Below are 115343 nucleotides of genomic sequence, written 5' to 3' on the forward strand. Positions count from 1 at the left end.
AATTTGACGAAGCGGGATATACGGTTCCGCAGACTTGGGATGAAATGATGGCTCTGACGGAGCAAATCGCCAAAGACGGTGACCCGGCCTGGGCAATCGGTATCGAGAGCGGCGCGGCAACCGGCTGGGCGGCAACCGACTGGGTAGAGAACATCATGCTGCGGACTACGACGCCTGAGAATTATGACAAGTGGGTAAGCGGGGAGCTGCCGTTCACTTCGCCTGAAGTGAAGAACGCGGTGGAAGTAATGTCCAAGATCTGGCTGAACAAGGATTATGTCTACGGCGGTGCTAAATCCATTGTCACTACTGCCTTCGGTGATGCTCCGAAGCCGATGTTCGAGAACCCGCCCAAAGCCTGGTTCAACCTGATGGGGAACTTCATTACCAGCTTCTTCCCGGAAACGGCCAAGGTGGATACAGACTATGACTGGTTCTATCTCCCGCCGATTGATGAGCAGTATGGCAAGCCGGTCCTGGTGGCAGGCGATATCTACTCCATGTTCAATGACCGCCCGGAGGTACGCGCGGTAATGGAATTCTTCACTACTGGCGAATCGATCAAAAGCTGGGTGCAATCCGGCGGTGTCATTGCCCCTATGAATGATGCTTCCCTCGACTGGTACCAGTCCGAATCCGACCGCCGGATGGCGAAGCTGGTACAGGACGCCTCTACTCTGCGCTTCGATGGCTCGGACCTGATGCCGGGTAAGGTGGGTGCAGGTACCTTCTGGAAAGGCATGACTGACTATGTGAGCGGAACTGCTACGCTGGATCAGGCCCTGGAGCAGATTCAGTCAGGCTGGAAGAACTAAGGACCAGGCAAGCGCGGAATTAGACGCCAAGAGGTTGAAGGGGCGGTCTTGAACAATCAGGCCTGCCCCTCAACTGGTGTTAACGGGTGCTTATGAAGAAGGCTCTGCTCCAACAGAGCCTATAGGAGGAACCGATATGGATGCACAAATAAGGCCGGAGCCGGGTGCCGCCGGGGCGCAGGTAAAGCAGAGGATTAGCGGCAGGGCAGTGCTGCTATCGCTGGGCGTCTTGCTTGCGAATATTGTGGTCAACGGGCTGATTTTTCTGTTTTTCCGCGATTCAACGCTTCATCCACTGCTGACTGCGGTGCTCGCAGTGTTGTGGGGCGTGCTGGGCGTATATCTGATCTATTACACCTTGACCTGGGCAGTAGAGCAGTACCCGGACCATGTCCGCAGGAAGGTGCTGCCTTATGTTTTTGTCGGACCGGCTGTCCTTATTCTCGGTTGGCTGCTGATTCTGCCGGCCCTGCGGACGCTGTACTTAAGCTTCTTCAACGCGTCCTCCGAGAAGTTCGTCGGACTCAGCAATTACGCCGCGATCTTTAGCGACCGTCTGATGGGCACTGCCTTGCGCAATAACTTGCTATGGGTGTTCGTGGGCACGCTGGCCTGTGTCTGCTTCGGGCTGCTGATTGCCATTCTTGCCGACCGGAGCAGCTATGAGCGGATCGCCAAATCTATTATTTTCATGCCGATGGCTATTTCCTTTGTTGCCGCCGGGGTCATCTGGAAGTTCGTCTATTATTATCAGCCGGGCGATGAGCAAATTGGTCTATTGAATGCGATTGTCACCTATTTCGGCGGTGAACCGCAGGCCTGGACGAGTATGCTGCAGCCGTGGAACAACTTCTTCCTTATTATCATTCTGATCTGGATGCAGACGGGGTTTGCGATGGTCATTTTCTCCGCAGCCATCAAAGGAGTGCCTGAGGATATTCTGGAGGCTGCACGGGTGGATGGCGCGGGTGAGGTGAAGATCTTTTTTGGCATCATGATTCCTTACATCTCCACAACGATTCTGACGGTGACCACCACGATTATTGTCTTTACGCTGAAAATATTTGACGTTGTCATGGTGATGACAGGAGGTCAATACGATACAGAAGTTGTTGCGACGCAGTTCTACCGGCAGTTCTTCATGTACCGTAACTTCGGCTACGGCTCTACGCTGGCTATCGTGCTCCTGATCGCGGTATTGCCTGTTATTCTTATTAATCTGCGGCAGTTCCGCAAGCAGGGGGGATTCTAATGGTAGGCACCAAGAAAAAAAGGGGCAGCAAAACGGCCGTCAATCTGATTCTGGGCGTCATCTGCTTCCTCTGGATTCTGCCGACGTTCGGACTGTTCGCGTCCTCCTTCCGTCCCGCAGCGGATATTTTGCAGACGGGCTGGTGGAAGGTGTTCCCCCATCAGGAATGGAAAGCGGGCGAGACGGTGCAGCTCTCCAAGGGGGTGGATCTGCGGGAGCCCATTGAGGTGAACGGCAAGACCTACACAGATGAACAGCTCAAGGCAGGGGTGAAGGCGGATGGCAGCCGCCTGATGTGGGAGAACCGCAGGGCACGCACGGTTAATATGCAGGAGCAGGGCTGGCAGACGGTGCCTGACCTTACGCTCGACAACTACAAGAATGTGCTGTCCGGCAAGGAGTACACACTCAAGGAAGCAGACGGCAGTGAAACGGTACAGAAGGGGAGCGGATTATCGCAGGCGTTCTGGAATACACTTACAATTGCTGTTCCGGCGACCGTGATTCCGGTGCTGATCGCCTCTTTTGCCGCATATGCCTTCGCCTGGCTGCGGTTTCCGGGACGGAAAACGCTGTTCGTGATCATTATTGCGATGCTGGTCATTCCGATTCAGGTTGCACTAATTCCGGTACTCAAGGATTACACGGCGCTTGGGCTGAACGGCAGTTATCTTGGAATCTGGCTGGCACATACAGCCTTCGGGCTGCCGCTGGTCACGTATTTTATGTACAACTTCATCAGCCAGCTGCCGAAGGATCTGTTTGAATCGGCTTTTATTGACGGCGCGAGCCACTTTACGATTTTCAGCAGACTGATTCTGCCGCTGTCCGTGCCTGCGCTCGCTTCCATCGGGATCTTCCAGTTCCTCTGGGTATGGAATGATTATCTGGTGTCGCTGATCTTCATCGGGAACCAGCCGTCGGTGCAGGTCATGTCGATGAAGATCGCCGATCTGGTCGGCTCGCGCGGCAATGACTGGCATCTGTTGACCTCGGCAGCCTTTATCTCGATGCTGATGCCGCTGGCGATCTTCTTCCTGCTGCAAAAGTATTTCGTCCGGGGTCTGATGGGCGGCTCAGTCAAGGGCTAAGCCGCGGCAGGGACAAGAGAAGTCGGCAATCGGGAGGAGAATACGAAGATGAGACCGGAGACAAGTACGGAGATACGCACAGAGATGAAAATAAAGATGAAGTCCTGTGAGCATCCTCCCCCCTTATACCCTTACAGGGAGTGGAGTATTGAAGAGGAACACTACGAGGATGAATACAATCAGCGGAGCGAGAGTGTGTTCACACTCGGCAATGGCTATATTGGCATGCGCGGCAATTTCGAGGAAGGCTACTATGGCAAAACAGGTCGGTCGGTTGCCGGGAATTATCTGAACGGGTTCTTTGATTCCGAGCCGGTCGTCTATCCTGAGGGGGCCTTCGGGTACCCCTCCCGCAACCAGGCCATGCTGAATGTGAGCGATGCCCGTATCATCCGGCTTAGTATCGAAGGCCATGAATTCCGGCTGGATCAGGGGAAGCTGCACCGGTATAAGCGCCGGCTGGATATGAGGAGCGGCATGCTGCACCGGGAGCTGGAGTGGGAATCTCCCGCCGGACACCGGGTGCTGCTGGTGATCCGCCGGATGGTTGCCTTGGCGCACAAGCATCTGGCCGCTATCGACTATGCCGTGACGGCGCTGAACTTCTCCGGGACACTGAAGTTCGATTCTGCGGTGGACGGCGAGATCCGGCGGCCGGAAGCGACGGATGATCCCAGGCTGGGAGCGGGCAGCGCGGTGCCCAGCCTGCTGCTGGAGAATACCGGTTATGACGAAGCCTCCGGGGACCTGTGGATGAAGCAGCGGACCCGGCATACACGGTTCGCGCTGCTGACTGCTGTCAGCCATGCGCTGCAGGCGAAGTCCGGGCGCGAGATGAGTCACCAGCTGATCGGACAGCGCATCTCCGTCTGTTATGCCGCTGCTGTCCGCAGCGGAGAGACGGTGACGCTTACCAAATATATAACGTATCACACCTCCAGGGATTACGGGGAGGAGGAGCTGCCCGGCCGGAGTGCTGAAGCCTTGGCACTAGCCAAGGAGCTGGGCTTCGCCGGTCTGGCCGGGGAGCAGCAGACGTATCTGGACAGCTTCTGGGCACAGGCTGATGTAGAGATTAGCGGTGATCCTGCACTCCAGCAGGGCATCCGCTTCAATGCTTATCAGCTGCTGCAATCCGTGGGCCGGGACGGAGCAACGAATATCGGAGCCAAGGGCTTAACCGGTGAAGGCTATGAGGGGCATTATTTCTGGGACACGGAGATGTACATGCTGCCGTTCTTCACCTTCACACAGCCGGAGATTGCCCGTGCGCTGCTGGAATTCCGTTATGCAACGCTCGGCAAGGCCAGGGAGCGGGCAGCGGTTATGTCGCAGAAGGGGGCGTTGTACCCGTGGCGGACGATTGACGGCGAGGAGAACTCCGCCTACTTCCCCGCAGGCACTGCCCAGGCGCACATCAACGCCGACATTGCCTACGGCCTGAAGCAATATGTCCAGGCGACCGGTGATATGGATTTTCTGGTTAGCCGGGGGGCAGAGATACTGTTCGAGACCTCAAGGTTCTGGGCCGATCTGGGCCACTATAACCCCGCGCGAGGAGGGGCCTTCTGCATCGATGCAGTAACTGGGCCGGATGAATATACAGCGATTGTGAATAACAATGCTTACACCAACCTCATGGTGCAGGATCAGCTCCAGTATGCCTATGAGACAGCTCTGCTGCTTCAGCGGGATTATCCGGCGGATTACGAACGGCTGCGGCAAGAGATCGGATTAACTCCCGAAGAGGCAGAGAGCTGGAGGGATGCGGCCGCAGTGATGTTCATTCCTTTTGACGAACCGCTCGGCATTTATGCCCAGGATGACACCTTCCTGAGTAAGCAAAAATGGGATTTCGAGCATACGCCTGCGGACCGGTATCCGCTGCTGCTCCATTATCATCCGCTTGTAATCTACCGGCATCAGGTGCTGAAACAGGCCGATCTGGTCATGGCGTTGTTCCTGCTAGGGGACAAGTTCAGCCTGGCGGATAAGCTCCGCAACTATCATTATTATGAGCCACTGACGACGCATGACTCCTCGCTGTCTCCTTGTATCCACAGTATTATGTCTGCGGAGATCGGAGATCTGGCCGGGGCATACCGTTATTTCAGCCGCACAGTGCGGATGGACCTGGACGATATCAACCATAATGCCAAGGACGGGCTGCATATGGCAGCGATGGCCGGGTCCTGGATGTCGATTGTGAACGGCTTCGGCGGCATGCGGCTGGCTCAGGGGGAACTGGGTTTTGCCCCTGTCCTGCCGGAGCAGTGGGAGAGCTGCCGCTTTAAGGTTACAGTGGGTGGTAAACTGCTGGATATCTTCGTTGAACGTGAAGCGGTAGTGTATACGCTGCTGGAGGGAACAGCGCTTGAGATTAGACATAAGAAGCAGCCGCTGCGGCTGCTTCCGCAGGAGCCGGTGAGGATTTCGCTGGCGCACCGGCTGGAGGCTGTAATCTTCGATCTTGACGGTGTGATTACGGATTCCGCCGAGGCTCATTATCTGGCCTGGCAGGCCCTTGCGGATGAGCTGGGCGTACCCTTCAGCCGGGAGAAGAATGAACGGCTGAAGGGCATCAGCCGGATGGAATCGCTGGAGATCGTGCTGGAGGGCAGCGGTCTTGCGAAGCTGCCTGAAGCCGGGAAGCTCCGGCTCGCGGAGAAGAAGAACGATCATTACCGGCAGATGATCGGCCGGATCACCCCGGCGGACCTCCTGCCGGGTATCCGGGAGCTGCTCGATTCCCTACGCGAGCGGGGAATCGCTGTGGGGCTGGCCTCGGCCAGCCTGAATGCGCCGCTGATTCTGGAGCGCCTCGGCGCAGCCCGGTGGTTCCAGGCCGTTGCCGACCCGGCTGCGCTCCGGAAGGGCAAGCCCGATCCGGAGATCTTCCTGCAGGCGGCAGAGCGGTTGGGTGTTCCGCCGGGCAACTGCATCGGCGTGGAGGATGCAGCCGCAGGCGTGGCCGCGATCCGGGCGGCGGGCATGAAGGCTGTGGGCATCGGCGCGGCCGGGCAGCTTGGCGCGGCCGACCTGGTACTGCCTTCTACGGCGGAGCTCGATGCCGGGAAACTATTTAAGCTGTTCGCGCGTTAGCCGCTTGCGGTAGGCGGCATCGGGCAGCGAGATTGCTGTGCGTATAGGAAGGGAGCGGGCGCGTGGCCGGATGTATGCGGAAAACCGTATACAATGTGCTGGTGAACGCCTACCGTTAGCCAAGAGCAAGGGTGTCCGCCGCGAGGCGGAATCTGAAGGAAGCTGGAGGCAAATGCACGATCCAAGGTATACGCAAGTGATGGACCCGATCTTCGATGTGGACTTCTCAAGGCATAGGTACGGTTTTCGCCTTGGGAAGCGAGCGCATGACGCGGTCATTCGAATAGCATCTGCGAAAGGGCACTGTGAGAAATTCGACCAGTGGATTCGCCGCAGACTGCATATGTGCTTATGGAAGCAATGGAAACGGGTACGCACTCGAATCCATGAGCTTCGAGCACTCGGCGTCCCAGAATGGGCGGGTTTTGTCATGGCTAACTCCAGACGCGGAGCGTGGGAAATGTCTCGAAACACAAACAACGCCCTTCCGACTTCCTATTGGGAAGCGAAAGCGCTGAAAATTTTGCTTACTCGTTATTTAGAGCTTTGTTAATCTTTCGGAACCGCCGTTTGCGCACCCGCATGTAAGGTGGTGTGAGAGGACGGGGGCTAGGCGCCCCCTCCTACTCGATCATTGCGCTATCGTTCTCCGTGATTTTTTCTTTTCATGAGCCAAACCCAGATTGACGCTTGTCCGTTTATGCTTGCTTATTGCGTTTTTGCTGCAGACACACCGTTCAGCCAATCCGCGATATCCGAGATAACTTGATCCGAAATATTGCCGGCTATGGTGTACTCGGCGCCTGTTGATGGCTGGTCAACGGATATGAAGAAGTGATTCAGCTTCAACAGTCTCAACTGCTGCGCAAAAAATACCCTTTCTTCTAGGAAAAAGCAGAGTGCCGGAGTACTATACTTGTTCAACTATCATTCGACGTTAATTCAACTCTTTCGGAAATATTTTTACTTATTTCTTCAGGATTTTTAATGCCAATGATCAACTTTGATATTTTGAACTTACCAACTTTAAAGCTATCCAAATCGAAATGAAGAGTTTCTAGCTCATTCTCAAAAAAGTGCAGTTGAAAACCACCTTTTGATCTGAATAACCCATTTCTCTTTTCTCCTAATAAAGCACCATATAGTTTAAAAGCATTTGGTATCGGTCTGCCTGTTGTTATTCCCTTGATGGAAGAGTATGGAATTTGCAGCCCTTTATCTATTTTTAAAAAGGGTGAGTTTCCAAGGTCGATATTTACGTAGGTTTCCATTAGTTGAATTTTACGTTCCATATTTTGAATCCCCCATTCCATTTATTTTACAAATTATAATTACATATAATACCACAAAACCCTCTTTTCATAAAAAAGTCTAAGCTCTTCCCGTTAGCTTAACGCACGCCGCCAGTGCGAAGAATACCTTGACGGTAGTGACCGTCCGCTCCTTGGGGTGGGGAATATATTTGATGCTGTTAATGCACTTTTACATTCTTTGAAAACCTCGGTTAAACTAAAAGATGATACGGGTTTGTGCCAATGACACGGAGTAGACCACTAACACAATTGAGATTAAACAAGCCTCTGCAGCTATGCAGAGGCTTGTTCGGCTACACTCATATATGCAGCGATGTATGGAGTTTTGTTCGAGGCCAACTTTCGGCGATAGATGTATGCTGTACAATTAAAAACCGTAAAAAGGCAGGATTTCCAGTTAAGTGGAAGCCCCCCCTCAAGTAGTCCCCCCCTCCTCCAGCTCCACAGGCAGAATATGCGCAGCGGCCACGCTGTGGCCTTGCACCAGCTGCAGAATCAGGTCCACTGCCAGCTGGCCCATCGCTTCCATCGGCTGGCGGATGGTGGTGATCGGCGGGTCGAGCAGGCTGCGGAGCGCGATGCCGTCATAGCCGACGATCTTCACATCCTCCGGGACGCGCCGTCCTCTGGTGCGGCAGGCCTTCAGGGCGTAGGCGGCAATGATATCGCTGCCTGCAAAAATCCCGTCCACTTCAGGATGCTCCAGGAAGAGCTGCCCGAGCAGCTGCTCGTAAGCTTCGAAGTCGAAGCTGTTGTTGTCGGTATGGAGGGTGACATACTCCAGGCTGTGCTGCTTCGCGGTATCCTCGAACGCCACGCAGCGCAGATGGGATAAGATATTCAGCTTGGGATGCCCGCCGATATGGGCGAGGTGGCGGCAGCCTTTTTGGATCAGAAGAGTTGTAGCCAGCTGGCCTCCCTCATAATTATCTGAACAGACATAAGGGATATCCGGTGAGATCTGCCGGTCAAACGTCACCAGCGGCAGATTCATCTGCCGGTAGGCTTCAACCTCCAGCGTATGGCTGCCCATAATAATGCCATCTACCCGGCTTGCGCGCAGCATGTGGATGTATTCCTGTTCCTTCTGCTTGTCCTGCCACGAATTGCAGAGCAGCAGCTTATAGCCCTCCCGGTAGGCATGTTCTTCAATATGACTGGTCAATTCGCCGAAAAAAGGCAAAGATACATGCGGAATAATCAGTCCGATAATGTTGGATTTCGAGCGGCTGAGGGAGCGTGCCAACTCGTTCGGCCGGTAATTCAGCTCCTCCATCGCCTGGTGTACCTTGTGCTTCAATTCCTCGCTTAAGTAACCCCTGTTGTTCAGTACCCGGGATACGGTGGTTGCCGATACGCCAGCCTTCAGCGCAACGTCTTTGATGGTCGGCATGGCCAGGCCTCCTGTCTAAGCAGTCAACTGCAGATTCATTCTAACGTTAGCAGTCTGCTCTGTCCAATATCTACGGCTGCTGTCGCTTTTTGTTGTTTCTAAAAACACCTTTTCCCCCTATAATTGTATCAAAGCAGTCCCCGTAATGAAGCCCCATGTATACATTATCCTTCGACTTGTCAGATTCCGATTATGAGATAGATGAACGGGAGTGTGCGAATGAGTGTAGATCATATTCATCTCAGGTTTTTAAGGAGTGTACTCTTGCCTCTGATGATCTTCCTGTGTACAACAGGCCCGGCAGGAGCTGCATTCGCCGCAGCCGAGGAGCTTCCCGCCCGGAACGTGCTGGTGTTGCATTCCTATCAGAAGGGCTTCGCCTGGACCGATGACCAAAGTGCCGGCATAGAGGAACGTCTCAAAGGTACCGCTAATCCTCCCGTCATCTACACCGAATACATGGACTGGAAAAGGTACCCCACGCAGGGGAACCTCGAACATTTCTACGAAACCATCCGCTTCAAGTATCAGAACATCCATATTAAAACGATCATTACAACAGACGATGCGGCGCTGAGCTTCGCGATGAAGTACCGCCATGAGCTTCTGAACGATGCTCCGATTATTTTCAGCGGGGTCAACGAGCTGGGGGTGGACAGCATCCCGGATAAGCGCAACATGACAGGCGTTATTGAGAAAATCGATGCTTCCCCCACCATCCGTATGGCCATGGACCTTAACCCTTCGCTGAAAAAGGTGTATGTCGTCTTCGATAATTCGGAGAGCGGGCTGTCGACCGGCCGGATGGTGATGGATCAGATTAGCTCCTTGAATCCGGAGCTTGCGCTGTTCCCCATGAACCGCTTGTCCATGGAACAGATCAAAGCTACGGCATCGGCGCTGTCCCCGGACAGTATTATACTGATGACTACATATTATAGTGACTCTACCGGAAGAATTGTGGAGTTCGACAGGTTCGCAAGCGAGCTGGGCAAGAGCAGCAGTGTTCCGGTGTATCATATTTATGATTTTGGATTGAACCATGGGGCCTTCGGCGGGAGCCTGATCAGCGGCAGAATGCAGGGGCAGACGGCGGCCGATCAGGCGCTGCGTATCCTGAAGGGGGAGCGTGCCGGGGATATCCCGGTGGTGACCGACAGCAGTGTACGCAAGGTATTTGATTATAATGAGCTGCAGCGCTTCAAGATATCGCCGGAGAAGCTGCCGAAGGGCAGCGAAGTGATTAACGAGCCGTTCTCCTTCTATCAGACCTACAAGGTGCTGGTGCTAAGCATCGTGGCTGCTTTTGCGGTGCTGGTAACCTTCATTATGGTGTTGTTATTCTATGTGCAGCTGGTCAGAAGGATTAGAAGCAACCTGGAAAAAAGCAATGAACGCTTCAGCTTGGCAACCTACGGCTCGGATGCGGTAATCTGGGACGTTGATATGTCTACGATGATCTATTATTTCTCGGACAGCTGGTATGAGGTGCTCGGATATGCCCGGGATGAGCTGAATGAGAGCCGCGGCGGCTGGCGGGATATCCTCCATCCGGAGGATGCCGAGCAGGAGAATCGGCTGCGCATTCAGCATCTGGAGGGTCGTTCTTCTTACTACTACGCTGAATACCGGATGCGCAGCAAGGCGGGCGAATACAAGTGGTTTCAGGCGCGGGGCAAGGTGCTGCGTAATGCGGGCGGCGGATATATCCGGTTTGCTGGGTCGATGGTTGATGTAACGGACCGCAAGGGCTATGAGAGCAAGCTGCAGACGAGCTATCAGGAGCTGGAATCGACCTATGAGGAGCTGACTGCCCTACAGGATGAGCTGCTGGAGCAGTATAACAAGGTGGTGGAGAATCAGGCACTGCTGCAGACCAGTGAGGAGAAATACCGGCTGCTTGCTTATAATGACGTGCTTAGCGGTCTGCCGAACCGGCTGTCGTTATCCGAGGAGCTGCAGCGGTTCATTGAGGAGCATTCCGGCGGCCATGCGGCGCTGTTCTTCCTGGATATCGATAACTTCAAGTACATTAATGACTCCATGGGCCATACCTTCGGGGATGAACTGCTGGTGCAGGTCGGTGAACGGCTGCTTAGCCGCGCTGACGGGCGCAGTAAGCATTTCCGCTTCGGCGGTGATGAGTTTGTGATTCTGTTCAAGGATGTGGCTGAGGCGGGTGAGGTGATCCGTTATGCGGATTCCCTGGTACAGGGCTTCAAGGAGCCATTCCAGCTTCATGCGAGTGTGGTGCATATCTCGGCCAGTATTGGAATTGCGGAGTACCCGGAGAACGGAGGGAATGCGGAAGAGCTGCTGAAGAATGCCGACATTGCCATGTACAAGGCCAAAGAAGCGGGAAAGGGCAGCTATATGATCTACGGGCATGAGATGCAGCAGTATTTTGACGAACGGATGATTATTGAGAATCACTTGAGAAGCGCGGTATCCAATAATGAGCTGTCGCTGCATTACCAGCCGCTGGTGGATACCGGCTCTGGCGAGATCTGGGGCTTCGAGGCGCTGATCCGTTGGAACAGCCCGGTGCTCGGCTTCGTCTCCCCCTTATCCTTCATCCGGATTGCCGAGGACTGCCGCTTAATCGTTCCCATAGGTGAGTGGGTGCTGCGTGCCGCCTGCCGGTTCACCAAGGATCTGCAGAATCAGGGCTATGAGGGCTACCATATCTCGGTTAATATCTCGGTCATTCAGCTGATGCTGGAGGACTTCACGGAGATGGTGCTGAGCGTGCTGGAGGATACCGGGCTTGCGCCGGAGTATCTGGAGCTGGAGATTACGGAATCAATATTCATGGAATCCTTCGAGGCGATCAGCTCCAAGCTGGAGGCGCTCAAGGAGAGGGGCATTGGTATTGCGCTGGATGACTTCGGAACGGGCTATTCCTCACTCAGCTATCTGAAGCAGCTCCCGATTACTACCCTGAAGATCGACAAGTCCTTCATCGACAGCATTGATACCCCGAACAATATGTCGCTGGCCAGCTCCATCGTCACCATCGGCCATGATATGGGACTGAATGTTACCGCTGAAGGGGTGGAGACCCCGGAGCAGCTTGCTTTTCTGGAGCGGACCCGCTGTGACAAGATTCAGGGCTACTATATCAGCAAGCCTATTCCGGAGAAAGAGGTCGCGGGCTGGGTGGCGGGGCGGATTGCGGGTTGAGGTGAACTGGGCATGGGGAATGTATTTTATTTATCTTATGTGTGTACAAATAGTGGATATAAATTGATAATAAAGGTATAATTTATACTTAAATGTACACACTTATTTGAATGTGAGTACATTTATTGTGTGGAGGTGATAATGGTGCCTGAAGCTGGAGATATAGATTACATTCATATTAAAAAAGGATTTTCAGAGATTTTGGAGCATCTCAATATGCAACAAGAGGATTTTTTTGAATTGATTTATCGTTATCCTAATATAAAAAATCTGGATGGGCTTATAGAGGCTATCAAGTCTGCGACTGGGAGTGAGGCTGAACTCTATCCGGAGGTTATAGATCTGTTTAAAACATATAATGGGATTGCCAACGGCACCATTCTCAAAGAAAATCAGGTCAGCTACTACAAGCTTCGTAAGCTCGAAGAGAGGGGGGAGATTATCAGACTGAAACGTGGACTCTATGCGCTTAGGGATATTAATTATGTTGTAGATGAGATCGTGGAGGCTTCCCTCCTTGTGCCTAATGGTGTCCTTTGTTTGTACTCGGCTCTTGCTCATCATGAACTAACTACGTATACCTCAGGTGAATATAATTTTGCGGTATCCCGTAAGTCCAGAAAGCCTCTACTCCCGGAATATCCGCCTATCCGACTTTTCTCATACGACGATGTTTCCTTTACTATGGGCGTTGAACAGATCGATAAGGAAGGTCATATTATCAATGTATACAATCTGGAGCGGACCATTTGCGATATCGTGAAATACAGAAATAAACTGGATGCAAATGTTGTGAAAGAAAGTCTCAATAACTACTCTTCCAGTAAAAGAAAGAATTACACCCGACTGCTTAGATATGCAGATAAACTGAGGGTAAGATCAATTTTGGATAGTTATCTGGAGGTGCTGTAGATGGTTACGAATAATCTGAGACGTTTAAGCGGAGAACTGCTCTGAATGAAAGAAGACATATCTTTTTTTACGGCAGAATTCTATACAGATTAACGCAGATATGCACCAAAAGAACCAGCTAGCGCCAGTTCTTTTGGTGGAACATATAAAAGGTTGAGCCCCAGAAGAGGTTAACCTTTAGATGTGAAGAGAATTGCAAGAACCACTTCTATGATCAGCTAGACTTTGACTACTGAATATCGATATTGTCAAAAATGTTGTTATTAATTATTTCTTGTTTGATTTGTTGTTGTTTTTCATTCAGGCTTTCATTGAGGTCGGTGTTATCAATATTATATTTGCCCATCTCGGCAGCGATAATAAAGTAAAGTCCTTCTGAATTTTGTTTAAGGTAAAGTAGGTATTCGCTAGATTGTTGTAATTCCGTATACTCATCTCTTGTTATCTTGCTTTTACCTGAAAGTGTTTGAACATAACTTATGGGTTCCCCGATTTTAATTATTGAATCATTTTGCACATCACCCTTTAGAGCCTGCTTTACCAAAAAATCAGTTTTTGTATAGAAGTCCTGAATTGCTCCTGTTGGGTAATTTACACTAATGTGTTCCCGATCCTCAAAGCTTTGATCAGTGGAGCCAACTACAACTAAGTCTGCTTCATTGAAGAGTGCTTCTTCTGTTGCGTAGTCAGGATATACAGCCGCTGTGTTAATTACTGTGCTTTTGACTGAATTGTAAATGAAAAAATAATAGGCACCAGCGAATACAAATAATAAAAGTAGAATCGTTAAGAACATATGGGACGGTTTACGAATGTTTAAAGTTTTCATATACAGCCTCCCTCAGTTAATTTCCATAAAGAGATTTTAATTGATTTTTATCATAGGTTGTAGGACTGTGGGATGTTTCGGAACCAGTAAAACTACCTTTCATTAAAGAATTTTGAGCATTTGTACCTGTGGTGTGATCTAATCCTAAAGAGTGACCGATTTCGTGTGTTGTTGTATATCGAGCTTTAAAAGCAGTGGCGGCATCGTTACTAGGGACATAAACGTTATTGTGATACAAAGAATTAACAGAATAATCCCAATTTTTTTCATATCTATTAACAGGATTATTTACTGGCCATGCAACAGTATAGGAAGTATTTGAACCCATCAGTTTAGGATCACTTGTAGTCCCAACATAGAACTCATCAGTACTATATCCATCAGGTGATGAAGTTTTACCAATAGAAACTTTGGAAGTAATCCCCCCCCAATTAGAACGTGCTGTATCGTAAGCACCTGTATAACCGTATGATGCCACTGACGAGTCATACCACGCGCTAAAATTACCACCACTTTTACGTTTATATCCAAATAAATCAGCATCAGCATTTCCGATAAATATTGTGCCTGCTAGAGTTCCAATTATAGATAGGGATAAGATAGCTTTAATAGTTTTACTTTTCAATTTAAAACCTCTTTTCTGCATAATATTTGAAGTTAAACTTGGTTTAGAATAAAACAAAAAAAAGGTATATTTTATTACAAAAACAACTCCTATTCAATAAAATGAATATAATTACAAGGTAAATATTACTATAGATATATTAATAAGTAAACAATTGCATCTAAACAAAAACATATGGGGAAGTTACTAACTATGGAGGAGTAATTAAAAAGCGTTCAAGTAGTTTCCGCCTGGGCGTTTTTTGTAGAAAGGGAAGAAACAAAAGGCCCTAAAGGTTGGGCCGATGCTACACGCTAAGGCGGATTACTTGATCTAATAACTAGAGCACTAAACTGGGGTGAATCGCCCGGCTAGGCGATCAAGGTTCCTGTGCCGCACTTGTCACCCCGCACGAAGCAAGTTCAATTTTCAGCTGGCGGAATCAAGAAAGGCATGTGGGAAGCATTTATAAGAAATCTGAAATTGGAACACTCACCCACATTCCGAGATGCAATGGAATTAATACATACTTTCCTCGGTCCTATTTATCATAACGTGCTTGACGATAAAGATTTTTTTGGAGATTGGAATTATCAATTATTGAAGTGGGACAATAAATAGAATCACCCGAGCAGCACAAAGGAAACCTTCCTTCTATATAAGAGAGGTTTCCTTTGTGCTTTTTGCTCCTGCCACTACGCTATTTCAGCAGCTTCCGCGCCAGCTTGACCTTGCTGCCGTAGGGCGGGTAGACAATGCCGAGGTCAAACCGGGTGCCCCGCTTAACAATGCTTTTGTGATGGGAGAAGAGGTCGAAGCTGTATTTGCCGTGGTAGCCGCCGATCCCGGAATTCCCGACACCGCCGAACGGCAGCCGGGTACTGGCTACATGGGAGATGGTATCGTTAATGCAGCCGCCGCCGAAGGACACCTCGGTCATCACCTGCTGCTCCACCTGCTTATCGCGGGTGAACAGATAGAGAGCGAGCGGCTTCGGACGGGCGTTGATGCTCTGGATGGCTTCCTCCAGCCGGGTATACTCCATAATCGGCAGCACAGGCCCGAAGATCTCGTCCTCCATGGAAGCGTCATTCCAATCCGCCGGATAGATCAGGGACGGCTCGATATACAGCTCCTCAGGGATCACTGTCCCGCCCAAAATCAGCTTATCGCGGTCCCGTTCCAGCATCTCTCCGATCCGCCGCAGCTGGCGTTCATTCACGATCCGCCCATAGTCTGTGTTGTGCCGGATGTCGGTGCCATAGAAATCGGTGACGCAGCGCTTCATCCGCTCAATCAGCTCCGCTGCCACCTCGCTGTGGACCAGCAGATAATCAGGCGCAATACAGGTCTGCCCCACATTGATCAGCTTCCCCCAGACAATCCGTTTCGCGGCGGTCTCCAGGTCGGCGCTCCGGTCTACGATTACGGGGCTTTTGCCGCCCAGTTCAAGGGTGACGGGCACCAGGTTCTTCGCTGCCGCTTCCATGACAATTCTGCCTACAGGTACACTCCCGGTGAAAAAAATATAATCGAACGCCGCATGAATCAGCAGATTCGTCGTCTCCTTCTCGCCCTGTACCACCCGGATATAGGCGGGATCAAAGGTCTCCAGGATCATATTCTCGATAACAGCGGAGGTGGCGGGTGTACTCTCAGAGGGCTTCAGTACGGCACAGTTCCCGGCGGCGATGGCGCCGATCAGCGGTTCAATCAGCAGTTGGAACGGGTAGTTGAACGGCCCGATAATTAGCACCGTTCCGTAAGGCTCGGCTATGATTCTGCTCCGCGCCGGGAACAGGTGCAGCGGTGAGCCTACCTTCGCCGGCTTCATCCAGCGCCGCAGGTGCTTCATCATATAGCCGATGCTGTCCAGCGTGAATCCGATCTCTGTGGCATAAGCTTCGAACTCGCTTTTATGCAGATCCTGGTTCAGTGCAGCAATAATCCGGGCTTCATTGCGCGAGATAGCCTCCTTCAGCTTTCGAAGCTGCTCCAGCCGGAAGCCGGGGGTTCTCGTGACTCCGCTGGCGAAACATTGCCTGTGCTCAGTCAGCAGCTGGTCGATCTGTTGTGCAGTGGACGGTGGCATGCTTGTATCCTCCTCAGTCATTTGTGGTTCCTATAGATTGCCTGCCGAAGAAGGCAGAGTCTGGATGTAATCATGCATCCGTCTCCGGTTCAGCAGGGTGATTTCATTGCCCTTGAATTCGATCCAGCCCTGGTCGCGCAGGAATCCCAGCTCCCGCGACAAGGAGGGGCGGGCGGTGTTCATATGCTCGGCCCATTCCTTCCGGCTGAAGGGAAGCTTCAAGGTATCGGATTCCTGCTGCTCTCCCTGCTCTAGCAGGAAGTCTACGATACGGCGGCGCAACGGTCCGGCTGACAGGTTCTCGATCTTCCTGTTCACGAGTACCAGCCGCTCGGACAGATTCTCGATGAAGCGGGTGAGGATATCGGTGTCGGCCGCGAATAATCTCAGCAACTCCTGCTTGCTGATGAACATCACCTTGCAGGGGCCAGTGGCTGTGACGGTGGCGGGCACGGTGTTATTCCTGCGGAACAATACGGCTTCGCCGATGGTCTGCCCCTCCTTCAGATGCGCGATGGTCACACTGCTGCCGGTGGGGTGTGTCTTCTGTACCTCGATGCGGCCGGAGAGCAGAATCCCAAGCCGGTCCGCCGGATCACCCTCTGCCAGAATAATCGCATTCTTATGGTAGGAGCTGACAGAGTAGACCAGCGTATACAGTAACTGTTCGATCTCATCTGCGGATTTTCCGCGAAATAGCAGGCAGGCTTGCAGCGAAGCAGGCTCCGGTCTCATACTTTTCCTCCCGAAGAGTTGTGATTGGTAACATTCGTTACCGATTGATAGACGAAAGTCTACTACAATTATTGGTAACTGTAAAGGCGAGGCACAGAGCGATTCCATTAATGATAAGGAGTGATTCAGGTAATGAGCGAAATGTTTTGTTTCCAGTGTCAGGAGGCAGCTAAGGGGACCGGTTGTACGATTCAGGGGGTATGCGGCAAGACCAGTGAGGTAGCAAATCTGCAGGATCTACTGGTGTATACACTCAAGGGTATTGCCATTTTCGCGCGCAGCGGGCGTGAGCTGGGGATTACCGATCCGGTGACGGAGAAATTTATCATAGAGAGCTTGTTCGCTACGATTACCAATGCCAACTTCGTGCCGGAATACTTCACTGCGAAGATCCGGGAAGGATTGGCCCTGCGGGATCTGTGGCGCAGCAGAGTGGCTGATGCCGGAGTAATGGCCTATTTGTCGGAGCATGACGCGGCGAACTGGAATGCGGTGACGGATGAAGAGCTGATGGACAAGGCGAGAGCGGTGGGTGTGCTTGCTACGGAGCATGAGGATATCCGCTCCTTGCGCGAGCTGCTGACCTATGGTCTGAAGGGAATGGCTGCTTACATGGAGCATGCTGCGGTACTGGGCTTCTATGAAGCTGGGGCACATGCTTTTATGGAAAAAGGCTTGGCAGCTGCGCTGGATAATAATCTGGACGGCGGTGAGCTGACGGCTCTGGTGCTGGAGTGCGGCAAGTTCGGCGTGGATGTGATGGCGCTGCTTGACCGTGCCAACACCGCAGCCTACGGTAATCCGGAGATCACCAAAGTCAATATTGGAGTAGGCACGAACCCTGGTATTCTGATCAGCGGTCATGATCTCAAGGACATGGAGGCGCTGCTGAAGCAGACCGAGGGTACCGGAGTGGATGTGTATACGCATAGTGAGATGCTGCCGGCCCACTACTATCCGGCCTTTAAGAAATATAGCCACTTCGTAGGCAACTACGGCAATGCATGGTGGAAGCAGAATGAGGAGTTTGCCAGCTTCAATGGTCCGATTCTGATGACCACGAACTGCATCGTACCGCCGAAGGACAGCTACAAAGACCGGCTGTACACGACAGGCAACACCGGTTATCCGGGCATTCAACATATCGCGGCAGGCGCGGACGGAGAGAAGGATTTCTCAGCTCTGATCGAGCAGGCCAAGAGCTGCAGTGCTCCGGTAGAGATTGAGACAGGCGAGATTATCGGCGGCTTCGCCCATGCGGCTGTAATGAACGTGGCAGATCAGGTGGTTGGAGCAGTAGAGAGCGGCGCCATCAAGCAATTCTTCGTCATGGCTGGCTGCGACGGACGGATGAAGAGCCGGAATTATTACACCGACTTCGCAGCAGAGCTGCCTAGTGACACGGTGATCCTGACCGCAGGTTGTGCCAAATACAAATATAACAAGCTGGCGCTTGGCGATATCGGCGGAATTCCGCGCGTACTTGATGCCGGCCAGTGCAATGACTCCTATTCTCTTGTGGTTATAGCACTTAAGCTGAAGGAAGTCTTCGGTCTTGCGGATATTAACGATCTTCCGATCTCCTATAACATTGCCTGGTATGAGCAAAAAGCGGTGATCGTACTGCTGGCGCTGCTGCATCTGGGCGTGAAGAACATTCATCTGGGCCCTACGCTTCCGGCCTTCCTGTCGCCTAACGTAGCTAAGGTTCTGGTAGATACCTTCGGCATCGGCGGTATTACTACCGTACAGGAAGACATGGAGCGGTTCATCGCTGCGGTATAATACACATTCTTCATGAGCCAAAATACACAAAAGCGAGTCTCCGTCTACGGGAGCTCGCTTTGTGTGTTTATAGATATGAACGTCACTGTCACCGTCACCGCTTACGGCAGCCGGTAGACCGCAAACGGCTCGCCGGTACAGAAGGCGGCGCTGGCCAGGTCAAGCTGCTTAAGTATCCCCGCATCCGGCGAAGCAGAAAGACTCTGCAGATTATACTGTACCTGTTCTACTGTAGTCGCTCCGACAATCACCGTGGAGACCGCGGGCCGGTTCATTAGCCAGGACAGGGATAGAGCCGCAGGTGAGGTGCCCAGCCCCTCCGCAATCGCCTGAACCTGCTCCCCGAGCGAGATGCGCTCCGGGGTAAGGAAGCGGAGAAAGTTCGGATCGGTCTCTGCTCTGGAGCCGGCAGGGGCTTTGCTGCTGCCGGAATATTTGCCGGTAAGGATACCGCCCGCCAGAGGGAAGTATGGGATGATGCCCAGACCCTGATCCAGGCAGAGCGGAAGCAGCTCGGCTTCGGGCGTACGGTCAGCCAGCGAATAGCTGCACTGGATAGAGATGTATTTCGCCCAGTTACGGGCTTCGCTGATCCCAAGCGCCTTCATCAGCTCCCAGGCGGCATAATTGGAGGCTCCGATATACCGCACCTTGCCTGCGGAGATCAAATCATCCAGCGTGCGCAGGGTTTCCTCCAGCGGTGTGTAGGGATCGAAGGTATGGATCTGATACAGATCCACATAGTCGGTCTTCAGCCGGCGCAGGCTGCCTTCCAGCTCCTGCATCAGATGATGGCGCGAAGAGCCGCTGCCGCCGGGTCCCTCATGCTTCGGCAATCCGGCTTTGGTCGCCAGCACTGTGTTATGGCGTCTGCCTTCAAGCGCAAGGCCGATGATCCGCTCCGATTCAGAGCCGGCATAGATATTGGCGGTATCGATGAAATTAATGCCCTGATCCATAGCGGTGTGCAGAATGCGGACCGAGGTCTCCAGATCTGCCCGTTTGCCGAATGAATTGGTTCCAAGACCCAGGGCGGATACCTGCAGGCCGCTATTGCCCAGACGGTTATATCGCATGCGCTCACTTCTCCTTATCTAGTAGTAGTCTTAGCAGGAATCACGCACAAGCAGCTTGCCGCCGGACTCCAGGCGGCTGTCCTGCGACCGGGCAAGGTTAATCACCGCATGCTCCTCTTGGAGCAGCTCAATCTCCTCGCCCAGCTTAAGCAGCAGCCTGGAGAAGCGGCTTAGGACACTGTCTGTAATGTACCCGGTGTATTGTCCCGGATGGGCGAATACCTCAAGCATCTGCCGGAGCGGGTCCGTGCCGAAGCCGAACTCTCCGTTCATACGGCTTAGGGCAGCCTGGAAATCGCGGATCAGGCTGTCGAGATGGCTGTATTTATCCTCCAGCAGCAGCATAACCACCAGGCCGTAATTCACGGATTGCTGTCGGGATTCCACATTCTTGGCCAGCTGGCGCGCTGCCTCAAGCAGTCCGTCCGTCTCTGTCCGCAGCAGGCTTGCTAAGCTGTGCAAACGATGCTGCTGTACCCCGGCATATCCGGCGTACAGGCCGCTGCCGGTAACCTGGCCGCTAACATAAATGCTGCCGGTGGCTATAATTGTAGATTGGCGTATATCGCCATAGACGTACACATTCCCCAGGGCTTCGATCCTTACAGATCCATCCAGATCACCCGGTACAATGATGTCGCCTGCGAACATAACGTCACCGCCAGGGTCCATCATCTCCCTGGTCAGCAGACAGACTGGAGGGAAGTCACAGATTCGGACGCTGCTGTTTCCTCCGCAGATACGGGGTCTGCCTGTGTGCTTGGCTACGATATTACCACAGGGAAGGAGCTTGGCATGATTACCGGCAGCAAAGTAGATATCCTGCGGCGGGGGAGGGGGCAGGACCCTTCCGTCTGTGTCGAGGCCGGGAATGCCTTCTTCCGGCGGCAGTTTGCGGGCGAAGACTTCACCTGCAAAGGTAAAGGGGGCTCCCGGGAAACGGAGATACTCCATGGTATCCGCAGGCTTCTGAGCCCGGCTTCCCTGTCTATGAAGCATCCCGTTCCCCACCAGTGTATGCTCCGGCAGCTGCAATTCCAGCCGGGCTTCCTTGCCGGGCAGCGGGGCTCTTCCTTCAGCGATGCATACGGGAAGATATGTAGGGTTCTCCAGCTCCGCGTACAGGGCGGGAATATTCAGGTTGCGCAAAATAAAACGGTTGTCCAGTGAGGCGATAATCTGATCTATGGTAAGCGTGGACAGCAGCATTGCCGGGTTGGGCTGGGCACGGACGACCGCCTCGAAGGCGGCGGGGCAGTTGACCAGGTTCCAGGCGTACTTCTCTGCACGGTATAAAGTGAAATGGACCTTGAGCTTGTCAGGCGATACGGTAATTTCATACTGCGGCTTCTCGCAGATCTCCCAGGTAATATAATCTGCCTTGGTCACCTCGGTTGGCGCTGTAACGGTCTTCCAGTTGATCTTCAGGACAACAGGGTGGATCGCAGAAATGCGGGCGGGAGTGCCTCCGGGGAGCGGGGGAGTAATGAATATCTGGTTGTCCTGCACGAGGATAATTCCATTCTTATCCCCAGTTGTCCCGTCAGAAGCCCGGCCCTCCACAGAGAATGAATCCAGGAGACCTTTACGTTCGTGCATCAGGGACTCTACGAATTCATATCGGCTTGGTTCGATATCCTGCTGCGGCATGGTTGTAACCTCACTTTTTCGTATGATCAATGGCAATTCGTACAGAGAAAGAACATCATCAAGCCCGGGAGACTTCCCGTAAACAGTTGGCTTAAGTGGTCTCTATTGGCAGCCTGGCGACCGTAAACGCAGATTCCGGCGTTCTTAGGCCCATGGCTTTGCGTCCTGCCCTTTCGGGAAGTTTGCCTTTAGAAATAGATCAATGAGATACATCCTGTAGAGGCGATGAATTGTGATCGACTGTAATCGACAAAAAGAGTCATAAATAGTTCTTGTGCGGCATTAACTTCTGCAAACAAGCTTAATTCTAGTACTTAAAGAGCTATTTTTCAACTATATTATGCCTATTTATCAAAAAACTTAAAATATGCAGCTCTATTTCGACAAAAAAACTGGTTTCCCAGCGCTTACAGCTTATGGAAGTCATGAGAACTGGAAAAAGGGGGACGGTCTTCTGCGCCCGGCAGGTGGAAAAAGCAAAAAGCAGCGGAGGGGCATATGTTCACCGCAGCGAGGAGCAGGCTTTAAGTTCTAATCTTAAATGCGTCTTATATAGCAGTTGGATTTTGTCCACTTGCTGTTGGATGAATGCCGCCTATGGGAACAGCAGATGGATAAACAACACATATTTTGCCCACTTTTAACGGATTCCAGAGAATTCGGCGGATTAGATGTACTTTATCCAACTGCTTCAATTAAAGCGTATAATTCGGCTGAATCAAGTGTCATTTTTCCAACTGCTATAACTTTACGTGCTGCTACCCAAGCCACTTTACCCGCAAGCATCCTATCCCACCGAAAAGTTATGGCAACACAAAAAAAAGGACCCTCCCAAGCTTATAGCTTGTGGAAGAGTCCTTTTTGTATGAATTGGATGGCGCGTGCAGGGTGTGTCTTGACATGCTGTGGTGCGGTGGAAAGCGCGGCGTAATCGGCGCGTTCGATCTCTTCAAGAATCCGGTTCAGGTGGGAGAACACCGCACCGAGATCACGGAAGGCTGCGAGCGGGCACTGATCCTGCAGCTGCGAGAACCAGGCGAGCTGCACGTCGCGGGCTCTTCTCAGACTCTCCTGGAGTGAACGTCCGCTGCATTCGGCATCTGATAGCGTCCGTGTGCCATACAGGGCGATGCAGTCTGCCGTTGCGGTTACAACCTCCAGCATCCAATCAGCGGCGGCATAATGGGCCGGCAGCAGAGCGATTTCTTCGCTTATGGCTTTGACATAGGAGTGAACCTTGATGAGATGGGTGGTCGACTGTGTCAGCTTGCCAATGTCCTTACGGCACTGGTAATGAGACAGTGTGTAATGCATCTCCTTCTGCAGCCGGTCGCTCTTCTTCAGAAGCTCGCCGGAGCGCTCAAGAGCAGCCTTGGCTTGCGCTGCATCCCGGCCGCTTGCAGCGAATCCGGTTAAGGCATCGGATAAGGTCAGGCTGCCTTTCAGTGCCAGGTCCTTGACCTTGACGAAGCTCTTGGGCGGCACGATAATCATATTAATGATGAGGGCAATCAGCACGCCGATCAGCGTCTCGGCGACTCTCCAGACGATATATTGGTCATGATAGAAGGTGAGTGCAAGCACCGAGGTGACACCGATCTGAGAGACGGCCTGGATATTGATCCGGCAGGCTGTAGCCACCCCAATGCCAATCAGCAGCATCAGCAGAATCGACAGCGCGCCCACATCGAAGAACTTGCCTACGATCAGGCTGACGATGCCGCCAAGGACCACGCCGGTCATGCGGTAGACGCCTTTTTCAAGGGAGGCCTTGACGCTGCTCTGGGTAATCAGAATCGCCGCCAGCGGTGCGAAGTACAGGTAATGGTCCCCGTAGATAATGTGCACGGCCAGCCACGAGAGCGAAGCGGCGAGCGTAATCCGTATCATATATAAGGATAATCCGAACTTTTCAAGGCGCTCTTGTAAGCCCTCGTTCATGTTTGTCATCTTCTTTCATGTAAATAGGAAAAATTTTATGGTTTTCATCCGTTTTCATTATAGCACCTCAAAACAGGCCGGAGGCGGGCAAGATTTTACGAACTTGTTAAGTTTTTGTGCGTGATTTCACAATGTAAGCTATCGCATATATTGCAGGATTCCTTTATGCTATATATTGAAGTCTGCCAGACCAAGGCAGGAATTGTCGCTTATCCGTGCTGAGCATGCCGCTGCCGGATTGTCTCCCGCAAGAAGCGGGTAAAATAGGTTGTACTACATAAGTAAGGGAGGTTGTTAGCTATAGCTACCCCGGAAGGCACTATTATTTCTTTTGACCAGGTGATTAAGCAATACGACGACGAAGAGGCTGTACTCAAAGGCGTGAGCTTCGAAATTGAACGCGGTAAATTCTACACGCTGCTGGGCCCTTCGGGCTGCGGAAAAACGACCATTCTGCGTCTAATCGCCGGCTTCGCGGAGCCGACTGAAGGTTCGATCTATCTTAACGGCAAAAAAATCAACCACATTCCCGCCAATGAGCGGCAGGTCAATACGGTATTTCAGGACTATGCGCTGTTTCCGCATCTGAACGTATTCGAGAATGTGGCGTTTGGACTGCGCATCAAGAAGCTGAAGAAGGATGTCATTCAGCAAAAGGTGCAGGAAGCGCTGCGCTTCGTCAACCTGGTCGGCTATGATCAGCGGGCCATTAATGAAATGTCCGGCGGGCAGAGGCAGCGTGTCGCCATTGCGCGCGCCATTGTCAATGAACCGCAGGTACTGCTGCTGGACGAGCCGTTATCTGCGCTTGATCTGAAGCTGCGTACCGAGATGCAGTATATTCTGCGGGAGATGCAGCAGCGGCTGGGAATCACCTTCATCTTCGTTACCCATGACCAGGAAGAGGCGCTGGCGATGTCCGACTGGATCTTCGTCATGAACGGCGGCAAGATTGAGCAGAGCGGCACGCCTAATGATATCTACGATGAACCGATTAACCGGTTCGTGGCGGACTTCATCGGAGAGTCGAACATCGTGCCGGGTGTGATGATTGAGGACTATGTGGTGGAGTGGGGCGGCCACCGGTTCGAATGTGTCGATGCCGGTCTGAAGCCGAATGAAGCGGTGGAGGCTGTGATCCGCCCTGAGGATCTGGAGATTGTTACCCTGGAAGCGGGCAAGCTGAAGGTGCGTGTGGATTCCCAGCTGTTCCGCGGGGTTCACTACGAGATCAGCTGCTACGACGGCTCGGGCCATGAATGGCTTGTCCATTCTACCCGCAAGGCGGAGGTTGGCTCCGAGATCGGGCTGTATTTCGACCCTGAAGCGATCCATGTTATGCGTTTCGGTGAAACGGAGGAAGAGTTCGACAAGCGTCTGGAGGCTTACGCCGAGGTGGAGAGCCATGATGAGTAAGGGGAAGTCGTATTATCTCATCCCGTACTATCTGTGGATCGCACTGTTTGTCATTGCGCCGGTGCTGCTGGTGGTCTACTATTCCCTGTTCGATCTGGAGGGGAAGCTGACGCTGAATAACTACGTCAATTTCTTCACACCGGTCTATATGAGAATGATGCTGAATTCATTCTGGTACGCTTTTCTGATCACGGTGTTCTCGCTCCTGGTGGCGTATCCGGCGGCTTATCTGCTAACGCGAACGAAGCACAAGCAGCTGTGGCTGCTGCTGATTATTCTGCCGACCTGGATCAACCTGCTGCTCAAAACATACGCCTTCATCGGGATCTTCGGCACCTTCGGCCCGGTCAATAACTTCTTTGATCTGGTGGGTCTGGGCGAACAGCAGATTCTGTTCACAGGCTTCAGCTTCGTGTTTGTGTCGGTCTATATTTTCATTCCATTCATGATTCTGCCGATCTTCAGTGCTCTGGATGAGATGAATCTGTCGCTGGTGGATGCCGCGCGCGATCTGGGCGCATCGGGATGGACAACGTTCCGGCGGGTGGTTTTTCCGCTGACGATCTCGGGTGTACGCTCCGGCTGTATGGCGGTGTTCATTCCGGCGCTGTCGCTGTTCATGATTACGCGTCTGATTGCCGGGAACCGGGTGATTACGCTCGGCACCGCGATTGAGCAGCACTTCCTGGTTACACAGGACTGGGGAATGGGCTCGACCGTTGCGGTGTTCCTGATCGCGATTATGGCGCTGTTCATGATTCTGACCGGCGGCTCGCGGAAGGGGGTGCGCGGATGAAGAACAGACGCAGGGTTAAGAACAAGAACGGCATCGCCAATATCTATCTGGTGCTGGTCTTCCTGGTGCTGTACGCGCCTATCTTCTATCTGATGTACTACTCGTTCAACAGCGGCGGCACGATGCACAAGTTCGAAGGCTTCACGCTGGATTATTACCGTGAAGTGGTTGCTGATACCCGGCTGATGATTATTGTGATTAACACATTGGTCATTGCCCTCCTGTCATCGGCTATTGCGACCATAATAGCGGTGATCGGAGCGCTGGCGATTCATCATGTCCGCAGCCGCCGGGCCAAAAACACGCTGCTCTCGCTGAACAATGTGCTGATTGTCAGCCCGGATGTCATTATCGGAGCCTCCTTCCTGATCCTGTTCACGATTGTCGGGATCAAGCTGGGCTTCACCTCCGTGTTGCTCTCGCATGTGGCGTTCAGTATTCCGATTGCGGTCATTATGATCCTGCCGCATTTGCAGGAGATGAGCCCGACCTTAACGGATGCCGCCCGCGATCTGGGGGCTACGCGCCGGGATGTGCTCACGAAGGTCATTCTGCCGATCATCAAGCCGGGAATCTTCAGCGGATTCTTCATGGCCCTGACCTATTCCCTGGATGATTTCGCAGTTACCTTCTTCGTCACGGGCAATGGCTATTCCACCCTGTCGGTGGAAATCTATTCCCGGGCCCGGCAAGGGGTGTCGCTGTCGATTAACGCGCTGTCGACGCTGATTTTCCTCTTCACGATTCTGCTGGTCATCGGTTATTACTACCTGAACCAGCGTAAGAGCCGCCCGCCGGTACAGATTGCCGAGCCGGTGGCCGAAGCGGGGGTGCCTAGATGAAGCAGCTAGTCAATACGTTCCTGGCGATTCTGATCGTTGCCTTCGGACTGATGTTCCTGGCCTCCCGGCTGAACTCAGCCCAGGGCTATTCGGGCGGCAACACGTTGACCATCTATAACTGGGGCGACTATGTGGACCCCGATCTGCTGAAGCAGTTCCAGGAGGAGACCGGGATTACGGTCATCTACCAGACATTCGATTCCAATGAAGCGATGCTGACCAAGGTCGAGCAGGGCGGCACGATCTTCGATGTCGTCATCCCGTCTGACTATGCGATCGCCAAGATGCGGGAAGAGAATCTGCTGCTGCCGCTGGATCACAGCAAGCTGCCGAATCTCGCTAACATCGATTCCAAGTTCATGAATCTGTCCTTCGATCCCGGTAACAAGTATTCGGTTCCTTATTTCTGGGGGACGGTGGGGATCATCTTCAACCCCGACATGACGAAGGGGATTGATTTCAGCAGCTGGGATTCCCTGTGGGACAAGCGGCTGAAGAATAATATCTTCCTCGTGGACGGAGCCCGTGAGGTCATGGGTATGGCACTGAATAGCCTGCATTACTCTGTCAACGACACGAAGGAGGAGCATTTGCAGGAGGCGCTCGCCAAGCTGAACAAGCTGTCTCCGAATGTGAAGGCCATTGTGGGTGACGAGGTCAAAATGCTGCTCGCCAACGAAGAAGCGGCGGTCGGCATTGTCTGGTCCGGCGACGCTTCGGAGATTATGGATGATAACGACAAGCTGGACTTCGTCGTGCCGGAGGAAGGCTCGAACAAATGGTTCGACAACATGGTCATTCCGCGCACAGCAGGTAATGTCGAGGGCGCGCATAAGTTCATCAACTTCATGCTGCGGCCGGATGTGGCGGCCCAGAATACGGAATACGTCGGCTATTCCACGCCGAACGTGCCTGCGCTGAAGCTGCTGCCGGAGGACATCTCCGGCGACGAGCGCTTCTACCCGCCCGCCGAGCTCACTGACCGGCTGGAGGTCTACGACAACCTCGGTAAGCGGATGCTTGCCCACTATAATGAGCTGTTCCTGATGTTTAAGATGAATAAGAAGTAGCTGGCGGAACGCCAGAAGTGTAACGAGGCCCCCTGCATGCGCGTAATTGCGTAGGCGAGGGGCTTTTGCTTGCCAGGGGGTAAGGAAGGGGAGGTGTGGGGATGATTTGAATGAATCAGATGGAGGAATTCAAGGAGAGTGGGGGGGCGGGGAGTTGCATGGGGGATAAGGGCGGGGCTATGGCTGCTGATAGTTCAATAGAGGCTAAGAACGGGTGCTGCTGATGCTTGTGGAGTAATTAGTGTTGGTGGAGTCGGGTGATAGTGCAGCGGAAGCAAGAAATAGATGGATTTTGTCCACCTACTGATAAGAATTACGTGGTTGTGGCGGAGAGAGTTGGAAAAACAGCACCTAAGTTTCCTCAGTTCGCCTCATGGCGGCAAAACCAAGAGTAGCAGATGCTGTTTTTCCACTTGTTGTCGGGTATTGCTCAGGAATCGGGAAATTAAGATACGATTTTCCAATTATTTGCCGCAGATCAATTGAAATATTCCAGTACTCCGTGGTTCAGCTCATACCGGGCGATGCGTTCCTGCTGGTCGGTGGCAACCGGGAGAAGCCAGCCTTTGTCAGAGAGACTGCGCAACGTCCGGACGGCGGTCCTGTAATCGATGGAGAAATGCTGCTTCACATCCTGCGGACGGATGGGCCGGGCCAGATGAAGAGTTAGCCGGATTACCTCTTGCTCCAGTAGCCGTATACGTGATACCGGAGCTTCGGCAGGCTGATATTTGCCCAGGACCATCCGCAGCAACGTCATGCAGAGCTCGGGACGCTGTTCAACATCATCGTATGCGAAGGAAATCACATGATAGCCCATAGCATAGAGGAAGGTCTCCCGGTTCAGTTCGCCGCAGTATTTGTTGCGGTCCATATCGCGGACATGCGTTGCAAATCCCTTGATCTCTATCAGGAGCTTCACATATCCGGGCAGCCAAGCAAAGTCAGCGAAATAAGATCGTCCCCGCCAATCCAGCACCTCGTACTCCGAATGAAGTTCGGTAAATTGCCGCCGCAAAGGCCACCATATATTCTTCAGGAACAGCACCTCGGCATGCCGATGCCCCCTTTCCAAGCGTGCTTTTCGTTCCCCCTCAGGTCTGCTATTCAAGTGTCCGCTGATAAACTGTTCATGCGCTTCTTCAAAAGTCATGCTCCACATCCTCTCCGGAAAATAGAAAACGCCCCGGCTTCCCCACAAAGGGCAACCGGGACGTTCTTCGTCTCGCTGATTTTAAGTATAGGGAAAATGTTGGGAGAAAGCTAGAATGCTGTTGCTTTTGAATTTCGTGCTGTTCTAATTAAAAGTTTGTATTTCTCCATTTCTTCTTCTCCTGCTGTATACCTGTATTGTTCAAATAGATCCACACAAGTAATGGCTATACTCTCGTTGTTGATTTTAGCGGAGGATTCCAGGTTTCGCAGTACATTCGTAAACTTCTCATAATACTTATTGTGGAGGTAATAGGCTGCTAATTCAGCAAGAAAGCGAGTATGCTTGTCTGCCATAACTTGCTGGTTATATTCACCAAATTCAGAATTATACGTTCGGTAAGGGATGTAACTAGAGAAGCGCTCAAGAATATGGTCTACATTCCAATTATACCGATTTGCAGATTTAACAATGTTATACATTGCCGTGAATATCTCGTCTGGCTGGGTAGATATAAATTCCACATAATCATTCAATACCTCTAATTGCCCATCGAGTAAACGATACAAATAGATATTCGCTCTACCCCACTCTTTGAATTGGGCTAATATCCGCTTTGCTTCGTCATTAGTTTCTTGTATCCAACTCAGATCTGTATAGAGGCTTACACGCTCTATCGCAGACTTATAGTCTCCATACTCCATACAGACACTTGATAGAAAGAGATGGGAGCGGAGAATATATAAATACAGCGGACTTGAAGGCAATCTTTCATTGTCCGGTTTACGTTTTGACCGGAGCTGGAGATTGTAACGGAGCGTAGCCAATTGGAGCATTTTCTCAGCAAGCTCGTTCACCTTGGACCACTTCTGCAGAGAGTAGTAGACATCCAGCAGGTCTTTCAATCCGTCCAGCTGATCCGCCTCATTCAGCCGGTCGATGAAGCACTCGAACAGGATGGCTACCCGCAGATTACTGCTCTGGTCATCACCAAGACCAATCCGGAACAAGCGGTATTGACATACGGCCAGCCGTTCGGAATTCTGATATTTCTCACTGGTGCTCACATTCTCGTACAATAATGCTGCTGCGTGCCACAATCCCTGCTCGAACAGCCCTTCTGCAACCTCAAATAGCATAGGGGCATAGACCAGATTCTCCAGCAGGTTCAGAACGACCTGTTCAACACAGTCGAGACGGCCGAGTGCCGCTGAACGCATAAGAAACGGCCGCAAGCGCCGCCAGGTGGGAGCCGAATGGTGAAAGCACTCGTCCACATATAAGCTATAGAAGTAGTCCTCCTGCAGGCCCATGCCCCGGGTAATGCGTTCCAGATGATTCATGGCAATCGGCTGACGGTCTTTAATGACACGGCTGAGTGTACCGGAATTAATTCCTGAAGAGATGGCAAACTGATTAATGGACAGGCCCTGATTAGACAAATATGCGGTTACCTGATCGCGAATCGTGGTTGTGGACTTCATACGAACACCACCTGACCTAATCCCAGTAATTAGATTTTTAATTTATTGGTGTAATAATATGTGATAAAATTCCAATGGTCAATAGACCGGATTAGTAGATACAGTGAACAAATGAAAGAGCAAGCTGAGGCCATGTCCCGGGTTAAGTCTGCTGTAACGTTGAAATGCCCCGGTTCCCTTATTAGGATGACTGGGGCGTGCTTGATTCAGCTTGTACTATTAGAATGGAGCTTGGGTGCTAACGGGGATGTTACTTCACTCCGGTCCGCATACGGTAGCTAATCGGTACCTGCAAGGTCCGGCCCTGGAAGAATGCCTCTACCTCAGCCGAGAATTCGGCAATATCCTGCTCAAGTGAGGCTGGACTGAGCTTCAGGAGGGACTGAATACCACCCTGGCTGAGGGCCAGCCCGACATAGCGCTGAGCATCGCATGATTCTGTATTGTGAAAAACAATTTCGCGCGCGTACGTAAACCTTCCGCAGGCTTTGATCCGGCCCAGATGACCTTCCTTGTCCCATTTATTGGCCTGATCGGCACCAGTTTGAAGCTCCGCAAGCAGGGCGTCCGAAGCCGCGATCAGCCGGTTGTAACGGGCTTCAATAGCGGGCTGCAGTACCAAGGGCCAGTCACAGTCATAAGCTGCGAAGACTCCTCCGGGCCGCAGACAACGGGCGATCTCCTCAAGGGTGCTGTCCGGGTCCATCCAGTGGAACGACTGCGAGCAGGTGATGATGTCCACACTCTCCGTATCGAAAGGAAGCTGGTTAGAGTAGCCCTGCACAAAAGACAGGTTCTCTGCTCCTTGATCCAGGAGATGCAGCTTATCCTGAGCTTTGCTGAGCATATCCGGGTTAGGCTCCACTCCGGTTACTGCATCGGCAGCATCCTTCCACAGAAAGGTGGACAAGCCGGTACCGCAGCCAATATCTGCAACATGGGCAGGACGGCGGCCCAGATAACTGGTGAGCAGTTCAATAACCATTGGCGGGGCTTCCGGCCGGTAACGGTCGTAGTCATTCTGGTACCCTAGAAAACGGTCGATATTAGCCTTGCTGTTGCCTGAAGGAATCATGGGAATAGCCTCCTCACGGGATGGATTATCTCCTTACTTCATTAACGCAGAAGCGAAGGATCGACAGCAGGTACAAGCCCTTCGGCAACGGCCCGGGTCAATAATGCAGAGATGGCTGCGTAGCCGTCTTCGCCCAGATTCATTGTGAATTCGTTGACATAGAGATCAATATGCGACTTGGCCACTTCCGGAGATAGCTCCTGGGCATGGCTTAGCACGTATTCCTGGCAGTCGAGAGGATGGTCCCAGGCATACTGTAGTGAGCTGCGAATCCAGCCGGTAATGGCGTCATGGTCCAGATCGCGGCGGGCAATAATCGCACCTAGCGGAATGGGCAGGCCGGTCTCGCTCTCCCACCAGCTGCCGAGGTCAGTCAGCAGATTGAGATTGTAGGACGGGTAAGTGAAGCGGGCTTCGTGGATGACGAGTCCTGCATCGATCTCTCCCTTTTGCACGGCAGGCATGATCTCATCAAAAGGCATAACGATGATCTCGGCCGGACCGTCCTGTACCTGCTGCGCTACCCATAGCCGGAACAGCAGGTATGCCGTAGAGCGTTCGCTCGGTACAGCAATTCTGCGGCCGGATAGCTCGCGCGGATGCTTGATGGCGCCTGCGCCTTTGCGCGTCAGTACGAGCGGTCCGCAGCCCCGTCCCAGTGCACCACCGCAAGGGAGTAGCTTGTATTTGTCCAGCACCCAGGGGAGTGCGGCGTAGGAGATTTTGAGTACCTCAGGCCCGATGCCGTCTGCGGCAAGCCCGTTCGTAATATCGATATCGGCAAAAGTCACATCGAGCCGGGGAGCGTCAGGCACAAGTTCATGCGCCCAGGCATGAAAGACAAAGGTATCGTTCGGACAAGGGGAATAAGCAATATGAAGCTCTTGAGTCATTACAGCACCTCCCGTAAAATAGCCGCCGCCGCTGCCAGAGCGTCCAGCGCTTCATTGATCTTCCACGCGGCCCGGTCGCGCGGGCCGACCGGGTTCGAGATCGCGCGCAGCTCCAGCGCCGCGATCCCCAAAGCCTGGGCGGCCACGGCGACCCCGTGGCCTTCCATCGCCTCCGCCGCCGCCTCCGGGTGGCGCGCGGCAAGAGCCGCGGCCGTCCCGGCGGTGCCGGTCGCGGTCGATACGGTAAGCACGGTCCCCGTGCTTACCGTGAGGCCGGCCGCTGCCAGCGCGGCCGCAAGGGCCTGCACCGCAGCGCCCGGTGCAGGCACGGACACGCTGCCGAAGCCCAGCTCGGCAGCGCTGCGGAAGCCCTCCGGCGTCTCTGCGCCGAGGGCCGCGTCAAGCATCTCGCTGGCGACGACCAGCGAGCCTACGGGTGCCCGGCCCGGGAAGCCGCCGCCGATCCCGGCGCTGACGACGCAGCCGTACGAGCCGGCTGCCAGGGCGGCGGCGGTGCCCGCCGCTGCTGCCGCGGTGCCGGCGCCCGCCGCGATGACGTCGAAGCGGCGGCTGCCGTGCAGGCCGCGCAGGACCGCCTCGCGCTCAGCCGCGACTGCCGTCACGATCAGCACGCGCGGCCCGGGGGCTTCTTCCACCGCAGTAATGCGCGCGGCGGCCCCGGAATGATGATGATCCTTCGATTGCATAATCAGCCTCCTTCTATAAATATTATTTATATTCCTCAGTTCATACTCACCTTTTGAAAGTGTACGCCGTTTTGGAGGGCAGGTCAAATGAGCAAGACGGTTATGGGAAGCTAAGGATGAGGGCTGAATTTAGAGGATCGCAAGGTATCTAATTCTAATCTTAATTATCGTTTTTTCGGGAATGAGTGTTAAAATAAAGGATAAAAGGAAAAAAATATACCCGGAAGAGTCTGGGAGTCCGGCAAAATAGCCGAATGATGATGATTAGGGAAGCGATAAGGATGTGGTTAATTGGAGCATATACTTATTGTTGAGGATGAGAAAGAGATAAATAGTCTGCTTCGCCAGTTTTTGACGGAACACGGTTATTTGACTACTTCAGCTTACAATGGGTTAGAGGCTTTGCAGTTCATTCAAAGGGACTGTTATGATCTAGTCCTCCTAGACCTGATGCTGCCCTACAAGAGCGGCGATCAGTTGCTAAATGAATTGCGGGAATATTCTGCAGTTCCGGTGATCATAATCTCAGCCAAGGATACTATCCAAACCAAGATTGAGCTCCTGCGGATTGGGGCGGATGATTACATCACCAAACCTTTTGATCTGGATGAGACCCTTGCACGAATAGAAAGTAATCTAAGGCGTAATCGAATGAACCAGGATTCTGCAGGCACCAGAAGTTTAACTTATCAGGATATTCAACTCAATGAGATGAATCATATTGTAGAAGTTGCGGGTCATGAGCTTGCGCTTACGGCCAAAGAATACGGTATTCTTGAACTGCTTATGAGGCATCCAGAGAAAATATATTCTAAATCCAATTTATTTCAGAGTATCTGGAATGAAGAGTACATGAGTGAAGACAACACGCTGAATGTTCATATTAGCAATATACGCAATAAGCTGAAGGCAGTAAGTCCGGATAAACATTACATAGAAACGGTTTGGGGAATAGGCTACCGCTTGTATAAACTTGACTAGCCCCGGATCGGATAAGGGATATAGGCTCATTTTGAAGATACCGTTTGCTCATGGCGCAAGCGGCTCTTCCTGTTGTGTGCAAAGCCCCGCAGGAACATAAACTTTATGAATTCTTTAAAAGTGGCTCAGGCAGAATTAAGAATTTCTTTAAGGTTACCGCTTAATGTAGTCAGTAAGGTTATGTAATTCAGCGTAACTGTAGATGAGGAGCGTGGCAGACATGAGTGACATCATCCTTATGACCAAGAATCTCACCAAGAAATATAATCATACTTTGGCCTTGGATAATATTAATCTAACCATTGAAAGGGGAAAGATCTACGGCTTCATCGGGCAGAATGGGGCCGGAAAAACAACGTTGATCCGTCTTATTGTAGGGTTGTCCTTTCCTACGGGCGGTGAACTGCACTTGTTCGGCAAGACAGGGAAGCAAGCCTTGCAGGAACAGCGCAAAAGGATCGGCTGTATGGTTGAGACGCCTGCTTTGTATCCTAACATGACTGCTGTGCAGAACCTGGAGGTCCAGCGGCTTCAGCGGGGGATACCCGATCCGCAGGTCATTAGGGAAACGCTTGAGCTGGTGGGTCTGGGAGATCATCTTACTGGAAGGAAGGCAGTACGTAACTTTTCGCTCGGAATGCGTCAGCGGCTAGGCATTGCGATTGCTTTGCTGCATGACCCTGAGTTGCTTATTCTAGATGAACCCATTAACGGGCTAGACCCGATGGGCATCGCTGAAATGCGGATCTTGCTGAAACGCCTGAATGAGGAACGCGGGACAACGATATTGATATCCAGCCATATACTAAACGAACTGTATCAGACAGTGTCGCAGTATATCCTCATTAATAAAGGCGTTCTGATTGAGGAATTAACTCAGAGTCAGCTAAATGAGAAATGCAAACGCCACATTGCCCTTCAGACTAATCATGTAGAGAATGCCCTGCATGCTCTGGAAAGCCGGATGAATATCAAAGATTATCAGGTTATGCCTGATGGCACCATTAAGCTATATGATCACTTAGATGACATGGAGGGGATTTCGGCCACTTTAATGAAAGAAGGGGTGCTGATCACAGGAATGACAATCGCCGGGGATACGCTGGAAGGGTACTTCCTGGAGCGTATTGGAGGAGAAAAGCATGTATTGTCTAATTAAGGCGGAGCTTTATAAGCTGGTGCATGACAAGAGTTTTTTCATCCTGTCTGCCCTGTCGGTAATGCTTGGCAGCTTCCTTATGCTGGATCAGGGGCAGCTTACGGGATATGACAGTGTCTCGGCATCCTTATATAACGCACCTATATTAATGCTGCTCACTTGTGTATTCGGAGCACTCTACCTTGGCAAGGACTTCGCTGACCATACTCTGTACCACATGATTTGCGCAGGACATTCACGTAATCATGTTTTCCTTAGCAAGGCCATCCTGTTTATCGTGGGGTCCAACATCATTTTGCTATTGCAGCCCATTCTTTCTATTGCGTATAACACCGGAAGTCACGGATGGGGTGGTCATTCTTTCGGGTCTGATTCTAGCAAAGTAATTGCCTTATTCTTTACCACAGCAGTATTGAATTCAGCGATGTGCGGAATTTCGCTGCTGATGGCCTTCATCTGTAGAGACATCGGTAAAACCTTATCGATTCCAGCATTGATTTATTTTCTGAACATCTTCCTGCTTAATGGTCCGAACGCTAAGACGATTGCACACTTTATTCCATTGGGGCAGCTGAGATTATTAATTGAGGATCCTTCATCCATAGGTGCGGCGTTGCTGGTCGGAATCATTTTTTTGATGTGTTTCTGCTTGGCGGCAGTTAGAATCTTCAATCGTTCAGAATTATATTAAAGGGGAGGATGCCATGAATAATCTATTGCAAATGGAATGGTACCGCATGAAATACAACCGTTTTTTTACCGGCAGTGCACTGCTTAGTATCCTTTACGGGCTTCTTGCCAGCAAGAGCTATATTGCTGATCTGACAACACATAAAGATGCTATAGGCATATTTTATGCAATGGTTTACGATTCAACGGTCTGGCTGGTGTTATTCTCGGCAATCGTGGCTTTGCTGATGGGCCAGGACTTTTCGAACCGCACGATTCATCTGGAGGTAGTAGCGGGTCATTCGCGAGTGGCAATATTCTTCAGTAAATGTTTTATCTACTTGGCTGTATTCAACCTTTTGATGCTGCTGGGGCCGGTAGTGGGGAGCATAAGAATGTCCTTTCAATTGGGCTGGGGGAGCTCATGGAATCATGATGTTTTGTATATCCTCAGAGTAATTCTGTTGTCGGTGCTACTGAATAGTGCAGTGTTCTCAGTCTGTATCTTTCTTGCCTTTTTATTCAAGGACTCTGCCAAAACAGTATCTGTATCAATAGTTGTTCTTTTTATCAGTGCAATGATTATTGCCTATGCCGGGCCGCTTGGCTGGTATGAAGTTGTGCCGTGGCTGAGGTTCCTGCCTATGAATCAGGTCAGAGCCTCCTTAGCCTACTCGCTCTCTACGGTTCAGGTGTCTGAGATCATACTTTCAGGAGGATTATTTCTGCTGTTGTTCATCGCACTTTCATTTCAGCGGTTCAATACTTCTGAACTTAAATAAAAATGGGAAAAGAGGCGCTACAATCAATGATATATATTGCTGTTCTGCTCTCGGTAATACTTGGGGCACTTATGTTCCGCCTCTTTTCACTGAAAAGGCAAATTCGCAATATTACAAAACAGATGGTTGAACTGTCTTCGGGAACAGTTGAAAAGAAACTGAATATATCTTTTATCGATAAGGATTTGAATTCACTTACTGCGGAGATCAATAAGAATCTGACGAAGCAGCGTGAGCTCCGCATTCAGATGATACGCAGCGGCAATCACTTGAAAGAATCCGTAGCTAATATCTCCCATGATCTGCGCACACCCTTAACATCAATGATCGGCTACCTTCAGCTGCTGAGCAAAGGGGTGGTGAATCCAGAGCAACGTGAGCAAATAGGAATAGTCTTCCGCAAAGCTGCTCATCTGCAGACTTTAATCAAATTATTCTATGAACTGGCTGTGCTGGATTCTGAAGAGATTCAGCCGAAACTCAAGAATATAAATTACTCGAATCTGATTATGGATAGCGTGGTGGAGAATGCTGCTATGTTCGAGGGACGGAACCTGCATCCTGAAATTAGTCTCCCGGAGGATACTGTATTTGTCTGGGCAGATGAGGATATGCTGCGGCGTATTTTGCAGAACCTGCTGGATAACGCAGCTAAGTATGCCACTGGTGATCTCAAGATCACCCTGATGAAGGGTAGCGCAACAGAATTAATAATAACCAATAGGATCTCAAGCCCGAATGAAGTGAATCTGGAAAGACTGTTCGACCGCTTCTATACATCGGATATATCCCGAAGTGCAGGGAGCACCGGACTGGGATTGGCAATTGTCAAAATTCTGATTGATAAACTAGGCGGAACGATCAATGCTGAATTACTGGAAGATCACCTGCAGATCACAATTGTGTTGTGAAGCGCGATAAAGAAGCTCAATTTGTTTCTCCAGAAGCAAATTAGTGAGTAGAACCACTTGACAGACTGCTCCCCATAACGTATATTTATCTTAACTTAAAGATAATTAACTTAAAGACAAACACAGCCGGACAGGAGATGCAGGATATGAGCAGCAAAAACAAGACAGCAGGAACAGAAGCAGATACTACTCAGGAACAGGAGCAGGCAGCGTCGCTGAAGTTGTTCGTCGTTCTGTCGAAGGCGTATAAGAGCCTGATGGATCAGGCGGTGAAGGATATGAAGAGTCACGGGCTGGCATCGGCGGAGTTCATGGTGCTGGAGGTGCTGTATCATAGAAATCGGATTCCACTTCAGCAGATTGGTGAGAAGATTCTGGTCACCAGCGGCAGCATTACCTACAATATCGACAAGCTGGAGAAGCGGGGACTGCTGAAGCGCGTTCCTTGCGAGGATGACCGCCGGGTTACGTATGCCGAGATTACAGAGGCGGGGCGTGAGCTGTTCGACAATATTTTTCCGCAGCATATTCATTCTATTCATAACCTGATGGGCGGACTGGACAGCGAAGAGAAGGCTCAGGCGACACTGCTGCTGAAGAAGCTGGGCAAGGGCGTATAGAAGTGAGTGCGTCGCAGCCCAGCGGCGGTAAGGTTGTCTGCTTATTAGTACGCTGAACTAATGAGAGAATAATAGCTCAATAAATTTTTTTAGCCAATATCTTAATGTTAAGATAATTAAAACCAAGAGAATGGAGAGTGTTTAAAGTGGTTAGTGTAGGTTTATTGTTGATGAGATTGGTAATTGGTGTAGCGTTCATCGGGCATGGTGCACAGAAGCTGTTCGGCTGGTTCGGCGGATATGGGCCTAAGGGAACAGGCGGCTGGATGGAGTCGATTGGCATTAAGCCCGGCGTGCGTATGGCGGTGCTGGCAGGTCTGATGGAGCTGGCCGGAGGCTTGCTGTTCACTCTGGGTCTGCTGACTCCGGTGGCTGCGGTACTGATTGCGGCAACGATGCTCGGTGCTATTGTGAAGGTGCATGCTCCTAACGGATTCTGGTCCACGGCGAACGGGATTGAGTTTCCATTGACGGTACTGGTAGTCGCTGTAGGTATAGCGCTGACAGGCGCGGGTTCGATTTCGCTGGACGCAATATTCTTCAACTAAAATAAAAATAAGCGCATCATCATCATAACTATCAGGAGGGTTCACTCATGACTATGCATACTGCAGGGATTCACCATGTTACCGCTTTTGTAGGAGACGCACAGCGTAATGCTGATTTCTATGCCGGAATTCTGGGCCTGCGGCTCGTCAAAAAAACCATCAATTTCGACGCCCCCGAGGTCTACCACCTCTACTTCGGCAATGAGCAGGGTGCACCGGGTACAATCATCACCTTCTTCCCATGGGCTCATGGACGTAAAGGCAGAATCGGCGGCGGCCAGGTCGGTGTGACCACTTATGCTGTACCTGCCGGCTCTTTCGGATTCTGGGAGCAGCGGCTGGCCGCTTACCAGATCCCTGTGACTAAGGTTACCCGGATTGGGGAGTCGTATCTCTCCTTCGCGGATTATGACGGACTGCGAATTGAGCTGGTGGAGCGTGAAGAGGGTGCGCTGAGCACCTGGTCGTTCGGCGGCGTTCCGGTAGAGCATGCGGTAAAAGGCTTCGGAGGTGCTGTCCTCTACAGCACAGCCCCGGAACGCACAGCTGATACACTCTCCCGCACACTGGGGATGGAACGTATTGCTGAAGGGGACGGTTATTTCCGGTATAGAGCGACTGGAGACATCGGCAATATTATTGATCTGAAGGCCACACCGGTTCCGCAGGGCGGCGGCGGTACAGGTACGGTTCACCATATTGCGTGGCGGGCGGCAGACGACAGTGAGCAGCTGGAGTGGGGCCGCCGGGTTCAGAGTCACGGCTACCAGCCGACTCCGGTGCAGGACCGCCAGTACTTCAATGCCATCTACTTCCGGGAAGAAGGCGGAATTCTGTTCGAGATTGCAACCGATCCTCCAGGCTTCGCCCGTGATGAAGCACCTGAGGCGCTGGGGCAGAAGCTGATGCTTCCGGGGTGGTTTGAGCCGCAGCGTGCGGCAATTGAAGACAATTTAAGCCCGTTTGAAATCCGTGAACTGGAGGTGAAGCCGGTATGATTCATGTATTTGAGCAAGGTACAGACGTAACACAGCCAACGCTGGTTTTATTCCATGGTACAGGCGGCAATGAACGTGATTTGCTGCCGCTGGCCGAGCTGCTGGCACCTGGAGCATCTGTGCTCGGTATTCGCGGTAACGTGCTGGAGAATGGCATGCCCCGCTTTTTCCGGCGGCTGGCGGAGGGGATTTTCGATGAGGAGGATTTGATCTTCCGCACCCATGAGGTGAAGCAGTTCCTGGAGGAAGCGGCTGCCAAATATGGCTTCGATGCCGGTAATCTGGTCGCTGTCGGCTATTCCAACGGTGCGAACATCGCGGGCAGCCTGATCTTCCATTACGGAGCCCTCTTCCGGGCCGCAGTGCTGCTGCACCCGATGGTTCCGCTGCGCGGCCTGGCGATTCCTTCGCTGCAGGGTGTTCCGGTCTTTATCGGGGCAGGGACCAATGATCCGATTATCCGCTCCGAGGAGACCCGGGAGCTGGAAGCTCTGTTAAGCGGCGCCGGGGCAGAGGTTACCTCGCACTGGGGCAATCAGGGGCACCGCCTGAGCGCCGCCGAGGCGGAGGCAGCAAGAGATTGGCTGGCCGCTCTGAAGGGTTCAATGAATTAACAACAGCACCACCCGGAATAACCGCCTGCGGGCCTGCCGATCACATAGAGGATTGGCGGCTACGGCAGGCGGTTTTTTGTTGTTGTGGAGAGTGGGCGGGGGCAAGCGGGCACGTAGCTCAAATTCGGCACAAATTGGGGTTGTGACTGTTGCATTTCGCGCAGGATATGCGCACAGTACACTTCAACCGAGCAGCAATGTTGCACTTTTTGCAGCAATTTTCTAAATTTGTTACTGGCTATGGCACATTGTTGCATCTTTTGCAGGAATTCCGGCGCTTCGGGGCTAGTTAGGGCTGCGAATGTTGCATTTCATGCAGGATTTCCACGCAGAGGGCCTCTCATGAGCGACATTGTTGCATATTCTGCAGGATTTGCGAGCAGGTCTCCCCCATCAGACCGCTTCTATCTCCCGGCACTATTGCACTTTGATCCCTCTGCACCAGTTCCCCCTGCTCTTCCCCGCCAAACCATAAATTCATTGAACAATCCGGCGGTAATCGGGTAGTATGGAGAAATATATTAACGGGCCTGAACATAAATAGCACTGCCGTCTTACTAAAGGTTACGGGCAAGAAAGGATGTATTCTGTTTATGATGAAGCAAAACTCGGTGACAAGCCTGGCCGAAAGCGGGCCGTCCAGAAGCCAGCGGCTGCAGCTTGCCGTGATTCTGGGAGCCATCGCTACCATTGGCCCGCTGTCGATTGATATGTATCTGCCTGCGCTGCCTGCTCTTGGCCTCTATTTCGATACCAGTCCCGCCATGATACAGCTTACTCTGACCTTCTTCCTGCTGGGGCTGGCTTCGGGCCAGCTTGTAGCCGGACCGCTCAGTGATGTGCACGGGCGCCGGATTCCTCTGTTGTTCGGGATGATTATCTATGCGGTGTCTTCGCTCCTCTGCGCGTTCAGCCCGTCCATCGGACTGCTGATTGTGCTGCGCTTCATTCAAGGCCTGGCCGGATCGGTAGGGGTGGTGATCTCCCGCGCGGCGGTCCGCGATATGTACAGCGGCTCGGAATTAACCAAGTTCTTCTCGCTGCTGATGATTGTCAACGGACTGGGCCCGATTGCAGCGCCGGTCATCGGGGGACAGCTGCTGAGAGTGACGGACTGGAAGGGCGTATTTATCGTCTTGTTCGTATGCGGGCTGCTCTTCGCGGCGGTCATCCTGCTGCGGCTGCCGGAGACTCTGCCTAAGGAACGGCGTATACGCAGCGGACTGGCAGGAACCCTGCGTACCTTCCGCACTCTGCTAGGCAATGCCGGCTTCATGGGCTATGCGCTCTCCCAGGGCTTTGTTATGGCAGGCATGTTCGCGTATATCTCGGGATCATCCTTTGTGCTGCAGACGATTTACGGGGTATCCCCGCAAATGTACAGCCTGATCTTCGCCGTGAACGGCTTCGGTATTATTCTGACCGGGCAGATTGCCGGGCGGATGTCGGCCAGAGTGGGTGAGCGTAAGCTGCTGATCTGCGGCCTTCTCCTTAGTACCTCCGGCGGTGTAATGCTGCTGATTACCCTCCTCGCCGGAGGCGGGCTGCTGCCAATCCTAATCTGTCTGTTCGCTGTGGTTGCAAGTGTAGGTCTGGTGGGTACGACCAGCTTCTCGCTGGCGATGCAGGATCAGGGGGAGACAGCAGGCAGCGCCTCTGCGCTTCTGGGTCTGCTTCCCTTGCTGCTGGGGAGCTGCGCGGCTCCGCTGGTCGGACTCGGCGGCAGCGGATCGGCTCTTCCAATGGCGCTGGTCATCGCGGGAGCGGGTCTCCTGTCGGTTCTGTCCTATCTGCTGCTGTGCCGAAGAGAGGTCAAGCCGTGAGCCGCAAGGACTTTGCTACCCTGCTGCTGCTTGCTTTTGCCTGGGGGGCTTCCTTCCTGTTCATGCGGATTGCCTCGCCGGAGCTTGGTCCGGTCTTCACGACAGAGCTGCGCGTTACGATTGCCGGAGCTGCTCTGCTGCTCTATGCGCTGTTGACCCGGCGCAGGCTGGGCCTCCTGAAGCACTGGAAGTCTTTCCTGCTGCTCGGTGCGATTAATGCGGCGCTTCCGTTCACGCTGATCTGTATGGCTGAGCTGCATCTGAGCGCCTCACTGGCAGCGATTCTGAATGCTACAACCCCGATGTTCGCGGCACTGGCGGCGTGGGGCACCCGGAAGGAGAAGCCGGGGGCGGCCAAATCAGTAGGGCTGATTATAGGCCTGGTGGGTGTGGGTGTGCTGGTCGGCTGGAGCCCGCTCCCGCTGACCAGTACGGTTCTTTTATCCGTAGGTTACTCTATTGGGGCCGCGCTTTGCTATGCGTTCGGAGGATTGTACGCATCACGCGTAGGCTCCGGTCTCTCTCCGCTGGCGCTTGCTGCGGGACAACAGCTGGGCGCAAGTGTGGTGCTGCTGCCGCTGGCGGTGCTTTTTGCCCCGGATCATCTCCCTTCTTCCGCCGCTGTATATTCTGTCCTCGGCCTGTCGCTGATCTGCACCTCGGTGGCGTATCTGCTGTACTTCCGGCTGATTGCCAGTGTCGGACCGGTCAAGACCGTCAGCGTTACTTTCCTCGTACCTGTATTTGGCCTGTTGTGGGGCGTAATCTTCCTGCAGGAGCAGGTGTATGTTAACACCATCGCCGGGCTGGTCATCATCCTGCTGAGCGTTATGCTGGTGAACCGGAGGGCGCGCCAGGAGTAGAGAGCGGATATTCAGCCAACTTTCAGCGCATTTTAACGTTCATTGTAGAGAAAAGGGATATATTGAAGAGGTGAAAGGAGGGACCGCCCATGAATGTCTCATCCGTAGCCGCTTCAGCATCCGTATCTTATACCTCCTCCAGCGCCAGCGATACCGCTGCACTTGAGAAGCAGAAGGCGAAGCTGGAGGCTGAGCTTGAGAAAGTAAACGCAAGTAAGGACAACGAGCAAGCCAAAGAAACACAAACCAAGCAGCTAGAACAGCAGATCAAGCAGATCGAAGCACAAATTGCCCAGAAGTCACAGGCTGCGGGCAGCTCTGCTTCTGCCCACAGCGCTGCTGCGTCTCCGGACAAGCCTTCCGGTAACAATAATAAGCTGACAGCAGCATCCGTTCAGGCGATTGCTAACGCGACCACTGACAGTTCAGGTAGATTCGACATTATAGCCTTAACGAGAACAGTATGCCTCTGAAGAGAGCCGCCATTGCCGTGGTGACAGGCTCTCCGTTAGGGGATGACAACCCTTGGCACGATGATAAAAGCACCCGGACTAATCGCAGTCCGGGTGCTTTTAAAATATAGAATTTATATGTTGCACACGATAAATTATCCCTCTATTTCCCGCTGAAACGGTACCGTCCTTTAAAAGGACGGTACCGTTTCCACTTGTGCCAATATAGATGTATACACTTCACATTATCAGAGGAACAAATATAGCTCCAGTGCAGGGAATTATCCTCCGCCTGCCGTCTTACTCTTGTAAGCGTGTGACCATTATACGGGAGTTCTGCTGCGGATCTTGTTATAATGGGTTCGTATGAAGAGGGCTGAATATGTTCAGGTAACAAGAGCGTTCGGCAGTGAGGACAGGTGAAGTCATGCATACTGTAATCAAAAATAAATTGGAACGCTTCAAAATCGTACGGCTGCTGATATCCATTTACCGGATTAAGGCGGTGCGGGCGCTTTTTCCGCTGCTGATTATCGGGCTGGTCTATCTGGAGGGGCAGCATGAGCTGAAGCAGATTCACATGGGTAAAATCATCCGTGATCTGAAATCCGTTCCCGTGCCCTCTATTATGCAGATGCTGGGAATATCGCTGCTGTCAGTGGCAGTTATGAGTACTTATGATTACTTGATCCGGCGGCATTTCCGCCTGCAGATCGGCTGGCTGCGGACCTTCCGTTATGCCTGGATTGCCAATACGTTCAATAATATGATCGGATTCGCCGGTCTGGCTGGCGCGGGCCTTAGAACGCTGCTCTATAAGCGGAGCAGTGTGCCTGCGTCCTTGCTCGCGCCGGCCATTGTGTTCCTGTCACCGCTGATGATTACAGGGCTGTCGCTGCTCGGGTGGGGGACGATTACCGGGCTTCTGCCGGCGGACCGGTTGCTGGAGGCGCATCGCTGGCTGGGTTTTGCAGTCTGGGGGATAGCACTGTATCTGCCGTTCTTTGTACTCCTCCAGCGCTCTGCGCTCTTCGCCAAATGGGTCAACCGGGGTGAGGGGAGAACCGCCTGGCTTACTGTGGTTGCTTCTGTAGGTGCCTCCTTCCTGGAGTGGGTGTTCGCCGGGCTGACCTTCTGGTTCATTGCCGGTGAGATGCTCGGAAGCGCTCCGTTTCTCACCATCTTCAGTATCTATGTTGTGGCTGCGATAGCGGGAATTCTAAGTATGGCTCCCGGCGGCATCGGCGCGTTCGATCTGATTGCACTGCTCGGGCTTACCCAGCTTGGCATCAAGAGCGATCATGCCATGGCAGTCCTGGTCATCTACAGATTATTCTATTACATTATCCCCTGGCTGCTCGGGCTGGTGCTGGCTGCGCTGGAGTTCGGGCTGCCGGGTACGAAGGGCACTGAACGCAGCGGCGACAGAGTCGAAGCACCCCTGACGGTATGGCAAAAAATATGGGGCTGGCCCGGCCAATATACCTTCCTCAGTGATCTGGGCGTATGGGCACTCGGTAAGCTGGTCTTAGCCAGTGGCCTGCTTCTGCTGTTGTCCGCAGCTACGCCTGAGCTGCTCTACAGGCTAAAGGTGACAGAGGAGCTGCTGTCGCTGCCCGTGATGCAGATCTCGCACCATCTGTCCGTGCTAATCGGCTTTATGCTGATTCTGCTGTCGCGCGGGATCTCCCTGCGTGTCCGTAGAGCCTATGTCTGGACAAGCCTGCTGCTGCTTAGCGGGGCGGTCTTTGCATTCACGAAGGGGTTCGATTACGAGGAGGCCCTGTTCCTGCTGGTGGTGGGGATGATTCTCTGGATCTCACGAAGCCGGTTCTACCGGATCAGCGTTCCTTTTAGCGCTAAAAGCACTTTATGGTGGCTGCTCCTGACTTCGGCTGTAGCCCTTAGCTATTACGGGCTGGCGAGTTATACCCATCACGGCTTCCTGAAGCATCTTCCGCCCGGCATCCAGCCGGAATGGCTGCGGCAGCACAGTAATGTGGCCGTTACGGCGGCCGGCGGACTGATCTTCTCCTGGCTGCTGCTGACGATGCTGGTAGCCCTCAGGCCGCAGCACAAGGCAGATACGCTTCTCGCGGATAAGGATATGGCGCGGCTGGAGCGCTTCCTCTCAGAAGGCTGGGGCAATGCCTTAAGCCACATGCTGTTCCTTGGCGACAAAAGCTTCTATTGGGCCCAGGAAGGCCGGGTGCTATTCGCCTTCGCCAGAGTCCGGGACAAGCTGGTGGTGCTGGGTGACCCGCTGGGGCCGATGAATCTGCTTAACAACGGAATCAGTGAGTTCAGGCAGGCTGCCGACTTATATGGCCTATCTGTAGTCTTCTATCAGGCGACCCCGGCGCATCTTCCGCTCTATCATGAGCAGGGCTACCGGTTCTTCAAGCTGGGGGAAGAGGCGCTGGTTCCGCTTGCGGACTTCAGCATTAGCGGTTCGCGGAACGCCAGCCTGCGTAATGTGAAGGGGCGGTTCGAGCGCGAGGGCTACCGTTTCGAGATTACAGAGGCACAGCACTCGAAGGAGCTGCTGCAGGAGCTTCGCCTGTTGTCAGAGGAATGGCTGGCCGGGCGAATGGAAAAAGGCTACTCACTGGGCTGGTTCAGCGAGCCATACCTCCAGCTCGCACCGCTGGCGCTGCTGCGCGGACCAGAGGGCCATCTGCTGGCTTTTGCCTCCATGGCTCCTGGCTATGACGGGCAGAAGACGGTCTCGGTGGATCTGATGCGCCATCACAAGGATACCCCGAACGGCACTATGGACTACCTGTTCCTGTGCCTGCTGGAATGGGCGAAAGCCCGCGGATACAGAAGCTTTAACCTCGGGTCTGCCCCGCTGTCCAATGTCGGGGGCCGCTTTGGAGCGCTGCGGGAGGAGAAGCTTGCCCGGCTTGTTTTTGAACGCGGCGGCCACTGGTACGGCTTCTCCGGTCTGCGCCGGTATAAGGAGAAGTTCAACCCGGTATGGGAGCCGCGCTATCTGGCCTATCCCGCTGCTGTGACTCTCCCTCTGTTGACCCTGGATCTGGTGAGGCTGGTCTCCAGACATCCGGAGGAGGAGGAGTGAGTTGAATAGCCTGTTGGTGATTGGCGAATAAGCCTTGTAATAGACGGAAGACCGGATACGGCGACAAGGAGTTGCGGAAAATATTTGATTTTCTGCAACTTTTTATATATCCAGGCGTCATAAACAGGGATTCGAAAATCGCGTAACAGGAGGATTATTCTATGTTCAAGAAGGTATTAGTTATTTCTGCGTTGACTATGGGCCTGCTGATTTCCGCCGGTCCGGCGAATGCCGGCCCCAAAGAGCAGCCGGTTAATGAGCAGACCGATGTGGTATGGGTTAGCGGAAATGCAGTGGCACTTGTGGATCATGTGAATAATAGAGCCGATATCGTTGACTTACATACAAACACTGCGATTACGATATCTGAGGACTCCAGCCGTATCCTGGACTTACAGGTGATGAGCAGTCCCCCGAAAATTGTGCTGCTTAAACAAGGCAAGGGCACTAAAATTTCGAAATCCGTATTCTCCTCTAGTGGACGTCTCCTCAGCAAAACGGATATCCCGCTTAAAACGGCAGGGGATAAAGTGAAATGGGTAGCTCCAAGCGGTAAAACCAATGAACGGATCATGGTCCAAGCGGGGAATACCTTCAGCCTCTATCAGTATCCCTGGGCGAAGCCGAATGTAACTTACAATGCCAAGTTCGTTGATAAGGGCTATGAGAATATATCTGTAATGGATTGGGATTTTCAGGGATACCCGTATTTGGCGGTTAAGTATCAGGCACAGGGCATTATGAGCACGGACTATCTGGTGAAGCTGGTTAATCTGTATTCAAGAAATGAGACGGTAATCAAGGACTTCAATACGGACTTCTCCATTCAATCCAGCGGGAACTTCTATGCGGCCTACACTTCCTACACTTATCAGCCCGTACCGGGGAATGTCAGCCGTCCTTCAGCCGATGAGGCTCAGAAGGTCTTCCGGTTAATCAGCAAAGCTACCGGCAAAGAAACGGCTTCAGTACAACAAATCTTCAAAGAGGAAGGCGACATTTCCGGTTGGGTTACGGGAGCGGTTAACGGTCAGGTTTTTGTGGGGGATCTGCAGGGGCACTCATGGTCTCTATTCTCTCAGGGGGGCGCGGTGCTGCTGAAGAATCAGGAATGGCCGAAGAATGGCACCACCAAATTCCTGTACGCTAATGTGAAGTCGAAAACAGCGTATTTCCTGGATTATTCCTCCGGTGATATCTCGGTCCTTGCGAGTACCTTGAAGTAATTAAAGCTGCTGTAGCTGCAAAAAAGTTGCCGCCCTCTCCGATAGCTGGGGGGGCGGCTTGCTTGTGATTAGGAGTGTGCGCTGTTGGGGGGAGTACTCGGACGCATGCTAAAGGAGTAAATGGTGTACCAAGATTGTATGAGAAAAACCGAATACATTGGACGGCGAGAGGTAGCACGGGCCGAATGTATGCCAAAAACAGCATACAATGGGCGGTGAGATGGAATGTGGGCCAAATGTATGCCAAAAACAGCATACAATCAGCAATGGGCTGACGCGAGGGAGCGTAGGCCGAATAAAGGCCGATGGAGCAAAAATCAGGGGCGCTAGCGCCCCTGATTTAGCTGGATGCCCCATAAGTAGGTGGATAGCTAAGGCGGGTTTAACTATATTAGCTGCGAAGCACGTATAAGTTCTTGCATGATCCATCCGCTAAGGTGATTTTGTTCGCGGACTCGCTCCGTATCCGCTCAGCTAATCCGGGCTACCCACCACAGTGTAGCTGCAACAGCCAGGATACCTATCGCTGCCAGTGTATCACGCCTGCTCCAGCGGAGCTGATAGACAGGGGTCCGCTGCTTGGCGGGATCATACCCCCTTGATTCTACGGCTGTCGCCAGCTCATCGCCCATACCCAGGACAAGAATCAGCAGAGGCACGATGATTAGGGCGATCTGCCTCGGGGACCAGCGGGCCATTCCGCGGGCGCGTCTTCCGCGTGAGCCCAGCGCCAGCTGCAGCTGGGCCAGCTTGCTGAGAATCCACGGCACGAACTGCAGGGTCACGGATACGGCAAGCGACCAGTTACGGGTGCGGATGCCCAGGGTCCGCAGTGGAGCGATGCCCCATTCCAGACCCTCGCGCAAGGGGGCTCCGGTGGTCGTCTCGGTGAACAGGAAGCCCAGGGCAATCAGCAGCAGGAAGCGCAGCACGCTAATTCCCCCGCGCTCCAGTCCTGCATAGCTGAAGCTGAGCGGCCCGAGTACGAGGTCGGGAGAGCTCCAGCTAAGGCCGGACAGCAGCCAGAGGAACAGGAACATCAGCAGGAACGGGCGGAAGAAGCGGAAGGCCCGGCGCCAGGAGATGCGAGCCGATGCCGCGAGCCCGGTCAGCAGCCCGGTGGTAAGCAGCAGCGGAAGCAGAGTGTTCATCCCTAACAGGACCAGCGAGCCGAGAATCATCCCCAGCCATTTGGCCCGGGGATCAAGGCCTTGCCAGCCAGATCTGCGTGGAGGGTCCTGTTCGCGACTTGGGCTGCCGGATGTTGAAGCGCCACTGCGTGCAGAGTCGCCAGAGTCTGCGTGCCTGCTGTCTGCTTGCGGGATAGGCAGCGGGTGCTTTTCCAGCCCTGCCAGCAGCTCCTCCAGACTGTCCGGGACTGCTCCCAGCAGGCCATGCTGCACTGCTCTGCGTCCCATGGAAGCATAGACGGGGGGCGTGAGTCCGGCGTCTGCCAGCAGGCCGGGGTCGGCAGTCAATGCCGGAGCAGGACCGTCATAATGAATAGCGCCCTGCTTCATCACGATGACCTTGTCTGCAACCGGCAGGAAGCTGTCCAGATCATGGGTGCCGATGATCAGGGTCAGGCCGCTGCTGCGCAGCTGCTGCACCATTTCGAGCAGTGCTTGCGCTGCCTGCGGGTCCAGCCCTGCGGTCGGCTCATCCAGAATCAGGAGTCCGGGTTCTACGGCCAGGGCTCCCGCAATACATACGCGCCGCTTCTCACCTCCACTAAGCAGAAAGGGTGAGCGCCCGGCGAATTCATCGTAAGCCAGCCCGGTCTTCGCCAGGGCGCTGGCGATGATCTCTGGACGCTTCTCCTTGGACACCCCGCGCTCCATTAGGCCGTATTCGATATCTTTATGTACCGTAACCGCGAACAGCTGCGTCTCCGGCTGCTGGAACACCATGGATACTGCTTCGGCGGTCTTGGAGTCCGTCTTCTTCCCGTGATCGTAGAGTATCTGCCCGGAGGAAGGCTGTGCAAGACCCGCGAGCAGACGGAGCAGCGTAGATTTACCGCTCCCGTTCACTCCGCAGAGGACGGTCAGCGTACCTGTAGGGATATCAAGAGAGATCTCATGAACCGCTGGCCTGCTGCCTTCATAGCAAAAGGAGAGCTGCTCTGTATGAATTCTCATAGCAGCTCCTCCAGATCCTGCCCGGTCAGCGGCAGCAGATGAAGCGGCCAGCCCTGCTTCAGCAGCAGCTTCCCGACCCGGACAGCCGGAGAAGGAAGCCAGCCGAGTGTCTCCGGCAGCTCCGAGGTATAGAACAGGCTGCGCGGGCTGCCGTCATAGAGCAATTGTCCCTCGCCCAGCACCGCGATGCGCGGGCTTGCGGCTAGCTCCTCCATCCGCTGGGTGACCCAGAGGATGGTAGTCCCCGCCTGCCATAGCCCCTGGGCCAGCTCCAGAATATCTGATCTTCCCTCAGGGTCCAGCATCGAGGTGGCCTCATCGAAAATGATCATATCGGCTTCCAGTGCCAGGCAGCAGCCTACCGCCAGGCGCTGGCGTTCTCCGCCGGACAGCGTGGATACCTCTGCTTCTGCTTTATGGCTTAGCCCTACCTGCTGTAGAATCTCATGGATTCGTGCAATCATCCGCTTTCGTTCCAGTCCCCGGTTCTCCAGCCCGAAGGCGATATCCTCGAAGGGGGTGGAGCCCACCGTCTGTGCTTCGGGATTCTGAAATACAAGCTGCACATGTTGCTTCACAGCCGTCCGGTTCTCCGGCAGGCGCAGGTCCAGTCCGGCCACGGACAGACTGCCGCCCGAGGGGGTATTCAGTCCGTTGAAGGAGCGGATGAGCGAGGATTTGCCGCAGCCGTTGGCCCCTGTGAGTGCTACCCATTCCCGGGGCTCTATATGAATGTTAATCCCTTGCAGTACCGTACGGCGATGCTGCCCCTCCCGCACAGACAAGCTTATATTATGCGCCCTGATCATCTTCATGCCTGCTTTCCGTCCAGCTCTAGTCAACAATTGCTACCCATTATAACAAAGTTTTCAGGATTGATGTATCTGGAGGGGGATGTTATAGTGATCCCAAGTGAAAACGGCTTTGCCGTCCTTCTAAAGGACGGTACCGTTTCTGCGGGAAATAGAAGGATAATTTGTAGCGTGAAACATATAAATTCTTATATTTTAAAAAAAGGGGGAACCTCCCGGCCATGAAGAAATGGACAACCCGCGGCCTGATATTCAGCGCTTTATTTGCCGCTGTCATGATAGCTCTGAGTTATTTAAAAATCTCGCTGCCCTTCTCCACGGTACCCATCACCATGCAGACCCTCGCGGTAATGCTGGCTGGTTCTATCCTTGGGGCCCGTTACGGGGCACTTGCTGTACTGATCGTAATCGGACTCGCTGCTGCCGGATTCCAGGTGATGGGCGGAAGCGGAGGATTAGCGGTCCTGGTTGGCCCTACCGCCGGATATATCTTCTCCTGGCCGTTCGTGGCCTGGCTGATTGGCTTTTTCGCCGAACGCATCAAGCAGGACAAATACACCTTCGCGAAGCTGCTGGCCGTTAACTTTATCTTCGGGGCACTGTTAGTTTATCCGGGCGGTGTGGGATGGCTTGCCTATTCTACAGGCATGGATTCACTCGGCAAGGCACTGACGGCTGGCATGTGGCCGTTTCTTCCGGGCGACCTGCTCAAAGCAGTCCTGTGTTCGGCTGTAGTAACCGCAGTATGGAAGGTATATCCGATCGAACGTATTCTGAACAATGACACAGGCGTCTGGGCTGACGGGGATAACACAACCACAAGCCGCTAACCAACAGAAGCAAATGCTAACTGCAAGCTATGTCTTGCACAGCATAAATAGGCGAATTCATAGCCCCCGTGGCGTGGATTCGCCTATTTTGCGTTATTCATAATAGAAATTCTGTAGAGTTCATCAGATGTTGTGCATGTTGTGGATAAGATGTGGATAACATCGGGGATAAATCCCATTGTTGGAGCTGAAAGTGGGCCAGGTGAGTACCAGATGAGCAAATAAGTAGCTTGTTTTCGTTTATAAAGAGCAATATATTTCTTTTGTGTATAATATGTGGATAAAATGGGAGGTTTGTTGCCCGGGGAGTGAAGCCGTTTCACAGCTATAAAAGAATGCCGTCCCCTAATCACAGGGACGGCATTCTTCATCTTTACAAGCTTACTCCTCCGCGCAGGCATCGGCCGGCTTCGGCTCGGGTAAGGCCCAGACGGAGACGCTGCCGCCGTTCACCGGGAATACGGCCCAGCCGTCTTCACCGATGGTGACGGACTCCTCACGGTTATGGGTGAAGTCCTCCCATACCTCCCCGCTGCGCGCTTCGCCCACGAACATCCGCTTCTCTCCGTTGTCTCCGTTGGAGATGACTACAGCGCAGCCGGAGCCTTCGATCTCCTGAACGCCGCGCCGGACCCAGCCGATGGTGTTCGGATGGTCGAAGTAATCGTCCTGCTCCCCGTACGCCTTGGTGTAGCGGGCGCAGAGCAGAGGATCGATGGCGTCCTTCTTGCCTTCCATCGGGGCAGGGCCGCCGATGCCGTAATAATCCCCGTAGAAGACCACGGGATATCCGTCGCGCCGCAGCAGAATCAGGGCATAGGCACTTTGCTTGAACCAGTCGCCCACCCAGGATTCCAGCGCTTCATGAGGCTGGGAATCATGATTGTCGACGAAGGTGACAGCATTCGCGGGATGTGTCTGGACCAGCGTATCATCGAAGATATGCGTCAGGTCGAAGTCCCGGCCTGCCAGTGCAGCGGAGTACAGCTTGTAATGAAGAGAGACATCGAACAGATCGATCTGGTAATCGACAGTGTTCAGGAATTCGCGGCAGGCCTCCAGATTGGAGTTCCAGAATTCACCGACGATGTAGAAATCCTCGCCGCGTTTCTTTTTCATCTCCATGGCGAATTCCTTGATGAACTCGTGGTTGATATGCTTGATTGCATCCAGCCGGTATCCGCTGCATTGCAGCGTATCCACCAGCCATTTGCCCCAGTTCAGCATCTCCTGCTTCACATCTGCATTGAGGTAATCGATGTTGGCGAACATCAGATAGTCGTAGTTGCCGAATTCGGTATCCACATTCTCATTCCAGCCTTTATTCGTGCCGTCAATCCGGAAGACGCCGCTGCGGCCTTCCTTGGCATCGAAATCGGTCCCGTTGAAGTGAGTATGATTCCACTTGAAGCTGGAGTATTCATCCCCGCGCCCCGGGAAATCGAATTTGGTCCAGCCTTCAATCTCGAACGGCTCGGAGATATCCTTGGTACGGTCGTTTCGATCCACCTCAATGACCTCGAAGACCTCCGTCTCATCCGCTCCGGCTTTATGGTTCATGACCAGATCCACGTAGACCGCAATGCCGTTCTTCAGGCACTCGGCAATCGCGTCGATTAACTCCTGTTTGGTTCCGTACTTTGTGCGCACATCGCCCTTTTGATCGAATTCACCAAGGTCGTAGAGATCGTAGACCCCATAGCCGGTATCTTCGGGCGAGACGGCCTTAGTCACAGGGGGGACCCACACCGAATCAATGCCCGCCGCCTTCAGCTCCGGGGCCATCTGGGCCAGGCGTTTCCAGTGTTCTCCGTCCGCCGCGACATGCCATTCAAAAAATTGCATCATAGTATGATTTCTCTTCATATAGGTAGGCCTCCTTTACATGTGTAAGACAACTCCGACGGTTACCCTGATCTGGAGATTCTGGTAATGCTGGCGCTTCAGCAAGGAGTAGAAGAGATATATGTAGACCTCTGTACATCAGGTGAACAAGTCCAGCTGGCGCGGGGCCAGTCCGCCGTCGATCCCGAGCAGCGATTGCAGCTCTAGAGCATTAGGAGTGGCATCCCCGGCAGAATTATTATTAAATACCACGTAAATATTCTTACAGGTCTGTTCAAGCTCCAGCAGCCGGTCCCGCCACTGCGTCAGTTCCTCGGTGCTGTAGCAGTACAGATAGCGAAGCTTGCGCCAGTCCGGGTGACTGCTCTGGTTCCAGCCTGCGGTGTTGCGCCCATGCAGCCGCACGTAGGTGAGGTCCGGCCGGGTGGCGACAGGGACAATCGGGACGGAGCCGGAACCTGCCTGCGGCTCGTCGGCTATCGTATGAATCCAGCCTTCCTGCTCCAGGAAACGGAGGGTCCGCTCACGCATCTCAGGGCTGTACCAGGAATCATTACGGAATTCGATGGCAGCGGGCACATCCAGCAGCAGCTCCTTCGCCTCACGCAGGAAATCCACGTTGTCTTTGGTGCAGTCGAACCAGGGCGGGAATTGAAACAGGGCCATCGCCAGCTTCCCCGCTGAGCGGACAGGAGCGATAGAGGTATGGAAGGCCCGGTACATCTCCTCCGGCGTATCGTAGTAATTCTTTTTTTCCCGCAGATGTCCGGTCATTCCCTGATAAGCCTTCACAATGAATTGGAACGCCTCCGGCGTCTGATTCACCCATTTCTCGTAATTTCGGACCGGCTGAACCGCATAGAAGGAGCTGTCAATCTCCACAATGGGAAAATGGGCGCTGTAGGCGGGCAGGCGGTCGGCGGGTTTGATTTTGCCGTACAGCTCCTCATGGTCTCCGAAGCCGGTCAGCCCAATCTTGATCATAGTCCCCTCCCCCTCACAACTACCGGAATTAAGACCGAACGGATCGGCTAACTCTTATTAAACTGAAAACCCGCCTATGCAAACAACAGGAGAACAGGAATGACGGAAATCAGTGCGGAACCAGGAAAGAACTGGAGAGAAAAAGGGGCTATGGAAGCTGGTATCACCAAAAGAGCAGGCAGATATACCCGGCGGGTGCCTTTTATTCAAATATAAGAATTTTTATGGTACCGTCCTTTAAAAGGACGGCAAAGACGTTTCTACTTGATATGCGCAGAGAAAGCAGGAGGTGCCGCGCGGGGCAGGAAAAGAGGGCTTGCCTCCATCACATGGGCTTGAAGCGGGTGATGGAGGAGACGCCATAGAGATGAACGCTATTGCGGCCGTTCCGCTTGGAGGAATAGAGGGCGTGGTCTGCTTCTGAGAGCAGCTCCTCCAGTGAGATCGAACGGCGGAAGGCTTCAGTTACGCCGAAGCTAGCTGTGATTTTAATGGTTCCGGTGAAGGTGGAGAAGGTGCTCTGCTCGATGTCCCTGCGGATGCGCTCAGAGATCAGGGCCGCTTCCTTCAAGGGGGCTCCCGGCAGGCTTAAGACGAATTCCTCACCTCCGTACCGTCCGAAGACGTCCCCCTCCCGGACATGCTGGCGGCATACGCTTACTACATGCTGTAAGGCCATATCCCCGTGCTGATGCCCGTAGCGGTCGTTAATATTCTTGAAGAAATCGATATCCAGCAGGATGACCGAGAAAGGGGCGGCGGAGCCGGCAGCTTCCTTCAGCCGCTCTCGGCTCAGCTCCATGAAGTGGGTCCGGTTGTAGATGCCGGTCAGGCTGTCGATGGTGGCGAGCTGTAGCAGCTTGTCCTGGAGCAGGGTCCGTTCAGTAACATCGATCAGCATGATCATCCGCCCGGCGAGATGGCCGTCATGCTTCTGCACCGGGGAGGAACGGACCTGATAATAGCGGACTTCTCCGCCGGAATGCCACACCAGCTCCTGCTCTTCACTGATCTGCGGATTGGAATTCATTACATAATCGACCGCCTCTTTGCCGGCAGGCAGGAAGAGCTGGGCCAGCGGGCGGCCGATGGCGGCAGCATCCAGATCTTCAAGCATCTCGGCAGCGGCCCGGTTATAGTCCACCAGCTTGTCGGAGAGGTCCATGACCAGTACGCCGTCGCGCATGCTCTCGAACAGATTCTCGCGGGCAATCGGCGCGGCAGTCAGCATCCCTCTGGACAGAATGGCCCATATATACAGGGACGAGGTTACGCTCATCACAACGGGAACAGGGTCTGTTCCATACGGAGTCAGGTCCATCAGATAGAGGAAGGCCCCCAGCGCAGGCAGGAATTGTCCAACAAAAATAATCAGCATCTGCCGCAGATAAGCCCGCCGCATCCGCCCCCAGCGCCAGAGGATCAGGCACATACCCGCCAGCATACAGCCGAAGGTCAGACTGCCCTGCACGATATACCAGGGCCCCATGACGATATCCACCAGCGGTGTAGGTGCGTCTCCCCGGAAGTAGATAGACTTATAGAACAGGTGATGGGAGTCGTTGGTCCAGACAAGCACCGTGGAGATCACGGGGACGGAGTAGAGGAAGACCAGCAATTTTTTGGAGACCAGCTTCTCTAAGCCTACGAAATGCATGATCATCAGCAGACTGGAGGGCGCGATGTACGGCATTCCGAGATACTCCAGCTTGATCCAGAACTTAATCTGTTCCATCGAGTTCCCTGAGAGTTCAAGTGCGAAGGCAAATGTGTATACCGCCGAGGCGGCGGAGCTGACGATGAATGCGCGCAGACCCGAGAAGTCAGTCTTCCTGTAAAAAGCAAACAGGGCGAGCAAGGCGTTCAGCACACCGGAGATCGAAACGATAATAATGTAGTTGGAAATCATAGATGCCATGGGGAATGCCTCCATGGGTTGGGATGAGCATAGGACATTGGGAATAGTCTCCTGGACACAAAATGACATGCATGTAAAGGATAGCACACATCCGCGAAGATGACATGGCGGGGTGGCGCAGCCGTTTCCACTTATGGTTACTTACTATTTTATCGGCAATCCGTTCTATTATTTACACTGTAAGCGGCCCCTTAGACAAAGTGACGGAATTTCACAGCCTCAATCTTACGCTTTGTCTAATGTGGGATTAGCAGGCAAAGTGTAACATGTTAATTAATCCTACATGAATAAATTAAAAGCACGGAAAACGCGATAATGACGCGATTATTATGTTATTTTAATTAACATTAAATAGATTCAGGGATGGAGGGGGACTGGAGATGTCACTAGTAGCAGCAACAATTCCTGAAATACAGCTGGAGCATGTCGAAATGCGTTACCAGACGGAGACGGCAGATGTGCTGGCCCTGCATCAGGTAAGTCTTGATATTGCCAAGGGGGAGTTCGTCTCCCTTCTGGGCCCTTCCGGGTGCGGAAAGACTACGCTGCTGAGGCTGATGGCAGATCTTATCACACCAACGGCAGGGAATATCATGGTGGCAGGCAAAAGCGCCAAGGAGGCCCGGCTGGCCCAGAAATACGGCATTGTGTTCCAGAGTCCGGTGCTGTATGACTGGCGGAAGGTCAAGCATAATATTACGCTGCCGCTCGAGCTGCTGGGCGTTAAGAAATCGATCCGTGAGGACAAAGCGCTGGAATTGCTAGATCTCGTAGGCCTGCAGGGGTTCGCTGACAAGTATCCCTGGCAGCTCAGCGGGGGGATGCAGCAGCGCGTAGCCATTGCCCGGGCACTCTCCATGGAGCCGGAAATTCTGCTCATGGATGAACCGTTCTCGGCGCTGGATGAATTCACGCGCGAGCGGCTGAATGAAGAGCTGCTCTCCGTCTGGAGTAAGGTGCAGAGCACGATTGTGTTCGTTACCCATAGTATTCCCGAATCGATCTTCCTGTCGGACCGGGTATTCGTTCTGTCTCCGCATCCGGGCAGGCTCTCGGCAGTCGTTGATATTCCGCTGCCCCGTCCGCGTACGGCGGACATGAGGAACAGTCCGGAGTTCTTCGAGCTGATTGCCCGTATCCGCGACAGCTTCGAAGGGGTGTAGCTATGAAGCTGAACCGTGCGTTAATGCGGGGGCGTACACTGCCGCTGCTTGTCTGGATCTGCGGCCTGCTGGTGCTGTGGGAGGCGGTCTCCTGGTGGCTGCTGCATGTGGCGAAGACGCCGCTGGCCCAGTCCAAGCTGCCTTATGTCCACGAGGTGGCGCTCACCCTGTGGCAGTACAGCGGCACCCTTCTCCGGGAAGGGGGAGCCACCTTCGGCAATGCCGGGGTGGGCTTTCTGATTGGCGCGCTCTCCGGAGTGCTGCTGGCCGTGCTGATGAGCCTCTCCCGGATGATAGAGCAGCTTGCCTTCCCGTATGCCGTTGCTTCGCAGATGATTCCGATTCTGGGGCTAGCGCCGATCATATACGGGATTGTGCGGGATGAGCAGATGTCGAGGATCATCATCTCCGGCTATATCACCTTCTTCCCGGTGGCGCTGAATATGCTGCGCGGTCTGCGGAGTGTGGACCCTTCGGCCCTGGAGCTGATGCACTCTTATGCCGCTAAGCCGTGGGCTGTATATTGGAAGCTGCGTTTCCCGGCAGCACTGCCGGGGCTGTTCAGCGGTCTGAAGATTGCCGCGCCGCTGGCTGTAACCGGCGCAATTCTGGTCGAGCTGATGGGTGCGCAGCGCGGGATCGGGGTTATTATGCTCCGCAATCTCTATTATGGACCCTCCCATACCTATATGTTCTGGTCCACGGTGCTGGTCGGTGCTCTGCTGGGTATGACCAGCTATTGGCTGATGAGTCTGGTGGAACGTCTGGTAGCCCCCTGGCAGCCGGAATTCCGTCCTCAAGGAGGCAGCCGCTAATGGACATCAATACGGTTCGCGAATTCTCGTCCTCTAACAACGTTATTACGGCAGATACGGATCAAAGCAGAGATCCGTGGAAATTCCTGAGATGGCTGAACCCCGGGTTCGTGCTGCCCCTGCTTGCCGGAGCTTTGTTCCTGCTGCTGTGGGAGCTCCAGATCTTTCACCGTATCTTCGATCTGAAGAAATATCAGCTCCCCTTGCCCTCCGCCATCGCTGAAGCGATGCGGGATAATCTCAGTCTGCTGCTCTCTTACACCGGGTATACCCTCACTGAAGCTGTTCTTGGTATGCTGATCGGCTCCGGCTGCGGCTTCCTGATTGCCTTGGCTGCCACAGCCTGGCCCCGATGGGGCGGCGGCAGCCTCACGATGGTAGCTGCACTCAATGCCGTGCCTATTGTGGCGCTTGCCCCGATCATGAACCTGTGGTTCGGAGACGGCATCGGCTCGCGGGCGGCGATTGTGACCGCGACCACGATGGCGGCTATGGCGATCAATGCCTACAAGGGCATGGCGGATGTAGACCCGCTGGCGCTGGACCTGATGCATTCCTATGCGGCAGGCAAGCGGGCGGTATTCCGCCATCTGCGGATTCAGAACAGTCTGCCTTATGTATTCACCGCCTTGAAGATCAACGCAACAGCGAGCATGATCGGGGCAATTGTCGGGGAGTTCTTCTTCTCCTCGCGGGGGCTCGGGTATCTGCTCTCGAATTCCATCAAGGTGGCGAAGATGCCGCTGGGCTGGGCCTGCATCGTGCTTGCTGCGGTTGCCGGAGTAATCTTTTACCTGGCCGTGGAGCGGCTGGAAAAGGTATTTATCAAGTGGCACCCTTCCCGGCGAGCGTAGCGTGAATTCCCGCAGTATCCGCTGCGCCCGTAATCGCAATGCCTGTAATCGCAACATCTGCAACCCTGGAACTGTTACATCCGGTTTGTATGCTGGCAGGAGATAAAGAAGCTGCCAGGCACAAGCTGTATGCATATAGCAATAAGAGCGCAATCATGCTGTGTCAGGCTGTCTTACAAAAAACTTGAGTGGTAGGGGGAGTTGCTATGATGAAGGGTAAACAGGGCAAAACTCGTGGCGGGTTATGGCTTGCGGCGGTTCTAATGCTGATCTCGCTGCTTGCAGGCTGTGGCGGTAACAACAACGCCGGTCCCTCCGATGCAGAAGCGACTGCGGGGAATGCGGCGTCAGCTTCGCCGGAAGCTGCGGCGACCACAGAACCGGCGGCTGAGCCGGTCACTGTGAAGCTGCAGCTCAAATGGGTGCCGCAGGCACAGTTCGCAGGGTACTTCCTGGCGCAGGACAAAGGGTATTATGCGGCAGAGGGCCTGAAGGTCGAGATTCTGCCGGGCGGGCCGGATATCGTGCCTGAGCAGCAGGTGGCCGGCGGTTCGGCCGATATCGGCGTGGACTGGGTGGCGAGTCTGCTGACCAGCCAGGAGCAGGAGATGCCGCTGGTGCAGATCGCCCAGATTTTCCAGAAGAGCGGGCTGGTGCTGGTATCCAAGAAGGAAGCGGGCATCACTACACCCGCTGAGCTGAAGGGCAAGAAGGTGGGCAACTGGATGGGCGGCAATGAGTTTGAGCTTCTGGCGCTGTTTGATAAATACAAGCTGGATTCAGGCAAGGATCTGAACTTCACCAAGCAGGGCTTCACGATGGACCAGTTCCTCGGCGGTGAGCTGGATGCGGCCTCGGCCATGACCTATAACGAATATCAGGTGGTGCTGGAGTCGGGCATCAAGGCAGAGGACCTCAGTGTTATCGACATGAATGACGAAGGTGTGGCGATGCTCGAAGACAATCTGTTCGCCAATAAGGAGTGGCTGGAGGGCAACAAAGAGACGGCTGCCAAGTTCGTCCGTGCTTCCCTGAAGGGCTGGGCGGATGCGATTGCTGATCCCGAAGCGGCTGTGGACAGTGTGATGAAGCTTGCCGAGGCGGGCAGCACGACCCGGGAGCATCAGCTGACGATGATGACAGAGGTTGCCAAGCTGATCCAGCCGGAGGGCTTCGATGCTTCCAAGTTGGGGTATACGGATGCTGCTGCTTTCCAGCAGACCGCCGATATCGCGCTGAAATTCGGGGTCATTAAGACGGCTTCCAAGGTGGAGGAGGCCTACACGAACGAGATTGTGGAGATGGCGGCGAAATAACAGGTAATAGGATTCCTTCATAGCTGAAGCAGATGGCCGCCTGGTAAGGCGGTCATCTCTTCTAAATAGCGACGAACACAGGAAAAGAGGTGCAGACGATGACACTGCTCACGGGGCAGGCCGGTAAAGTGATGAACTATGTGAATGGAGCTTGGGTGGAGTCCTTATCCGGGCGGCAGGAGGAAGTGTTCAACCCGGCGACAGGTGAGGTGATTGCCTATGTGCCGATTTCCAGCCGGGAGGAGCTGAATGCGGCGGTGCGGGCAGCTTCGAGAGCCTATTCCGCGTGGAAAAGAGTCGCCGTTCCGCGTCGGGCCCGCTATTTCTTCCAGTACCAGCAGCTGCTGGTGCAGCACAGCAAGGAGCTGGCTGAGCTGATTACGCTGGAGAACGGCAAAAGCCTGGAGGAAGCGCTGGGCGAGGTGCAGCGCGGCATCGAATGCGTGGAATTTGCTGCCGGCACTCCTACGCTGATGATGGGCAGTCAGCTGCCGGATATCGCGACAGGCGTAGAGTCCGGCATGTATCGTTATCCCCTGGGAGTTGTGGGCGGCATCGCCCCGTTCAACTTCCCGATGATGGTGCCCTGCTGGATGTTCCCGCTGGCGGTAGCCTGCGGCAATACCTTTGTTCTGAAGCCCTCCGAGCGGACACCGCTGCTGGTGAACCGGCTGGCGGAGCTGTTCGCAGAAGCGGGCTTCCCGCCGGGGGTGCTGAATGTAGTACACGGGGGGCATGAGGTGGTGGACGGCCTGCTGGCGCATGAGGAAGTGAAGGCTGTCTCCTTCGTCGGCTCGCAGCCGGTGGCGGAATATGTCTATAAGCAGGGGACCGCACATGGCAAGCGTGTGCAGGCGCTGGCCGGCGCGAAGAACCATTCGATCGTGCTGAAGGATGCCGATCTGGACCATGCGGTGAAGAATATTCTATCCGCAGCCTTCGGCTCCGCGGGCGAACGGTGCATGGCCTGCGCTGTAGTGGTGGTGCAGGAGGACATTGCCGATGAGCTGGTGAGCCGGATCGCGGAGGCCGCGGACGGGCTGAAGATTGGGAACGGCAAGGATGAGGGGGTGTTCCTGGGCCCGGTCATCCGGCAGGCGAACAAAGACCGGACAATCGATTACATTGAAGCTGGGCTTGCCGAGAAGGCGGTGCTGGTGCGGGACGGCCGCAAGGATGCTGCGGCCGCAGGCAGCGGCTATTTCCTGGGCCCGACGATCTTCGACCATGTGCAGCCGGGTATGAAGATCTGGCGTGACGAGATCTTTGCGCCGCTGCTGTCAGTGGTGCGGGTGAAGAATCTGGCGGAGGCGATAGCGGTCACCAATGAGTCGCCCTTCGCCAACGGAGCGTGCATCTACACGGACAGCGCCAGGGCGGTCCGCGAATTCCGTGAGGAGATCGATGCCGGGATGCTGGGCGTCAATCTGGGCGTGCCTGCGCCGATGGCGTTCTTCCCTTTCTCAGGGTACAAGAAATCGTTCTATGGAGATCTGCACGCGAACGGCCGTGACGGTGTGGAATTCTACACCCGCAAGAAAATGATTACCGCGCGTTACTAAAAGAAGGAAAGCTAAGGAGGAGAGTGTGTCATGCAGAGTCTGGGCAAAGAAAGCGAGCTGGCGGTTAAGAAGGACCAGCGGTACTTGTGGCATAATATGACCCCTTACAGTGAGCAGCATCCGCCGATGATTGCAGCTTCCGCAAGCGGCTCATGGGTTACCGATATCGATGGCAATAAATTCCTGGACGGCATGTCCGGCCTGTGGTGTGTGAATGTAGGGTACGGGCGCAAGGAGCTGGCGGAGGCGGCGTACAACCAACTGCTGAGCCTGCCCTATTTCCCGCTGACGCAGAGCCATATGCCGGCCATCGCGCTGGCCGAGAAGCTGAATGAATGGCTGGAGGATGAGTATGTCATCTTCTTCTCCAACAGCGGCTCGGAAGCGAACGAAGCAGCCTTCAAAATCGCCCGCCAGTACCAGCAGCAGACCGGCCAGCCTGACCGCCATAAATTCATTGCCCGCTACCGGGGCTATCACGGAAGCTCGCTGGGCGCCCTGGCGGCGACCGGGCAGGCGCAGCGCAAGTACAAGTACGAACCGCTGGGAGGCGGGTTCCTGCATGTAGCGCCGCCTGACAGCTACCGCCGTCCGGCCGGCATGACTGAAGAGGCGTTCAACCTCCAGTGTGCGCAGGCGATTGAGGATATGATCGTCTGGGAAGGCGTAGCCTCTGTAGCGGCGGTGATTATGGAGCCGGTCATTACCGGCGGGGGCGTGATCGTCCCGCATCAGGTCTATATGGACCGGGTGCAGGAGATCTGCCGTACCCACGGCGTATTGCTGATTATCGACGAGGTGATCTGCGGCTTCGGGCGGTCCGGCCGCAAGTTCGGACATCACAATTTCGGAATCAAGCCCGATATTGTCACGATGGCGAAGGGGCTGACGAGCGGCTATCTGCCGTTATCGGCTACCGCTGTACGTAAGGAGATCTACGAGGCCTTCAAGGATAACAGTGATGACTACGGGCATTTCCGTCATGTGAACACCTTCGGCGGCAATCCGGCTGCCTGTGCGCTGGCCCTGCGCAATTTGGAGATTCTGGAGCAGGAGCAACTAGTGGAGCGGGCCGGAATTCTGGGCCACAGGCTGGCGGACGGGTTCGCCGGGCTGCTTGGGCATAAGCTGGTTGGTGATATCCGCAGCTTCGGGCTGGTCGTTGGGATTGAGCTGGTGGCGGATAAGTCCACCAAACAGCCCGCCGAGCTAAGCATCGTCAAGGGGATTATTGCGGACTGCAAAGCCAAGGGGCTGATCATCGGCAAGAACGGCGATACGGTGGCTGGCTTCAATAATGTGCTCACCTTCGCTCCGCCGTTATCCTCGGCAGATGAGGATGTGCAGTTCATCATCGATACCTTCACAGCTGTGCTGAACGGGAGCTGGGCAGAGTGAATTTCTCCGGGTACAGGAACTGGTAGGCGCGCAGGGCGACCTGAATGGAGATCCGGTTCTCCGGGAGCATGAAGTCCTCGCCGAGCAGCTCGGTGATTTTGTCCAGCCGGTAGTAGAGGGATTGCCTGACGATGAAGAGGCTGCGGGCGGCGATCTGCTTCGACCCGTCATGATCGAGGTAGACGCGCAGCGTCAGCAGCAGCTCGCTGCCTTTTGCCTCATCATGGTCAATCAGAGGGCCGATATAGCTGCGGATGAAATTCTCCAGCGTCTTGCCGTCGTTCAGGCTCAGCAGCAGCTGGAAGACGCCTAACTCCTCATACATGAGGACCGGCTTCTGGTAACAGGAATAGAGGGACAGCGCTTGTACCGCTTCCTGGTAACCGGCATGAGCATGCTTCAGGCCCCGGTGGGACTTGCTGACTCCGATGACGAGCTGCAGGTCCTTCAGCTTCTCATCCGCACGGATATGCTGCAGGGAATCGAGTGCCTGCTGCAGGCGCAGCTTGCCGGGCAGCTTGGACTGGATATCCAGCGCAATGACGGTCAGCCGGTTGTTCTTCAGGGTGATCAGCGGCCGGAGCGAGTACTTCTCGAAGATGGAGCGCAGGATGAGCGAGAGATGGAAGGTGATGGATTCCCAGTCATTCTCCGAGCTGTTCCATTTGACATCCCGGGGATTCTCGATCTCGATCAGGCAGACCCGGTAGGGCAGTTCATTAACCAGGTTGAAGTCCGGGCCGACCAGTCCCTTAAGCCGGTTGTCGTCCTGAGTGCGTCCCCCGACCAGCTCATCCACCCACAGATTCTCCGAGAACAGCTTCCGTTCCTCCATGTACCGCGTGCGGAGCAGCTCCTGTGCGATGGATAAGGAGGCCGAATCGAGCAGCAGGCAGTCGAATTCCTGCGGCTTGTGATTACAGACCATCAGGATATAGGCCCAAGTCTGGTCCAAGGCTCCAACGGGCTTCACGGCGATGGTCTTATGGCCGTATTCGCGGATATAGGGGGCGGCCTCCGGCACTGCTCCCTCCATTTCTTCGCTGAAGGTCTCGAAGAAGCCAAGCAGCGGACGCTGCTCCTCTGGCGCAAGGGCCGGGAAGAAGAGAGGTTTGCCTTGCAACTGCATATAGAGAATCTGTGTGCGGGTGCTTTTACATAACAATTGCAGGACCTTAAGGGTTCCCTGGGAGGTTAGGGTCAGCCGGTGGAATTCGCGGGAGATACTCTCCAGCTCTTGCAGCATCCGGTGGTGGCGGTTGATGATGAGGGAATGCAGATCGAGTGTAATATCGACGAACCGTACAGTGCGGGTAAATTGGATCAGCGGAAAATCATGCAGGTTCGAAAGAGCGATCATCTCCTGCGGAATGGCACTGAAGTAAGCTCCCAGCTCAATGCACAGGCAGGCGGCGTTCTTATCAATCAGATTCTGCATGAAAGACAGGGCGGCATCCAGATCCGTGCTTGCGCTCATTCCGGTGGTCAGAATCATCTCTTCCCCGTGAATCAGACTCTCCAGGCTCGCGCTCTCCAGCACATGCACCCAGCGGATGGCCCGGTTCAGGCCGTTTCTTCCCCCGATCAGCTCAGCTTCAGCGAACAGCGGCCGCTTCAGCGCGTCGCGGATCGTAAATACAAGTTCCCAGTCCATAAGCTTCCCCCTCATTCCCTTCGTTCTCAGGCCATTCTCACAGGTAAAAAAGTGACTTTTGAAATTAGACAATCTGTCTAATGTAACGAAAAAGCGGATTGACTATAGTTTGAATATAATATGTCAGAAAACTTAACTTAAATTGGAGTGTGATTAGCGATTTTATTGGCTTGAAGTTTATTTTACTACAATAATTCTTACAAGTATGCAAAATATTAAGGCGATCATCGTAATAATGTTATATTATATAACATAAATTCGAGCCGAGAGTGGAAGCTACTTTGGCCAGAAGGAGGGGTACCCGATGGAGCAATCTTCACCGTTAACCACATTGACACCGGAGCTGTTCATGCGTAATTTTGCCGAGGCAGAGCCGGGGCTTACCCGCAAGGGGGCCATCGAGGAATCCAACCGCTGTCTGTACTGCTATGATGCGCCGTGTATCAAGGCCTGTCCGACCAGCATCAATATCCCTTCCTTTATCAAAAGAATCGCGACCGACAATCTCAGGGGATCGGCGCAGACTATCATGGATGCCAATCCGGTCGGCGCAAGCTGCGCAAGGGTATGTCCTACGGAGGAGCTGTGCGAGGGAGCCTGTGTGCTGAACGGCGCTTCCGCGCCGATTGAGATTGGCCTATTGCAGCGGTACGCTACGGATTGGGCGATCCGCAGCGGGCTCCAGCTTTTCCAGGCGGGTGAACCTAACGGCAAGAAAGTAGCGGTGATCGGCGGCGGACCGGCAGGTCTGTCAGCAGCCAGAGAGCTGGCACGCGAAGGCTTCCAGGTAGTGATCTATGAGGCAAAGCAGCTGGCCGGTGGCCTGGATACCCACGGGATTGTCTCCTTCCGGCTGCCGCAGGACATCTCGCTCTGGGAAGTGGAGCAGGTGGAGAGGCTGGGCGTAGAGGTCCGCACGGGAATGAAGGTGGGAGTGGATGTTTCCATAGAAGAGCTTAAGGCCGGATATGATGCGATTGTGCTGGCGGCCGGAATGGGTTACGTCCCCCCGCTGGGGATTGAAGGCGAGAAGCTGTCCGGTGTCTATGATGCGATCGAGCTGGTGGAGACCACCAAGACCGGGATTCCCGCCCTGGAGCTGATGGGACAGCGTGTCGCTGTTATTGGTGCAGGCAATACGGCCATTGATGCGGCCACCTGCTCGGTGCGGCTCGGCGCGGCGAACGTGAAGATGATCTACCGCCGGACGCGCGGGGAGATGACGGCTTATGATTTCGAATATGAATTCGCCAAGCAGGAGGGTGTGGAATTCAACTGGCTGACCCTGCCGAAGCGGATTGTCGGGGATGGAGAGGGGAATGTTGCGGCACTGGAATGTGTGCGGATGGAGCTGACCGGTGAGGCCGGGCCGGATGGACGCCCCACTCCCGTGCCGGTGGCAGGCTCGGAATTCCTGCTCCCGGTGGATGCTGTAGTGGTGGCTATCGGCCAGAAGCGTCGGATGGACCTCATTGAGGCGTTGGGGCTTAAGCATACGCGGGGTGTAGTGGAGATTGATCCCGCAACCGGCCGCACCTCTGATCCGCAGATTTATGCTGCCGGCGATATTGTTTTTGGCGCAGGGACGGGGGAGGCCATGGTGGTCTCTGCCGCACAGCAGGGCAAAGATGCTGCCTATGCGATTGTGAAGCAGTGGTCAGGCCGTCAGGATGGCGTAACCGGCTCTGCCGTATAAAGCGGATTTCATAGAAGAGGGAGGGAATGGCAATGGCAGATCTCAGTATTGATTTTGCAGGCATCAAGTCACCGAATCCATTCTGGCTGGCCTCTGCGCCACCTACCAATACAGGCTATCAGGTGCAGCGCGCGTTCGAGGCAGGCTGGGGCGGCGCGGTGTGGAAGACGCTTGGGGAGCCGGTCATCAACACCTCGGCCCGGTTCGCCGCCGTTCATTTTGGCGGACAGCGTGTGGCGGGCTTCAACAACATTGAGCTGATTACCGACCGTCCGCTGGAGGTCAACCTGAAGGAAATCTATGAGACGAAGCGGAGATTCCCGCACCATACGATTATTGCTTCCCTGATGGTGGAGCCGAAGCGGGAGAAGTGGCATGAGATTGTGAAGCGCGTGGAGGCTATCGGGGTAGACGGTCTGGAGCTGAACTTCGGATGTCCGCATGGCATGGCTGAACGCGGTATGGGCGCGGCTTCGGGCCAGCAGCCTGATCTGGTGCAGGCGCAGACCACCTGGGTCAAGGAGGTGGCGACTACACCGGTCATTGTGAAGCTGACGCCGAACATCACCGACATTACCGTGGTGGCCCGGCATGCCGTCAAGGGCGGAGCCGATGCAATCAGCCTGATCAATACGATCAACAGTCTGGCGGGTGTGGACATCCACAGCTGGAATACGATTCCGAATGTCGGCGGACAGGGAGCACACGGCGGTTATTGCGGACCGGCCGTCAAGCCGATTGCCCTTAGCATGGTGGCGGAATGTGCCCGGGACCGTGAAGTCGGCGTGCCGATCTCCGGCATCGGCGGCATCTCCACCTGGCAGGATGTCGTCGAATTCATGCTGATGGGCTCAACCGGGATTCAGGTCTGCACAGCGGTTATGCATCATGGCTTCAGGATTGTGGAGGAGATGATCGACGGTCTGAACCATTACCTGGACGAGAAGGGGCTGGCTTCGGTAACCGAGCTGATTGGCAAGTCGGTGCCCAAATATTCCAACTGGGGCGATCTTGATCTTAATTATCAAGTCGTTGCGCGGATCAACGAGGAGAACTGCATCAACTGCAATAAATGCCATATTGCCTGCGAAGACGCCTCTCATCAATGCATCGATATGCTGACGAATGCGGAGGGCAAGGCGATTCTGCAAGTGCGCGAGGAGGATTGTGTAGGCTGCAATCTGTGTTCGATTGTCTGCCCGGCAGACGGAGCCATTGATATGATTACCCTTGAGGGCGGAGCGGCCCCGATGAGCTGGAATCAGCGCAGCCGGATCATCAGCGGGGTTAACGGTGCTTATTCGGAAGCGGAGGTGGGTTAAGATGAAGAAGATCATCAAGCATGGAATTATCGTTACAGCGGCAGATACGTATAAGGGGGATGTGCTGATTGAAGACGGAATCATCAGCAGCATCGGCCTGAATCTGGAAGCGCCGGGAGCGGAGATCATTGATGCTTCCGGCTGTTATGTCTTTCCGGGAGGGATTGATCCCCATACCCATCTGGATATGCCCTTCGGTGGTACGGTTACCGCCGATGACTTCGAGACCGGCACAATTGCCGCTGCTTACGGCGGAACCACCACGGTGATTGATTTCTGCCTGACCACGAAGGGGCAGCCGCTCCAGCAGGCCGTAGATACCTGGCATCACAAATCGCAGGATAAAGCGGTCATCGACTACAGCTTCCACCTGATGGTGTCAGAGCTGAATGATAAGGTGCTCAGCGAGCTGCCGCAGATTATCGAGCAGGAGGGCATCACCTCGCTGAAGGTGTTCATGGCCTACAAGAATACGTTCCAGGCTGACGACGGGGTGCTGTATAAGACGCTTCAGGCGGCGAAGCGCGAAGGGGCGCTGGTCATGGTGCATGCCGAGAACGGCGATGTCATCGAATATCTGGTGGACCAGGCGCTGGCCGCAGGCAATACCGATCCGATCTATCATGCGCTGACCCGTCCTCCTGAGCTGGAAGGCGAGGCGACGGGGCGGGCGGCTTATTTGACCGGGCTGACGGATTCGCAGCTCTATGTAGTGCATGTCACCTGCGCCGAGGCGGCCTGGAAGATTGCGGAGGCCCGCAAGAAAGGGCTGCGCGTCTACGGCGAGACCTGCCCGCAGTATCTGGTACTGGATCAGTCGGCGCTGGCGAAGCCGGACTTCGAGGGAGCCAAGTATGTCTGGTCCCCTCCGCTGCGCGAACAGTGGAACCAGGATGTACTCTGGGATGCCCTCTGGAGCGGGACGCTGCAGACCATTGGCTCTGACCAGTGCTCGTTCAACTTCAAGGGGCAGAAGGAGCTGGGCCGGGGCGATTTCTCGAAGATCCCGAACGGTGGACCCACCATCGAGGACCGGTTCAGTGTCCTCTACTCCGAAGGGGTGCAGAAGGGCCGCATCACGCTGAACAAATTCGTGGATATCATCACTACCTCAAGCGCTAAGTTGTTCGGCCTGTTCCCGCAGAAGGGCACGATTGCCGTGGGCAGCGATGCCGATATTGTGATCTTCGACCCGGCAGTGGAGCGGACACTGTCGGCAGAGACCCATCATATGAATGTGGACTACAATGCATTCGAGGGGCTTACGGTCAAGGGCGAGCCGGTCTCTGTGCTGAGCAGGGGAGAGTTTGTCATCAAGAACAAGGTATTCGTCGGTGCCGCAGGACAGGGGAAATACCTGCACCGCAAGCGCTTCGAGGCTGAAGCACCCCAACCGGCCCAGGCAGAAATCAGCGGAGGAGTGGTCTGAGATGTCAGCATTTGCAGAGTTCGACCGGGAACGGCAGGAAATCGACAATCTTATCGGGCTGGGCTACACCGTTGCCGGAATCTATGAGGATCTGGACGGTGCCAGGGTTACGTTCATCCGCAGTGAGCCGGCCGGCGGGCCGGTGGAGCTGCTGCTGCTCACAGCGGACGCGCGCAAGCATGTGACGACGCTGCTTGTTGGCCGAACCAGGCAGGCTGCTGCTGAGATTCATCGGTGAACCCGCATTACAGTGAATCAGTCCCCGTATATTCCTGACGAAGGATCGACATGATTGTCAGCGATTCAAATCCACCCTCCGTCTGTATACAATCGCGGAGGGTGCCTTCCTTTTTGAAGCCGGCCGCTTCATAGATATGCTGCGCTCTGACATTGTAATCCTTGACGTCGAGCCACAGCCGGTGTGTATCCGTATGATTGAATGTCCAGTGGATCAGCAGCTTCAGCGTCATTGTTCCGTAGCCGCGGCCCTTGGCCTGAATGACAATCCGTTTGATGCATAGTGTGCGATTAGAGTCCTGAAGCCCTGCGAGAATCACATACCCCACCCGTTCCCCCGTTGTATCTTGAACAATCAGATGCCTAAGATCTCCATCATCCAGAGCGGCTGCGTGCTGTTCCCTGTTCCACTGGCCGACGAACCGGCGGTTAGCCTCGGCCCCTTCGGCAGCCAGGACGAAGTCGAGATCATCCGGGGCCGTTGCCCGTATCTCTATAATTTCTGAGTGCAGCATTGCAAGACACCTGCTTCCCAAGTATGTATATACACCATAGTACAAGAATTATAGACGGCAGCCAATTATGTAAGGGATATGTATGTGGATGGAGCTGCCGCAACTGTAGGATACGCTGCTACGTCAGTCGGTTAACAGACTCTTGCGGAGAGAAGACGGACACGGACGGGGATTGGGTAATTTCGATCCTTGCCGGAGAGTTCGCTGTGACATCGGGCGAGTAGAGATAGAAGCTGTTCGCGGCTTCAGAGGTGCGGATTCTGGTGAATTCATTGGCCAGACTGATCGTTGAGGAGGAGGCAAGCGTAAGTTCCTTGACCCGCAGCTTGAAGGTGACCAGAGTTTGCTCTACCGCCGGGATCGTCTGCTGTCCGCTGCTTGCTTCAACCTGAATATCGATGCCGCGCATACTTGTGTTTTTTCCGAGGTAGATACTGCCATCGACAGGACTCTGAAAGTTGAACTGGAACAGGTTATCAACCTCGCTTCCAGCCGTATAATTCCCTTCCGCATAGACTGAGTGCTGCGTATATTCAAGGTTGTCGAATACCTGGCTGTCATATTGGATAATGAAGTTAAGAGAGCTGTAGCCGGGGTCATTTGGTGCGAAGTCTTTTAAATGCACCAGCACAGTCACCTCTTCCCCTGGAATATAGGTCTCTTTGTCAGTGGTGACCACAACAGACATGGCAGGTGCGGTGTTATCCACTGCAGCCTCACGGATCATGGACATCATAAGCGGCAGTACCTTCATTCCTCTGACTGCCTGCTTGAATCTATTCCTCTTATTCATGTTTCATCCCCCATTGCCATCATAATGATGCATCCCTATGCACGAATGATCTTGTATATGAACAATGGTAACAATTGTCACTGATAAAACACTGATAAACGTCGAACCATGGCGTAAAATATCGATTATTTTTGTATCATCTGTAGGAGCAAGGGTGGAAGCCTGCATATCAAATTAATGGTAGTACCACTAATGCTTCATTTGAAGCGCCATATAATCAAGTTCAGAGTGCTAACGCCTACATGGCAGGTTCTCAAGTTACTTTTTATGCAGGGTACAATAATAATAAGAAAATCCGTTTGAAAATTGATGGTACTGCTATTTGTGGTGATATTGGATGTAGTAGTTCAGCTGATAAACCGTTGACAACAATAATAGTATCCAATACCGATTATAATATTCAATCATCAAGTTTTCAGAAGTGGAAGCTCTTATCAGTTGTGACTGGAGATGATTACGGAAAAAATAAGTCGGAATTTACTAATATCAAAGTTGACGGAGTACCTGTGCTTAGTAATGTTTTTCCTGCTCCAGACCAGGATTATGCTACCGTAACACGTGATGCTAGTAATAATGTTATAATTGCCGTAACTGGTAAGTAACTAATAATATAGCCAATTCCTTGGAATATTAGGGAGTTGGCTATATCATTTAGGTTTTTCAATGAATTAAAAATAAAAGGAGTTGAACTATAAGATATGGGCAAATCAATAAAAGTAGCGTTCTCATTTTTCCTTGTTATATTCTTTATTGTAATGGTCAGTAAAGAGTCTGCTTTTGCGAAAAGTGGAATTAGAGTGATTTTGTATGGAAATCCCATTCAAGAAAAGCACTCACCGATTATGAAGAACAACACGGTATTGGTTCCATTCAAAGGGATATTTGAAAAATTAGGATTTAATGTAAGTTACGATTCGGCAAGCAAAACAATTTCTGGTCAGAAAACAGGCACTACTATTAAATTAGTAATTAATCAAAATACGGCTTGGATAAATGATACTCCAACTATACTTCAAGTAGCTCCACAGATAATTGACGGGGCAACGTTTGCACCACTTCGTTTTATTGGGGAAGCCAGCGGACTCGACGTGAAGTGGTACGGGGACTCTCAGATTGTTTCATTATACTCTAAGCAAAATCTTTTTCCGGTATCACGCGGAGGGAAATTCGGCTATATTGATGCAGAAGGCAAAATTGTTATTGATTATCAAACAAGATTTACAGATGCCTATGCTTTTAATGAAGGACTAGCCATTGTTTATTCAAATGCTAAATTTGACGGATTCATCAATCAACAAGGGAATAAAGTAATACCTAAGGGAAATTATTATGATGCCAAGGAATTTTCAGAAGGACTTGCAGCGTATAGAACGCTTAAAACTGCAACTGATTTTGCTGTATCTAACTATGGTTATATGGATCTTACAGGAACTAGTGTTATAAAACCGCAATTCAAAAAAGCTAATAATTTCTCCGAAGGATTGGCTGCTGTCCAAGTGGGGAGTGGATATGGATACATTAATTCTTCCGGGAAAATAGTAATTAAAGCCCAATATAACAGCGCTGAGGATTTCTCTGAAGGTGCTGCTCTGGTTACAACAAATGGAACTTCTCATTATATTGATAAGAAAGGGAAGTTTTTGTTCAATTCAAGTTATAAAAATGGGGAGTCTTTTTCAGAGGGATTGGCAGTTGTTAAATCAGGAGCTAACTATGGCTTTATTAATAAGAAAGGAAAATTAGAGATTCCTGCTAAGTATGAGGAGGTTCACTCTTTTTCGGAAGGATTGGCGGCTGTTAAAATAAATGGAAAGTCAGGTTATATAGATAACAAAGGAAAACTACTTATTCCTAACCAATTTGATGCAGCGAGTGACTTTCATGAAGGACTTGCAGTTGCCGAATCGGGAGGGAAGACCGGATTCATTAATAAAACAGGGGCTTGGGTTATTCAACCAACGCTTGACTGGGCTGGACGCTTTTCTAAGGGGCTTTCTTACGCATATAGTGTTGATGGAGAAGTATACATTAATAAAAACGGTCAGATTGTGTGGAGAAGAAGCCAACCTTAACAGAGGAATGAGAAATGAGGAAAAAGCCATAATATGAACAAAATTAGAAGATGCCGAACTATACAGAAATTAAAGGGAAGTACAATGCCGAAGGATCGAAATACGAAAAACAACCGTGAATTTTGGGAATACTATGAAAAGCTATACGACCATCAAGGGGATGAAACTGAAATTTGGGCGACTCAAGGATTCCTTTTAGATGAATACCAATTATCATTTTAAATAATACAAGTGTATAAAAGTATTCTAAAAGGACGACAATCATTCGCTAAGTTCGAATGATTGTCGTCCTTTTACTGTTAGTTTCTAAAGCATACGATAAAAAATATTTTTCAGTCTCTCAAAGGATATTATGGAGTAATGATAGAATTTCTACGCTATCTACCCAGCCGCCGGTATTCGTCGACGAACCAATCCGGCAACGCATCGCCGGTCTCTGCGATGTAGGATTCACTGAACTGGGTGAATTTGCGCTGGGCACGCAGGGGCTTGGCGGTTTCGTAATAGATGGCGATCAGACGCAGGGCGTAGCTCTCCTCCAGCGGCTCCAGCTCCGTCAGGCGCACGGCATAATCTTCGGCCTCGTTAGGCCGTGCAGCCTCCACCAATCCCAGAGTAAGCTGCTCCAGCAGCTTGAGGTACAGCCGGCGGTATTTGTCACGGGCGGAATACACCCACAGGCTGTCCAGCGTCTGCAGCAGGTCACCGGTGTACAGGGCGGCGGCCTGTTGCATATCCTCCAGCCTGCTGCTCTGAAGCGCAAGGGCGGCAGCTTCCTGGAATTTCTCAATGTCGCCCTCAATCCCCCCCGAATCCAGCCTGTAATTCTCCCTGCCGAAGGTCAGCTCAATCTTGTCCTCCAGCGCGGCTTTCTTCAAGGTGGTGCGGATCTGGTAGACCGTAGTGTGCAGGTATTGCTTGCCCTTCTCGTAGTTCCACTGCGGAAACACATCATTCAGAATCAAGCTGACGCTGCCCTGCCTGTGAATCCACAGGTAAGCAAATAATTCCTGTGCCTTATGTGTCCTCCACTTCACCAGGCCCTGAGGGCTGGTCAGCTCATAATCCCCCAACAGCCGGAACGAGGTTGTCTTCCCGGGTGTTCCTGTTGCCCCGGCAGCCGCCGGCGATAGACGTTTACTGAGCAGCTTGTTCCAGGTCTTCAGCAGGCGCGAGGGATCAACCGGCTTCAGCAGATAATCCATTGCAGACAGGTCGAAGGCTTCGACAGCATAATTGCGGTAGGCGGTTACGAATACGATGTCTGTGTCCGGAGAGTAGGGCAACAGCTTCTCAGCAAAAGTGAGGCCGGACAGCTCAGGCATCTGGATGTCCAGGAATAGAACATCCGGCTTCAGTTCGGAAGCAGCAGCGAGGGCTTCACGCGGGTTATCGTACGTCTGGACAGAGGATATTCCTTCACACTGGAGCAGCAGCTCCTTCATGTGATCCAGTGCCGGCCATTCGTCATCAATTACCATTACAGAGATGCTCATACTCAGAAGACCTCTTCCTTCCATGGGATTGTTATCAGTACATCTATACCTCCACTGGCTCCCCGTGTGAGAATCAGCGGACGCCCGAACTGTGTGAGCAACCGGCGGTTAATGTTCCGCAGGCCGATTCCGGTGCCTTCACCATGCGGAGAACGGTAGTCATCCTTCATCCATGAGGATAGCTGTTCATCGCTCATTCCCTTCCCGTTGTCCGAGATGGTGATCAGGATATCACCGCCTTCCTGCCGGGTGGAGATGACAACCGTTCCTCCGTCCATCTTCTCCATCAGTCCGTGACGGACGGCGTTCTCCACGATGGGCTGCACAATCAGCGGCGGCAGCGGGAATTCACTAACCTCAATATGATACTCGGCATTCAGCCGCTTCCCGAACCGGGCCTGCTCCAGCGACAGATAGGCTTCAATCAACTCCAGCTCCTTTTCGAACGGAATGGCGGTCTCCTGGTTGCTGAAATCGAAGCTGCCGCGCAGGAAATGGCTCAGATCGTATAGCAGCTGCTGCGTTTTCTTGGTGTCACGCGTACTCATCCAGATAATTGTATTAATGGCGTTGTATAGAAAATGCGGCTTGATCTGCGCACGCAGCATGGCGATCTCCGAGCTTAGCCGCTCTGAGACGGACCGCCGTAGTTGAACCAGCGTATTGACCCGTCCCTTCAGATCGCTCCAGATATAAGGCTTATGGATAAAATCATTGGCTCCGGCGCGGAACGCTGCCTCGTTGAAGTGAAGCTGCTGCCCGGCCGTAGCCATCAGGATCGGCAGGTCCAGCGGGCTGTAGGTCTGGCGGATGATCCTGCATAGCTCCAAGCCGGACATCTCGGGCATCATGACATCTATAATGCAGAGATCGAAATTACGGTCCACAGCCAGCAGCGCCAGCGCTTCCTTGCCGCTGCTGCGGCTTGCGATATTGTAATTCTCCAGCGATAACAGGTTGGTCAGTGCCTTGAGGTTGGCATAATCGTCATCCACGATCAGGATACGTGGCGCATAGGGAGCAGCTTGTCCGCTGGACTGCGGCGGATCAGCCGACCGGTATTTCCAGAGGTCATCCAGCATTTCCGGCTGGGTATACTCTGGCCGCGGGAGTGTCCGTTCCGCTTGGACAGCGGCGGCGGCTTCCGCCTCGTTGCCCGGAAGCGTGAAGGTGAATGTACTGCCCCGTCCAACCTGGGAAGAGACGGAGATGCTCCCGCCATGCAGCTCTACCAGCTTACGGCTGATCGCAAGGCTCAGACCGAGGCCCCCGGTCTCAAGGGAATCGGCCTCGCTGATCTGCTCATAGTCATGGAAGATAGACTCCAGCTGATCCTCGGGAATGCCCTTTCCGGTATCGGTGACGGCAATGGAGATGAACTCCTCCTGCCAGTCGGCTTCAATGACCACGCTGCCGCGGTCCGTGAATTTCAGTGCATTATCCAGCAGGCTATAGAGGATCTGCATCAGCCGCTGTTCATCGGCCTGGACCAGGAAACGGCCCGGCGGGATGTGGTTTTTGATGCGGATGCTGCCCTTTTTGTTCAGGAACTGGAAGACCTCAATGACAATGGCCGCCACCCCCTGGACATCGACGGTCCCCCATTGCAGGCTGATGCGCTGGCGCTTGATCTGTTCGTAATCAAGAATATCCCTGACCAGGAAGGCCAGCCTTCTGCCAGTACCGAGTATCAGCCGTATATCCTCCCGTTGGGACGGGCTTAGCGGTCCTCCGGCCCCTTCATGCATGGATAACGCCACGTTAATAATGGCATTCAGCGGCGTGCGCAGCTCGGCGGAGGTCTTCAGCAGGAACACGTCTTTATCTCTGTCCTTGCGCTCCAGCTGCTGGGACAGCTGCTTAATGGTCTCATAAGCATGGGCATGGCGCGCAGACAGGAACAGGCCCTCGGCAAGAATGAAGATCGGGCCGGCCACTGGCGCGGCAGCATAGAGTTCAGTGCCGAAGAACAGATTACTGGCTAAGGATAAGGTGAAAATCACTACAGCAATGACACCGATCAGCAGATAGTAGGAACCGGTCTCCCTACGCAAAATGGCCTTGACCATAATATAGAATGTATAGCAGACAGAGATGAAGCTGAAGGCCAGCAGCAGCCCTGTAATCCGCGAATATACAGTCAATGAGCTTAGCAGTACAACGATACAGAAACTTAAGGCATACACAGAGCAGATCCGCTTAAAGAGCCGGGAATAGAGTGCGGGAAACAAAGAATAGGTATAGCTGGATACACAATAGAACCCGACTACACCGGATACTGCCTGCAGCTTGTTGAATCCTTCATAAGAGAGGGAAGGAAGGTACTCGAGCAGCAGCTTCTCACTGTGCGTCAGCATATATAAGGCGATCATGAAGCAGAAGATAGCCAGCTGAAGCGAGGATTTGTCCTCTTTGCGCTGAAAGCCCTGGCCGATGAAATAGCAGCCGATAAAAGCAAAGCCTGCCACCAGCAAAGTGTCGTAGGTCCGGTTCCGCTGGTCGATGGCAGTTATAGCAGCAGGGGTGCCGATCCGGATAGGCTCCGCAATGCCTCCGCTTGAATAGGTGAAGTTGGACGTATGTATCAGAATCTCCGCCAGGTTATCCCTGCTGTGAAAAGTCAGGGAATACGGATGGTTGCGCGGCTTGGTGGTCTCCCGGGAGTCACCCGGCGTTCCGCTTCCCCCCAGCCGCTCACCATTTACATATACCTCGCTGGCATTGCGGATATTGCTCACCTTGAGGGCGAAGGCGGGAACTCCCGGCGGCAGCTGAACCAGCAGACGGTAGGTCGCATATCCGTAGCGGGAGAAGCCGGTAGCCTCTGACCCCCGGCCCCAAGCGCCGGGCACGGGCATATAGGCCGGCGCCTCTGCGGTTCGGGATAGGGTAACCTGTGGTTCCAGCCGCTCCTGCCAATAGAATTCCCATTCTCCTCTCAGCGGGTAGACGGCAGTATTATTGAAGGTGCAGGTGGACAAATCGGCCCATCCTGACCGTGGGCTGTTGCAGTTAGATGAGGAGCCGAGCAGGGGAATCAGCACCACTGCGGTGAGCAGGAGGGTGCATAGCAGGGCGAGTACTCTTTTGGCCAGCAGACTATAATCAAATGTTCTCATAATTTCATCATATCTCCGGCAGCTTGTGCTTGTCCAGCTTCCTTCTACTTCCCGGCGGAAGTGTTGTATAATTGAAGCTCATTGCAATGTATACTGTAACGTTAACTATTCCAGATCGTACTTGAGGAGCGCTGAAGAAATGTTCTTTTTAAATATTATGTCATGGCTGACCGAGGAGCGCCTGCTGCTGCTGCTGGAGCAATACCGCTCGTTCGGGCCGCTGCCGGGTGTGGGGCTTACCTTCATGAAATCGTTCGTGCCCCCGTTGCCTACAATAGCGATTGTGGGGCTTAACGGGGCGGTGTACGGGTTATGGCTGGGGTTCCTGTATTCCTGGATCGGTCTGGTCGCAGGCTGTACGGTCACCTTCCTGATTATCCGCAAAATTGCCGGACATCCCTACCTCACCAAATGGGCCAAGCGGCCCAAGGTAGCCAAAGCGATGACCTGGGTCCGCCAGAGCGGGTTCAGCTATGTGTTCCTGCTTAGTCTGTTTCCGGTGGGTCCGTTCGTGGTGATTAATATGGCGGCGGGGCTCGCGGGAATGCGGCTGCGTTCCTACCTGATTGCGCTGTGTGCCGGCAAAGCCATTATGGTATTTGCGGTATCCTACATCGGCAATGATGTGCAGCGGTTCATCCGTCATCCGGCGGAGATCGTCTATGTGCTGCTGTTTATCGGAGCTTCTCTGTGGGGGGTTAAAGCGATTGAAGCCAGGTTCGCCCGGCTGGCGCGGGAGCGGGAGCTGCGCGGCCAGGCGCCGCTACAGCACAAATAATTCACGAATCTCCTCCGTATCCTCTGTAACGCCTCTCTCCCCGGTATGAATCCAGCTGTTGGTGACCGCATTGTAGCGGTAATCCTGGCTCCATTCAGCAATATTGCTGACGATAGACTGTACGGCGAAGATCATATGCTCCACCTCGCGCCCGGTCATAATCGGGTGCAGGGACAGGCGGACCCAGCCCGGCTTCAGCGACTGGTCCCCGGCGTGGATCGCCTGGATAAATGCCTGGGACTTCGCAGGGTTCAGCCCGAGCAGCTGATGGCCGTACGGACCGGCACAGGAGCAGCCGCCGCGTGCCTGAATGCCGAAGCGGTCATTCAGCAGCCTTACCGCGAGATTGTAATGAATCTTCTTCAGCGTGAAGGAGACAATTCCATGGCGCTTACGGTGCGTGCCCTCCAGCACGGAGCAGCCGGGAACCTGTGCCAGCCCCAAGAGCAGCTTCCGGCATAGCTCTTGTTCGCGGACGATCATATATTGTCCGGTTCCGTTCATCTGTTCCTTCAGCTTCACGCAGAGGGCGGTGCGGATCGCCTGCAGGAAGCCAGGGGTGCCCCCGTCCTCGCGCACCTCAACATCATCGATGTAGCGGCGTCCGCCCCAGCGGTTCACCCATACCACGGTGCCGCCGCCGGGCTCATCCGGCAGCCGGCCGGTGCTGAGCGCGGTGTCGAACAGCAGCACGCCGCCGGTTCCCGGGCCGCCGAGGAATTTATGCGGCGAGAAGAAGATGGCATCCAGCTTCTCCTGCGGGGCTGCCGGATGCATATTGATCTCCTGATAAGGGGCGCTGGCTGCGAAATCCACGAAGCATACCCCGCCATGCCGGTGCATGAGCGAAGCAAGCTGATGATACGGGGTCTCTATGCCGGTGACATTGGAGCAGGCAGTGAAGGAGCCGATCTTGAAGCGGCGGTTCTGGTAGATCGTCAGCAGCTCCCCGAGCCGCTGCAGATCTACCTCTCCGCCCGGCCCGGAGGGGACAGTAACCACATCACCGAAGCTCTCCTGCCAGGGAAGCAGATTGGAATGATGCTCCATATGGCTGACGAAGATAACCGGGCGCTCCTCCGGTGCGCAGAGGTATTCCTGGTTCAGCCATTCCGGCAGCTTCAGACCCATGATCCGCAGCAGCTTGTTCACCGCGCCGGTGGTGCCGTTGCCGCAGAAGAGCAGGGCATCTGCGGGTGCGGCATTCACATGCTGCCGGATGATGCTCCGTGCTTCCTGGTAAGCGAGGGTTATGGTCAGGCCCGTGGTGTTGGAGTCGGTATGCGGATTGCTGACATAGGGGCCGAAGCTCTCCTGTATTTTGCGCTCAATCGGCTCATACAGTCGGCCGCTGGCTGTCCAGTCGGCATACAGAAGCGGCTTCCGTCCGTAGGGGGTGGAGATCAGATGACGGCAGCCGACAGTGTGCTCACGGAATGCCGCGAAATGCTCTTGTAGTGAAGACGGCGCGTCTGCCGCAGCGGTGCGGTGGATACTCAGCACGGACAATCCCTCCAGGCAATGAATGCTCTATCAATGAGACGGATTCCGGCAGGCGCTGGTGCTGCGCAAGGCAAGTAACGTGTGAGTCGCAGCCTCTGCGTGCCCGCCGTGCGTAACCAATCCGTCTTCGTCTGCCTCAGTATATGCCCGGTGGCGTAATTAGGTTAAAGCCCATAGCCATCAGATAAAGAGCTGGATATCACTCTCCAGCGCATCCTTCAGATACGCGGCGGCATCGATAATCTCCACCTCGGGCAGCAGCTCCTCCGGCTTGAAGCCCATGATCTCCACCGAGAGCTTGCAGGCGTAGAACTTGATGTTCTTTTTGCGCGCCCCCTTCAGGAAATGGATCAGCTTCGGTGCCCCCTGATCCTCCATCATCTCCTCCAGCATCAGCTTGCCAAGCCCGCTGAAGTTCATCCGCGAGAGTGGCAGCTGCTCCGGTCCCTTAGGTGTAATGACATCCATCAGCTTCTCGTAAATACTTTTATCCTCTAGCGTCATAGTCTCCGGGTCCCGGATGAGAAACAGCCCCCAGAACGAGAAGAACATCGTAACCTCCACCTCAATATCCCTGGCTGCATTCGCCAGAATCAGCCCGGCCATTGCCTTGTCATACTCTCCGCTGAACATTAGCAGATTCAGTTTTTTGCCCATTCATCAGCCCTCCATCAGTATCCATAGAATGTCATTAGTATGGTTATGGAGAGGGAAAGTATGCCTGACCGGCGAATACAGCATAAGAGGTTATTTCGAAAATTTAATGAAGGCAGTGATGAGGTTGGATGAGCGGATTTTGCTTGTGGACGATGAAAAAGGTATTTTAACCATGTTAGAACTGCTGCTATACAAGGAGGGATTTGAGGATATTTCAACAGCAACTACAGGACAAGAAGCTATGAAATGGGTGGAATCTGTACCCTTTGATCTAATTGTGCTGGATGTAATGCTTCCGGATACTGACGGATTTCAATTGTGCCAACAGATACGCATGCACACAGTGGCACCTATCCTATTTCTGACTGCGCGTTCAGGTGATTATGATAAATTAATGGGGCTTGGAGTCGGAGGAGATGACTACATTACGAAGCCATTCAACCCCATGGAGATTGTGGCGAGAATTCGAGCACAATTGCGCCGGAAGAATCTCTATAGTACAACAGCAGTGCCAAAATCACAGTATTTAGATTTCGGCGTTTTTGCTGTAGATAAAAGAGCTGCCCAATTGACTGTTCGTGGAGTGAACACTCCTTGTCCTGCGAAAGAGTATGAACTGCTGGTTTTTCTCTGCGAGCATCCGAACCAGGTGTTCACCGCTTTGCAACTGTACGAACAGATTTGGGGAAAATCTATGACAGGAGATGAGAAGACCGTAGTCATTCATATTTCCAGACTTAGAAAGAGACTTGAATCTGACCCCTCTGATCCAAAACATATAGTTAATTTGCGTGGAATTGGCTATAAATTTGTTCCGATCCGGAGGATAGAAGTCCATGAAAGCTAATTTGCATCTGATCTTTCGTCTGATCGCATATCTCATGATCAGTCTTCTTTTGCTTGCTCTGATTACAAGTGCTGTTCTGGCGATTGTAACAGAGTTGGTGATACCACAGGAGGGGAGTGGGCAAGATCTTATAGTGCTGCTCAGTGTGCCTTGCATCGTCTTCTGCTTCATGGTCATTGTCGGCTGGAGATTGGGGAAGCCACTATACTACATGATCCGCAGAATTGATCTTCTTGCAGGTGGAATATATGTTGATCCTGAGGGAGACAAGAAAATACACTCAGGTGCCATGGGGAAGTTGAAACGGCCATATCGTTTGTTCAAAGAGCTTATTCTCCAATTGAATACCTTATCGTGTGTGTTAGAGAACAGCAAGCAAGAGAGAACCCGCCTTGAAGAGTTGCGCAAAGAATGGGTCGCCGGAATCTCTCATGATCTAAAAACGCCGCTTACATACATAAAAGGTTATTCTTCTATGATGCTGTCTCCTGAGTACGAATGGACGAAGGAAGAGGAGATGAAGTTCCTTATGGAAATTGAACAAAAGGCGAATCACATGCAGGAGTTAATTAGCGATTTGAATCTATCCTTCCGACTTGATGATCAGCAGACTCCATTACAGCAAGAAGTTACAGATCTTGTCGAATACGTTCGGCGGATTGTATCAGATATAACTAATGACCCTCGTGCTGAACGTTATAATCTTACTCTTGAAACCGTGGAAGGTTATATTGAATTAAAGTTGGACCAGAGGCTATTAGGGCGGGCATTACGTAACTTAATCCTCAACGCCATTCTTCATAATCCTCAAGGTACCAATATTACGGTTTATATTATGCAGCAAGATCAGCAACTTAGCGTCGTTATAGCTGATGACGGTGTAGGAATGACCGGGGAGAGCATACAACGATTATTCGATAAATACTATCGAGGTACCTCCACAGATGTGTTGTCCGAAGGTACCGGCTTGGGTATGGCGATAGCCAGACAGTTAGTGCGGGCTCATGGAGGGGATATTAGCGTGAATAGCCGTCTTAATGAAGGGACTTCGATCTGTGTAACGCTGCCATTACTTAATTAGGATGCTGTTTGCCTGCTGTTTACTCCGATTTAACTTTGGCCCCCTATAATAAATAGCAATAGGGGGAGTAAGCATGCTGGAGATAAATCAGGTTAATAAGCAATACAATAAAGGGCGATTTGCCCTGATGGATATCAACTTGCAACTTAGACCAGGTATTATAGGTTTACTAGGTCCGAATGGGGCAGGGAAATCGACACTTATGAAGATTATGGCGACAATTTCACAACCGACATCCGGCAAGGTCATTTGGAACGGAATGAGTATGCAAAAGAAGCCAGATCAACTCCGAAAAATGCTAGGGTATTTACCTCAGGATTTTGGTGTGTACTCCCATTTAAATTCACTGGAGTTCCTTGAATATGTAGCTGTATTAAAAGGTATGGGAGGCCGTCAGATGAGGTCCCGGGTCCTGGAGATTCTTCAACTGCTGAATCTGCAGCATGACTTAAAGCGTCCACTCAGAAGTTTTTCCGGTGGGATGCGCCAGCGGATAGGTATTGCACAGGCCTTGTTGAATGATCCGCAATTACTAATATTAGACGAGCCGACTGTTGGTCTAGACCCGGAAGAGAGGATGCACTTTCGTAGCTTAATTAATGGCTTGTCCGAAGGACGGATTATCGTTCTTTCGACACATGTAATTTCTGATGTTGAGGCTGTCGCGGATCAAATTGCGATTTTAACCGGGGGTAAGCTCGCGGTGTACTCTGACCCGGCTGCACTCTTAGTTAAGGTACAGGGGAAAGTATGGTCCGTCCTAGTCTCGAATGAGAACTACCAGAAAGAACATGCTGGATGGCTGATTAGTGCTGCGATCCGTCAGGAGGAGGGGATCCTAGTCCGTATGATCTCGGAGTCACGGCCTTTTGTGCATGCGGTGGATGTGCCTCCAAGCCTTGAAGAAGCCTATCTGTATGTCAGGGCCATGCAGGAGGAAAGTATTACATGAGCAGTATCCGATCTATTTACTACATCGCAAGGGCAGACTTCCTCGAGAGAATCAGACAAAACTCACTTCTTGTCATCCTCTTTGTAACATTATTGGCAGCATATATATTTGTTCCTCCAGTAGATGCTGGATATGTCACCCTGAATCTTGATGGATATCGGGGGATTTATAATTCGGCCTGGATCGGCAGTTCCGTTGCAATCTCGACTACGTTGCTACTCTCCTTATTAGGTTTTTATCTTGTTAAGAATTGTATACAGCGGGATGAATCAACTGGAGTGGGGCAGATCATCGCATCTTCTTCTATGAAGAAAATGTATTATTTAATGGGGAAGCTACTAAGTAACATTTTTGTTCTATCTGTTATCACCGGAGTCGTGGTTGTCGTTTCGCCAATTATGCAATGGGTACGGGGAGAGGACAGGACTTTTGAACTTTGGCCGCTTATATCCCCTTTTTTATTCTTGACGCTGCCCTTTATGGCTGTTGTGGCTGCCTTAGCTGTAGTATTTGAGACATTTCATTTTTTAAAAGGAACCTTGGGAAATGTCATCTACTTCTTTTTGTATCTTTTATTTACTGCGGGATCAGGCGCTTTAGCATTTGGACCACAGATTATTATTTCGGCTATGCAGAAGGATCTGCTTCTAATCCATCCGGAATTACCAGGTTCTTATGGGATGGGAATTCTCTTTCAAAGAGAGCCATTGCATTGGTTTGAATGGCAAGGAGTAATATGGACTTTTGAGTTGCTGATACAGCAATTGGAAATAGTTATGGTTTCCTTTGTGCTGATTGCTGGAGCATCAGCCATCTTTCATGGATTCAGAGAAAAGGGTTATGCCAAAAGAAAACATGAGCTAGCTATGGTGGAGATAACTCCAGCATATAACAAGGAGTTAGATTCACAAATAAAATATGAAAGTCTTAATTCTAGATGTCAAGCAGCAACATTATCGCCGGTAGTCTTTAAGGATTCCTTTTGGGCCTTAGCTATTGCCGAATGGAAATTAATATTAAAGAGTGCTTCCCTGAGATGGCTTATTGTGGCCGCCATATTGTTTATACTACCGCTAGCGGTTTCTGTTTCTGAATCATCCGAATGGTTAGTTTGGCCCGTCATCTGGATCTGGCCGATAAAGCTCTGGTCTGGGATGGGGAATCAAGATGTACGCTATGGAACTCAATTCCTCGTAGTTTCAAGTCGGCGCTATGTAATCCGTCAACTAATGGCATCATGGATTTCTGGCATTATACTTACCTGCATGGTAACAGGAGGTATGATCATAAGGATGGTCTTTGAAGGAGATTTGGAACATCTGTTGTATAACGTTGCGGCTGTGTTTCTGATTCCCAGTCTTGCCCTGGCTTGCGGAGTGCTGACCAAGGGATGGCGAACTTTTGAACTGTTATATCTGATTATCTGGTATCTGGGTCCACTCAGCAAGTTGCCTTATTTGGATTTTCTGGGTACACATAATTCAAATGGGGATCTGTTAATGATGAATTCGGTCTATCTACTGATTAGTTTGGGTTTGTTATTGGTTGCTTATCAATCAAGAAAACGACTAGGACAAGATTAGTTGCCCTGGGAGTCAAAATAACGGAGGGGTAAATCATGAAATCTAAATCATTCTCAAAATACATAAATAAAATAGCCGCAATTGGAATAGGTATGGGTCTGATAATGTTCATACTTACCCGATCTGGAGTGTTTGAGCTTCCTATCGTGATTGGCACAACCTCATATGAAGGAATGGCCTCCTCCCTTATGCTGCTTACGGGTTTTCCAATCCTGTTAATTTTGATCTGCAGTATCCTATACTGGATGAGAAAATAATAGATTTATAGCATAACCATAAATTCCTCAAAAAAAGCCCCCGTAAGGGAGCCTCAATTTTAATACTATTGTGTGCTGTCCCTCAATGCTCATCCGGCTGCTCAGCCTGGCGGGCGTTGTCATAGCGGCGGGCGGACAGCCAGATGCTGCCGGTGAACAGGACGATCAGGCCGAGGATAATGCCGAAGCGCCAGTCTCCGGCTTTGAAGTTGAGCTGAAGGACGGTAAGCACCAGGGCGACCTGGGTCCAGACGAGGGTCCGCTTGCGGAACGCGGTAATGTCTCCGGCCATCTTCGGCATGCCGCGGATAATCCGGTACGCCAGGAGGGCGAGGATCAGCGCAAACAGGGCGGTGCCGGCCATTTCGCCGGTAGTTAATCTATTCATGGTCTCAGAATCCTTTCGGGTTAACATCGGATTAAGCTAATTATAACGATCGCCATACCCGCGTGCAAAGCATCCTGCCAGGATCAGGAGACCAGCTTGCGGATCTCATCGGCAGGCAGCGGAGGGAAGAACAGGAATCCCTGAATATGCGGGCAATTATGCTGCACCAGGAAGGCCAGCTGCTCTTGCGTCTCGACCCCTTCGGCAATTAGGTCATAGCCAAGCTGGGAGGCGACGAAGACGATGGATTTGATGATAGTCTCATCAATGGAGCTGACGCCGATGCCGGTGATGAAGGTGCGGTCAATCTTGATTTTGTTCACGGGAAAATGCTTCAGGTAATTGAGCGAAGAATATTTCGTGCCGAAATCATCGATGGAGACGATGATCCCGTGATCGCGCATCTGCTGCAGCAACGGATAATGCTCCTCCAGCAGCGCGGTGCTCTCGGTAATTTCAAATTCCAGCACACCGGTATCCAGTCCGTACTCGTCAAGCACGGCGAACAGATTCTCAATCAGGTTACGGTTGTAGAACCAGCTGTTGGAGATATTAATTGAAGTCCGCAGCAGCGGCATCCCCAGGCTGCGCCACTCGCACAGCTGGCGGCATACCTCACGAAGCACCCAGTCGGTCAGCTGGATCATCAGCCCGGCTTCTTCGACTGCGGTGATGAACGTCCCTGGTCCAATCAGCCCCTTCTCGGGGTGATTCCAGCGGATCAGCGCCTCTATCCCGATCATTTCTCCTGTGATGGCGTTGATCTGGGGCTGATAGTAGAGCACGAATTCTTCCCGCTCCAGGGCGGAGTGCAGGTATTTGGCGATCATCGTCTTCTGCTCCAGCTTCTCGCGCAGCCCCCAGTCGAAGATGAAGTAATTGACGTCCTCTTGCGACTTAGCCTGGTACATAGACATGTCAGCGAATTTCAGCAGATCGTCTGTATTCTGCGAGTGTTCGGGGTACAGGGAGATGCCGATACTGGTCGACAGGCTCAGATGTGCTCCCGAGATCAGGAGGGTCTGTGAGATCAGCATGCTGATCTGACCGGCGATCACAGGAATATCCGTGTGCGGCAGCCCAGCGAAGATCATCACGAATTCATCTCCGCCGGTACGGGCGAACAGCTTGAAGGGCAGGCTCCCGGATTTGAGCCGTCCGGCCAGGGTCTTGATCACCTGGTCCCCTGTAGAATGTCCGAGAGTATCATTAATCTCCTTGAACCGGTTCAGGTCGAAAAAGAATAAGGTATAGGTCTGCGTCGGCTCCGAGCTCTGCAGCAGACGCTCGAATTCATCCATGAAGAAGCGCCGGTTGGGGATCTCTGTCAGGCTGTCGTAATGGGCAAGCTTCTCATAGAGGCGCTTGGAAATACGCAGGTCCCTGGTCCGGATGCTGACCACCCTCTCCAGTTCACGGTTGAAGCGGCTCTGATACCAGAAGATATATAGAATGAAGGCAATCACCAGCAGAAAAGCAATATCAATCCACAGCACGCTGAGCAGCACCTGCCATTTCTTGTGGGAGGGCAGGGAGATCCCCATCAGCCAGTGCTGATTGTAGGTGTTGACGGGAACGGTGAGCTGCCGGTCCAACGCACTGGATTCATTGCCGAACAGGAAGGTATGATCCTTGGTAGTGACGTAGATATTACTATCCTTATACACAAGCTGGTTAATGATATTATCAATCTTTACGGTGACGGAGACGATGCCCTCCAGAGAGTTATCCTTATAGATAGCCTGCCGGATCACCATGCCATAGCCGCCCTGGGCAAGTGTGCGCGGACCGTCTACTGTAATGCTGCGGGAACGGAGCGTTTCTTGGATCATGCCGGGAGAGGCCAGGGAGGAATCCAGCAGCAGGCTTCTGCCTAGCAGTGACGAATTGCCTTCAAGCGGGTAGAGGTAGCGGATCAGACCATCCGGAGCGATCATGATATTCGTGACGTTGCTGGTGTTCTTGGCGTGTGCGGTGACCAGGTAGCTCTGGATGAGTGCAGGATCGGCATCGAAGCCGACAGTTTGGATAAAGGAGCTGACCCCTTTCACAATGGCCACCCGTTCTTCGATGTTCGAGGCCAGCGTGACCGCCTGTGAGGCCAGATCCGCTTTCTCGGCTCTATATTCCCGGGACAGGGAAACGGAATAGTAATAGAACAGGCAGAGCTGCAGGACGATGATGAAGCCGATGATGATGCTTAAAGGCTTTTTACTAAGGAAAGCCATGGATTGCCCCCGATACCGGAAAAATAAAAGCCGCAGATGTCAAAGCGTATAATAAGCGGTTCCTAGACCGCAGGGAAATGTCGATAAATGTCGCTTGGGTATCTATAGCATGTCATTATTATCATGTTTGCGCAAGGGGATTCCTAACAAAACCCGGCTGAATCCAAAAACGGATAAACACCGTCTGCATAAAAGGGCAGTAAGCATTTATCCGAGTTTTTTGACAGAAGGGCATGGCCCTGCCCGGCTGGAAGGCCGGAGCTATTTTTTGAAGATGCCCAGCGGGGCACCAATCGGCAGGAAGGTACGTCCGAAGTGGGCGTTGAGCACAGATGCGCCGCAGCCGTAGAGCGAAACAATACCGATAGCCATTTCCGATACGGCAGCCAGCTTGTGGAAGAATTCCGCAGCAACGCCGAAGGCATCCATCGAGAGTCCGAGGAACAGGAAATCGATCAGGATGAAGATAATCAGCAGTACGCGGTTCGCCTCAACGGCGCCGAGCGTCATGAAGAGTGTGAACACAAGATATCCTGCAAAAACAAATCCCAGCTGCTTGGGATCAACGCCCTCTGCCAGCACTGCACCGAATACACCGAGCTTGATCAGCCAGCTTGCTCCCATGCCGAACCAGAAGAACGCATAGGCGCCAAAGGCAGTCATGCCGAAGGTGTTGTTGTGCTTGGCATCTTGGATGGATGCGAATAGCTGGGCGAAGGCTCCAAGGAAGATGGCCCATGGAATACAGTAGCTGAGACCTGTTGTAATTTCGAGCTTTTGTGAAGAAGCGACCAGGGTAACGATGGCTAGTCCGAATAAGCCGATGGCGCTAGGGTCGGCGGTAACGATTTTGACGGACTGTGCGGTGTGCGGTTGCGCTGACATAACAATGAAAGCCTCCAATTTTCATAAGTGTTCGCATAGGATAACAGCACCCTGGGTCGGGTGCTGTTATCAGCTTGCCTATCATATCATATCGCCAGTAGCTTGCCTATAAAGAAGTCTCTTATCGTCTGGTGTAATAATTACCTCGCTCCAGAAAAGAATATAGCGCCTGGGCCTGAAGCGGCCGGCTGATATAGTAACCCTGAAGCTCGTCGCTGCCCAGCTCCCGCAGCATATCGAATTGCTCTCTATGCTCAATGCCTTCAGAGACTACGCGCAGCCCCAGATTATGGCTCAGCTCGATAATCGCCTTGACGAGCACATCCCCTTGGGCCTCCCGCGACATCTCGGAGATGAAGGAACGGTCAATCTTGATCACATCCACCGGGAAGCGCCGCAGATAGCTGAGGGAGGAGAAGCCGGTACCGAAATCATCCAGCGAGATCCGGAAGCCATGGGCCCGAAGCTGCTGCAGCGACAGGAAGATGCCGTCCCCGGAGACGAGCACGCTCTCCGTGATTTCCAGCTCCAGGCTGGAGGCCGGCAGCTCATATTCATCCAGCAGCTCTAAGAGCAGCTCCAGCAGGCCCGGCTGCATGAGCTGCAGCGCGGAGATGTTCACTGCGGCTGTAAGCTCAAGCCCCCGGCTGCGGAAATCGCGCATATCAGAGCAGACCTGGCGCAGCACCCAGCTGCCGATGCCGACAATGGAGCCGCTGCTCTCCGCCAGCGGAATGAATTCGGCCGGTGAGATATTGCCATAGCCCGGATTGTTCCAGCGCAGCAGGGCCTCCACCTTGGACACCTGTCCATGCCCCGTGCTGAGAATCGGCTGGTAGTGCAGCTCGAACTCGTTCCCGGCGGCAGCGGAGAGGAGCTGCTGGGCCAGTACTTTTTTGCGCCGGATGCCTGCTTCCAGATCCTCTGAATACTGAAAAATATTATTGCGACCGGTCTCCTTGACGTGGAACATAGCCAGGTCCGCCTGCTTGACCAGATAATCGGCGTCTTCCCCGTTCTGCGGATAAATACTGATGCCGATGCTAGCGGTATTATATAGAAGATGTCCTTTGATCCGGTGCGGCATGGACAGGGCTTCCTGAATCCGGGAGAGCTGCCGGGCAATGCTGCCTTCATCAGGCACATCGTAGAGCAGAATGGTGAATTCATCCCCGCCGAGCCGGGAGACCACATCATGCTTGCCGACAACCTGTGTGATGCGGAAGGCAGTCTCCTTGAGGATAGCATCGCCGAAATCATGGCCGAGGGTATCGTTCACCGTCTTGAAATGATCCAGATCAATGAAGACCAGCACGATCTGGCGGTCACTTCCCTTAACGGCGGCAATCGCTTCATTTAATTTGTCGAAAAACAGGGAGCGGTTGGGCAGCCGGGTCAGCGGGTCCAGCATCGATTGCTGCCGCAGCTCGTCCTGGGTCTGCTCCAGCGAATCAATCATCCGGTTGAATTCGACCTCAACCTCGCTGAATTCATCCTGCCCGGAGCTGGGAATCCGGATCGACAGATCCTTGCTGCTGCCGATTCTACGGATGTTGCGGACCAGAGAAGACATTCTTCTCAGAATGAACCGGTTCACGAAGAGGAGGCTTGCGCCCAGCATTAACATAATGGAGATGAAATAGAATATACGGAAGGTGGAGAGCGACTTGAGCCCGCTGTTGTAGAACTGGCGGGGTTCCTTTAGGGTGAGGACCATTCCGGGATCGCCGAACAGATCGTCTAGTACTGTATGAATGCACATCTGCCCGCCTCGGGCAGAGCTAGTCCAGACGCGTTCGCCTCCGCTATCCGCAAGCAGGGGGGTGGTGAGGCGCAACATCTCCACCTTTGACAGGGTATCCTCCCAGATCTGAGCGATCCGGTCCTGGTGCAGCATCTGTCCGGCAATGGCCGTTCCGATGACCGGCTTGTCCTTGCTGCTGTTAAGAATAGGTGTAAGGGTAATTAGCATAGTCCCCTTGTCCAGATTAACGAAGCCGCTCCGGCTCTCGCCGGGAGCTTGCGGCACAGGCAGACGGCTTCGGATCAGCTTCATTAGCGTTAGCTGCTCCTGGGTTAACGGGGTGACCATTCCTGCCGGCAGATCATAAGAGCCGCCATACAGCGGTTGTCCGTCTAGATCAAGCAGGGCAATCATATCGAAATGATTCATTGGATAAGCAGCCGGTTCAAGGCTGTTGCGGATGAAGGCGGCAACCGTACTACCGGAGTCAGCAGAGCCGGTAGCTGCTGAATTCTCCATGAACCTGTAGGTTTCATCACGGACAGCAACATCAAGGAGTCCCGTTCTCAGGTTCTCCAGCTCTTGATGATAAGCAGCGGTAGCCTTGCTCAGGTTGCGCTCCAGCTCTGCCTCATCCAGCTTCTCGAAGCGGTTCAGCAGAATCAGGTGAAGCATCAGATAGGTGGCGCCAATGCCGAGGATAGCGACAAAACTAATGAAGATGATTATTTTTTGGCGGAGTTTCATCTGATCCCCTTCATTATTTAAGATTTAATAGGAAATAAGTACCATCGATTATAGTGTACCACGATTAGGGAATATTTTGCAGCGTAAATCTGTCCAAAGTGTCGAATTTTGATGTATAATAATTTAATGATAATCATTATCAAATAATAATAAAAGGAGATATTTCTTGGCATGATGGAGAAGTGGAACATATTTAAGAAAGCCTCACGGTTTGGAGTGATCCCTGTTATGCTCATACCGGTTGTCCTGGGAACGGCCGGGGCCTATGTATGGCAGGGAGTATTCCATCCGTTTTTATTTGTAATAACGTTCATTGGAGCGGCTGCAGCCCATTTATTCTCCAATATGGTAAATGACTTGTGGGATTTCCGCAACGGAACCGATACAGAGGCCCAGCATACTCCTGGAGCCATCTCCACGAACTCCGGGTTCCTGTCGGGGGGCGTTATGCGTGAGTCGCTGTTTGCTCTGCTGACCTGGGGTCTGCTGGCCGTTGCGGCTGGCTGCGGTCTGCTGCTCAGTCTCTACAGCGGCTGGGAGATTCTGTGGTTCGTGGCCGGAGGGGCGCTGATCGCTTATTTCTATGTGGCGCCGCCGCTGCGGTTCGGATACCGGGGCAAGGGCTACAGCGAGCTTGCCATCTTTCTTGCCTTTGGATTAATGCCGGTGCTTGGCGCTTATTTTGTTCAGACGGGAGCGTTCAGCCTGAAGCCGGTGCTGCTCTCGCTGCCAAGCGGGCTGCTCACTACCCTGCTGCTGTTCAATCATCACTTTCTGCACTGGAGAGCTGACAAGCAGGCCGGCAAGCTTACACTGGTCGTGGTATGGGGGGAACGCAGAGCGCTGATTTTCTCCCAGGTGCTGCTCTATATCTCTTATGCTTCACTGATTGCATGTGTGCTGCTTCATATCTTGCCGGTATATGCGCTGCTCGCTCTGCTGACAGCCATTGCCCCGATACGGATCTACCGCAGCCTCCAGCCGGAGAATCCTTCTGAAGCTTATCTGCCGCTTATGGGTGCTTCACAGCGCGCATCGGTACGCTGCGGGGCGGTCATGACGGTGGCGCTGCTGATTCAGGGTCTATTTTAGAATATAAGAAATGGATAGGCTACTACACTAAAGAAAGCGGGAGAATTCATGGACAAGCATCTGCCAACGAACGAAGATATGCCTGCAACACAGGGCAAGCAAATGGTGATCGGGGATTTCCATACGATTCTGGAAGAAGGAAAGGTCTGGCAAACGGGCGGCTTCAAGCTGTCGGACGGCTCGTTCTGGGCGTATCGTGAGCCGGAAGCGGTGGTGATCGTGCGTAATGATCATCTGTACGTACGGGCTCAGCTGAGCCGCCGTCATGATCAGGTGCAGATTCTGGATAATGCCAAGCATATGTATTATTCGGCCCGGCCGGTAGACATCCCGGAGGCAGGCGAAATCCGCTTCGAGCTCCAGATCCGCGCCCGCACACAGGGCACTGCCCCGGGGGATCTGTATGACGGCTATGTGTCACTGAATCTGCTGGACTTCACCACAGGCGCGGCGCTTGATTTCTTCGCGGGCAACGATAAATATGCGAGTGTGTACGGCATCCTTCCGTTCCCCGGGGTAACCGTACCCGAGACGGGAGGAACCAAATACTTCTGTATTTTCAAGGAGAATACGGACTTCAAGCCGCGTGAATTCAACACGTACGCCATCACCTACCACCGGGGTAACAATGAGGCTGTCTTCTATGTAAATGGCAATGAGGTGCGGCGCGAGCGGAATGTGCCCGTGAAATTCAACAGCTTCACCATTGCTCTGGGCATCATGACAGAGAAGGACCTGACCCCGGAAGGCAGCGTGTCGGCGCACGGACAGACGGTTATCGCTGAATGGTCGCCGATTACTATTACAACCACTGCACAGTAACGTGCTCATATGACTGATAAGGATGAATGGCCGTGAATATAAGAACTTTCTTCAAGTTTGTCGAGCTGCCGACGAAGGTGGCCAGTATGCTCCCGCTGCTGCTGGGGACGCTGTATGCCCTGTACCGGTTCGAGGACTTCTATATCCTGCGCTTCGTGTTGATGCTGGTGTCCCTCTTAAGCTTTGATATGGCAACAACAGCAATCAACAACTATTATGATTTCAAAAAGGCTGCCAAAACCCATGGCTACGGGTATGAGACCCATAATCCGATTGTCCGCTTCAAGCTGAAGGAGTCTACGGTGGTGGCGCTGATCGTCATTCTCCTTGTGCTGGCGGCAGGCGGGGGCATTGCCCTGGTATTCCAGACCGGACTGCTGGTATTCCTGCTCGGGGGACTCTCGTTCCTGATCGGCATCCTGTACTCCTTCGGACCGATCCCCATCTCGCGGATGCCGCTCGGAGAACTGTTCTCCGGGCTGTTCATGGGGTTCGTCATTATTTTCATCTCGGCCTATATTCATTCGGATCAGGCGGTGGTCACGCTGCTGCTGAAGGGCGAATGGATCAGCCTGCATATCAATTTCCTTGAGGTGCTGTATCTGTTCTGGTTCTCCGTCCCGGCCATTCTGGGTATTGCCGGAATTATGCTGGCGAACAATATTTGCGATATTGAAGATGATATCGAGAACCGCAGATACACGCTGCCGGTCTACATCGGACGGGAGAATGCGCTGCTGCTGTGGAGGCTGCTCTATTATGTGTCTTTTGCCGATCTGATTGTGCTGGTGCTGCTCGGGGTCCATCCGGTCCTGGTCCTGCTGCTCCTGCTGACCCTGATTCCGCTGCACCGCAATATTGCACGTTTCTATCAGGAGCAGCATAAAGGCACGACCTTCATTCTGGCGGTGAAGAATTTCGTGCTTATGAGTGCGGCAAGAATCCTTGTGCTGGGTATAGCTGTTATATGGGTCACACTAAGATAAGGAAGGTGATAACTTTGGGAGAGAAGCTTCGCTGGGGAATTATGGGCTGCGCGCAGATTGCTACGGGTTCGGTAATGCCAGCAATCCAGGAGTCCGAGACCGGAGTGATCCGGGCGGTTGCCAGCCGTGGACTCACGAAGAGCAGCAGCGTAGCCGCTGAATTCGGCATTGAGCAGGCATATGGCAGCTATGAAGAGCTGCTTGCGGACCCGGAGGTGGATGCCGTCTACATTCCGCTTCCCAATCATCTCCACTGTGAATGGGTGATCCGCGCGGCTGAAGCCGGTAAGCATATCCTATGCGAGAAGCCGATTGCGCTGAACAGCCGTGAGGCGGCCGAGATGGTAGAGGCCTGCCGGAAGGCGGGCGTTCACTTGGCGGAGGCTTATATGTACCGCCATCATCCGCGCATCAATGAGCTGCAGGTGATTATCGCCAGCGGCGAGATTGGTGCGGTGCGTTCCATCCGCGGCACATTCACCTATAACGATGCTACGGATACCTCCAACATCCGCTTCAACGCTGCCTGGGGAGGCGGATCACTCTATGATGTCGGCTGCTACCCGCTCACAGCCGCGCGGCTGCTGTTCGGTACAGAGCCTGAAGCCGTAACCGTGCACGCGCTGTTCTCGCCGGAGCATGACAATGTAGATATGGTGGCCTCCGGGCTAGTGGAGTTCCCCGGCGGGAAGAGCCTGATCTTCGACTGCGGGATGTGGGCGTACAACCGCCAGCTGCTGGAGGTCCTCGGTACGCAGGGGCGGATCGAAATTCCGATGCCGTTCAACGCCAGATTCGATGATGCGGAGTTCTTCGTGTACGGGGGCGGTGAGCCCCGGCGTGTCGAGGCCGTTGGTGCTAACCCTTACGTCCAGCAGGCCGACCATTTCGCCAGGGCAGTCTTCAGCGGCAAGCCCTGGATTGCGGAAGAGGACCCGCTGCTGAATATGAGGCTGATCGAGAGCTGTCTGGAATCTGCCCGGAGGCGTGAGCGAATCCGCTTAAGGTAATCATTCCTTGTCCGCATAGCAAATTCATCAAGAGTAGCCTAGGGGCTGCTCTTTTTGCTGTTTTCGGGTCTATGCAGAATTCCCGCTGCGATTAATCACAGGAATCAAGTGCTAAAATTTGCTAGAATAGGGTTAATGGTACTTTCTGTTGCTGGAAGGAAGAGTACGCTTACCGAAGGGAGAGAGACGTCAATGGTCTTAACGGAAGAGCCGGTTATCTCAATTGAGGGCTTGTGGATGAATTATAGTGACCGGATGGTGCTGCGGGGAATTGATCTGAAGGTATACCGTGGGCAGATTATCGGATATATCGGACCCAATGGGGCCGGCAAAAGCACGACAGTCAAGATTATGCTCGGGCTGGTGGAGGGATATAACGGAACGATACGGATTTTTGGCAGGGATATCTCAGACGGGGATACAGCGTACAAAAGAAGGATCGGATACGTGCCCGAGGTGGCAGAGCTATATGACAGCCTGACGGCGCGGGAGTATCTGACCTTCACCGGTGAGCTGTATGGACTGAAGCAGGCGGATGCCGATGACAAGGCGCGGAAGCTGATGGGGCTGCTGGGTATGGAGAAGGCCTATGATATGCGGATTGCCTCTTACTCCAAGGGAATGAAGCAGAAGGTGCTGCTGATTGCCAGCATGCTGCATGACCCGGATATTCTGTTCCTGGATGAGCCGCTCAGCGGACTGGATGCTAACAGTGTAATGGTGGTCAAGGAAATCTTCGCCACGCTTGCCGCCAGGGGCAAGACGATCTTTTATTCCTCGCATATTATGGATGTGGTCGAGAGAATCAGCAGCCGGATCATCCTGCTGGATGGAGGCGATATTGTCGCGGACGGTACCTTCACGCAGCTGCGGGAGCAGAGCCGGGAGGGGTCGCTGGAGGAGATTTTCAATCAGCTGACCGGGTTCGATCAATACAGGGATATTGCAAGTGAGTTCGTGGCTGTGATTGGCGCGGGTGCGGCGTATGACTGAATTCCGGATTCTGAAGCTGCTTGACCGGGTACAGTGGATCTTTAAGGGGCTGGGAGCCGATTATGCGCTCATGCGCCGCATTCTTCAGGTCAAGCTGACGATGGATGGCAGACGGACACCTACCCTGTTCTCCGGGTCGCAGAATTCCAAGCTGGAGATGGAGGGCTCGCCCTTCAGAGTCCAGTGGATCTATCTGCTGCTGGGGCTGATGCTGATCGCCATGGTTGCGCCCAGAGACCATCATATCCTGATGATGAGTCTGCTGTTCAGTATAGTGATGTTCCTGATCACCACAACGCTGATCTCCGATTTCTCGACGGTAATGCTGGATTTGCGGGATAAGAATATCCTCTTCTCCAAGCCGGTGGACCGCCGCACACTGAACATGGCCAAGAGCTTACATATTCTGATCTATCTGCTGACCTTAACGCTGACCTTCACCGGACCCTCGCTGCTCTTCTCTTTATTCCGGCACGGGCCGGGCTTCTTCTTCCTGTACGCGGCTGAGATTCTGCTGATGGACGGCTTCATTCTGGTGTTCACTGCGTTAATCTATCTGCTGATCCTGAGGTTCTTTGACGGGGAAAAGCTCAAGGACATCATCAACTACGTACAGATTATCCTGTCTGTGGCGGTAACTGTCGGTGCACAGCTGGTTAGCCGGATATTCAATCTATCAACGCTGGGCCTGGAATTCGCTACAGCCTGGTGGCATTTCCTGCTGGCTCCGGTCTGGTTCGGGGCACCGTTCGAGCTGCTGGGAGGCGGAACAGGAAGCCGGTCCGTGATTATTTTGACAGCGCTCTCTGTGGTGGTGCCTGCCGTGATGTTCGCCGCCTACATCCGGCTGATGCCGGTATTTGAACGCAGCCTCCAGAAACTGGCTGAGCATGGCGCAGAGGGCAGGGATAACGGGCGGTTTGCCCGGATGCTGTCGGAGACCGTGTGCCGGAACAAAGCGGAGGCCATGTTCTTCCGCTTCACCTGGTCGATGATGAAGAATGAACGCGAGTTCAAGCTCCGGGTCTATCCGACCATCGGCTTCTCGCTGATCTTTCCCTTTATCTTCATCTTCAATCAGGTATGGAGCGGCGATCTGGCCGGGATCAGAAGCTCCAAGTCCTTTTTGTTTATCTATTACAGCGCGCTGCTGCTGATGACAGTCGTGCAGATGGTCCGTTACTCGGCCAGCTATAAGGGTGCGTGGATCTATCAGGTGATTCCTTTGCCGGGCAAGGGGCTGGTCTACCGGGGAATGCTGAAGGCAGCGGTCGTGAAGCTGCTGGTTCCGCTCTTTCTGCTGGAGGCGGCGGTGTTCATCGCTCTCTTAGGCTCCTGGATTATAGCAGACATGGTAGTAGTCCTGCTGGCTCTGTTGCTGTATGCCGTTATTTGCTTCCTTACGTTCCCGAAGGCGCTCCCGTTCTCGGAGAAGTATGAGGCGGCGCAGCGGAAGGAATTCACCGGCAGCGCCTTTATCCAGTTGTTCATTCTGGGGGGGCTTGCCGGATTACACTATGTCTTCACCCTGATTCCTGCAGGAATATACATCTACATGGTAATTCTGGTAGCTGCGAATGCCTGGATCTGGCGCAGGGCCTTCCTGCCGGACGCCTCCCGGGACAACGGATTTCCAACCCTCCGCGCAGGCGGCTGAGGACAAATATGGACAATTTTTGCCGGCGTTCAAAAAAGGGTCCAAGTTCCATTATTTACTTAGACAGCCCGGTGAATACAGGGTAAAATACAGCTAATGTTAGTTTTCAGAGAATACCTGTAATCATTATATACTCTTCCATTTATCCGCTATTCGTATATTGATTTATAACTTAAGATAGACCCTGAAACGACGCTGATACTATAACCAGTGAAGAGGTCAACTATGGATCAAATGGGAATCCACTATAATATCTGGATTGTTTTACTATCCTATGGGCTAGCTGCCGCAGCAGCATACTCCGCGCTTAATCTGATTTCGCAGGTTTCCCATTCCGCGGGCCGGGTCAGACGTCTCTGGCTGCTCTCGGGTGCCTGTGTGCTTGGCGGCGGAATCTGGGCTATGCATTTTGTCGGCATTATGGCCAGCCGGCTGCCGTTCAAGGTCAGCTACCATCCGGTGATGGCTGCCGTGTCCCTGCTAATTATTATGTCCTCCTGCTATGCAACCCTTCAGATGGTTACGGCTGCCCGCCAGAGAAGCTGGCGGCTTCTTGCGGGCGGCGGCATACTCGGCAGCGGCATATCGTTCATGCATTATGCTGGAATGGCCTCCATGGAGATGGAGGCCAAGATTCATTACAGGGCAATGGATCAGGCTGTATCGGTACTGATTGCTCTTGCTGCTTCCTACATCGGAATTCTAATGTTCCACAGATTCAAGGATCATACGGTCTTCAGCCCCTGGAAGCTGTATTCGGCACTATTCATCGCCCTGGCGGTTACCGGTATGCATTATACGAGTCTGAGAGCAAGCGATCTGCATAATTACAGCTGGCAGGCGCCTGCCCCCATGCTGATGGAGACTGATGTGGTTCTGCTGACAGGGATTTCACTGGTTACCCTGTTCGTGCTGGCAATCTCCGGCGGCAATGTTTTTCTGGACAGGGATGTACTGGAGCGAATGGCCTATCATGACCCGCTCACCGAGCTGCCGAACCGGCACGGTCTGGAGCGCTACTTCAAGGATGATTTCTTCGGCGGGGTCTCCGGCGCCGTGTTTTTTGTTGACCTGGACCGCTTCAAATCGATTAATGATACGCTGGGGCACGATATTGGAGACTTGCTGCTGCGGGACGTATCTGCCAGGCTGACCTGCTGCGTGGGCGGGAAGGGGAAAGTGTTCCGGCTTGGCGGGGATGAATTCCTGATTGCACTGCCGGATTGCACCGCCGTGGCGGCGGAGGAAGTGGCACAGCATATCCTCCAGGAGCTCAAGAAGTCTTACAGCATTGAAGGTAACGAATTGTACGTAACTGCGAGTGTGGGAATCAGTATGACTCCGGCGCACGGCACCGATCGTTCAGCGCTAATGAAAGCGGCCGATACGGCGCTCTATACTTCCAAGGATTCGGGCAAGAATAAATTCAGTGTGTTCGATCTGGAGATGAACCGTCATCAGGTCCGGCGGATGTCACTTGAGAAGGATCTGCGCAAGGCGATGGCCCGTTCGGAATTCATGGTGGTCTACCAGCCCAAATGGGATTCGCTGCTGAATGTCACCGTGGGGCTTGAAGCGCTGCTGCGCTGGAGACACCCGGAGCATGGCGTCATCTCTCCGGGGGAGTTCATTCCGATCGCCGAGGAGACCGGCCTGATTGTCCCTATTACATACTGGATGCTGCATGAGGTGTGCGGACAGAATATGCTCTGGCATCAGGCAAAGGTTGCCAGTGTAGCGGTCTCGATTAATATGTCGGCGCGGATGTTTGAAAGCGGTAGCCTGTATGAGGTAGTGGAAGAGGCACTGTCGCGTTCGGGCCTTGCGCCGCATTTCCTTGAACTGGAGATTACCGAATCGATTGCCATGAACAATATGGAAGAGACGGTTGCCCAGCTCTCCAAGCTGCGGGATCTCGGTGTGCGGGTATCCCTGGATGATTTCGGAACCGGTTTCTCCTCGCTTGGCAATCTGGATGAGATTCCGGTGAACACCCTGAAGATTGATCAGGTCTTCATCCGCAAGAGTAAGATGCATTCCAAGAAAGCGATCATCAGCAACATCATTGCCATTGCCAGCAATCTGAACATGGAGGTTGTGGCCGAGGGCGTGGAGACTACAGAGCAGATTGAGCTGCTGCAATCGCTGGGCTGCCGGGTGATGCAGGGCTTCTACTACGGGCGTCCGATGCCGGTTAACGAATTGGGCCAATGGTTTATTGAGAATACAGCATAATGTATCTGATTGCTGTTGCACAAAAAAGGCTGTCCTGGATGTGGAGGGTTATTCCACATCAGGGCAGCCTTTTTCGTAGATAAATATATGAGACTCCAGCCTAAATTTTGAAATTTTCGACTAATACCTGCAGCTTCTCTGCCAGAGAGGAGAGGAATGCGGCGGAGGATTCGACCTCCTGCATGGCCGCAAGCTGCTCCTGGGATGAAGCGGACAAGGTCTCCGCGCCTTCTGCTGTCTGATTGGAGACCGCTACGATCTTCTGGATCGAAGCGACAAGCCCTTCAGAGAGCAGGGCCAGCTCACGCACGGTGGCCGAAATCTGCTGGCTGTGTGCAGACATATCGGAGACGGAAGACTCAATCTCGGAGAAAGAATGTCCGGCGGCTATAATCATCTCTTTGCCGTGATGCATCTCTTCCGTGGAGTGCTTCATGGTCTCTCCGGCCTTGTCCATCTGCTGGACAATCAGACTGACCAGCTCACCGATCTGGCGGGCAGATCCGGCCGAACGTTCAGCCAGCTTGCGTACAGAGCCTGCCACAACGGCGAAGCCGCGGCCCTCTTCTCCGGCCCGTGCAGCTTCAATAGCCGCATTAAGGGATAACAGGTTCGTCTCCTCGGCAATACTGGCTATGGTGCCGACAATATTCTCAATCTCTTTGGAATGGCTGCCCAGCGTCTCGATAATGCCGGAAAGATCCGAGATGCTCGCGCCAACAACGGCCATCTGGGAGGTGGTCGAGTCCATAGATTCCCGGCCTGTCCGGGCTTTCTGGGAGTTGATGGCTGCCTGATTCATCGCGCTGTCCGCATTGCCTGCAATTTCAGTAATGAAATGCGACATATCCTGTACGGCCTTGAAGCTGCCCTCCAGATTCTGCAGCTGGGTATGTGCCCCGTCGGCCAGATTCAGGGTGACATTAACGCTGTGCTCTCCGGCCCGGTTGGTCTCCTGGGCGCTGGCGGACAGCTCCTGGGAAGAGGAGGCAACCAGCATGGATGTATCATTGACCTGTGTGATCAGGTCACGCAGATTCAGGGTCATGTCATTGAAGTCACGGGCAAGCTTGCCGACCTCGTCCTTGGCCGTGAAGAGCAGCGGTTTCCGGGTCAGATCGCCTTTGGCTACCGTGTTGACTGATGCAGACAACTTGGTGAGCGGGCTGACCATCCGGCGGATGAGCAGATAGGCGGCGAGAATTGCAATAATCAGAATCGAGCTGCCGATCAGGAAGGGCTGGGTGATGATATCCATGGTCCGGGATTGAATTAACGGGCCGTCGAAGTTAATCGCCATTAATGCAATGATGGGTTTGGTAGGGTCATGGTCCTGATAGATGGGGCCGTAGCCGGTTTTGAGGGAGGTACCCTGATATGTATACACTTTCGAGTAGGCGGAATGCTTCATGGTGGTAATCATTTCTTTATCTTCATCTGAGAAGTAGAAGGGGTCTCCGGCTTTGTAGCCTCGTTTCTTGAAGTTCTTGTCAGCGGCCAGCACCTTGCCGTCCAGTGAAAGAATGAAGGCTTCTTTGAAAATAGGCTTGTGATCACTGATCCATCCGATGCGGTCTTCGATTGCAGCCAGCTTGCTGGTATCCCCGGCAGCCAGAGCGGTTATGTCGGCAGGATCGATAAGGCCGGTGGTTATATTGGCGCAGCCTACCAATTCAATACCTGCAGCTTCATCGATCTGCTTGTAAGCCGCATGATAACCGAAGAAGCCTATGGATGAACCAACCAGTAGCAATACAATCAGCATCATCCATGTTAATTTTGTTGCCAATTTCATAACAAATATCACCAGCCCTGACTCTAAAAGATTAAGTGAATTTTGCGGTTCACTGCTACGATTATAGCGCATACGCTGCGGTTTGAGCGTATGTCGGAAAAAAAGAGTTTTTGTGTCGGAAAATGATGGATTATGTATAAAAAATCATTGAAAAACAGGCCCCTAATCCTATTTTATATTCAAAAAATATTGTATGTCGGACCGGTATAATGGTACGCTTGAGGCAGAATAAACGGATTGGGAGCTGAAGGGATGTCACAAGAAGTCAATCCTTTGATCGAACGTGTGGGATTATCCATGTGGAAGGTTCAGCGCAGAATCATGTCACAGATGTCAATGCATAAGGAATTGGGGTTGACTGTGCCGCAATTCGGGCTGTTACATATGATCTTTCAGGAGCAGAAGGCACGGGTGATTCAGCTGGCGGACAAGATGGAAGTGAAGTCCAGTGCAGTCACCGTCATGCTCGACCGCCTGGAGCTGCTGGAGCTGATCGCCCGCGTGCCTGACGAGAATGACCGCAGAGCGGTGATCGTCACGATTACCGGCAAGGGGCAAGAGGTGCTGGAAGAAGCACAGCGCCGGTCACTGCTGCTGCTGGGAGAGCATCTGGCCATTCTGGAGCCGGCAGAGCTGGAGAACTTCGCGGATTATTATCTCATGCTGGAGAATCAGGAGCGTTAACATAAGCATCACAAAGAGGCAGCGCTTCTCCTGTTACGGAGAGGCGCTGCCTCTTGTCTAAATATGAGAAGCTATATGTTTTACGCTATACATTATCCTTCTATTTCTCGCTGTAACGGTACCGTCCTTTAAAAGGACGATACCGTTACCACTTGTGTCTGGCTATTCTACGGCAGGTTCTTTATCCGGCAATTGTGTAACGTAGCTGTCAGACAGCTGGCGCAGCCGCAGAGCACGGTTGTATTCATCCTCGTTGCCGGCCGGAGCAGTACCTCCGGTAGCCAACGGGTATTGGGTATTATCCTCGAAGCTGTTGCCCGGAATCAGCAGGGCAGAGCTGGAAATGAAGGATCCGGTAGGCAGGTAATACCGCTGCGGCAGCAGATTGTAGGACTGGCTGAGCAGATCCTGGCCGAAATGAATGTTGTTATCCATCGATACCCCCAGCAGGCTGGCGGCCGTAGGCATAATATCGACTTCTCCGCCTACCTGCGCAAGCTTCTGCGGAGCAATTCCCTCACCATGGATGAGCAGCGGAATGTTGAGCATATTGGCGTAGCTGTAATCATATCCGTAGATTTCCTTCATTAGCTGCTTGTCATCATGATCCAGCGAATAGATCGGCAGTCCCATATGGTCGCCGTAGACCATAACCAGACTGTTCTCCCATAATCCGCTCGCCTTCAGTTCATCTACAAACTGTCCGAAGGCATAGTCCGCATAGTTCTGCGACCGGACATAATCGCCGACAAAGGTTCCTTCATACCGCTCAGGAAGCTTCATCTTGTGCTTCTCTTCAGGAATAGTGAACGGGTGATGCGCCGACATGGAGATGACCTGAGCATAGAATGGCTGGCCTGCATCGCTCATTTCCTTCAGCTTCTCCGAGGATTTGCGGTAGAGCACCTCATCGGAAGCGCCGAAGAAGAAGGCGTCCTCGTCACCGAAGAACTGGTGGTCGTAATACTTCTGCCAGCCGAGGGCCTTGTACAGCTCGCCCCGGTTCCAGAATTCCACTACGTTGGTGTGGAACGTGGCCGTCTGATAGCCGTTATCTCCCAGCAGACGGGGCAGACTCGGCAGCTGCTTGTCGATATAAGACATGGTAGCTGCACCCTGCGGAGGAATATAGAAGGACGAATTGACCACGAATTCCGCATCGGAGGTGTTGCCCTGGCCGACCATCTGATAGAAGTTCGTGAAGTACAGGCTCTGCTCCATCAGACGGTTCAGGTTAGGAGTGACCTCCTGGCCGTCTACCTTAAGACCCATCAGGAAGTTCTGGAAGGACTCCAATTGGATCACAATCAGATTCTTGCCCTTGGCGGCACCGGCATAAGCGGAGACTGCTGAAGCGTCGGTGCCCTTGAGCTGGTTAATCGTGCTCTGTGTGATTTCACTAGCCTCTACCAGCTCGGTTTTATCTTTGGCAAAGATCGTGTATGCTTCATAATTAAGGATGCCCATCTCCTGGGCCTTCTTGATCTCATTCATGCTCGCCTTATTCGGAAGAATATTGAACAGGCAGAGTCCGAGCGAGACGGCGAACAGTACGACATGCAGCGTCCGGCCACTGCGCCGGTTGATCTGGTCTTTTTTATAAGTGCGGCCGTTCTTGTTAATGAAGAAGTAGAAGCCCAGCACAATGATATCGGTGAAGATCAGCAGATAATAAGGGTCCATCAATGAGAACACACTGTTCTTGACGGCAGTGACCTGGTTCACCTGCTCGGCGGCATGGTAAGTGACAATGACCCCGTAATATTTGAAATACATAATGGCGGCAAAAAAGATCGCGGTAACCAGCAGATTGACCGTCATGTAATAGCCGAGCTTCCGTCTGGAAGCAAAGCGCTCAATCAGGAAAAACAGGGCCCAGACAAAGGGCAGCTCCGTCAATACGGATTGCCAGAACTTTAAATCATCAAAGATTACACCCCAGGCCAGCAGGCTTTTGAGCAGAAAAAGAATGGAAAAGAACACAAATGGCTTAAGGAGCCATCGTTTCACAGTTTGGGATGACACAGCTTCGCCTTCTTTCTATAAAATGAACATGTTTCCCGGCTGAAAAGGAAACAGCAGCATGAGGACAGAAGAATACCATTATCAATAAAACTTATTATGAAGTGCCAGGGAAGGAATGTCAAAAATCAGAAGCGGCCGTATACTCCCTGAAGCGCGCGTAAACTACGGCTAGAACGAACCCGGCGCAGACCATTCCCTCAGGCGGGTTAATATCGGCGTTAAACGAAGAATATGAGCCATACGCAGCGGAAGCTGGCGGAAATTATTGGAGGTGGGGACGGATGGAGCATACAGAAATCACGCTGTCCGTGAGGGCGCTTGTGGAATTTGCCTACAGCAGCGGCAGTCTGGAGCCGGGCTTCCGCAGCGGGGCCGCCATGGCGGAGGGGACGCGCAGCCATCAGCTGATCCAGAAGCAATACAAGGAAGGGGACCGCAAGGAGGTCTATTTGAAGACCGGAATTCCTTACGGGGATCTGCTGTTCCAGATTGACGGACGCTGCGACGGCCTGCTTACGGCAGAGGATGGGAGTCTGACGGTGGAGGAGATCAAGTCCATGGCCGGAATCCCGGACCCTGCGCTAGAAGGGAAGGAGGTACATTGGGCCCAGGCATACATGTACGCTTACATGCTGGCAACGGAGCTGGAGCTTCCTTATATCCAAGTGAAGCTCACCTATGTGCAGCGGGGAAGCGAGGCACAGTACAGTCTCTACCGGGAGATGTCCCGCGAAGCGCTGACGGCCTTCGCGCTAGAGACCGTAAGCAGGTACGCACCGTATGCCGAGATGATGGTCCGTTACAAGGCGAAGAGAGGGGAGAGCATCACTGCCCTGTCCTTTCCGTTCTCGGCCTACCGGCCCGGCCAGCGCCATTTCGCTGCCGCAGTCTATACCTCCATTGCTGAGGGGGCGAACCTCTTCGCCCAGGCACCGACAGGCATCGGCAAAACCATGTCCACTCTATTCCCGGCGGTCAAAGCGCTGGGCGAAGGCAAGGCAGCCGGTATCTTCTATCTGACTGCCAAGACAGTTACACGGATCGCGGCGCAGGAGGCTGCCTCGATGCTGAACCGCCGCGGGCTGCATCTGCATGTCATTGCGCTGACGGCGAAGGAGAAGGCCTGTTTCCGGGAGGAGGGAGTCTGCGGCAATGATTCCTGCGCTTATGCGGAGGGGTATTATGACCGGATCAATGGCGCACTGATCGATATGCTGGAGCAGGAGATGCTGATGACCCGGGAGACGATCGCCAGCTATGCCCATAAGCATCAGGTCTGCCCGTTTGAATTCTCGCTGGATGCCGCCTATGTCTGCGATGTTGTGATCTGCGATTACAATTATATCTACGATCCGCGCATCAGTCTGAAGCGCATGTCGGAGGAGCGTAAGAAGAACACTGTGCTGCTGGTGGATGAAGCGCATAATCTGGTGGACCGGGGCCGGGAGATGTATTCTGCTTCGCTCACCAAGGCGCCCTTCTTGGCACTCAGCCGGACCTATAAGACGGCGAATCCAAGGCTCGGCACTGCTGCCAAAGCGGTGAATACCTTCTTCATTGCGCTGCGTAAGATTTGCGGTGACAAGGGTGCGGGAGAGTGGGCGGCCTATCCCGAGGAGCTGCCGGAGCTGCTGGAGAACTTCGCGGCCGAAGCCGAGCTGGAGCTGCTGAATCCCTCTTCTCTTATAGGCTCCGCGCAGGCAGAGGAGGAGGGGGAGAACAGCCTGCTGGATACCTTTTACGCGGTACAGGCGATGCTCCGCACCTTCAAAACCTACGATGAACGCTACATCACCTATGCCGAGGTGCGCAGCGGAGATGTGTATCTGAAGCTGTTCAATCTCGATCCGTCGCATCTGCTGCAGCAAATGGGCAAGAGCTTCCGCAGCCAGATTCTGTTCTCTGCGACCCTATCGCCGCTCTCGTATTACAGAGATATGATCGGTGCAGGCGAGGAGGATTACAGTCTGAGCTTGGCTACGCCTTTTCACAAAGAGCAGTGGCAGGTATCTGTGCTGCCGGTATCCACCCGGTTTCATGACCGTGAGGCTTCAATACAGCCGCTTAGTGATGCGCTCAAAGGCCTGGTCTCGAAGAAGGGCAACTACCTGGTCTTCTTCCCCTCCTATCTCTACTTGAAGCATGTCTATGAGGTGTTCACTGAGAAGTACCCTGAAGTCCCCACGCTGCTGCAGGGCAGCGGAATGAGCGAGCCGGAGCGGGAGAGCTTCCTGGCGGCCTTCCGCCCGGATAACCCGGAGCCGCTGCTTGGCTTTGCCGTGCTGGGAGGTATTTTCTCGGAAGGGGTGGATCTGCCCGGTGACCGGTTGAACGGGGTGATGGTCGTAGGTGTTGGACTCCCGCAGGTGGGACTGGAGCGCAATCTGCTGCGGAGCTATTTCCAGTCACAGGGTAAGAACGGCTTCGATTATGCTTATATCTACCCGGGTATGTGCAAGGTGCAACAGGCCGGAGGACGGCTGATCCGCAGTGAGAGCGACAGCGGGGTCATTGTGCTCGCTGACGACCGCTTCATGCAGCAATCCTACAGGCAACTGCTTCCAGAGGAGTGGCGGGACTACTCTGTGATGACCTAAGCGGGTATAATCTACTGAAAAGGCATTCACCAGACAACTCAGGAGGTAATGACATGACGCTTAATATCGGACTTGTTGGAACAGGCTGGTTCTCCAAGGTACATGCGGATTTGCTGGCGGGCATGGAGGATGTGTCGCTGAAGGCCGTCTGCGGCAGCAGCAAGCTTAAGGGAGAAGAGATGGCCCGCCCTTACGGGGCCGAAGGCTACGGGGAGATTACCGAGATGCTGGACAGCCACAAGCTGGATGCTGTCTACATCTGTGTGCCGCCACAGTCGCACGGGGCGATTGAGCGGGCGCTGATCCGTAGAGATATCCCCTTTTTCATCGAGAAGCCGCTAGGCTCAAGTACGGCCATTCCGGCCAGTCTGCTGGAGGATATTAAGCAGCATCAGCTGCTGACCTCGGTAGGCTATCATTTCCGCTACCAGGAGAATATTCAGCGGCTGAAGCAGACGCTTGCCGGAGACAAGGTAGGGATGATTACCGGAGAATGGATGGGCGGAATGCCCGGCGTGGCGTGGTGGCGCAATCAGGAGCAGTCCGGCGGGCAATTCACGGAGCAGACGACGCATATCGTTGACCTGCTGCGTTATCTGGCCGGTGAGGTGACAGAGGTCTACGGCATGTTCGGCAACCGGATTATGCATGAGAAGCATGAAGGGGTGACTGTAGCCGATGTGGGCACCGTGTCACTGAAGCTTGCAAGCGGCATTATCGCCAGCATCTCCAATACCTGTGTGCTGCCCGGTGAGGTGAACAAGGCCGGAATCAGCTTCTATAATGACAACGGCATGCTTGACTGGAACCCGGAGCGTCTGCTCGAAGTCCGCAGCGGGGACAGCAAGGAATACAAGAATACGGGCAACCCTTATGCGGTAGAGAGCGAAGCCTTCCTGTACGCAGTCCGCACCGGAGACCGCTCCCGTATTCTCAGCGATTATGAGGACGGGTACAAGACGCTGAAGGTAACCTGCGCTGCGTATGAATCTGCCCAGAGCGGATTGCCTGTGAGGCTATAGGCCTCCGTCTTAAGACGAGGGAACAGCTTAATGAATGAACACTGCAAGCATTGCGGGTGCCAGCCCGATGGAGAGCAGCGCCGCCAGAATCATTGAGATACTGGAGATGGTGCCGGTCAGCGAGCTAAGCTCGAAGGCCTTGGAGGTGCCGGTGCCATGCGCTGCGGTGCCAAGCGACACTCCGCGCGCCACTTCATTCTCAATGTGGAAGAGGCGCAGTACCGAAGGCCCCATCATCGTTCCAAGCACACCTGTGAGAATGACGAAGACTGCGGTGATGCTGGGAACTCCGCCTATGCTCTGAGAGATGCTCATGGCAATCGGCGTAGTTACCGAACGCGGGACCAGGCTGGTGGCGAGATCTCCGCTCAGGTGCATTAATTTGGCCAGCAGCATGGAAGATAGTACAGCCATTACCGTTCCTGACAGCACGCCTGCCGCAATTTCGGCGGCGTGCTTTTTGAGCAGCTTGAAATTCTTGTGCAGCGGAATCGCGAAGGCGATTGTCGCCGGCTGAAGCAGGTCTGACAGCCATTTGCCGCCTGCATTGTAGGATTCATAAGAGCTGCCTGTGATCAGCAGGAAGCCGATGATGACCAGCGGGGTGATGATCAGCGGAGAGGTGTACATTTTACCGCTGGCCGCATAGATCCGTTTGGTTATAAGATATACGGTGATGGTAAGTCCAAGGAATAATAGTCCAGTCATCATGAGCTTCTACGCTCCTTTACTTTATAGATAACACCTGTCAGCAGACCTGAGCTGGCCATGACAGCAAAGGTGCCCACGAGCACAACAGCCAGTACCTGCAGGCCGAAGGATTCCAGCAGCTTCGAGTAGTTCATCACCCCTATAGCCGATGGAATGAAGAACAGCAGCAGTTCAGCCAGCAGCCACGAAGCACCTGCCTCCACCCAGTTCAGACGGATCACGCCGGATTCGAGCAGCAGGAATAATAGAATCATCCCGATAATGCTTCCGGGAAGCGGAATATGCAGCAGTGAGGTTAATCCGTTAACCAGCAGGGAGAACACGGTTAGGCCGGCCACCTGCAGTAAGCCTAAGGCAATCTTTTTCATCATGATTACCTCCTTTCATCTCTTACTGAAAGTTTACATCTGATTCTTTCATAGGTAAAATGAATGGATTGAATAGATCGCATTCTAATTGTCTATACATGGAGGGTTGTCTAATGGATATCAGACAGCTGGAGTATTTCGTGCAGGCCGCCAGGCTGAACAGCTTCTCCAGAGCCGCAGAATCGCTGTATATCACCCAGCCGACCATCAGCAAGATGATCCGCAATCTGGAGACGGAGCTGGGGGCTGATCTCTTCTACCGCGAGGGCCGGAGCATCCGCCTGACGGATGCCGGAGAGCTGCTGCTCGTCAAGGCGCAGAACATTGTAGAGTCCTTCGCCAGCCTCTCCTCCGAGCTGGACAGCCTGCGCAATCTGAAGCAGGGGCATATCCGTATCGGACTGCCGCCCATGGTGGGGGCGAGCTTCTTCCCGGCGGTCATCGGGGAATTCCACCGGAAGTATCCCGAGGTGACGATCCGGCTGCATGAGGACGGAGCAAAGAAAGTGGAAGATGACGTTGAGTCCGGCCTGCTCGACATCGGGGCGATTGTGCTGCCGGTGGATGAGGCCAGGTTCCACAGCTTCACCTTTGTGGAAGAGCGGCTGGAACTGCTGGTCCCCGCCGGGCACCGTCTGGACGGAGCGCAGCAGGTACCGCTGAAAGAGCTGGCCGGGGAGGAGTTCGTCCTGTTCCGGGAGGACTTCGCCCTGCATGACCGGATAATTTCGGAATGCGTGAGAGCGGGCTTCCAGCCCAAGGTGGTCTATGAAAGCTCCCAGTGGGATCTGATCAGCCGGATGGTCGCCGCCGGGATGGGCATTGCGCTGCTGCCGGAGACGATCTGCCGGGATATCGACCGTTCGCGGATTACCGTCATTCCCCTGACAGAGCCGGTAATTCCCTGGCAGCTGGGCATGATCTGGCGCAAGGACCGCTATCTGTCCTTTGCCGCAAGAGAGTGGATTGCTTTTGCGATGAATGTACTCGGGGAGCGGTATCACCCGCCGGAGCCTCCGGAGGATATATAAATAACAGAGCTTATTTATACTTCCGCCGACATTTTTTTCTTTTTTTGCAAATTTTGTTTTTTGGCATCATGATTTATGATAGGGGAGAAGTTGATAGAGAGAAGGTGAGTAACTGTGAACCTTTACCAGAATTCTCCTGATGCCAATGGCCGGGATTACAGAGAAAATGAGCTGTTCCTTACTATAGAGAATTTAAGAAGCGAGCTGCTGGAGGTAGCCCAGGAGCGGAGTCTGAGCGATCATGCGGTGCTGGAGCTAAGCCAGCGGCTGGATGGATATATTGTGATGGCCCAGAACCTGATGATGGAGAGCCTGCGCAGCCGCAAGAATGGAGCCGCGCCCTACGGCAAGAATAAGAAGAGCCAGCGGATCCGGAATCAGGCGGCTTTGCAGCAATAATCAATAATACACCCGGGCATCTGACGGTGTTTGTTAATCATGGTCCTACTAATGTGGGGCCATTTTGTTGTGCTTTTCATAGTGTTGTCCTATAATGGCAATTAATAGAAGGATAACCTGAATGATGGATAGGGAGGTGCCGGGTGGAGGCGAAGCTGACTACATTACGTACGGAAATCGAGAAGAGTCTGTCCCGCTCGGGTCATAATCTTGCCTCATTTGCCAAAGTCTCCGGCCTGAACCGCGGCAGTCTCAGCGCCATTCTTCACGGCAATCCGTCGAAGCCCATCTCGCTGGGACAGCTGGATGCCATGATCCGGGCCTTCGGCTTCCCGGAAGGCTGGCTGTATCCGCTGTATGTGGATGAGTGCTTCAGTGAAGAACGCATCTCCCGCCGCCGGATCGAGCCCTTCCTGGTCAAATGTGCCGAGATGGGCAAGCAGCAATGCATTGAAGAGGTCTTAAGGCGGATTATGGAATATCAGCGGCCGCTGGATATCATCTACAGGGTGGCAGAGAGGCTATTCTGCAGCGGCAAAGTACAGGAGTCTATCGTATTCTACAAGCTGATTGTAGACCATGAACAAGACAGCTATTCCGAGCGTATGGCGATTAGCCAGTACCGTATCTTCATGTCTTTGCAGTCTACTCCCGATGTGGATATGGAGCAGAAGCTTCGAGCTGTAATCAGCTTCGAGCCGTACCGCGGGCTGCTTCCCGAGGAGATGCAGCTGGACGGGCTGCTGAAGCTGGCGAAGGTGTGCTTCGCACTGCACCGCTGGAAGGATGTTGAGAAATTCTCCGATGAGCTGAGGGCGTTAGCAAGCGGGATCTACCGCGAGGAGCTGCGCCGCAGTAAGGGGAAGAGGGCGGAGGCTTTTCAGGCGGAACGTCCGCTGGTGGTCTATTACGGGCACGGCTACCTGCTGAAGGCATCGGCGCTTACCAAGCAAGGGGAGTATGAGCAAGCCAAGAAATATACCGCTGGCTATGCAGACCTGAGCTGGTTCGAGATGCTGGATGACGAAGGGCGCAGCAGTGTAGACAGCTTCAAGCTGTTTGCCACCGCCAACGGGTTCACGCTGGAGATTCTGATGGGTAATATCTCTGTATTGCCTTCCTATATCGCGTTCTTGTCCGAGCACCCTGGGGAGATTCTGTCCGGCATGGTGATCATTATGGAGTCGGCCAACCGCTTCGGGTTCTCCGCTGATGCGGTGATGTCGCGCTTTTCCCGGGAGATGCTGCGGTTTGAACAATTCCAGGATACGATTAATGTAGACCGGGTGTACCGTCTCTATTATCAGATTGCGATCTACCATATCTCCCGCAAGCAGTATGCCAAGGGAATAGACTATATCATTCATTGCCTGCGTCTGACCATTAGGCTCAACAGCGGCAAGGACTTCATTAATTGTGTGACCTTATTTGAAGTGAACAGAGACTACGCTTCGGATACCCAGCAGAATGCGTACCGGGAGCTGATCAGGGAGGTGAGAACGCATGAAGAGATCACTGTTGATGACGGCCAGCGTTTTGGTATTGTTTAGCTTCATTCTTGCGGGTACAGGAACAGATCAGAAGTCCAAGGTAAGAGGCTTTACCACTGTTGAACACGGAGTGGAATTTTAGAGCAGATTAGAGCAGTTAGCAGTTAATTGTATAGCTAAGAGAGACTCCCCGGCCCTCTGTGTCGCGGGAGCGTTTGTGCGCGGTAATGTGAAATAAATTACATAGTAACGGCGTAATCAGGAATTGACAAATTGCAGGCACGAAAATATAATTAGGTAACCTAATTAATACATGCTTTAATTATTTGTATACCTAACTAAAATGAGGTGGAAGCATTGGGATAAATCGCGAAGGTGAAAACTCAGTCGGACACAAGCTTTTCTCTGCACTTCGGAAGCTGCGCAAAGGGCATTGGCATCACTCGGTGGAGGGGCATAAGCCAAGTGAGATGACTTTACTGATATGTATTGCACGGGCGTCGCATACTTCAGATCTGGGACTTAAGGTGTCGGAGATCAGCCGTTTCTTAGGACTGACTCCGCCAACGGTAACTCAGCTGATTAACAGTCTTGAAGCCAAGCAGATGGTAGAACGGCAGGCTGATCCGTCTGACCGGAGGGTAGTGCGCATCAAGTTGACCGAACAGGGGAAAATTATTACCCGCAGAGCCAGGGACCATATGGACGCCACACTTCACAGGATGGTGGAGTATTTAGGTGAGGAAGAATCTGATCAACTGGCGGAACTGCTGCTGAAAGTCTATGCCTTTATGGAGGATAATCCTCCGCCTAATCTAGACCGGTTACAAATGAACGGAGATGAGAAGCATGATTAAATTAATGAAACAACTGAAGCCCTTCCGCTTGGCCATCGCAGGGGTATTGATTCTGGTATTCCTGCAGTCTATGGGTGATCTGTATCTTCCCACCTTGATGAGTAACATTATCGACAAAGGGATTGTGGACGGAGACCAGCCTTATATCTGGAGAATCGGCGGCTTCATGCTGCTGGTGGCGGCAGGAGGTGTGCTATGCTCTATTATTGCCAGTTATCTGTCAGCCAGGGTGGCGGCAGGCTTCGGGAAGAATACCCGTTCCCGGGTGTTCAATCATGTAGAGAACTTTACGCTCCATGAATTCGATAAGCTGGGCACGGCCTCATTGATTACACGTACCACTAATGATATTACACAGGTTCAGACCGTCCTGACTATGATGCTCCGCATGATGGTCGGTGCCCCGATGATGATGATCGGCGGGATTATTATGGCGGTGTCTGAGGACGCCAAGCTCTCGCTGATTTTTGTAGTGGTGATTCCGCTGCTGGTCGGAGCGATATTTTTCATCGGAATGAAGGGCCTTCCGCTGTTCAAGGCGATCCAGATCAAGCTGGACAAATTAAATCTGGTGCTGCGCGAGCATCTGACCGGTATCCGCGTCATCCGCTCCTTCAACCGGATTGAGCATGAGAACAGACGGTTCAGTGAGGCGAACCGCGACCTTACCGACACGGCGATTAAAGTTAACAAGGTAATGGCGGGGCTGATGCCGTTGATGATGATCGTCATGAACTTCTCGATGATTGCCATTCTGTACTTCGGCGGAATCCGTATCGGAGACGGGGATCTGAAGGTTGGCTCTCTGATGGCATTCATTCAGTATGCAATGCAAATTATGTTCTCGCTGATCATGGTTTCGATGATGTTCGTGCTGATTCCAAGAGCTTCTGCCTCAGCACTGCGCATTAATGAAGTACTGGATATGCAGCCTGAGATTAAGGACCCTACCTCTGCAGAACTGAAGACTACGGCTACAGCTACACATGAGGACGGCCGTGACGGATTGCGCGGGTATGTGGAGTTCGACAATGTATCCTTCGCTTATCCGGGTGCGGAGCAGGCGGCCTTGTCGGGAATTACCTTCAGAGCGCGCCCCGGTGAGATTACCGCCATCATCGGCGGAACCGGGTCAGGCAAGTCCACGCTGCTGAATATGATTCCGAGATTCTATGATGCTATTGAGGGTACGATAAGTGTGGATGGTGTGGATGTGCGCCAGATGACGCAGGAGGATCTGCGGAGCAAGATTGGTTATATTCCGCAAAAAGCCGTGCTGTTCACCGGTACCATTAACGAGAATATCCGTTACGGTAAAGAGGATGCTACCGAGGAAGAGATTCTTCATGCCGCCAAGGTGGCGCAGGCCTATGACTTCGTCTCCGCGATGAAGGAAGGCTTCGATTCAAGCATCTCCCAAGGGGGCGGTAACGTCTCCGGCGGACAGAAGCAGCGCCTGTCGATTGCCCGTGCTCTCGTCCGCAAGCCGGAGGTATACCTGTTCGATGACAGCTTCTCCGCGCTGGACTTCAAGACCGATGCCAAGCTGCGTGCCGCTCTTAAGGAGGAGACCACAGAATCTACCGTCCTTATTGTCGCACAGCGGGTAAGCACGGTAATGGATGCAGACCGGATTATCGTACTGGATGAAGGTCAAATTGTCGGAATGGGTACGCACCGCGAGCTGCTGGATAACAATGAGGTGTACCGCGAGATTGTATCCTCGCAGCTGTCAGAGGAGGAAATAGCATGAGTGAGCAGAACAAAGCAGTGAAGCCGCCGCAGGGCGGAAGACACGGCGGCTTCGGCGGTGGACCGGGCGGCGGTCCCGGCATGAGAATGCCCGCCGAGAAGGCAAAGGATTTCAAGGGCACCCTGCGCCGCCTGGTCCGGTATTTGCGTCCGCGCCAGGTCCAGCTAATTATTGTATTCGTGATGGCGATTGCCAGTACCGTATTCAGTATTTTCAGCCCTAAGGTTATGGGGAAGGCAACGACCAAGCTGTTCGAGG

93 protein-coding genes, 2 pseudogenes and 1 riboswitch (2 of these 96 cut by a window edge) are annotated in these 115343 nt (G+C 53.2%); of the genes and pseudogenes, 61 read left to right on the plus strand and 34 right to left on the minus strand.

Annotated elements, in window-relative coordinates; all coding sequences use genetic code 11:
• The 5 genes and pseudogenes from C162_RS05170 to C162_RS37435 form a co-directional block, all read left to right on the plus strand.
• Window positions 1-815: the 3' portion of an ABC transporter substrate-binding protein gene (locus tag C162_RS05170; RefSeq protein ID WP_036692008.1), read on the plus strand. 616 nt of this gene lie to the left of the window's left edge; the window shows 815 of its 1431 coding nt (coding positions 617-1431); its start codon lies beyond the left edge, outside the window; the stop codon is at window positions 813-815.
• 136 nt (window positions 816-951) lie between these two features.
• Window positions 952-2067 carry a carbohydrate ABC transporter permease gene (locus tag C162_RS05175; RefSeq protein ID WP_051493245.1) on the plus strand — a complete coding sequence of 372 codons (1116 nt, stop codon included), beginning with the start codon at window positions 952-954 and terminating at the stop codon, window positions 2065-2067.
• On the plus strand, window positions 2067-3158 hold the full coding sequence (locus C162_RS05180) for a carbohydrate ABC transporter permease (protein ID WP_036692010.1): 1092 nt from the start codon (window positions 2067-2069) through the stop codon (window positions 3156-3158). Before C162_RS05175 ends, C162_RS05180 begins: the two co-directional genes overlap by 1 nt.
• A gap of 48 nt (window positions 3159-3206) precedes the next feature.
• Window positions 3207-6260: a beta-phosphoglucomutase gene (gene pgmB, locus C162_RS05185; protein WP_235218356.1), complete on the plus strand. Its 3054-nt coding sequence runs from the start codon at window positions 3207-3209 to the stop codon at window positions 6258-6260.
• A 280-nt stretch (window positions 6261-6540) separates the two neighbouring features.
• Window positions 6541-6813 (plus strand): annotated as a pseudogene (locus tag C162_RS37435) (group II intron maturase-specific domain-containing protein); the annotation flags it as partial.
• 367 nt (window positions 6814-7180) lie between these two features.
• Here C162_RS37435 and C162_RS05200 read toward each other — a convergent pair.
• Both C162_RS05200 and C162_RS05205 read right to left on the minus strand, forming a co-directional pair.
• Window positions 7181-7552, minus strand: coding sequence for a hypothetical protein (locus tag C162_RS05200; RefSeq protein WP_036692017.1), 372 nt, complete (start codon window positions 7550-7552; stop codon window positions 7181-7183).
• A gap of 436 nt (window positions 7553-7988) precedes the next feature.
• Window positions 7989-8966 carry a LacI family DNA-binding transcriptional regulator gene (locus C162_RS05205; protein WP_036692019.1) on the minus strand — a complete coding sequence of 326 codons (978 nt, stop codon included), beginning with the start codon at window positions 8964-8966 and terminating at the stop codon, window positions 7989-7991.
• A gap of 273 nt (window positions 8967-9239) precedes the next feature.
• On the opposite strand from C162_RS05205, the gene C162_RS34110 reads away from it, so the two are divergent.
• Both C162_RS34110 and C162_RS05215 read left to right on the plus strand, forming a co-directional pair.
• Window positions 9240-12149, plus strand: a complete 2910-nt coding sequence (locus C162_RS34110) for an ABC transporter substrate binding protein (RefSeq protein WP_235218360.1) — start codon at window positions 9240-9242, stop codon at window positions 12147-12149.
• 141 nt (window positions 12150-12290) lie between these two features.
• Window positions 12291-13061 carry a type IV toxin-antitoxin system AbiEi family antitoxin domain-containing protein gene (locus C162_RS05215; protein WP_051493247.1) on the plus strand — a complete coding sequence of 257 codons (771 nt, stop codon included), beginning with the start codon at window positions 12291-12293 and terminating at the stop codon, window positions 13059-13061.
• A gap of 229 nt (window positions 13062-13290) precedes the next feature.
• Here the strand turns inward: C162_RS05215 and C162_RS05220 are convergent, their stop codons facing one another.
• From C162_RS05220 to C162_RS05235, 4 genes are all read right to left on the minus strand, one after another.
• Entirely contained in the window at window positions 13291-13890 is a 600-nt protein-coding gene (locus C162_RS05220) for a hypothetical protein (RefSeq protein WP_036692024.1), read from the minus strand.
• A gap of 16 nt (window positions 13891-13906) precedes the next feature.
• Complete coding sequence (locus C162_RS35220) at window positions 13907-14515, minus strand: matrixin family metalloprotease (protein ID WP_162174442.1); 609 nt, start codon at window positions 14513-14515, stop codon at window positions 13907-13909.
• Window positions 14516-15194: 679 nt separating this feature from the next.
• Window positions 15195-16607, minus strand: a complete 1413-nt coding sequence (locus tag C162_RS05230) for an aldehyde dehydrogenase (protein WP_327196375.1) — start codon at window positions 16605-16607, stop codon at window positions 15195-15197.
• Between the two features lie 9 nt (window positions 16608-16616).
• Window positions 16617-17321 (minus strand): Crp/Fnr family transcriptional regulator, encoded by a 705-nt coding sequence (locus C162_RS05235; RefSeq protein WP_036692029.1) that lies wholly within the window; start codon window positions 17319-17321, stop codon window positions 16617-16619.
• Window positions 17322-17453: 132 nt separating this feature from the next.
• Between C162_RS05235 and hcp the strand changes: the two genes are divergently transcribed.
• Window positions 17454-19106, plus strand: a complete 1653-nt coding sequence (gene hcp / locus C162_RS05240; RefSeq protein ID WP_084648829.1) for a hydroxylamine reductase — start codon at window positions 17454-17456, stop codon at window positions 19104-19106.
• A gap of 101 nt (window positions 19107-19207) precedes the next feature.
• On the opposite strand, the gene C162_RS05245 is transcribed toward hcp, so the two are convergent.
• The 3 genes from C162_RS05245 to C162_RS34115 form a co-directional block, all read right to left on the minus strand.
• Window positions 19208-20182, minus strand: a complete 975-nt coding sequence (locus C162_RS05245) for an aldo/keto reductase (protein ID WP_036692032.1) — start codon at window positions 20180-20182, stop codon at window positions 19208-19210.
• 30 nt (window positions 20183-20212) lie between these two features.
• Window positions 20213-21832: a flagellar assembly protein A gene (locus tag C162_RS05250; RefSeq protein WP_036692033.1), complete on the minus strand. Its 1620-nt coding sequence runs from the start codon at window positions 21830-21832 to the stop codon at window positions 20213-20215.
• 104 nt (window positions 21833-21936) lie between these two features.
• Window positions 21937-22029: riboswitch (cyclic di-GMP riboswitch) on the minus strand.
• Window positions 22030-22669: 640 nt separating this feature from the next.
• Window positions 22670-23773 carry an FUSC family protein gene (locus C162_RS34115; protein WP_051493248.1) on the minus strand — a complete coding sequence of 368 codons (1104 nt, stop codon included), beginning with the start codon at window positions 23771-23773 and terminating at the stop codon, window positions 22670-22672.
• A gap of 291 nt (window positions 23774-24064) precedes the next feature.
• Between C162_RS34115 and C162_RS05260 the strand changes: the two genes are divergently transcribed.
• From C162_RS05260 to C162_RS05275, 4 genes are read left to right on the plus strand one after another with little or no spacing between them, the layout of a single operon-like run.
• A complete protein-coding gene (locus tag C162_RS05260) occupies window positions 24065-25189 on the plus strand; it encodes an ABC transporter ATP-binding protein (RefSeq protein ID WP_200869182.1) in 1125 nt (374 codons plus the stop codon).
• Window positions 25179-25985, plus strand: coding sequence for an ABC transporter permease (locus C162_RS05265; protein WP_036692036.1), 807 nt, complete (start codon window positions 25179-25181; stop codon window positions 25983-25985). The genes C162_RS05260 and C162_RS05265 overlap by 11 nt, the downstream gene beginning before the upstream one ends.
• The gene (locus tag C162_RS05270) at window positions 25982-26827 is read left to right on the plus strand and encodes an ABC transporter permease (RefSeq protein ID WP_036692038.1); all 846 of its coding nucleotides are present in this window, start codon (window positions 25982-25984) and stop codon (window positions 26825-26827) included. Before C162_RS05265 ends, C162_RS05270 begins: the two co-directional genes overlap by 4 nt.
• Window positions 26824-27897 carry an ABC transporter substrate-binding protein gene (locus tag C162_RS05275; protein ID WP_036692040.1) on the plus strand — a complete coding sequence of 358 codons (1074 nt, stop codon included), beginning with the start codon at window positions 26824-26826 and terminating at the stop codon, window positions 27895-27897. Before C162_RS05270 ends, C162_RS05275 begins: the two co-directional genes overlap by 4 nt.
• Before the next feature lie 478 nt (window positions 27898-28375).
• Here the strand turns inward: C162_RS05275 and C162_RS05280 are convergent, their stop codons facing one another.
• From C162_RS05280 to C162_RS05300, 5 genes are all read right to left on the minus strand, one after another.
• Window positions 28376-29050, minus strand: a complete 675-nt coding sequence (locus C162_RS05280; protein WP_036692043.1) for a hypothetical protein — start codon at window positions 29048-29050, stop codon at window positions 28376-28378.
• A 110-nt stretch (window positions 29051-29160) separates the two neighbouring features.
• Window positions 29161-30534 carry a helix-turn-helix transcriptional regulator gene (locus C162_RS05285; protein ID WP_051493249.1) on the minus strand — a complete coding sequence of 458 codons (1374 nt, stop codon included), beginning with the start codon at window positions 30532-30534 and terminating at the stop codon, window positions 29161-29163.
• A 250-nt stretch (window positions 30535-30784) separates the two neighbouring features.
• Window positions 30785-31609, minus strand: coding sequence for a class I SAM-dependent methyltransferase (locus C162_RS05290; RefSeq protein ID WP_036692046.1), 825 nt, complete (start codon window positions 31607-31609; stop codon window positions 30785-30787).
• A gap of 41 nt (window positions 31610-31650) precedes the next feature.
• Complete coding sequence (locus C162_RS05295) at window positions 31651-32502, minus strand: 1,4-dihydroxy-6-naphthoate synthase (RefSeq protein ID WP_036692048.1); 852 nt, start codon at window positions 32500-32502, stop codon at window positions 31651-31653.
• Window positions 32502-33209, minus strand: coding sequence for a futalosine hydrolase (locus C162_RS05300; RefSeq protein ID WP_051493250.1), 708 nt, complete (start codon window positions 33207-33209; stop codon window positions 32502-32504). Before C162_RS05300 ends, C162_RS05295 begins: the two co-directional genes overlap by 1 nt.
• A gap of 291 nt (window positions 33210-33500) precedes the next feature.
• On the opposite strand from C162_RS05300, the gene C162_RS05305 reads away from it, so the two are divergent.
• The 14 genes from C162_RS05305 (at window position 33501) to C162_RS05370 (ending at window position 47937) form a co-directional block, all read left to right on the plus strand.
• Complete coding sequence (locus C162_RS05305; RefSeq protein WP_036692051.1) at window positions 33501-34190, plus strand: response regulator transcription factor; 690 nt, start codon at window positions 33501-33503, stop codon at window positions 34188-34190.
• Window positions 34191-34410: 220 nt separating this feature from the next.
• Window positions 34411-35349: an ABC transporter ATP-binding protein gene (locus tag C162_RS05310; RefSeq protein ID WP_036692054.1), complete on the plus strand. Its 939-nt coding sequence runs from the start codon at window positions 34411-34413 to the stop codon at window positions 35347-35349.
• Window positions 35333-36040 (plus strand): ABC transporter permease, encoded by a 708-nt coding sequence (locus tag C162_RS05315; protein WP_036692056.1) that lies wholly within the window; start codon window positions 35333-35335, stop codon window positions 36038-36040. Before C162_RS05310 ends, C162_RS05315 begins: the two co-directional genes overlap by 17 nt.
• Before the next feature lie 13 nt (window positions 36041-36053).
• Window positions 36054-36800 carry an ABC transporter permease gene (locus C162_RS05320; RefSeq protein WP_036692059.1) on the plus strand — a complete coding sequence of 249 codons (747 nt, stop codon included), beginning with the start codon at window positions 36054-36056 and terminating at the stop codon, window positions 36798-36800.
• Between the two features lie 26 nt (window positions 36801-36826).
• Window positions 36827-37711 (plus strand): sensor histidine kinase, encoded by an 885-nt coding sequence (locus tag C162_RS05325; RefSeq protein ID WP_036692062.1) that lies wholly within the window; start codon window positions 36827-36829, stop codon window positions 37709-37711.
• Between the two features lie 146 nt (window positions 37712-37857).
• The gene (locus tag C162_RS05330) at window positions 37858-38331 is read left to right on the plus strand and encodes a MarR family winged helix-turn-helix transcriptional regulator (protein ID WP_036692065.1); all 474 of its coding nucleotides are present in this window, start codon (window positions 37858-37860) and stop codon (window positions 38329-38331) included.
• A gap of 146 nt (window positions 38332-38477) precedes the next feature.
• Window positions 38478-38879 carry a DoxX family protein gene (locus C162_RS05335; protein ID WP_036692067.1) on the plus strand — a complete coding sequence of 134 codons (402 nt, stop codon included), beginning with the start codon at window positions 38478-38480 and terminating at the stop codon, window positions 38877-38879.
• Between the two features lie 47 nt (window positions 38880-38926).
• Entirely contained in the window at window positions 38927-39877 is a 951-nt protein-coding gene (locus tag C162_RS05340) for a ring-cleaving dioxygenase (protein WP_156949551.1), read from the plus strand.
• Window positions 39874-40491 (plus strand): alpha/beta hydrolase, encoded by a 618-nt coding sequence (locus C162_RS05345; protein ID WP_036692068.1) that lies wholly within the window; start codon window positions 39874-39876, stop codon window positions 40489-40491. The genes C162_RS05340 and C162_RS05345 overlap by 4 nt, the downstream gene beginning before the upstream one ends.
• Before the next feature lie 593 nt (window positions 40492-41084).
• Window positions 41085-42314 (plus strand): multidrug effflux MFS transporter, encoded by a 1230-nt coding sequence (locus tag C162_RS05350; RefSeq protein ID WP_156949552.1) that lies wholly within the window; start codon window positions 41085-41087, stop codon window positions 42312-42314.
• The gene (locus C162_RS05355) at window positions 42311-43177 is read left to right on the plus strand and encodes a DMT family transporter (RefSeq protein ID WP_036692070.1); all 867 of its coding nucleotides are present in this window, start codon (window positions 42311-42313) and stop codon (window positions 43175-43177) included. Before C162_RS05350 ends, C162_RS05355 begins: the two co-directional genes overlap by 4 nt.
• An 89-nt stretch (window positions 43178-43266) precedes the next feature.
• A complete protein-coding gene (locus C162_RS05360) occupies window positions 43267-43650 on the plus strand; it encodes a FlxA-like family protein (RefSeq protein WP_036692072.1) in 384 nt (127 codons plus the stop codon).
• 406 nt (window positions 43651-44056) lie between these two features.
• Entirely contained in the window at window positions 44057-46711 is a 2655-nt protein-coding gene (gene mprF / locus C162_RS05365) for a bifunctional lysylphosphatidylglycerol flippase/synthetase MprF (protein WP_036692074.1), read from the plus strand.
• A 161-nt stretch (window positions 46712-46872) separates the two neighbouring features.
• Entirely contained in the window at window positions 46873-47937 is a 1065-nt protein-coding gene (locus C162_RS05370) for a hypothetical protein (RefSeq protein ID WP_036692075.1), read from the plus strand.
• Window positions 47938-48407: 470 nt separating this feature from the next.
• On the opposite strand, the gene C162_RS34120 is transcribed toward C162_RS05370, so the two are convergent.
• Together C162_RS34120 and C162_RS05380 are read right to left on the minus strand one after the other, a co-directional pair.
• Window positions 48408-50078, minus strand: a complete 1671-nt coding sequence (locus tag C162_RS34120) for an ATP-binding cassette domain-containing protein (protein WP_051493251.1) — start codon at window positions 50076-50078, stop codon at window positions 48408-48410.
• Window positions 50075-50887, minus strand: a complete 813-nt coding sequence (locus C162_RS05380; RefSeq protein WP_084648832.1) for an ATP-binding cassette domain-containing protein — start codon at window positions 50885-50887, stop codon at window positions 50075-50077. The genes C162_RS34120 and C162_RS05380 overlap by 4 nt, the downstream gene beginning before the upstream one ends.
• Window positions 50888-51111: 224 nt before the next feature.
• Here C162_RS05380 and C162_RS05385 point away from each other — a divergent pair, with 224 nt between their 5' ends.
• Window positions 51112-51720 (plus strand): biotin transporter BioY, encoded by a 609-nt coding sequence (locus C162_RS05385; RefSeq protein ID WP_036692081.1) that lies wholly within the window; start codon window positions 51112-51114, stop codon window positions 51718-51720.
• A gap of 381 nt (window positions 51721-52101) precedes the next feature.
• Here the strand turns inward: C162_RS05385 and C162_RS05390 are convergent, their stop codons facing one another.
• From C162_RS05390 to C162_RS05400, 3 genes are all read right to left on the minus strand, one after another.
• Window positions 52102-53586, minus strand: coding sequence for an alpha-amylase (locus C162_RS05390; RefSeq protein WP_036692084.1), 1485 nt, complete (start codon window positions 53584-53586; stop codon window positions 52102-52104).
• A gap of 117 nt (window positions 53587-53703) precedes the next feature.
• Complete coding sequence (locus tag C162_RS05395) at window positions 53704-54549, minus strand: DUF72 domain-containing protein (RefSeq protein WP_036692086.1); 846 nt, start codon at window positions 54547-54549, stop codon at window positions 53704-53706.
• Between the two features lie 325 nt (window positions 54550-54874).
• Window positions 54875-56467 (minus strand): histidine kinase N-terminal 7TM domain-containing diguanylate cyclase, encoded by a 1593-nt coding sequence (locus C162_RS05400; RefSeq protein WP_036692090.1) that lies wholly within the window; start codon window positions 56465-56467, stop codon window positions 54875-54877.
• Between the two features lie 380 nt (window positions 56468-56847).
• Between C162_RS05400 and C162_RS05405 the strand changes: the two genes are divergently transcribed.
• From C162_RS05405 to C162_RS05430, 6 genes are all read left to right on the plus strand, one after another.
• Complete coding sequence (locus C162_RS05405; protein ID WP_036692092.1) at window positions 56848-57630, plus strand: ABC transporter ATP-binding protein; 783 nt, start codon at window positions 56848-56850, stop codon at window positions 57628-57630.
• A 2-nt stretch (window positions 57631-57632) separates the two neighbouring features.
• On the plus strand, window positions 57633-58445 hold the full coding sequence (locus tag C162_RS05410; RefSeq protein WP_051493252.1) for an ABC transporter permease: 813 nt from the start codon (window positions 57633-57635) through the stop codon (window positions 58443-58445).
• Entirely contained in the window at window positions 58445-59299 is an 855-nt protein-coding gene (locus tag C162_RS05415; protein ID WP_051493253.1) for an ABC transporter permease, read from the plus strand. Before C162_RS05410 ends, C162_RS05415 begins: the two co-directional genes overlap by 1 nt.
• A 206-nt stretch (window positions 59300-59505) precedes the next feature.
• A complete protein-coding gene (locus C162_RS05420; RefSeq protein WP_051493254.1) occupies window positions 59506-60615 on the plus strand; it encodes an ABC transporter substrate-binding protein in 1110 nt (369 codons plus the stop codon).
• Window positions 60616-60713: 98 nt separating this feature from the next.
• Window positions 60714-62177, plus strand: a complete 1464-nt coding sequence (locus tag C162_RS05425) for a CoA-acylating methylmalonate-semialdehyde dehydrogenase (protein WP_036692094.1) — start codon at window positions 60714-60716, stop codon at window positions 62175-62177.
• Window positions 62178-62207: 30 nt separating this feature from the next.
• Window positions 62208-63575 carry an aspartate aminotransferase family protein gene (locus tag C162_RS05430; RefSeq protein WP_036692097.1) on the plus strand — a complete coding sequence of 456 codons (1368 nt, stop codon included), beginning with the start codon at window positions 62208-62210 and terminating at the stop codon, window positions 63573-63575.
• On the opposite strand, the gene C162_RS05435 is transcribed toward C162_RS05430, so the two are convergent.
• Window positions 63541-65229 (minus strand): PucR family transcriptional regulator, encoded by a 1689-nt coding sequence (locus C162_RS05435; RefSeq protein ID WP_036692099.1) that lies wholly within the window; start codon window positions 65227-65229, stop codon window positions 63541-63543. The two genes, C162_RS05430 and C162_RS05435, sit on opposite strands and share 35 nt — an antisense overlap.
• 304 nt (window positions 65230-65533) lie before the next feature.
• Here C162_RS05435 and C162_RS05440 point away from each other — a divergent pair, with 304 nt between their 5' ends.
• From C162_RS05440 to C162_RS05455, 4 genes are read left to right on the plus strand one after another with little or no spacing between them, the layout of a single operon-like run.
• Entirely contained in the window at window positions 65534-66925 is a 1392-nt protein-coding gene (locus tag C162_RS05440) for an NAD(P)-dependent oxidoreductase (RefSeq protein WP_036692102.1), read from the plus strand.
• 32 nt (window positions 66926-66957) lie between these two features.
• A complete protein-coding gene (gene preA, locus C162_RS05445; RefSeq protein WP_036692104.1) occupies window positions 66958-68247 on the plus strand; it encodes an NAD-dependent dihydropyrimidine dehydrogenase subunit PreA in 1290 nt (429 codons plus the stop codon).
• A 1-nt stretch (window position 68248) separates the two neighbouring features.
• Window positions 68249-69676, plus strand: coding sequence for a dihydropyrimidinase (hydA, locus tag C162_RS05450; protein ID WP_036692106.1), 1428 nt, complete (start codon window positions 68249-68251; stop codon window positions 69674-69676).
• Between the two features lies 1 nt (window position 69677).
• A complete protein-coding gene (locus tag C162_RS05455) occupies window positions 69678-69914 on the plus strand; it encodes a hypothetical protein (RefSeq protein WP_036692109.1) in 237 nt (78 codons plus the stop codon).
• 7 nt (window positions 69915-69921) lie between these two features.
• On the opposite strand, the gene C162_RS05460 is transcribed toward C162_RS05455, so the two are convergent.
• Together C162_RS05460 and C162_RS05465 are read right to left on the minus strand one after the other, a co-directional pair.
• Window positions 69922-70428 (minus strand): GNAT family N-acetyltransferase, encoded by a 507-nt coding sequence (locus C162_RS05460; protein WP_036692111.1) that lies wholly within the window; start codon window positions 70426-70428, stop codon window positions 69922-69924.
• 118 nt (window positions 70429-70546) lie between these two features.
• Window positions 70547-71221, minus strand: a complete 675-nt coding sequence (locus C162_RS05465) for a cohesin domain-containing protein (RefSeq protein WP_036692114.1) — start codon at window positions 71219-71221, stop codon at window positions 70547-70549.
• Between the two features lie 167 nt (window positions 71222-71388).
• Here C162_RS05465 and C162_RS35225 point away from each other — a divergent pair.
• Together C162_RS35225 and C162_RS05470 are read left to right on the plus strand one after the other, a co-directional pair.
• Window positions 71389-71823, plus strand: a pseudogene (locus C162_RS35225) (YrpD family protein); the annotation flags it as partial.
• A gap of 96 nt (window positions 71824-71919) precedes the next feature.
• Window positions 71920-73293, plus strand: coding sequence for a WG repeat-containing protein (locus C162_RS05470; protein WP_051493255.1), 1374 nt, complete (start codon window positions 71920-71922; stop codon window positions 73291-73293).
• A gap of 377 nt (window positions 73294-73670) precedes the next feature.
• Here C162_RS05470 and C162_RS05480 read toward each other — a convergent pair whose 3' ends face one another.
• Together C162_RS05480 and C162_RS05485 are read right to left on the minus strand one after the other, a co-directional pair.
• Window positions 73671-74789 (minus strand): response regulator, encoded by a 1119-nt coding sequence (locus C162_RS05480; protein WP_036692119.1) that lies wholly within the window; start codon window positions 74787-74789, stop codon window positions 73671-73673.
• A 2-nt stretch (window positions 74790-74791) separates the two neighbouring features.
• Complete coding sequence (locus C162_RS05485; protein ID WP_036692121.1) at window positions 74792-77908, minus strand: ATP-binding protein; 3117 nt, start codon at window positions 77906-77908, stop codon at window positions 74792-74794.
• A 139-nt stretch (window positions 77909-78047) separates the two neighbouring features.
• On the opposite strand from C162_RS05485, the gene C162_RS05490 reads away from it, so the two are divergent.
• A complete protein-coding gene (locus tag C162_RS05490) occupies window positions 78048-78686 on the plus strand; it encodes a TVP38/TMEM64 family protein (RefSeq protein WP_036692124.1) in 639 nt (212 codons plus the stop codon).
• Here C162_RS05490 and C162_RS05495 read toward each other — a convergent pair.
• Together C162_RS05495 and C162_RS05500 are read right to left on the minus strand one after the other, a co-directional pair.
• Window positions 78672-80195, minus strand: coding sequence for an aminotransferase class V-fold PLP-dependent enzyme (locus C162_RS05495; protein ID WP_372238085.1), 1524 nt, complete (start codon window positions 80193-80195; stop codon window positions 78672-78674). The genes C162_RS05490 and C162_RS05495 overlap by 15 nt on opposite strands.
• Before the next feature lie 174 nt (window positions 80196-80369).
• Complete coding sequence (locus C162_RS05500; RefSeq protein ID WP_036692126.1) at window positions 80370-80846, minus strand: DsrE/DsrF/DrsH-like family protein; 477 nt, start codon at window positions 80844-80846, stop codon at window positions 80370-80372.
• A gap of 172 nt (window positions 80847-81018) precedes the next feature.
• On the opposite strand from C162_RS05500, the gene C162_RS05505 reads away from it, so the two are divergent.
• From C162_RS05505 to C162_RS05525, 5 genes are all read left to right on the plus strand, one after another.
• Window positions 81019-81693 carry a response regulator transcription factor gene (locus tag C162_RS05505; protein ID WP_442792420.1) on the plus strand — a complete coding sequence of 225 codons (675 nt, stop codon included), beginning with the start codon at window positions 81019-81021 and terminating at the stop codon, window positions 81691-81693.
• Window positions 81683-82774, plus strand: coding sequence for a sensor histidine kinase (locus C162_RS05510; protein ID WP_036692129.1), 1092 nt, complete (start codon window positions 81683-81685; stop codon window positions 82772-82774). The genes C162_RS05505 and C162_RS05510 overlap by 11 nt, the downstream gene beginning before the upstream one ends.
• Window positions 82775-82847: 73 nt before the next feature.
• Window positions 82848-83726 (plus strand): ABC transporter ATP-binding protein, encoded by an 879-nt coding sequence (locus C162_RS05515; protein WP_036692131.1) that lies wholly within the window; start codon window positions 82848-82850, stop codon window positions 83724-83726.
• Window positions 83723-85309, plus strand: coding sequence for a hypothetical protein (locus tag C162_RS05520; protein ID WP_036692132.1), 1587 nt, complete (start codon window positions 83723-83725; stop codon window positions 85307-85309). The genes C162_RS05515 and C162_RS05520 overlap by 4 nt, the downstream gene beginning before the upstream one ends.
• A gap of 35 nt (window positions 85310-85344) precedes the next feature.
• A complete protein-coding gene (locus C162_RS05525; RefSeq protein WP_036692134.1) occupies window positions 85345-85566 on the plus strand; it encodes a hypothetical protein in 222 nt (73 codons plus the stop codon).
• A gap of 82 nt (window positions 85567-85648) precedes the next feature.
• Here the strand turns inward: C162_RS05525 and C162_RS05530 are convergent, their stop codons facing one another.
• The 4 genes from C162_RS05530 to C162_RS34130 all read right to left on the minus strand — a co-directional run bounded on the left by C162_RS05530 (window position 85649) and on the right by C162_RS34130 (window position 91558).
• Complete coding sequence (locus tag C162_RS05530; protein WP_036692136.1) at window positions 85649-85954, minus strand: hypothetical protein; 306 nt, start codon at window positions 85952-85954, stop codon at window positions 85649-85651.
• Window positions 85955-86037: 83 nt separating this feature from the next.
• Window positions 86038-88182 carry a bifunctional diguanylate cyclase/phosphodiesterase gene (locus C162_RS34125; RefSeq protein ID WP_051493257.1) on the minus strand — a complete coding sequence of 715 codons (2145 nt, stop codon included), beginning with the start codon at window positions 88180-88182 and terminating at the stop codon, window positions 86038-86040.
• Between the two features lie 261 nt (window positions 88183-88443).
• Window positions 88444-89067, minus strand: coding sequence for an acetate uptake transporter (locus tag C162_RS05540; protein WP_036692138.1), 624 nt, complete (start codon window positions 89065-89067; stop codon window positions 88444-88446).
• Window positions 89068-89188: 121 nt separating this feature from the next.
• Window positions 89189-91558: a bifunctional diguanylate cyclase/phosphodiesterase gene (locus C162_RS34130; protein WP_051493258.1), complete on the minus strand. Its 2370-nt coding sequence runs from the start codon at window positions 91556-91558 to the stop codon at window positions 89189-89191.
• Between the two features lie 171 nt (window positions 91559-91729).
• Between C162_RS34130 and C162_RS05550 the strand changes: the two genes are divergently transcribed.
• From C162_RS05550 to C162_RS05580, 7 genes are all read left to right on the plus strand, one after another.
• Window positions 91730-92650, plus strand: coding sequence for a prenyltransferase (locus C162_RS05550; RefSeq protein ID WP_235218357.1), 921 nt, complete (start codon window positions 91730-91732; stop codon window positions 92648-92650).
• Between the two features lie 48 nt (window positions 92651-92698).
• Window positions 92699-93472 (plus strand): DUF6081 family protein, encoded by a 774-nt coding sequence (locus C162_RS05555; RefSeq protein ID WP_235218358.1) that lies wholly within the window; start codon window positions 92699-92701, stop codon window positions 93470-93472.
• A gap of 32 nt (window positions 93473-93504) precedes the next feature.
• Window positions 93505-94458 (plus strand): 1,4-dihydroxy-2-naphthoate polyprenyltransferase, encoded by a 954-nt coding sequence (locus C162_RS05560; RefSeq protein WP_036692279.1) that lies wholly within the window; start codon window positions 93505-93507, stop codon window positions 94456-94458.
• A 14-nt stretch (window positions 94459-94472) separates the two neighbouring features.
• Window positions 94473-95468 (plus strand): Gfo/Idh/MocA family protein, encoded by a 996-nt coding sequence (locus tag C162_RS05565; RefSeq protein ID WP_179090485.1) that lies wholly within the window; start codon window positions 94473-94475, stop codon window positions 95466-95468.
• 192 nt (window positions 95469-95660) lie between these two features.
• Entirely contained in the window at window positions 95661-96461 is an 801-nt protein-coding gene (locus C162_RS05570) for an ABC transporter ATP-binding protein (protein WP_036692139.1), read from the plus strand.
• On the plus strand, window positions 96454-98118 hold the full coding sequence (locus C162_RS05575) for a hypothetical protein (protein WP_051493260.1): 1665 nt from the start codon (window positions 96454-96456) through the stop codon (window positions 98116-98118). Before C162_RS05570 ends, C162_RS05575 begins: the two co-directional genes overlap by 8 nt.
• Window positions 98119-98343: 225 nt before the next feature.
• Window positions 98344-100353 carry a putative bifunctional diguanylate cyclase/phosphodiesterase gene (locus C162_RS05580; protein ID WP_036692142.1) on the plus strand — a complete coding sequence of 670 codons (2010 nt, stop codon included), beginning with the start codon at window positions 98344-98346 and terminating at the stop codon, window positions 100351-100353.
• 100 nt (window positions 100354-100453) lie between these two features.
• On the opposite strand, the gene C162_RS05585 is transcribed toward C162_RS05580, so the two are convergent.
• Entirely contained in the window at window positions 100454-102148 is a 1695-nt protein-coding gene (locus C162_RS05585) for a methyl-accepting chemotaxis protein (protein ID WP_036692145.1), read from the minus strand.
• A gap of 252 nt (window positions 102149-102400) precedes the next feature.
• Between C162_RS05585 and C162_RS05590 the strand changes: the two genes are divergently transcribed.
• Window positions 102401-102832 carry a MarR family winged helix-turn-helix transcriptional regulator gene (locus C162_RS05590; RefSeq protein ID WP_051493261.1) on the plus strand — a complete coding sequence of 144 codons (432 nt, stop codon included), beginning with the start codon at window positions 102401-102403 and terminating at the stop codon, window positions 102830-102832.
• A gap of 162 nt (window positions 102833-102994) precedes the next feature.
• Here the strand turns inward: C162_RS05590 and C162_RS05595 are convergent, their stop codons facing one another.
• Complete coding sequence (locus C162_RS05595; RefSeq protein ID WP_036692147.1) at window positions 102995-104857, minus strand: LTA synthase family protein; 1863 nt, start codon at window positions 104855-104857, stop codon at window positions 102995-102997.
• 281 nt (window positions 104858-105138) lie between these two features.
• On the opposite strand from C162_RS05595, the gene C162_RS05600 reads away from it, so the two are divergent.
• Together C162_RS05600 and C162_RS05605 are read left to right on the plus strand one after the other, a co-directional pair.
• Complete coding sequence (locus C162_RS05600; RefSeq protein WP_036692165.1) at window positions 105139-107454, plus strand: ATP-dependent DNA helicase; 2316 nt, start codon at window positions 105139-105141, stop codon at window positions 107452-107454.
• A gap of 53 nt (window positions 107455-107507) precedes the next feature.
• Window positions 107508-108476, plus strand: a complete 969-nt coding sequence (locus tag C162_RS05605; RefSeq protein WP_036692166.1) for a Gfo/Idh/MocA family protein — start codon at window positions 107508-107510, stop codon at window positions 108474-108476.
• Between the two features lie 27 nt (window positions 108477-108503).
• On the opposite strand, the gene C162_RS05610 is transcribed toward C162_RS05605, so the two are convergent.
• Window positions 108504-109184 (minus strand): CidB/LrgB family autolysis modulator, encoded by a 681-nt coding sequence (locus C162_RS05610; RefSeq protein ID WP_036692288.1) that lies wholly within the window; start codon window positions 109182-109184, stop codon window positions 108504-108506.
• Window positions 109184-109555 (minus strand): CidA/LrgA family protein, encoded by a 372-nt coding sequence (locus C162_RS05615; protein WP_036692167.1) that lies wholly within the window; start codon window positions 109553-109555, stop codon window positions 109184-109186. The genes C162_RS05610 and C162_RS05615 overlap by 1 nt, the downstream gene beginning before the upstream one ends.
• A gap of 113 nt (window positions 109556-109668) precedes the next feature.
• Here C162_RS05615 and cidR point away from each other — a divergent pair, with 113 nt between their 5' ends.
• From cidR to C162_RS05645, 6 genes are all read left to right on the plus strand, one after another.
• On the plus strand, window positions 109669-110586 hold the full coding sequence (gene cidR / locus C162_RS05620) for a cidABC operon transcriptional activator CidR (RefSeq protein WP_036692168.1): 918 nt from the start codon (window positions 109669-109671) through the stop codon (window positions 110584-110586).
• A 114-nt stretch (window positions 110587-110700) separates the two neighbouring features.
• The gene (locus tag C162_RS37440) at window positions 110701-110985 is read left to right on the plus strand and encodes an aspartyl-phosphate phosphatase Spo0E family protein (protein WP_036692170.1); all 285 of its coding nucleotides are present in this window, start codon (window positions 110701-110703) and stop codon (window positions 110983-110985) included.
• Window positions 110986-111128: 143 nt separating this feature from the next.
• Complete coding sequence (locus tag C162_RS05630; RefSeq protein WP_036692172.1) at window positions 111129-112535, plus strand: hypothetical protein; 1407 nt, start codon at window positions 111129-111131, stop codon at window positions 112533-112535.
• Between the two features lie 410 nt (window positions 112536-112945).
• Window positions 112946-113332 carry a MarR family winged helix-turn-helix transcriptional regulator gene (locus tag C162_RS05635; protein ID WP_051493262.1) on the plus strand — a complete coding sequence of 129 codons (387 nt, stop codon included), beginning with the start codon at window positions 112946-112948 and terminating at the stop codon, window positions 113330-113332.
• Window positions 113325-115085, plus strand: coding sequence for an ABC transporter ATP-binding protein (locus C162_RS05640; protein ID WP_036692176.1), 1761 nt, complete (start codon window positions 113325-113327; stop codon window positions 115083-115085). Before C162_RS05635 ends, C162_RS05640 begins: the two co-directional genes overlap by 8 nt.
• Window positions 115082-115343 carry the start of an ABC transporter ATP-binding protein gene (locus C162_RS05645; RefSeq protein WP_036692180.1) on the plus strand. 1643 nt of this gene lie beyond the right edge of the window, so only the first 262 of its 1905 coding nucleotides appear in the window; its start codon is at window positions 115082-115084; its stop codon lies beyond the right edge, outside the window. The genes C162_RS05640 and C162_RS05645 overlap by 4 nt, the downstream gene beginning before the upstream one ends.

This window comes from Paenibacillus sp. FSL R7-269, assembly GCF_000517865.1.
Classification (GTDB): Bacteria; Bacillota; Bacilli; order Paenibacillales; family Paenibacillaceae; genus Paenibacillus_AQ.

Excerpts from the sequence above, each read along its gene's own strand:
- C162_RS05515 (WP_036692131.1), top strand. The coding sequence starts at position 82,848 with ATGCTGGAGATAAATCAGGTTAATAAGCAATACAATAAAGGGCGATTT.
- C162_RS05275 (WP_036692040.1), top strand. The coding sequence starts at position 26,824 with ATGAAGCAGCTAGTCAATACGTTCCTGGCGATTCTGATCGTTGCCTTC.
- C162_RS05605 (WP_036692166.1), top strand. The coding sequence starts at position 107,508 with ATGACGCTTAATATCGGACTTGTTGGAACAGGCTGGTTCTCCAAGGTA.
- C162_RS05525 (WP_036692134.1), top strand. The coding sequence starts at position 85,345 with ATGAAATCTAAATCATTCTCAAAATACATAAATAAAATAGCCGCAATT.
- C162_RS05425 (WP_036692094.1), top strand. The coding sequence starts at position 60,714 with ATGACACTGCTCACGGGGCAGGCCGGTAAAGTGATGAACTATGTGAAT.
- C162_RS05245 (WP_036692032.1), bottom strand. The coding sequence starts at position 20,182 with ATGCGATATAACCGTCTGGGCAATAGCGGCCTGCAGGTATCCGCCCTG.
- C162_RS05310 (WP_036692054.1), top strand. The coding sequence starts at position 34,411 with ATGAGTGACATCATCCTTATGACCAAGAATCTCACCAAGAAATATAAT.
- C162_RS05510 (WP_036692129.1), top strand. The coding sequence starts at position 81,683 with ATGAAAGCTAATTTGCATCTGATCTTTCGTCTGATCGCATATCTCATG.
- C162_RS05635 (WP_051493262.1), top strand. The coding sequence starts at position 112,946 with ATGACTTTACTGATATGTATTGCACGGGCGTCGCATACTTCAGATCTG.
- C162_RS05455 (WP_036692109.1), top strand. The coding sequence starts at position 69,678 with ATGTCAGCATTTGCAGAGTTCGACCGGGAACGGCAGGAAATCGACAAT.
- C162_RS05430 (WP_036692097.1), top strand. The coding sequence starts at position 62,208 with ATGCAGAGTCTGGGCAAAGAAAGCGAGCTGGCGGTTAAGAAGGACCAG.
- C162_RS05230 (WP_327196375.1), bottom strand. The coding sequence starts at position 16,607 with ATGACTGAGGAGGATACAAGCATGCCACCGTCCACTGCACAACAGATC.
- C162_RS05350 (WP_156949552.1), top strand. The coding sequence starts at position 41,085 with ATGATGAAGCAAAACTCGGTGACAAGCCTGGCCGAAAGCGGGCCGTCC.
- C162_RS05610 (WP_036692288.1), bottom strand. The coding sequence starts at position 109,184 with ATGACTGGACTATTATTCCTTGGACTTACCATCACCGTATATCTTATA.
- C162_RS05280 (WP_036692043.1), bottom strand. The coding sequence starts at position 29,050 with ATGACTTTTGAAGAAGCGCATGAACAGTTTATCAGCGGACACTTGAAT.
- C162_RS05285 (WP_051493249.1), bottom strand. The coding sequence starts at position 30,534 with ATGAAGTCCACAACCACGATTCGCGATCAGGTAACCGCATATTTGTCT.
- C162_RS05410 (WP_051493252.1), top strand. The coding sequence starts at position 57,633 with ATGAAGCTGAACCGTGCGTTAATGCGGGGGCGTACACTGCCGCTGCTT.
- C162_RS05250 (WP_036692033.1), bottom strand. The coding sequence starts at position 21,832 with ATGCCGCAGCAGGATATCGAACCAAGCCGATATGAATTCGTAGAGTCC.
- C162_RS05500 (WP_036692126.1), bottom strand. The coding sequence starts at position 80,846 with ATGGGCAAAAAACTGAATCTGCTAATGTTCAGCGGAGAGTATGACAAG.
- pgmB (WP_235218356.1), top strand. The coding sequence starts at position 3,207 with ATGAGACCGGAGACAAGTACGGAGATACGCACAGAGATGAAAATAAAG.
- C162_RS05325 (WP_036692062.1), top strand. The coding sequence starts at position 36,827 with ATGATATATATTGCTGTTCTGCTCTCGGTAATACTTGGGGCACTTATG.
- C162_RS05400 (WP_036692090.1), bottom strand. The coding sequence starts at position 56,467 with ATGGCATCTATGATTTCCAACTACATTATTATCGTTTCGATCTCCGGT.
- C162_RS05340 (WP_156949551.1), top strand. The coding sequence starts at position 38,927 with ATGACTATGCATACTGCAGGGATTCACCATGTTACCGCTTTTGTAGGA.
- C162_RS05405 (WP_036692092.1), top strand. The coding sequence starts at position 56,848 with ATGTCACTAGTAGCAGCAACAATTCCTGAAATACAGCTGGAGCATGTC.
- C162_RS05575 (WP_051493260.1), top strand. The coding sequence starts at position 96,454 with ATGACTGAATTCCGGATTCTGAAGCTGCTTGACCGGGTACAGTGGATC.
- C162_RS05550 (WP_235218357.1), top strand. The coding sequence starts at position 91,730 with ATGATGGAGAAGTGGAACATATTTAAGAAAGCCTCACGGTTTGGAGTG.
- C162_RS05570 (WP_036692139.1), top strand. The coding sequence starts at position 95,661 with ATGGTCTTAACGGAAGAGCCGGTTATCTCAATTGAGGGCTTGTGGATG.
- C162_RS34120 (WP_051493251.1), bottom strand. The coding sequence starts at position 50,078 with ATGAGAATTCATACAGAGCAGCTCTCCTTTTGCTATGAAGGCAGCAGG.
- C162_RS05640 (WP_036692176.1), top strand. The coding sequence starts at position 113,325 with ATGATTAAATTAATGAAACAACTGAAGCCCTTCCGCTTGGCCATCGCA.
- C162_RS05465 (WP_036692114.1), bottom strand. The coding sequence starts at position 71,221 with ATGAATAAGAGGAATAGATTCAAGCAGGCAGTCAGAGGAATGAAGGTA.
- C162_RS05390 (WP_036692084.1), bottom strand. The coding sequence starts at position 53,586 with ATGAAGAGAAATCATACTATGATGCAATTTTTTGAATGGCATGTCGCG.
- C162_RS05215 (WP_051493247.1), top strand. The coding sequence starts at position 12,291 with ATGGTGCCTGAAGCTGGAGATATAGATTACATTCATATTAAAAAAGGA.
- mprF (WP_036692074.1), top strand. The coding sequence starts at position 44,057 with ATGCATACTGTAATCAAAAATAAATTGGAACGCTTCAAAATCGTACGG.
- C162_RS05300 (WP_051493250.1), bottom strand. The coding sequence starts at position 33,209 with ATGCAATCGAAGGATCATCATCATTCCGGGGCCGCCGCGCGCATTACT.
- C162_RS05480 (WP_036692119.1), bottom strand. The coding sequence starts at position 74,789 with ATGAGCATCTCTGTAATGGTAATTGATGACGAATGGCCGGCACTGGAT.
- C162_RS05520 (WP_036692132.1), top strand. The coding sequence starts at position 83,723 with ATGAGCAGTATCCGATCTATTTACTACATCGCAAGGGCAGACTTCCTC.
- C162_RS34125 (WP_051493257.1), bottom strand. The coding sequence starts at position 88,182 with ATGGCTTTCCTTAGTAAAAAGCCTTTAAGCATCATCATCGGCTTCATC.
- C162_RS05290 (WP_036692046.1), bottom strand. The coding sequence starts at position 31,609 with ATGATTCCTTCAGGCAACAGCAAGGCTAATATCGACCGTTTTCTAGGG.
- C162_RS05205 (WP_036692019.1), bottom strand. The coding sequence starts at position 8,966 with ATGCCGACCATCAAAGACGTTGCGCTGAAGGCTGGCGTATCGGCAACC.
- C162_RS05270 (WP_036692038.1), top strand. The coding sequence starts at position 25,982 with ATGAAGAACAGACGCAGGGTTAAGAACAAGAACGGCATCGCCAATATC.
- cidR (WP_036692168.1), top strand. The coding sequence starts at position 109,669 with ATGGATATCAGACAGCTGGAGTATTTCGTGCAGGCCGCCAGGCTGAAC.
- hcp (WP_084648829.1), top strand. The coding sequence starts at position 17,454 with ATGAGCGAAATGTTTTGTTTCCAGTGTCAGGAGGCAGCTAAGGGGACC.
- C162_RS05320 (WP_036692059.1), top strand. The coding sequence starts at position 36,054 with ATGAATAATCTATTGCAAATGGAATGGTACCGCATGAAATACAACCGT.
- hydA (WP_036692106.1), top strand. The coding sequence starts at position 68,249 with ATGAAGAAGATCATCAAGCATGGAATTATCGTTACAGCGGCAGATACG.
- C162_RS05175 (WP_051493245.1), top strand. The coding sequence starts at position 952 with ATGGATGCACAAATAAGGCCGGAGCCGGGTGCCGCCGGGGCGCAGGTA.
- C162_RS05380 (WP_084648832.1), bottom strand. The coding sequence starts at position 50,887 with ATGATCAGGGCGCATAATATAAGCTTGTCTGTGCGGGAGGGGCAGCAT.
- preA (WP_036692104.1), top strand. The coding sequence starts at position 66,958 with ATGGCAGATCTCAGTATTGATTTTGCAGGCATCAAGTCACCGAATCCA.
- C162_RS05220 (WP_036692024.1), bottom strand. The coding sequence starts at position 13,890 with ATGAAAACTTTAAACATTCGTAAACCGTCCCATATGTTCTTAACGATT.
- C162_RS05470 (WP_051493255.1), top strand. The coding sequence starts at position 71,920 with ATGGGCAAATCAATAAAAGTAGCGTTCTCATTTTTCCTTGTTATATTC.
- C162_RS05590 (WP_051493261.1), top strand. The coding sequence starts at position 102,401 with ATGTCACAAGAAGTCAATCCTTTGATCGAACGTGTGGGATTATCCATG.
- C162_RS05360 (WP_036692072.1), top strand. The coding sequence starts at position 43,267 with ATGAATGTCTCATCCGTAGCCGCTTCAGCATCCGTATCTTATACCTCC.
- C162_RS05395 (WP_036692086.1), bottom strand. The coding sequence starts at position 54,549 with ATGATCAAGATTGGGCTGACCGGCTTCGGAGACCATGAGGAGCTGTAC.
- C162_RS05555 (WP_235218358.1), top strand. The coding sequence starts at position 92,699 with ATGGACAAGCATCTGCCAACGAACGAAGATATGCCTGCAACACAGGGC.
- C162_RS05540 (WP_036692138.1), bottom strand. The coding sequence starts at position 89,067 with ATGTCAGCGCAACCGCACACCGCACAGTCCGTCAAAATCGTTACCGCC.
- C162_RS05295 (WP_036692048.1), bottom strand. The coding sequence starts at position 32,502 with ATGACTCAAGAGCTTCATATTGCTTATTCCCCTTGTCCGAACGATACC.
- C162_RS05265 (WP_036692036.1), top strand. The coding sequence starts at position 25,179 with ATGATGAGTAAGGGGAAGTCGTATTATCTCATCCCGTACTATCTGTGG.
- C162_RS05530 (WP_036692136.1), bottom strand. The coding sequence starts at position 85,954 with ATGAATAGATTAACTACCGGCGAAATGGCCGGCACCGCCCTGTTTGCG.
- C162_RS05600 (WP_036692165.1), top strand. The coding sequence starts at position 105,139 with ATGGAGCATACAGAAATCACGCTGTCCGTGAGGGCGCTTGTGGAATTT.
- C162_RS05200 (WP_036692017.1), bottom strand. The coding sequence starts at position 7,552 with ATGGAACGTAAAATTCAACTAATGGAAACCTACGTAAATATCGACCTT.
- C162_RS05435 (WP_036692099.1), bottom strand. The coding sequence starts at position 65,229 with ATGGACTGGGAACTTGTATTTACGATCCGCGACGCGCTGAAGCGGCCG.
- C162_RS05420 (WP_051493254.1), top strand. The coding sequence starts at position 59,506 with ATGATGAAGGGTAAACAGGGCAAAACTCGTGGCGGGTTATGGCTTGCG.
- C162_RS05490 (WP_036692124.1), top strand. The coding sequence starts at position 78,048 with ATGTTCTTTTTAAATATTATGTCATGGCTGACCGAGGAGCGCCTGCTG.
- C162_RS05580 (WP_036692142.1), top strand. The coding sequence starts at position 98,344 with ATGGATCAAATGGGAATCCACTATAATATCTGGATTGTTTTACTATCC.
- C162_RS34130 (WP_051493258.1), bottom strand. The coding sequence starts at position 91,558 with ATGAAACTCCGCCAAAAAATAATCATCTTCATTAGTTTTGTCGCTATC.
- C162_RS05180 (WP_036692010.1), top strand. The coding sequence starts at position 2,067 with ATGGTAGGCACCAAGAAAAAAAGGGGCAGCAAAACGGCCGTCAATCTG.
- C162_RS05460 (WP_036692111.1), bottom strand. The coding sequence starts at position 70,428 with ATGCTGCACTCAGAAATTATAGAGATACGGGCAACGGCCCCGGATGAT.
- C162_RS05330 (WP_036692065.1), top strand. The coding sequence starts at position 37,858 with ATGAGCAGCAAAAACAAGACAGCAGGAACAGAAGCAGATACTACTCAG.
- C162_RS05505 (WP_442792420.1), top strand. The coding sequence starts at position 81,019 with ATGTTAGAACTGCTGCTATACAAGGAGGGATTTGAGGATATTTCAACA.
- C162_RS05385 (WP_036692081.1), top strand. The coding sequence starts at position 51,112 with ATGAAGAAATGGACAACCCGCGGCCTGATATTCAGCGCTTTATTTGCC.
- C162_RS05415 (WP_051493253.1), top strand. The coding sequence starts at position 58,445 with ATGGACATCAATACGGTTCGCGAATTCTCGTCCTCTAACAACGTTATT.
- C162_RS05615 (WP_036692167.1), bottom strand. The coding sequence starts at position 109,555 with ATGAAAAAGATTGCCTTAGGCTTACTGCAGGTGGCCGGCCTAACCGTG.
- C162_RS05345 (WP_036692068.1), top strand. The coding sequence starts at position 39,874 with ATGATTCATGTATTTGAGCAAGGTACAGACGTAACACAGCCAACGCTG.
- C162_RS05235 (WP_036692029.1), bottom strand. The coding sequence starts at position 17,321 with ATGAGACCGGAGCCTGCTTCGCTGCAAGCCTGCCTGCTATTTCGCGGA.
- C162_RS05585 (WP_036692145.1), bottom strand. The coding sequence starts at position 102,148 with ATGAAATTGGCAACAAAATTAACATGGATGATGCTGATTGTATTGCTA.
- C162_RS34110 (WP_235218360.1), top strand. The coding sequence starts at position 9,240 with ATGATCTTCCTGTGTACAACAGGCCCGGCAGGAGCTGCATTCGCCGCA.
- C162_RS05440 (WP_036692102.1), top strand. The coding sequence starts at position 65,534 with ATGGAGCAATCTTCACCGTTAACCACATTGACACCGGAGCTGTTCATG.
- C162_RS05485 (WP_036692121.1), bottom strand. The coding sequence starts at position 77,908 with ATGAGAACATTTGATTATAGTCTGCTGGCCAAAAGAGTACTCGCCCTG.
- C162_RS34115 (WP_051493248.1), bottom strand. The coding sequence starts at position 23,773 with ATGAACGAGGGCTTACAAGAGCGCCTTGAAAAGTTCGGATTATCCTTA.
- C162_RS05370 (WP_036692075.1), top strand. The coding sequence starts at position 46,873 with ATGTTCAAGAAGGTATTAGTTATTTCTGCGTTGACTATGGGCCTGCTG.
- C162_RS05315 (WP_036692056.1), top strand. The coding sequence starts at position 35,333 with ATGTATTGTCTAATTAAGGCGGAGCTTTATAAGCTGGTGCATGACAAG.